The sequence below is a fragment of the Capnocytophaga sp. genome (genome assembly GCF_030532915.1).
GTDB lineage: Bacteria > Bacteroidota > Bacteroidia > Flavobacteriales > Flavobacteriaceae > Capnocytophaga.
In genome coordinates this window covers 57672-144809 of sequence record NZ_JAUNKD010000002.1, presented here as the reverse complement: position 1 = coordinate 144809, position 87138 = coordinate 57672, and the positions used below count along the sequence as shown (strand labels likewise).

At 39.3% G+C, this 87138-nt stretch carries 66 protein-coding genes and 1 tRNA gene (1 of these 67 cut by a window edge); 41 read left to right on the top strand and 26 right to left on the bottom strand.

All coding sequences use genetic code 11. From position 1 onward, the window contains the following. Both Q4D72_RS01210 and Q4D72_RS01205 read right to left on the bottom strand, forming a co-directional pair. A partial coding sequence (locus Q4D72_RS01210) for a peptidase U32 family protein (protein ID WP_303075591.1) occupies positions 1-1202 on the bottom strand: 1202 nt, incomplete at its 3' end. Between the two features lie 151 nt (positions 1203-1353). Next, positions 1354-2013: a hypothetical protein gene (locus Q4D72_RS01205; RefSeq protein WP_303075590.1), complete on the bottom strand. Its 660-nt coding sequence runs from the start codon at positions 2011-2013 to the stop codon at positions 1354-1356. Positions 2014-2606: 593 nt separating this feature from the next. Between Q4D72_RS01205 and Q4D72_RS01200 the strand changes: the two genes are divergently transcribed. Then, complete coding sequence (locus Q4D72_RS01200) at positions 2607-3854, top strand: DUF5103 domain-containing protein (protein WP_303075589.1); 1248 nt, start codon at positions 2607-2609, stop codon at positions 3852-3854. Between the two features lie 286 nt (positions 3855-4140). On the opposite strand, the gene Q4D72_RS01195 is transcribed toward Q4D72_RS01200, so the two are convergent. From Q4D72_RS01195 to purL, 4 genes are all read right to left on the bottom strand, one after another. Next, positions 4141-4857 (bottom strand): DUF6261 family protein, encoded by a 717-nt coding sequence (locus tag Q4D72_RS01195; RefSeq protein ID WP_303075588.1) that lies wholly within the window; start codon positions 4855-4857, stop codon positions 4141-4143. Between the two features lie 744 nt (positions 4858-5601). Then, the gene (locus Q4D72_RS01190; RefSeq protein WP_303075587.1) at positions 5602-6390 is read right to left on the bottom strand and encodes an SDR family oxidoreductase; all 789 of its coding nucleotides are present in this window, start codon (positions 6388-6390) and stop codon (positions 5602-5604) included. 64 nt (positions 6391-6454) lie between these two features. Continuing rightward, positions 6455-7036: a Crp/Fnr family transcriptional regulator gene (locus Q4D72_RS01185; protein WP_303075586.1), complete on the bottom strand. Its 582-nt coding sequence runs from the start codon at positions 7034-7036 to the stop codon at positions 6455-6457. Positions 7037-7150: 114 nt separating this feature from the next. Beyond that, a complete protein-coding gene (gene purL / locus Q4D72_RS01180; RefSeq protein ID WP_303075585.1) occupies positions 7151-10837 on the bottom strand; it encodes a phosphoribosylformylglycinamidine synthase in 3687 nt (1228 codons plus the stop codon). A gap of 222 nt (positions 10838-11059) precedes the next feature. On the opposite strand from purL, the gene Q4D72_RS01175 reads away from it, so the two are divergent. Next, positions 11060-12313, top strand: a complete 1254-nt coding sequence (locus tag Q4D72_RS01175) for an aspartate kinase (RefSeq protein ID WP_303075584.1) — start codon at positions 11060-11062, stop codon at positions 12311-12313. A gap of 238 nt (positions 12314-12551) precedes the next feature. Beyond that, positions 12552-12872: a hypothetical protein gene (locus Q4D72_RS01170; protein ID WP_303075583.1), complete on the top strand. Its 321-nt coding sequence runs from the start codon at positions 12552-12554 to the stop codon at positions 12870-12872. A gap of 314 nt (positions 12873-13186) precedes the next feature. Here the strand turns inward: Q4D72_RS01170 and Q4D72_RS01165 are convergent, their stop codons facing one another. From Q4D72_RS01165 to Q4D72_RS01150, 4 genes are read right to left on the bottom strand one after another with little or no spacing between them, the layout of a single operon-like run. Next, complete coding sequence (locus tag Q4D72_RS01165; RefSeq protein WP_303075582.1) at positions 13187-13888, bottom strand: 5'-methylthioadenosine/adenosylhomocysteine nucleosidase; 702 nt, start codon at positions 13886-13888, stop codon at positions 13187-13189. Positions 13889-13924: 36 nt separating this feature from the next. After that, the gene (locus Q4D72_RS01160) at positions 13925-14929 is read right to left on the bottom strand and encodes an FAD:protein FMN transferase (RefSeq protein ID WP_303075581.1); all 1005 of its coding nucleotides are present in this window, start codon (positions 14927-14929) and stop codon (positions 13925-13927) included. Between the two features lie 20 nt (positions 14930-14949). Next, positions 14950-15321 (bottom strand): Na(+)-translocating NADH-quinone reductase subunit F, encoded by a 372-nt coding sequence (locus tag Q4D72_RS01155; protein WP_303075580.1) that lies wholly within the window; start codon positions 15319-15321, stop codon positions 14950-14952. A gap of 3 nt (positions 15322-15324) precedes the next feature. Next, entirely contained in the window at positions 15325-16200 is an 876-nt protein-coding gene (locus Q4D72_RS01150) for a nucleoside phosphorylase (protein WP_303075579.1), read from the bottom strand. A gap of 283 nt (positions 16201-16483) precedes the next feature. On the opposite strand from Q4D72_RS01150, the gene Q4D72_RS01145 reads away from it, so the two are divergent. The 17 genes from Q4D72_RS01145 (at position 16484) to Q4D72_RS01065 (ending at position 28321) form a co-directional block, all read left to right on the top strand. After that, positions 16484-16783 carry a co-chaperone YbbN gene (locus Q4D72_RS01145; RefSeq protein WP_303075578.1) on the top strand — a complete coding sequence of 100 codons (300 nt, stop codon included), beginning with the start codon at positions 16484-16486 and terminating at the stop codon, positions 16781-16783. Between the two features lie 153 nt (positions 16784-16936). Continuing rightward, a complete protein-coding gene (locus Q4D72_RS01140; protein WP_303075577.1) occupies positions 16937-17887 on the top strand; it encodes a phosphoribosylaminoimidazolesuccinocarboxamide synthase in 951 nt (316 codons plus the stop codon). Positions 17888-18285: 398 nt separating this feature from the next. After that, positions 18286-18516, top strand: a complete 231-nt coding sequence (locus tag Q4D72_RS01135; RefSeq protein ID WP_303075576.1) for a helix-turn-helix domain-containing protein — start codon at positions 18286-18288, stop codon at positions 18514-18516. A 3-nt stretch (positions 18517-18519) separates the two neighbouring features. Further along, positions 18520-18726, top strand: coding sequence for a hypothetical protein (locus Q4D72_RS01130; RefSeq protein ID WP_303075575.1), 207 nt, complete (start codon positions 18520-18522; stop codon positions 18724-18726). A gap of 518 nt (positions 18727-19244) precedes the next feature. Beyond that, complete coding sequence (locus Q4D72_RS01125) at positions 19245-20363, top strand: hypothetical protein (protein ID WP_303075574.1); 1119 nt, start codon at positions 19245-19247, stop codon at positions 20361-20363. A gap of 210 nt (positions 20364-20573) precedes the next feature. Beyond that, on the top strand, positions 20574-20840 hold the full coding sequence (locus tag Q4D72_RS01120) for a hypothetical protein (protein WP_303075573.1): 267 nt from the start codon (positions 20574-20576) through the stop codon (positions 20838-20840). Then, the gene (locus Q4D72_RS01115) at positions 20837-21073 is read left to right on the top strand and encodes a hypothetical protein (protein WP_303075572.1); all 237 of its coding nucleotides are present in this window, start codon (positions 20837-20839) and stop codon (positions 21071-21073) included. Before Q4D72_RS01120 ends, Q4D72_RS01115 begins: the two co-directional genes overlap by 4 nt. Next, positions 21073-21327, top strand: coding sequence for a hypothetical protein (locus tag Q4D72_RS01110; RefSeq protein WP_303075571.1), 255 nt, complete (start codon positions 21073-21075; stop codon positions 21325-21327). Before Q4D72_RS01115 ends, Q4D72_RS01110 begins: the two co-directional genes overlap by 1 nt. A 24-nt stretch (positions 21328-21351) precedes the next feature. Continuing rightward, positions 21352-21576 carry a hypothetical protein gene (locus tag Q4D72_RS01105; RefSeq protein ID WP_303075570.1) on the top strand — a complete coding sequence of 75 codons (225 nt, stop codon included), beginning with the start codon at positions 21352-21354 and terminating at the stop codon, positions 21574-21576. Positions 21577-21643: 67 nt separating this feature from the next. Then, a complete protein-coding gene (locus tag Q4D72_RS01100) occupies positions 21644-24751 on the top strand; it encodes a phage tail tape measure protein (protein WP_303075569.1) in 3108 nt (1035 codons plus the stop codon). Beyond that, positions 24748-24936, top strand: coding sequence for a type II toxin-antitoxin system HicA family toxin (locus Q4D72_RS01095; protein ID WP_303075568.1), 189 nt, complete (start codon positions 24748-24750; stop codon positions 24934-24936). The genes Q4D72_RS01100 and Q4D72_RS01095 overlap by 4 nt, the downstream gene beginning before the upstream one ends. A gap of 27 nt (positions 24937-24963) precedes the next feature. After that, the gene (locus Q4D72_RS01090; RefSeq protein ID WP_303075567.1) at positions 24964-25341 is read left to right on the top strand and encodes a type II toxin-antitoxin system HicB family antitoxin; all 378 of its coding nucleotides are present in this window, start codon (positions 24964-24966) and stop codon (positions 25339-25341) included. A gap of 124 nt (positions 25342-25465) precedes the next feature. Next, positions 25466-26173: a hypothetical protein gene (locus Q4D72_RS01085; protein WP_303075566.1), complete on the top strand. Its 708-nt coding sequence runs from the start codon at positions 25466-25468 to the stop codon at positions 26171-26173. Between the two features lie 136 nt (positions 26174-26309). After that, a complete protein-coding gene (locus tag Q4D72_RS01080) occupies positions 26310-26525 on the top strand; it encodes a hypothetical protein (protein ID WP_303075565.1) in 216 nt (71 codons plus the stop codon). Then, positions 26522-27004, top strand: coding sequence for a Panacea domain-containing protein (locus Q4D72_RS01075; RefSeq protein ID WP_303075564.1), 483 nt, complete (start codon positions 26522-26524; stop codon positions 27002-27004). Before Q4D72_RS01080 ends, Q4D72_RS01075 begins: the two co-directional genes overlap by 4 nt. A gap of 2 nt (positions 27005-27006) precedes the next feature. Continuing rightward, a complete protein-coding gene (locus Q4D72_RS01070) occupies positions 27007-27357 on the top strand; it encodes a hypothetical protein (RefSeq protein WP_303075563.1) in 351 nt (116 codons plus the stop codon). Between the two features lie 76 nt (positions 27358-27433). After that, the gene (locus Q4D72_RS01065) at positions 27434-28321 is read left to right on the top strand and encodes a DUF6712 family protein (protein ID WP_303075562.1); all 888 of its coding nucleotides are present in this window, start codon (positions 27434-27436) and stop codon (positions 28319-28321) included. Here the strand turns inward: Q4D72_RS01065 and Q4D72_RS01060 are convergent. The 7 genes from Q4D72_RS01060 to Q4D72_RS01030 form a co-directional block, all read right to left on the bottom strand. Then, positions 28318-29487, bottom strand: coding sequence for a site-specific integrase (locus tag Q4D72_RS01060; RefSeq protein WP_303075561.1), 1170 nt, complete (start codon positions 29485-29487; stop codon positions 28318-28320). The genes Q4D72_RS01065 and Q4D72_RS01060 overlap by 4 nt on opposite strands. Before the next feature lie 159 nt (positions 29488-29646). After that, positions 29647-29720, bottom strand: a tRNA-Arg gene (locus Q4D72_RS01055). Between the two features lie 12 nt (positions 29721-29732). After that, positions 29733-30182, bottom strand: a complete 450-nt coding sequence (locus Q4D72_RS01050; protein WP_303075560.1) for a GatB/YqeY domain-containing protein — start codon at positions 30180-30182, stop codon at positions 29733-29735. Between the two features lie 180 nt (positions 30183-30362). Next, a complete protein-coding gene (locus Q4D72_RS01045; RefSeq protein ID WP_303075559.1) occupies positions 30363-31832 on the bottom strand; it encodes a hypothetical protein in 1470 nt (489 codons plus the stop codon). Continuing rightward, entirely contained in the window at positions 31814-33373 is a 1560-nt protein-coding gene (locus Q4D72_RS01040; protein ID WP_303075558.1) for a VPA1262 family N-terminal domain-containing protein, read from the bottom strand. The genes Q4D72_RS01045 and Q4D72_RS01040 overlap by 19 nt, the downstream gene beginning before the upstream one ends. Positions 33374-33525: 152 nt before the next feature. After that, the gene (locus tag Q4D72_RS01035) at positions 33526-34686 is read right to left on the bottom strand and encodes an immunity 26/phosphotriesterase HocA family protein (RefSeq protein WP_303075557.1); all 1161 of its coding nucleotides are present in this window, start codon (positions 34684-34686) and stop codon (positions 33526-33528) included. A gap of 85 nt (positions 34687-34771) precedes the next feature. Continuing rightward, entirely contained in the window at positions 34772-35809 is a 1038-nt protein-coding gene (locus Q4D72_RS01030; protein ID WP_303075556.1) for a hypothetical protein, read from the bottom strand. A 173-nt stretch (positions 35810-35982) separates the two neighbouring features. Here Q4D72_RS01030 and Q4D72_RS01025 point away from each other — a divergent pair, with 173 nt between their 5' ends. The 4 genes from Q4D72_RS01025 (at position 35983) to Q4D72_RS01010 (ending at position 39131) form a co-directional block, all read left to right on the top strand. Next, the gene (locus tag Q4D72_RS01025; protein ID WP_303075555.1) at positions 35983-36891 is read left to right on the top strand and encodes a hypothetical protein; all 909 of its coding nucleotides are present in this window, start codon (positions 35983-35985) and stop codon (positions 36889-36891) included. A gap of 143 nt (positions 36892-37034) precedes the next feature. Next, positions 37035-37586, top strand: coding sequence for a YeeE/YedE family protein (locus tag Q4D72_RS01020; protein ID WP_303075554.1), 552 nt, complete (start codon positions 37035-37037; stop codon positions 37584-37586). A 1-nt stretch (position 37587) separates the two neighbouring features. Then, on the top strand, positions 37588-38001 hold the full coding sequence (locus Q4D72_RS01015) for a DUF6691 family protein (protein WP_303075553.1): 414 nt from the start codon (positions 37588-37590) through the stop codon (positions 37999-38001). Positions 38002-38072: 71 nt separating this feature from the next. After that, positions 38073-39131, top strand: a complete 1059-nt coding sequence (locus Q4D72_RS01010; protein WP_303075552.1) for an acyl-CoA reductase — start codon at positions 38073-38075, stop codon at positions 39129-39131. Between the two features lie 4 nt (positions 39132-39135). Here the strand turns inward: Q4D72_RS01010 and Q4D72_RS01005 are convergent, their stop codons facing one another. Further along, the gene (locus Q4D72_RS01005; RefSeq protein ID WP_303075550.1) at positions 39136-40449 is read right to left on the bottom strand and encodes an anthranilate synthase component I family protein; all 1314 of its coding nucleotides are present in this window, start codon (positions 40447-40449) and stop codon (positions 39136-39138) included. Between the two features lie 155 nt (positions 40450-40604). Here Q4D72_RS01005 and Q4D72_RS01000 point away from each other — a divergent pair, with 155 nt between their 5' ends. Then, positions 40605-43064 carry a DUF5686 and carboxypeptidase regulatory-like domain-containing protein gene (locus Q4D72_RS01000; protein WP_303075549.1) on the top strand — a complete coding sequence of 820 codons (2460 nt, stop codon included), beginning with the start codon at positions 40605-40607 and terminating at the stop codon, positions 43062-43064. 46 nt (positions 43065-43110) lie between these two features. Next, positions 43111-44259, top strand: coding sequence for a serine hydrolase (locus Q4D72_RS00995; RefSeq protein ID WP_303075547.1), 1149 nt, complete (start codon positions 43111-43113; stop codon positions 44257-44259). 44 nt (positions 44260-44303) lie between these two features. Here Q4D72_RS00995 and dnaN read toward each other — a convergent pair whose 3' ends face one another. Then, a complete protein-coding gene (gene dnaN / locus Q4D72_RS00990; protein ID WP_303075546.1) occupies positions 44304-45452 on the bottom strand; it encodes a DNA polymerase III subunit beta in 1149 nt (382 codons plus the stop codon). 273 nt (positions 45453-45725) lie between these two features. Between dnaN and Q4D72_RS00985 the strand changes: the two genes are divergently transcribed. The 3 genes from Q4D72_RS00985 to Q4D72_RS00975 all read left to right on the top strand — a co-directional run bounded on the left by Q4D72_RS00985 (position 45726) and on the right by Q4D72_RS00975 (position 49431). Then, positions 45726-46757, top strand: a complete 1032-nt coding sequence (locus Q4D72_RS00985) for a Gfo/Idh/MocA family oxidoreductase (RefSeq protein WP_303075545.1) — start codon at positions 45726-45728, stop codon at positions 46755-46757. Between the two features lie 128 nt (positions 46758-46885). Next, on the top strand, positions 46886-48169 hold the full coding sequence (locus Q4D72_RS00980) for a citrate synthase (protein WP_303075544.1): 1284 nt from the start codon (positions 46886-46888) through the stop codon (positions 48167-48169). A gap of 344 nt (positions 48170-48513) precedes the next feature. Beyond that, a complete protein-coding gene (locus Q4D72_RS00975; RefSeq protein ID WP_303075543.1) occupies positions 48514-49431 on the top strand; it encodes a dimethylarginine dimethylaminohydrolase family protein in 918 nt (305 codons plus the stop codon). Between the two features lie 642 nt (positions 49432-50073). On the opposite strand, the gene Q4D72_RS00970 is transcribed toward Q4D72_RS00975, so the two are convergent. The 6 genes from Q4D72_RS00970 to Q4D72_RS00945 form a co-directional block, all read right to left on the bottom strand. Continuing rightward, positions 50074-50928 (bottom strand): SUMF1/EgtB/PvdO family nonheme iron enzyme, encoded by an 855-nt coding sequence (locus tag Q4D72_RS00970; protein ID WP_303075542.1) that lies wholly within the window; start codon positions 50926-50928, stop codon positions 50074-50076. A gap of 42 nt (positions 50929-50970) precedes the next feature. Then, the gene (locus Q4D72_RS00965; protein ID WP_303075541.1) at positions 50971-51204 is read right to left on the bottom strand and encodes a hypothetical protein; all 234 of its coding nucleotides are present in this window, start codon (positions 51202-51204) and stop codon (positions 50971-50973) included. Between the two features lie 101 nt (positions 51205-51305). Then, entirely contained in the window at positions 51306-53201 is a 1896-nt protein-coding gene (locus Q4D72_RS00960; protein WP_303075540.1) for an amidophosphoribosyltransferase, read from the bottom strand. 197 nt (positions 53202-53398) lie between these two features. Continuing rightward, a complete protein-coding gene (locus Q4D72_RS00955) occupies positions 53399-54073 on the bottom strand; it encodes a DUF6261 family protein (protein ID WP_303075539.1) in 675 nt (224 codons plus the stop codon). 1214 nt (positions 54074-55287) lie between these two features. Further along, positions 55288-56220 carry a malate dehydrogenase gene (gene mdh / locus Q4D72_RS00950; protein WP_303075538.1) on the bottom strand — a complete coding sequence of 311 codons (933 nt, stop codon included), beginning with the start codon at positions 56218-56220 and terminating at the stop codon, positions 55288-55290. A 226-nt stretch (positions 56221-56446) separates the two neighbouring features. Beyond that, complete coding sequence (locus Q4D72_RS00945) at positions 56447-57241, bottom strand: DUF2797 domain-containing protein (RefSeq protein WP_303075537.1); 795 nt, start codon at positions 57239-57241, stop codon at positions 56447-56449. Between the two features lie 93 nt (positions 57242-57334). Here Q4D72_RS00945 and Q4D72_RS00940 point away from each other — a divergent pair, with 93 nt between their 5' ends. The 4 genes from Q4D72_RS00940 (at position 57335) to Q4D72_RS00925 (ending at position 61573) form a co-directional block, all read left to right on the top strand. Further along, on the top strand, positions 57335-58846 hold the full coding sequence (locus tag Q4D72_RS00940) for a GH3 auxin-responsive promoter family protein (protein WP_303075536.1): 1512 nt from the start codon (positions 57335-57337) through the stop codon (positions 58844-58846). 27 nt (positions 58847-58873) lie between these two features. After that, positions 58874-59806: a ribosome small subunit-dependent GTPase A gene (gene rsgA / locus Q4D72_RS00935; RefSeq protein ID WP_303075535.1), complete on the top strand. Its 933-nt coding sequence runs from the start codon at positions 58874-58876 to the stop codon at positions 59804-59806. A gap of 123 nt (positions 59807-59929) precedes the next feature. Next, a complete protein-coding gene (locus Q4D72_RS00930; RefSeq protein ID WP_303075534.1) occupies positions 59930-61033 on the top strand; it encodes a hypothetical protein in 1104 nt (367 codons plus the stop codon). Positions 61034-61117: 84 nt separating this feature from the next. Further along, a complete protein-coding gene (locus tag Q4D72_RS00925; protein ID WP_303075533.1) occupies positions 61118-61573 on the top strand; it encodes a type I restriction enzyme HsdR N-terminal domain-containing protein in 456 nt (151 codons plus the stop codon). A 76-nt stretch (positions 61574-61649) separates the two neighbouring features. Here the strand turns inward: Q4D72_RS00925 and Q4D72_RS00920 are convergent, their stop codons facing one another. After that, positions 61650-61901 carry a type B 50S ribosomal protein L31 gene (locus Q4D72_RS00920; protein ID WP_303075532.1) on the bottom strand — a complete coding sequence of 84 codons (252 nt, stop codon included), beginning with the start codon at positions 61899-61901 and terminating at the stop codon, positions 61650-61652. Positions 61902-62071: 170 nt separating this feature from the next. Here Q4D72_RS00920 and Q4D72_RS00915 point away from each other — a divergent pair, with 170 nt between their 5' ends. The 8 genes from Q4D72_RS00915 to Q4D72_RS00880 form a co-directional block, all read left to right on the top strand. Beyond that, the gene (locus tag Q4D72_RS00915) at positions 62072-63058 is read left to right on the top strand and encodes a hypothetical protein (RefSeq protein WP_303075531.1); all 987 of its coding nucleotides are present in this window, start codon (positions 62072-62074) and stop codon (positions 63056-63058) included. Between the two features lie 2 nt (positions 63059-63060). Then, positions 63061-63627, top strand: coding sequence for a DUF3365 domain-containing protein (locus tag Q4D72_RS00910; protein WP_303075530.1), 567 nt, complete (start codon positions 63061-63063; stop codon positions 63625-63627). 40 nt (positions 63628-63667) lie between these two features. Next, positions 63668-64522 carry a dTDP-4-dehydrorhamnose reductase gene (gene rfbD / locus Q4D72_RS00905; RefSeq protein WP_303075593.1) on the top strand — a complete coding sequence of 285 codons (855 nt, stop codon included), beginning with the start codon at positions 63668-63670 and terminating at the stop codon, positions 64520-64522. Between the two features lie 27 nt (positions 64523-64549). Then, entirely contained in the window at positions 64550-65809 is a 1260-nt protein-coding gene (locus Q4D72_RS00900) for a sigma-54-dependent Fis family transcriptional regulator (protein WP_303075529.1), read from the top strand. A 118-nt stretch (positions 65810-65927) separates the two neighbouring features. After that, the gene (locus Q4D72_RS00895; protein ID WP_303075528.1) at positions 65928-68120 is read left to right on the top strand and encodes a PepSY domain-containing protein; all 2193 of its coding nucleotides are present in this window, start codon (positions 65928-65930) and stop codon (positions 68118-68120) included. Between the two features lie 370 nt (positions 68121-68490). Beyond that, the gene (locus Q4D72_RS00890) at positions 68491-71571 is read left to right on the top strand and encodes a gliding motility-associated C-terminal domain-containing protein (protein WP_303075527.1); all 3081 of its coding nucleotides are present in this window, start codon (positions 68491-68493) and stop codon (positions 71569-71571) included. Positions 71572-71585: 14 nt separating this feature from the next. Further along, on the top strand, positions 71586-72983 hold the full coding sequence (locus tag Q4D72_RS00885; RefSeq protein ID WP_303075526.1) for a PorP/SprF family type IX secretion system membrane protein: 1398 nt from the start codon (positions 71586-71588) through the stop codon (positions 72981-72983). A 101-nt stretch (positions 72984-73084) separates the two neighbouring features. After that, positions 73085-87138, top strand: the 5' portion of a protein-coding gene (locus Q4D72_RS00880) for a T9SS type B sorting domain-containing protein (protein WP_303075525.1). 1195 nt of this gene lie beyond the right edge of the window; the window shows 14054 of its 15249 coding nt (coding positions 1-14054); it begins with the start codon at positions 73085-73087; its stop codon lies beyond the right edge, outside the window.

The following is an 87138-nucleotide window of genomic DNA, read 5'->3' as shown; positions in this document are numbered from 1 at the left end:
ACTCTGAAATCGGTTTTGATGGTACAGGAATCGCCTTTGGTGGCTTTTTCCGCCGGGACGTCATTTACCATCATATTTTCGAGAACGAACTCCTGCACGCCCGTGGTGGGTCCTGTGATGAGCAGTTTGTCGCCCACTTTGATGTCAAAGGCTTCGATGGCGAATTCCGCGATGCCCGATTTGGGGAAATAATGCTTCCCTTGCCCCACATATACCTTTTTTTGCGTGGCGTTCGACCCCGGATTTTCACTCCATTCGCCTAATTTCTGTCCGAGATAATATCCGCTCCAAAATCCTCTGTTATAGACTGTTGATAGGGCTTCCATCCATTTTTGTACCTTCTCTTTGGAATACGTTCCGTCGTAATAGGCGTCGATGGCTTCGCGATAGGTTTTTATGACGGTCGCCACGTACTCGGGAGCTCTTCCGCGTCCTTCGATTTTAAGCACTTTGGCTCCTGCGTCAATCACTTGGTCGAGAAAGTCGAGCGTACAGAGGTCTTTGGGCGACATCATATATTCATTGTCGATTTCGATTTCAAAACCGCTCTCTTGGTCGATTACGGTGTATTTTTTTCGGCAATTTTGCTTGCACGCCCCTCTGTTTGCCGATGAATTGTGCGAATGCAGGCTCAAATAACACTTTCCGGAGACGGCCATACACAAGGCACCGTGTCCGAAGATTTCTATTTCGACCAAATTGCCCGACGGACCTTTAATTTGCTCTTTTTCAATCTGCTCGGCGATTTTTTTAACCTGACGAAGACTAAGCTCGCGGCTCATCACCATCGTATCGGCAAAAAGCGAGTAAAAGCGTACGGTTTCGATGTTTGTGATGTTGATTTGTGTGGAAATATGGACTTCCATCCCGATTTGGCGGGCATAGGCAATAACTGCCTGATCCATAGCGATAACTGCGGTTAAATTTGCCTTTTTGGCGGCATCGAGCAGGGTTTTTATGATGGAAAGGTCGTGGTCGTATATAATTGTGTTGAGTGTCAGATAGGTTCTGATGCCTTTGGGGTTGCATCGGCGTGCGATTTCGTCCAAGTCATCAATGGTGAAATTAATGCTGGCTCTGGCACGCATATTGAGCTGATCAACGCCAAAATACACGGAATCAGCCCCGTTATCGATAGCGGCTTGCAGAGATTCAAAGTTTCCGGCGGGCGCCATTAATTCTATTTTTCCTGAATGTGTCATAAATGCGATTGAATGTTAGTTGGTGCAAAGATATGAATTTTTTGACAGATTGCCTATTGTGCTAAATAACAATGTGATATGTTTTTGATATTAGCTAAAACAAAATGATAAAATCTTCTTTCTTAATTTGTAAGAAAGAAGATTTTTTAATTTATTGCCTTTGCGGAAAAAGTTCTTTTGCCCACATAATATCGTGGCGTACAGCACGTTTGAAACCATAGCCTGTTCTGTCAAAATAAAAATCATACGAACCGCCCACAATACCCTTGCCTTCAATGTACGCAAAGCGGTCAATGCCGCGATGGTAGTTGTAACTATTGTTCTGTATCACCTCGTCATAATATTTTCGTTCTTCTTTGAAATTATCAAAAGTCCAAAAACGATAGACTTTTTCGTTGTTTTTTTGTTCTATTCTTGAAAGATAAATCGCTCTAAATTCTTTCTTTATCGAAGAATATTCATCAGCGTAACCTTCCATCGGAAATTTGTCACTAATTTGAGATAAATAGGCTTTTTTAACATCTTGGTAAGTCATAATTTCATCTTTAAGATTGATGACATTACTGCCCGAAATTTTAAGTGATGTGTCAATATCAAGCACTCTAAATTTTTCGATAAGTACATTTTTTGCCACAAAAAACTTGTTTCCAACCTTTTTTATTAATCTGTATTTATTGAACATTTTAGGTTCATCGGTGTTCAATATGGTTTTCTGAAAATCTTCCGCAGTAAATAGTTGATTTTCTATGAGAATGTACGAAATTTCTTCCCAATTTTCGCCTGTTTCCAAATCAGGGAGAACGCTAAACAAAAAAGTCCTTGATAATGGTCCAAATTATATAACTCTATTTGAGCTTTAATTCCGTACATTTTTTCCGTATCCAAAGTGTATTTTTTAACATTTTGAGGTATTATGGCATCTAAAAGTATAAATCTTTTCTCAGGTTGCGAAAACCCGAGAAAAGAATATAAAATACAGATTATTAATAGTTTTGTTTTCATTGTTATTTACATTTAGTTCCGTGACTTTGTGAATTTCCTTCTCGCTTACTTACGACACCTGTTTTAACTGTTGCTTTGGTCGTTTCAATGGGTAAAAATTTGAATTGTTTTACTATAATTTTAATATTTAAAATACAGGTTTCAAACACATAAATTAATCCTTAAAAACCAAAATGTTACGCCAAGAAAAACAAAATTTTAACATTTTGAAATAAAAAACAATCGTGTTTCATTTTTCGGTTTAAAAAGAAAATTGTTAAAAAAATAGGGAAATCTTATTTTTTCAACAATTTTCATTAAGTATTGAAAATAAAAAGGTTGTAAATCCTTAAAACGCAAAATGATAAATTTTTTGTTTGCATTGATTTTTTTCGTACTTTTGATTTTTCAAAATAAGAAATTATGAAACGTTTAATGCTTTTTGCCTTTGTTTTTACCCTATTGCGTCCGGTGTGGGGACAAATACTTACGGAAAAGAATCCGCCGGAACACATCAAAACAATTATTTTCAAAACTTCGGCTGATGACAAAAATCAATTTCCGTTGGTGCGGCAACAACAACCCTTTACCCTACAATTTGACGATTTAACAGCCCAAGAGGCAACCTATTATTACAAAATAACCCATTGCGATTTCAATTGGCATCCCTCATCGCTCCTTAAAAGTGAATACATCAAGGGAATGGACGAACAGCCCATTCAGCCCGAGAGTAACTCCTACGCCACACTTCAACCCTACTCACATTACCGTTTAACATTGCCTAACGACCTCACTAAAATCACCTTAACCGGAAATTACCTTCTGTCTGTTATTGATAATTACGGAAACGAGGTATTTTCACGCCGTTTTGTGGTGTACAATCCGTTGGTGGGCGTACTTGCCGAGGTGAAACGCTCACGCGATTTGCAATACTTTGACACCAAGCAGGTTGTGCAGTTTTCAGTTAAGGAGCAAGACATTCGGCTTAATGACCCGAAAACATCAGTTAATGTAGCCATTTTACAAAATTATCGATGGGATAATGCCATCACGAGCCTCAAACCCCAATACGTTATGGGCAATGAGCTTATTTATCGATATGATTCCGAAGCGAGATTTGACGCAAGTAATGAATTCCTCTATTTTGACAGTAAAGATTTACGTGCCGCATCAACAGGTATCCTTCGTATCGAGCAAAATCAGCTTTTTGAACATTATTTATTCACAAACACAAGCCGATCCCACAAAGTTTATACCTATTTTCCCGATATTAACGGCGATTTTTTGGTAAATACAATTAACGGAAGCAATCCTACTAATGAAGCTGATTACGTTTGGGTTCATTTCAGCTTAGAACCACAATCGTTTTACGCCAATAAAGAAGTATATGTCTATGGGAGATTTTCAAATTACCAATTAGATGATGCTTATCGCTTGCACTACAATGAAAAAACCGGATTATTTCACGGAAAAGCACTCCTGAAACAAGGTTTTTACAACTATAATTTTGCAACCAAAAACGCAAATGGGGCGGACTTTAATGAAATCAGCGGAAACTTTCAACAAACCGAAAACAGCTATCTTATTTTAGTTTACTACCGCCAGCCGGGGGCTTTGTATGACGAGGTTATTGGGGTCGGTAGCGCAAACGGAGCTAATATTACAAAATAAGTGTTTGACCCGATTAGTTCATTTTTTGAAAAATCATCCGGCATTTTTGATTGAATGATAAGATTTTACACAACAGGCGAAAAATATTTCACCCCCACATCGTGGTTTTATATTACGGGCGTATGCAATACGCCCCTACGTGTGTGTTCCTGTTGTAAGGGCAAATTGCAATTTGCCCAAAACGTACATTCCCAATATAAATCAAAATATTTTTTACCTGCCACACAAATTTTTACACAACGGGCGAAAGATATTTCGCCCTACATTGTTAATTCTTCATTATAAATTATTCATTGCTTTTCTTGTCCTTTGAGGTTCTGCGTTTTATGGCACTGTTGGTGTCGTCAATAGCCTGTGAAATGGCATTGGCAAGTGAGGTGTACTGGTCTGCCTTAGCGATTTTCATTGCAATAAGATACGGAACGAGTTTTCCGTTGATGACTTCGAGCAGTAATTTTTTTACGGCGGAAGCACTCGGGCTGTTTTTCTGTTCGGACAATGCCTTTTCATAGTCGGCACGAAGCTGCGTAAAGGCAGTCTGTTCGTTGCGAAGCCCCGATACGATTTCCTCAATGCCCGTAAGCGTTGCAATAGCTTGCTGCATTTCGGGGGCAGACAAATCTTTCAACAGCGACTCAATAAGCGACGACTCCACCGCATACGCCTCTCTGGTGATTTTTACTCCATATTTGGAGAATACCGCGTAGAGTTTTTCGGCGTTTTCTTTCAGCGATGTCACAGGCAAAGCACGATACCCCAGCAGTGCCGTGTTAAGCGAACGGATTAAATTATCACGCCTCAAATCGGCATCTTCGAGTTTGGAGAGAGCCACATCGCGTTTGATGGCTTCGGTGATTTGTGCCGAAAGCGTTTCAATCTCGGCAAAGGTAGGTTTTAGAAATTCCTCCTCTTGCAGGTCGGTTTCTTTTTTGAAAAGCACTAAAAGTCGGTCAGAAACATCATCGATTTCGGTGGTGCGTGTACGTGCGTCTAATTTTTTCATACCAAAATGATTTATATTTAATAAGTTAATTTCTACAAAGATAAAAATAAAAATGAAACAAGATGATTTTTTAACATATTAATTTTTATTTTTTATCTTTTAGTTAAAAAAAAGATAAAAAAAGCTTCGATTTTTATCAACAATTTAGAAAGAATTTCAAGGAGATATCCCTCTGCCCCTTCAAAGGGGGAGTTGTGAAACGGAAAAAACTTTTATTGAAGCACCAACAGAAAGCGAACTTATTTTTTTAAGAAGAGTTTAGGGAATTTGTTTTCTGCTGAGTTCTACCTTTGAAGCGGGTAGGGGAGGATATTTTATGTTAAAATTTAGGCTTTGACTATGCTTAGCCTGACAGAAGAGATAAAAATATATCATTTGTCTTCCTGATCGAAATCGAAGGATGATATAAATTATTTTACTTTTTACTTAAAACAACTATTTTAATATTTCGGGGTTTTCCTGATAAGTACTTTCTGATGTTTTGACGTTTCGGTGTCATCCCGATTTCAGAAAACATTTGTTTTATATTATCAGGGTTTTACCGATATTTTTTTTCTGACGTTTTGACACTTCGGGGTCGTCCTGATTACTTATAACACTTGTTTTCTATTATCGGGATTTTACCGATATCTTTTTCTTGACATTTTGACATTTCAGGGTTGTTCCCTAATATTAAAAACGAAATAATAAAGTAATATGAAATATAAAACTTATTGAAAAATAATATTTTTTTAAGTAGAAAGATTATGGATTTACTTTCTTATTCATCATCCCTTTTACAATGTTAATAACAGTCTTTCTAGGTAATAATCTAGGAATAAATGATTGCATAAAGTTACCAAATCCTATGATTTTATTATTTTTTCTTTTTAATAATGCCTTTAAACTCTCTTTGGCTACTTTTTCGGGAGTATCATAAGACATTCCTTTTGTGTTGGCATTGGCTGTTTTTGCAAAATTAGTTTGCGTATTGCCCGGACAAATACTTGTTACCGTAATGCCTTTATCAAAATATTCTCCGTGAATTGCCTCCGAAAAGGAGATTACAAAAGCCTTTGTTGCACAATAAACAGCAATATATGGGCAGGGTTGTAGCGCTCCTGTTGAAGCAATATTGATAATTCCTCCATGTTTATTTGCCAGCATTTTTGGAAGTAAAAGATGAGTTAAGGCAACCAATGAATTGATGTTTAATGCAATCATTTCATTGTAAGAAACCATTGTTTGGTCTAAGAAGTTTGTCCATTTCCCGATACCTGCATTATTAATGAGTAAATCAATAAATATATCTTTTTGCTTTAACTCATTAAAAATTAGCTCAGGAGTATTTGATTTACTAAGGTCTGCTATGATATAATGAACTTTTATACCATATTTTTTGTGTAAATCGGTTGTAATTTCGACAAGGAGGTTTTCAGAGCGTGCTGTTAAAACCAAGTTTACACCTTTTTTGGCTAATTCATAGGCAAAAGCCTTTCCAATTCCTGAAGAAGCACCTGTAATAAGTGCTGTTTGATAGTGAATTTTTTTCATTTTTACATCTTGTTTAATAAGATGCAAAGGAAGACTTTTTGTAATAAAATTTACTTAACATTTGTTAGGAAATAAGCTGACGTCGGATTCTACTCAAACTTTCAGGTTTTATGCCAATATAAGAAGCTATAAATTGTAGCGGTACATTTTTAAGAATTTCGGGTTGTGTTTTCATTAATTTTTTATAACGCTCTTCTGCATTTAGTAAAATCATATCTTTATTTCGTTCTTCATTGAACATCAGTGATGTTTGGTATAACTTTTCTCGAAATATATTCCACTGATTGACTTTTTTGTTTAAGCTATCAAGATTCGATTTTGAGATACGTAATAATTCACAATCAGTTATAGTTTGAACATTGTCGTATGCAGGGATATGGGTTATAAAACTTTCAAAAGAAGTAATAAATCTTGAAGGACAATTAATTTGAGTAGTTCTATCCTCACCATTATCCATATGAAAAATACGAATAAAACCTTTATTTATAAAATAGAGAAATTGAGTTGGTTTACCTTCTATCTCAAGTAGTGTGTTTTTGGGTACTTTAATGGGTTCAAAAGCTTCTACAATATGCCCTTTCGCTATTTCATCAATTGAGATGATTTGCGATACAAAAGAAATTATTTCTATATGTGCTGTTTTCATACAAAAAGATGTGTTTTAACATAGCAGGTAAAATATCTTTCTATCTCAACTCCTTGTTATTTTGTAGAAAAGGGCGAAAAATCTTTCGCCCTTACATTATTCATTGAAAAATTGTTATTTGTTATTTGCTTCAATCCATTTTCTGGCATTGACAAAGGCTTCTACCCAAGGCGAAACCTCGTCGTGGCGATTTTCAGGGTAGTTTGCCCAATTCCACTGGAATACAGAACGTTCGATGTGCGGCATCGTTACCAAGTGTCTGCCCGTTTTGTCGCAAAGCATCGCCGTGTTGTAGTCCGAGCCGTTCGGATTGGCAGGATACCCCTCATAGGCGTATTTCGCTACGATATGATACTCATTTTCAGCCATTGGCAGGTGGAATTTCCCCTCGCCGTGCGAAATCCAAACGCCCAAAGTCACCCCTTCCAACGTAGAAAGCATCACCGAATTATTTTTCTGAATCGTTACCGAAGTGAAACCGCTCTCGTGCTTTCCGCTGTCGTTGTGGAGCATTTTGCCGTGCGTTTCGTGTTCCGGGTTGATGACTTCCAACTCCATAAACAGCTGACAACCATTGCAAATCCCCACCGAAAGCGTATCCTCGCGTTTGAAGAAATTCTCCAAAGCCGTCTTCGCCTTTTCGTTGTACAAGAACGCCCCAGCCCAACCTTTGGCACTGCCCAGCACGTCCGAATTTGAAAATCCGCCCACCGCTCCGATGAACTGCACGTCTTCCAGCGTTTCGCGTCCTGAAATGAGGTCGGTCATATGCACGTCTTTCACGTCAAAACCTGCCAAATACATCGCATTTGCCATTTCTCGCTCCGAATTGCTTCCTTTTTCGCGAATTACGGCTGCTTTTGGTCGATTTTCGGTTGAAAAAGTCGGTTTTTTACCTGTAAAATGCTTCGGAAACACAAATTCAAGCGGTTGTTCCGAGTAATTTTGGTATCTTTCCGTAGCTTTATCGTTTTTCGTTTGTTTTTTATCCAATAAATAAGACGTTAAATACCAAATATCACGCATTTCCGAGATGTTTAGCGACAATTCCGTATCGAAATTCTTGATATTCAAAACGTCCGAATCGGTAACTTCTCCGATTTTGAAAACCTCGATGCCTTCCGCTTTTAGGTAGTTTTCCGCTTCGGTATCTGCCTGAAATACAAGGCTTATGTTCTCGTTGAAAAGCAATTTTACGCTGTCTTTTTCTTTTAAAACAGAAAGGTCAAAATTCGCCCCTAAATCGTTTTCCGCAAAACACATTTCCAAAAGGGTGGTAATGAGTCCGCCACTTCCGATGTCGTGTCCAGCTTTTATTTTTCCTTGATTTACAAGATGTTGAATGGCGTTGAAGGCTTTTTTGAAATATGCCGAATCCTTGATAGTCGGAGCTTCTTTTCCGATTTTATTGAGGATTTGAGCCAATGACGAACCGCCCAATTTAAAGTCGTCTTTCGAGAGATTTACGTAATAAATCGCTCCGCCGTTTCGTTTCAAAACAGGCTCAACCACTTTGGTAATATCGGTGCAATTCGCAACAGATGAGATGATTACCGTTCCCGGAGCCATCACATCGCCATTTGGATATTTTTGTTTCATCGAAAGCGAATCTTTCCCGGTCGGAATGTTGATTCCCAACTCGATAGCAAAATCCGAACAACCTTTTACGGCTTCGTACAAACGAGCATCTTCGCCTTTATTTTTACAAGCCCACATCCAATTAGCTGATAATGAGATGCCTTTGATACCGTTTTTGAGCGGAGCCCACACGATGTTTGAAAGGGCTTCGGCAATGGCGTTTCGGCTTCCTGCCACAGGGTCAATCAGGGCGGTGAGTGGCGAATGCCCAATGGTGGTTGCGATACCTTCTTTTCCTTGGTAATCCAACGCCATAACACCCACATTATTAAGCGGTAACTGCAATTTTCCAACGCATTGCTGCTTGGCTACGCGTCCGCCTACGCATCTGTCCACCTTGTTGGTCAGCCAGTCTTTACAAGCCACAGCCTCCAATTGAAGCACCTGCTCCAAATAGGATTTTATATTGCTTTGATAATAAGTCAAATCTTCGTAAGTAGTTGAAACAGAAGAATCTGCCATAATGGTTTTTGGCGAACTTCCGAACATATCCGAAAGGTTTAAATCGAGCGGACGTGTATTTTTCTTGTCCGAAGCAATCGAAAAACGCTTGTCGGCGGTAACTTCGCCCACCTCATACATTGGGCTTCGTTCGCGTTCGGCTATGGTCTTAAGTTTTTCAATATGTTGATTTCCAATGACTAACCCCATTCTTTCTTGCGATTCATTTCCGATGATTTCCTTGTCGGAAAGCGTTGGGTCGCCCACAGGAAGTTTGTCCAAATCGATTTTTCCGCCCGTTTCTTCGATAAGCTCGGACAGACAGTTCAGATGCCCTCCGGCTCCGTGGTCGTGAATCGAAACGATAGGATTTTCGTCCGCCTCAACCATCGCCCTGATGGCGTTTGCGGCACGTTTTTGCATCTCTGGGTTGGAACGCTGAATCGCATTTAGCTCAATTCCAGAGCCAAACGCCCCAGTGTCGGCAGACGAAACCGCCGCTCCGCCCATTCCGATACGGTAATTTTCACCACCCAAAATCACGATTTTGTCGCCCTCTTTCGGCTGATGTTTAATAGCTTGGGCTTTTTTGCCGTAACCGATTCCGCCGGCAAGCATAATCACTTTGTCGAAGCCTAGCCTCACCCCCTGCCCCTCTCCTTGGGAGAGGGGAGTTTCCTCGTGTTCAAAGGTTAAGACCGAACCGGCGATGAGCGGCTGACCGAATTTATTTCCGAAATCGGAAGCTCCGTTTGAGGCTTTGATGAGAATATCCATCGGCGTTTGATAGAGCCACTGGCGTTCGTCCATTGCTTTTTCCCACGGACGATTTTCCTCCAAACGCGAGTACGAAGTCATATAAACGGCTGTTCCTGCGAGTGGTAGCGAACCTTGTCCGCCTGCCAGACGGTCGCGAATTTCACCGCCCGAACCCGTTGCCGCTCCGTTGAAAGGCTCAACCGTAGTGGGGAAATTGTGGGTTTCGGCTTTGAGCGAAATTACGGATTCAAAATTTTTGGTTTCAAAAAAGTCGGGTTTATCGGCAGTTTTGGGTGCAAATTGCTCTACCACAGGGCCTTGAATAAATGCTACATTGTCTTTATACGCCGAAACGATTTCATTCGGATTCGTCTCCGAAGTTTTTTTGATGAGTTTGAAAAGTGAACTTGGTTTTTCCTCACCGTCGATAACAAACGTGCCGTTAAAGATTTTGTGTCGGCAGTGTTCCGAGTTGATTTGCGAGAATCCAAACACCTCTGAATCAGTGGGTTTTCGTCCTAATTTTTGCGATAAATTTTCAAGATACGCCACTTCTTCGGGGCTAAGTGCCAAGCCTTCTTTTTGGTTATATCCCTCAATATCATCGATTTCCAAAACGGGTTCCGGAGTGATGTTGATGGTAAAAATCTGTTGATGCAATCCGTTATATTTTTGGAAGAGCATTGGGTCAAAATCGGAAAATTCCTCGCTCACTTGCGAAAATTCCTCAATGCGGATAACTCCTTGAATATCCATATTTTGCGTAATTTCCACGGCATTGGTACTCCACGGGGTAACCATCGCGGCTCTGGGCCCGACGAAATATCCGTCAAGGGTTTCTTGTTCCATTTTTTGGGCGTTGCCAAAAAGCCAATTCAATTTGGAAACGGCTAATTCAGAGAGGTTTTCGGTAGTTTGCACCGCATATAAATTCTGTTTCGGATTTTTAAAGAAATGTATCATCGATTTTTTGATTTTGAGCGACAAAGTTAGTCAAAAAATGGAAACTGAAAAATAGATTGAACGGAAATCGTTTGGTTATGCTGTTTATAGGAATTTGTTTTTTCAGAAAAGTTGTGTTTGTAACAAAAAATTATTTTTTTTGAGCGATTCCGGTGTATCTTATTTCTTAGAATAAAACTTTTCTGTACCTTTGCCTCATTGTCTTTTCAGTCAGAAAAATTTATGCAAATATTCAAATTTGGCGGAGCTTCGGTGAAAGATGCCGCGGGGGTAAAAAATGTAGCCGAGATTTTGAAAAAAGTAGGCTATTCCGATACGCTTATCGTGATTTCGGCAATGGGAAAAACAACCAATGCTTTGGAGTTAGTCATTTATAACTACTTCAATGCGAAGGAAAAACTGAAAGAAAGCATTGACGCCATCAAACATTTTCATTATGAAATTATCCGAGGGCTGTTTTCCAACGAAAACCATCCGGTTTATTGGAAAGTGGACGGGCTTTTCGCTGAACTTACTTCCTTTTTAGAGCGAAATAAATCACCCAAGCACAGCTTTGTGTATGATCAGGTTGTCGGTTTCGGCGAGTTGATTTCAACCACCATCATCAGCCATTATTTGAACGATAACGGCATCAAAAACACGTGGCTTGACGTGCGAAATTTGATAAAAACGGACAGTAATTTCCGTGATGCGGGCATTCATTGGCAAGAAACCCAAGAAAATATAAACAATGCGGTGAACAAATCGCTACTGAATATCACACAGGGCTTTTTGGGAAGTGACGCCAACTTTTTTACGACAACGCTCGGGCGTGAAGGTTCGGATTACAGTGCCGCTATTTTTGCTTACTGCCTCAATGCCAAGAGTGTAACGATATGGAAGGACGTTCCGGGTGTGCTTAATGCCGACCCCCGCTACTTTGAAAAAACACAATTACTGCATAAAATTCCGTATCGTGAAGCCATTGAGCTTGCCTTTTACGGTGCGTCGGTTATTCACCCGAAAACGCTACAACCCCTACAACAGAAGGCGATTCCGTTGTTTGTTAAATCGTTTTTAGACCCCATGGCGCCGGGAAGTTCGGTGTGTGGGGCAAGCGAACTTGAACCGAAGGTGCCTTGTTTTATCTTGAAGAAAAACCAAGTTGTGATTTCGCTTTCGTCACGAGACTTTTCTTTTATTATGGAAGAGCATATCAGCCTTGTTTTCAAACTGCTGCACGATGCTAAAATGAAAGTAAGTATGATACAAAACTCAGCGATAAGCTTTTCGGTGTGTGTGGATAATAAATTCGATACACTTTCAGGATTAACTCGGAAATTAGAGGACAAATTTAATGTGTCGGTATATGAAAACGTAAATTTATACACTATCCGACACGCTTCACAAGAGGCTATCAACGAGATTGAAAACCAAAAACAGGTATTATTGAAGCAAGTTTTGCAAAATACGATTCAAATCGTGTCGGCGCAATAGTTCCGAAAGTAAAAAATAATAAGCCGATAGTTTTCGGAGCGTTTAAAGTGGTTGTCGGGAAAATGCCGAAAGGTGTCGGGGGAATTCCGATAGCATTAAAAACGTTGTTTTCTGAATAAAATAAGCCTATTTATTCAATTTTCTATACAAAAATAGTTGTTTTTTATATAAACAAGCTTATGAAATCATAAATAGAACTATATTCATATTATAAATTAATATTTAAAACCCAAAAATTATGGCAAAATTAAAAAAAAGCTTTGCGGAAGTTACCCATAGAGTACGTTTAATGGCAAGTGCCTTGCAAAGAAACCTGCCCGAAGTTGAAAAACGAGGTATTGACATCGATTTTATTAACCAACTTAAAGCGAAAGAACTCGATGTCTTGAAAATAAACAATGAACAAGATTTTTTAAGAGCAAAACTCAAAGGGAAGACGGAAGAACTCAACGCCAAGTTAAGCGAAATTAAAAAACAACTGAGTGAAGCAAAGAAAGTGGCAAAGCTGGCAACTCCTAAAACAAAATGGGGTGAGTTTGGTATTTCCGATAAACGATAATTGTTTTTGTAGAAATTTTCCTACATTTTTTATACTTAAAAATTTCAATTTTATGGTAACTTTGACAAAGTTTCAAACTTTGTCAAAGTTTTTTTTGTTGTCGGAATATTCCCGATAGTTTTCGGGAAACTAAAAATAGTATGATTTTTATAAAAGCATACTTTCGGGATATTTCCGATAGCTTAAAAATATAAATAATAAACTGTTTATTGTGTAAAATAAATATGATTATATCTATTTTAAACAAAAAAAATGCGAAAAATAACTTTCGCATTCTTAAATCGTGATGTGCTTGCTGTAAAAATAGTTTGTTTTTAATTCTGTGTAGCTGCAATATATTTAATAATATCAATGTTAATTTCTGCAGAAAGTTTTCCGGCTTCAACAACAAATTGTTCGTAGGATATTGCATTTCCCTCGCCTGCTTTGTCGGAAATTGCACGAAGCATAATAAATGGCGTTTTGAGCAAATAACACGTCTGAGCAATGGCTGCTGCTTCCATTTCTACTGCTTTGGCTATCGGGAACATATTCTCAATTTGTTGCAAGCGTTTGGGGTCAGAAATGAAAGCATCTCCACTAACGACTAACCCGCAATGAAGTTGGTTACTGTGTTTTTTAGCTACGGAATGAGCTACTTCAAACCATTTTTTATCAGGCAGATATGCGGCAGGCATTTTTGCTTGTTGCCCGATTTCATATCCGAATGCGGTAACGTCCACATCGTGATGACGCACTTCGGTTGCAAGTATGATATCGTGTACGGAAGTTGTACCCAGACCGCCCGCAGTTCCGGTATTGATAATCATATCCGGTCGGAACTTATCTATAAGCAAAGATGTGGATACGGAGGCGCTTACTTTTCCGATTCCGGAAAGGGAAACCACTGTCGGGACTCCGTAGATGGTTCCTTCATAGAAAGTAAAATTGCCGATAGTTGTAATTTTAACATCGGCAAGTGCGTTTTTGAGTGTATTGATTTCGAGCTCCATAGCTCCGATAATTCCTATGGTCATATTTTGTAAGTTATTTAAAATAAACGTTAGCGAATGTTATTCCGATTGTAATTTTTTGAAGCCTTCGGTTGTGAATATTTCGGATTGATGTTGTGAATTGCTGAAAATGAGCATCGCATCAATCTCCGGATGTTCGGACAAGAAATTTTTGCTTTTTTCCAAGCCCATTACCATTAGCATTGTGGCGTATCCGTCTGCGAGCATTGCCGACTGAGCTATGACGGTAACGCTCAGCAGTTTGTTTTGAGTTGCCTTGCCTGTGATTGGGTTGATGGAATGTACGAATTTTTCGCCTGTGATTGGGTCAGTCCAAATTTTGCGATAGTTTCCGGATGTGGCTAATCCTTTATTTTCAAACTGAACTGCGGTGATTAGTTCTCGTTTGTCGGAAGGTTGGGTTGGGTCTTCAATGCCGATAGTCCATTTTTTATTTTGCAGAATGTTGCTGCCGCTGATGAAAATCTCGCCGCCTACCTCCACCACAAAATGTTGAATGTTCTTTCCTTTAAGAAAATCAGCAATTACATCGACGGTGTAGCCTTGTGCGATGGCATTGAAGTCAAAAAAGATGTTGGGAAACTCCTTTTCGATGTGTTTTTCCTCTGTCAGGCGTACTTTTTGGAAGCCTACAAATGTTTTGAGGCTATCAATCTGATTTTGTGAGAGCTTGTTTTGGGTTTTATCCTTCCCGAAGCCCCAAGCGTTTACCAGCACGCCTACGGTGGGGTCAAAAATGCCTTCGCTTTGCTTCCAAATTTTTTGTGAGGCACGGAAAACGTTTTCAAAATGGGTGTCTACTTTTGGTTTTTCACCTTTATTTATTTGAGAAATGATGGATTCGGGGCGGTAAGTAGACATCGACAAATCAATCACTTCCAAAATGGAATCAATGGCGGGTTTGAGGTCTGTTTCTTCGGCGGAAATATATTTGATGGCGTATGTACTTCCTTGTGCTTCCCCGCTGATAATGTGTATTTTGTCTTTTCGGGAATTGCAGGAGATAAACGAAATCAAAAAGGTAAGAAACGCTATTTTTTTCATTTGAAAGGAGATAGTAATGGTTAAAAAATTTCTATAAGTCCGTTGAAAGTTACTTTGTAGGGGAGATTTTTATAGATTGGGAACTCCTCATTTTCAACGTTGGTAAGCCCCACGCCTGCGAAATAGGTTTTGGCGTTGTGCGTATCGGCGTGTTTCTTAACGATTTGCATCAACACGGGGTCATATGCATCGGGGTCATCACCATACGGAATCGCCCGTACGATGATGAAGTGTTTTTGATTTTTTTTATCCACACAGACAAACTGCGGGTCTTTTTTTAACTTACTGTTTACCAGAAGGAATTCCCAACGAAGCTCGTCACGCAATGAAGTGCCGACAATGTTCATCGCTAAGTTGTGCAACTCTTGCCCTGTCAGAGGAATGGGTTTCATTGGCTAAACATTTTTTGCGATTTGGTTCAACCCGAACACGATGAGGTTTTCAACGGCTTGTTTGGTATCTTTGGTGAAGGTTCCGTTAGCGCGATTGGCGATAATCACGTTAAGTGAAACCGCCTGATGCCCAAGCAGTTTGCAAAGCCCGTAAATGGCAGAAGTTTCCATCTCCAAGTTGGTCATTCGGTATCCTTTATGGTTGAAATTGTGAAGTTTGTCGTTCAAATTTGGGTCTTGGACTGCCAGCCGAAGCACTCTTCCTTGTGGTCCATAAAAACCGGGAGCCGTTCCCGTGATTCCTTGGAAAATTTCGGGTGAAAATATTTTGGTTTTCAGCGTCTCTCCGCAGGAAACGATGTAAGGTCTTCCTTTGTTCGGATTCCATTGTGTGTGTTTGATGAATTCTTCTTCCAGTTCTGTTTCCCGAACGAAAGGGGCGTCTTTATAGGAGTGGAACATATTGTCCATTCCCAGACCGTGTGAAGAAAGTACGAAACTATCTACCGGAATGTCAGCTTGTAACGACCCCGAAGTTCCGAAGCGGATAAAATTTAAGGCGGTTAGTTTTTCCTTTGGTTGGCGTGTTTCCAAGTCGATGTTGAAGAGAGCATCTAACTCATTGATAACGATGTCGATATTGTCGGGACCAATTCCGGTGGAAATAACCGTTAAGCGTTTGTTTTTATAGAAACCCGTGTGCGTACAAAATTCGCGTTTTTGTATTTTGTGTTCAATCGTATCAAAATGAGCACTGATGCGCGCCACCCGATTTTGGTCGCCCACAAGTATGATGGTTTCGGCTACGTGTTCGGGTTTTAAATTCAAGTGATAGATGCTTCCGTTTGGGTTTAAAATCAATTCAGATTCTCGAATCATAATTTTGTATTTTAGTGTTGATAGCAAAAAATACCATTTTCACACCAACAAAGTTTTCACTCTGGCAAAGTTACAAAAAAAATAATTGTTTTAATGTTTTTTTATGATGAGATTGGAAGGGTTTTTGTAATGTGTTGAATAATAGTGTTTTGTGTTTAAAATTGTATAAAAGAAATGAGTGTGTAAATTGCATATACTTAAAAAAACGATAAAATTTTATTAAAAAAGAATGTATGTTGCTCAAAATTCATATCTTTGCATTGTTTTAGCTGATGAAAAAAATATGGAAAAATTTGGTAATGTAATTGATGTGGCTACTCCGGTGCTTATTTGTTTTTTTGCGGATTGGCACGAGGCATCAATGCATATGAACGCTGTGTTGAGAGAAATTCTCTCAATAATGGGTAACCGCGTGAAAGTGGTTAAAATTGACGTTGATAAGAATAAAGAACTTACCAAGGCGCTGAAAGTTAACGGGTTGCCTACGCTTGTGATTTACAACCATCGGGAACTTGTTTGGCGGGGTGAAGGGTTTCACGACAGTGACGTGATTTCATTAGAATTGAGCAAATACGTTAGTTAAAAAGTTGTAATTCATCTTCTTACAAAAGATGAATTGTAATAGTAACAGCCTTATCGGTTGTTTTTTTTTGCCTTTTCAACTTAATTACATACCTTTGTGCAACTATTTTATAAAAATATCACAAGTTACTCATAACCAATAAAGTTTTAAATTATGAACAATACCATTACAAATACGAATTTTAATTTCCCGAACCAAAAATCGGTTTACAAAGGAAAGGTACGCGAGGTGTATCATCTTGAAAATGACCTTTTAGTGATGATTGCCACCGACCGTCTTTCGGCTTTTGATGTGATTATGCCCAAGGGAATTCCGTATAAAGGGCAAATTCTCAATCAGATAGCTACCAAGTTTATGCAACAAACCGAAGACATCGTTCCGAACTGGCTCATCGCCACTCCCGACCCGAACGTTGCTGTGGGGCATTTGTGCGAGCCGTTCAAGGTAGAGATGGTCATTCGCGGTTATTTGGCAGGGCACGCCGCCCGCGAGTATAAAGCTGGAAAACGAAAACTCTGCGGAGTGCCACTCCCCGAAGGAATGCGTGAGAACGATATTTTTCCGCACCCTATCATTACCCCCGCAACCAAAGCCGATAACGGCGAGCACGATGAAGATATTTCAAAAGAAGACATCATCGCCAAAGGCATCGTAACGGAAGAAGATTACGAAATTTTGCAAAAATACACGTACGCTTTATTTGCCCGCGGAACCGAAATTGCTGCTCAACGCGGACTGATTTTGGTGGATACCAAATACGAATTCGGGAAAACCAAAGACGGAAAAATCGTGTTGATTGACGAGATTCACACCCCCGATTCGTCGCGTTATTTTTACAAAGAAGGCTACGAACAACGCCAAGAAAAAGGCGAACCGCAAAAGCAACTCTCCAAAGAATTTGTGCGTCAGTGGCTTATTTCCAACGGATTTCAAGGTAAGGAAGGACAACAAATTCCTGAAATGAGCGATGCCTATATCGACACTATTTCAGAGCGTTACATCGAGCTTTACGAAAACATTATGAGCGAACCCTTCGCCAAAGCCGACGTTTCAAACATTGAAAAACGCATTTATGACAATGTGATGGCGTATTTACAAAAATAGAAAACTTTCGGTTTTTGTTAGAATTATCGGAATTGTTCTATTAAAAAAGTGATACTTTTGCCTAAGTAACGATGAACCGTATAAGTTTTGTGTAAGTCATATTTTTTTCAATAATGGTGTAACAGAATAATTGATAGTTTCGGGCTTTTTTGGTTCGTGTGTTTTATCATATTTTATTTTAATTTCCCATAGAATTCTCCCCCTGACTCACGTAGAACTCAAATTTAAATAATTACTTTGGTGGGAGTTGATGGGCAATATCATTTCGGAGTTGATCAAAGTGGGAGTATCAGATGTGTGGGTACTTGAATGTCGGTATGGATACCAATGAATTATTCTGATTAAAACAAATTGGTTGAACTTTTTGAAAAATAAAGAATTTCCAAATATAAAAAAAGATGAAAAATAAAGAATTAGCATTGGAAAAGAGAGCCAAAATAGCTCAAATAATTAAGAAAGAAAGAGAAAGCCGAGAGATTTCCCTTGAAGATTTAGCCGAAAAAGCAGGGATAAAACCATACACTTTGCGTAATATAGAAGCCGGAAAATTTTCGCCCGATTCGGACTTGCTTTGTCTCATTGTAAACGCTTTGGGGTGCGACCTTAAAATTAACGATGAAATTATTTAGCCTATGGAACAAACACCGCACGAAAAAACGCTTTTTATCATTAACGAGTTGGAACTCTCGGCACGGCAGGTAGCCGTGGCGATTGGCAAAACGGGTTCTGCAATTGTTAAAAAACAGAAAAGAGTAAACTATAATTGTTTTTTGGAAGACGATTTCCAAAAACTTAAAAGTTTTTACGTAAAAAAATTGGAGAAAATAAAAAACCTATAACCCCGCACCTGCGGGGCTTTTTGTTAAAATTTTGTTAGAATTAAGGTTTTTTTATATTTTTGTGGTTCAATTTTAAAAATATGTATAAAATGAGTAGAGTCATATTTGCTTTTTTAATTTCTATAATTTCATCTTCTTGTGTTACGAACTATTATACCGTTTCGTTAGCAGAAGATACTGTTTTATATTCAGATAAAAAATCTGAAAAAGAAATTGTTACAATCCCTAAAAACACAAGGGTATACTTGTCAAGCAACGTTTCCAAACGAAAATACAAACGCCTGAAATGGAAAGATTATTATGGCTGGGTGTATGAACCTAAATACATTTCCTATAAGTCTTACGTACCAAGTTCTGAATATCAATCTCCTTCGTACAGTAACAAATCAAAAAAGAGTTCTGGAGGAAGTGTAAATGTTAGGGGATATTATAGAAAGAATGGTACTTATGTTAGACCTCACACGAGGAGTTCAAGAAAGAGATAATTTATTTTTTTGTTTAATTCAAATCATAACACTATGAAACATATTTTTTTATTTATTGCAGTGATGATGGCTGTGTTTGTAAATGCACAAATTAATGTTACCTACCAAGATAATGAAAATTCTTCAATAAAACCTTTCGAGAATTTTAGTGTAAACATTTCAGATTATAGAACTGCTCACGAATTATTAGGGCTTATTGGTAACAGGTTGTATGCATTTCCGTTAAACAAAGATTATGATTATAGATATTCAACTTTTTCTATAAAGTTCCTAACAAGAAAAGGCAAAAAAGAAGAATATAGGGTGATTGACAAAGAGGAATATGAAACTTTGTTAGCAGGTAAATATGTAGAAGTAGAAGACATTGCTTTTGGTGGGACAAAAAAAATATCTGCCGAAGAGTGGGACAAAAAAAACAGGCTTCGAAACGTTACCTTTTTGGATGATGTAGAAATATATGCAACAGAAAAAAGCACAGGAAATAAATTTATAATAAATGGAAGTAAGATAAAACATTTTGTTGCAGAGAAATATTTTGAAAATATGAAGAGTAAATATTTGGGCAAGCAGTTTTTAAATAATCGGTTACTCAAATACAAAATACCCAAAGAATCGTATGAAAGGATTTACGATATGACCTATTTACAACCTAAACCAATTGAAAAAGAGGACGTAGTTAAAGCTATTTCAATAGATTTTATATACAATTCTCTGCCTTATCCAAGTTTGATAGTGAAATTTGACAACTCAAAGGAGTTAATGTTGGACACTTTTCTGTTTAAAAGTGATTATATGGATTTAGAAGAATATAAAAATTTTTATGATGCTTATTCAGCCTACAAAGAGGCTAGGATTAAAGAGGGAAAACTTAATCAAAAAGCAAGAGAAGAAGAATGGGAAAAAGAACGGGAAAGGGAAAAAGCAGAAAAACACGCACGATTAAAGAAAAAATATGGAGATTCTGTCGCTAAAGATATGGCTAACGGATATGTTCGTATAGGCTGGTCAAAACAAATGTGCATAGATTCTTGGGGAAAACCTGAAAGTATTAATAAAACAACTACACAGTATTCAGTTTCAGAGCAATGGGTTTATGGCAATGGAAATTACTTATACTTTGAGAACGGAAAACTTACAGCTATACAAAATTAATTTTTCAATAAAACCTGCAAATAATTTGCAGGTTTTATTTTTTATTGTATCTTTGCACTGTTAAAACCTCGTGCAGATTTTTGTATCTGTATATCAAATAAAAATATAAATTTACAGGCGTAAGGGTGTCGCATAATAGTAATGTTATGCAATTTCGTAAATCACGAGGTTTTAACAGCACCTACTTACGCCTTTTTAATTTTTTTAGTTATGTTAAAACCTCAAGAAAACCAAAAAAAAGTTATCCGCAAACGTTATTTGGCACGTTTACGTGAGGCGTACGCGAACACCTTGTTTTCTAAATTTTTAAATGAGTACCCCGGTACGCTTACAATGAAATTCAGCAAGGGAGCGTGGCGTTTATCATTTTCGTGCGGTCACGAAAAAGTTCAGGCTCAGGGCAAAACATTGGCTCACGCACTTATTAACTTGACTGCCAAGTCGGATTGTCTAACTTCAAAATCCGTTGCCTTATGAAAACAATCGACATCAACAATGTAACACTCACCGAAAGTTCACTGAAAATGTTACAGCATTGGCAAGAAGACGAGGGCATTCATTTGGCGGAAACCCTTGAGATTTTGAGTGATTTAACCACTTTTTTGAGCGATGCCTCATTGAGCAACGGCACGGAAAATCAAGCAATGGAGTTTATTCGTTTCATCTGTGTGCTTCGTAGTGATTTAAAAACCTTTAAACCCGAATCGTGATGGAAGACTATAAAGCATTGATAAAAGAAATGTTGCTTCGGGATTTTAGCCCACGAGCTATCCGTCCGGATAAGAGCATACAAGATGTTGTTTTAAAATCCACGATTGATGTGCTTCAAATGGTGCGAGGCGTTATTCCGCAAAGCCCAATTGACGAACACGACATTTTTGACGCTTTGAAAGAAACTGGCTTTCAATACGGCATTGACGAAAAACAAGGCTTGTATCTTTGGTTTTTATTCAAAAAAATGTAATTTTGTAACGTAAAATTGTTAGTTATGGAAAATTCCAATAGTTTAGGTAGTTTTATTTGGGGCGTAATCGTTGTTTTTGTTTCTCTTCTTGCTGGTATTGTTTGGCATCTATTTCAATATTGGTACATTATAGTAGGTGCTATTGTGCTGTGGATTGTGTATGTTATTGTAGAGTTTGAAGTTCGCAACCACCGAAAATTCAAGAGAGAACGTCAAAAACTTCTTGATAAAAAAGCAAACATTCATTAGCATTTTTGTTGTCCTTTGAAAAAATCGAATTAACACAGAATTTTGCTGTGTCAATTCGATTTTTTTTATGGCACAAAATACAATTACCACTAAGGGCGTACTGATTATCAACGGTCAGCAGGTGCAGAATACATTTAGAGATTTACAGGCAACCACTCGCAAACTGGAAGCCGAACTGCGTAGACTCAAACCTGGCACACAAGAGTTTATTGACAAAGCCGAACAGGTAAAAAGAGCCCGTCAAGCCTTTGAAAACGTACGAAATGAAATCAACGCCACTACTCGTGAACTTGAAAGGAGCGGCAATTCTTTTTCTTCATTTTTTAACAGAACCAATGTTTTAACGGGATTGTTGTCTTTTGAAGGGTTGAGAGCAGGTTGGCACACAATCAGAGAAACCACTGACCGTCTTTTGGAAATCTCCGATGCTATCACCGATGTTCAAAAAACTTCGGGCTTGGCTCAAAAAGAAGTCGAAGCCCTTTGGAATGAATTTGGAAACTTTGATACCCGAACTAAACGCTTAGATTTAATGAACATCGCCCAAATCGGAGGGCGGTTAGGCATTACCGATAAAGAGCAATTACAAGAATTTACCCGCGAAATTGACAAGATTTACGTAGCTCTGGGTGATTCGTTCCAAGGCGGTTTGGAAGAGGTTACCACCAAAGTAGGTAAACTTAAAAACCTATTTGACCAGACCAAAGACAGCGATTACCCAACGGCGCTCAATGAAATTGGTTCCGCTTTGAATGAATTAGGGGCAAATGGTTCGTCATCAGAAGGAAATATTACCGAATTTACTACCCGTGTAGGACAATTACCGGGAGCCTTAAAACCCGCCATTGACAAAACGCTCGGATTGGGGGCTGCCTTTGAAGAAAGCGGGATTGATGCCGAAATTGCAGCTTCCGGTTTCAGTCGATTTGTGTCCGTAGCAGGTAACAATCTGGATGGTTTCGCTAAGCAGATGAAAATCACCAAAGAAGAGGCACAAGAACTGTTCAACACCAAGCCCGAAGAATTTTTCTTGAAATTTGCCGAAAGTATGAAAGGGCTTTCAGGGAATCAGTCTGCAAATGTGCTGAAAGGATTGAAACTCAATACGCTTGAAGTGCAAAAAGCCTTAGGTGCGGCAGGCGACAACGCTGCCCGTTTCCGTGAATTGATGGAACTTTCAAGTAAAGCTATGGAAGAAGCCACATCTATTCAAGAAGAATTCAACAAAAAGAATAACAATGCTGCCGCTATTTGGGAAAAAATCGGTAGAGGATTTCGAGAGTTTGTTACTGACGGGGTTGTTCCTGATTTTTTCAATTGGATAACGGGCATTGCAGGTAAAATTACGGGTGTATTTAACGAAGCCGGAAACGGGATAAAAACATTTAGGGAGCGCTTGGCTTTTTTGGTAAAACTTTTAACCGTAGCTACAACGGCATTCCTTTCATACCGTGCTGCTGTTTGGTTGGTAACTACCAGCACCAAGGAGGCTTGGAAACAAACGGTTCTTTATAACGTGGTGATAAAGGCACAAGGCGTGCTAATGGCTGCCAAGCGCGGTATTGTTTTATTGTATGCCGCCGCAAAGTATCATTTGGCAGGAAACACAGCTAAAGCCACACAAGCCATACGACTTTTTAATATGGCTACAAAAATGAATCCGTTGGGGTTATTCATCGGAGCCGTAACCACCGCAATAACAGCTATATCGTTGTTTTCAAAAAAACAAAACGAAGTAACCCAAGCCAACAAAGAGGTTATAAATTCTATCAATCAAGAAATCACACAACTGAACACATTGCGTAAAATGATAGCCGATAATAATATTCCGCTTGAAAAACGTAAAGACCTGATTGATAAACTAAAAGAAAAATACCCTGATTATTTAAAAAATGTTGAAAATGAAGGAAAATTAACCAAAGAATTGGCAGATAAACTTGACTCGGTAAATAAACAACTTGTTATAAAAGCACGTTTGAAAGCCAATGAAGGACTCATAGAAACGCAATCCTCCGTAACGGGTGAGGCACAAGCCAAAATGGAAGCAAAAGAAAAGCAAATTCAACAAGAAATCAATAAATTACGTAATTCGAATTCGTATGTGGCAAAATTAAATTTAGAGGGTAAATCGGCTGTTGAGCAATATAAAATTTTACGTGATAACCCCGAAATAAAGAAGAGAGAACATTTGCTGGTAGCCATACGAAGTGCCATCGGAGAATATATAGAAGCAAGAGATGTTTATAAAACTGAAAATCAAAAACTAACAGATTTATTAAATGTTAATGCAGATTTGAATTCCCGAGACAGCCAAGAAGTAAATTTTGAAGAAGGTGTAACAGTGTATGGTACTCCCAAACTTACAACTGACGATGACTCTAAAAAACCTAAAAAATACACGGGCGACCTCTATGGGCAAGCCCAAAAAGATTTGTTAAAGGCTCAACGTGATTTTATCAAAAAACAACAAGAATTGGAGGACGAGGAAACCGTCATTTTGAAAGAGAGCCTCGACAAACAGTTGTCAGCAGTAGAGACCAAATACGAACGTAAGAAACTTACCCTGAAACACGAAAAAGAAGATATTACCAACGAAATCAGAGATTTAAACAAGAAAATTCGGGAAGCAAACGAAAAGATCGCCGACCCAGAAACGTCTGCTGAAGAAAAAGCCGATGCCAAAAGGGCTATTGCCATTTATAAAAAAATCATCGAAGAAAAAAAGCCACTCATTTTACTTAACAACCAAATCGAAATTCAGCTTGAAAAACAAAAGGCGGCAGAATTAGAACAAGTCCGTGAGAAGCACCGCGTTAAGGAGGTGGAGCGTACGCTTAAAGAGTACAACGACTGTATCGACATCAAAAAGCGTGAAAAAGCCGAAGAAATCTTGCTTATCAACGATTTAGATTCGGCAAAAGAAGCCCTGCGAGGCAAGCTGAGCGAGCGCGAACTGGCGCAAATCAAAACATTAGAAGACGCCAAAAAAGCCCTACGCAAAGAAGCCGATAAAGAAATCTTACAAACCAGTTTGGAATCGTTCCAAGCTCAAAAACAATTGGCACCGACGGGCATTTTTTTGAAAAAAGTAAAATATTTTTTACTCAAAAACTTGTATATAAGTAAAATATTTTTTACCTTTGCCCTGTTGAAATTTAATAGATTCGTTCTATGAAAACTAATGAATTATTGAAAATCCTGAAAAAAGCCGGATGTTACCCACTTCGCAAAGGTAAGGGAAGTCACCAAATATGGTATAGCCCGATAACCGAAGAAACCTGCGTTGTGCCGATACATCCAAGCAAAGAAATAGGTACAGGATTGGTAATTAAAATCAGAAAAACACTATTAGGGGAATAATCCCCTAATAGTTTAAAAATTAAATATATGAAAACAACATTCATCGTAGAAAAAACAAATACGGGGTATTCAGCGTATGCCGAAAACGCAAACGTAACCACTGTTGGCGATACGTATGCCGAACTAAAAGAGAATATGCTTGAAGCGTTAAATTTATTATTAGAATACGAAGACAAGCCTTTGGCTACTGAAAAAGACATTGTGATTAAGTTCGATTTAGCACAGTTTTTTGAATACTATAACGGCATCAACATCTTTGCGTTGAGTAAAAGAATAGGGATTAGCAATTCATTGATTTCACAATACAAAAACCGAAAAAAATATCCGTCAGAAAAACAAGTACAAAAAATATTTCAAGGCATTAAATCGTATGGTAGTGAACTTGCCACCATTGATTTAACATAAACTTTCTATTAGTTTCAACACCCCGCCCGCTGATTTTCAGCGGGCTTTTTTATTCCAATCTGTAAAACATTTGTCCTTTAACTAATTTTATTAATGCGATACCTTTGCGAAAAAAATAAAAGGTATGAACAATTTTTGGGTAGAAATGATTTTTAAAATAGGTGCCGAGAAGAATTATCCGAGGATAAAATGGCACAGTTCGTTTCACAACGGTTGGATGGACGTGGTGCTTTCCGTTCCCGTTTTCAAAAAGTATATGTATGAAAATCAGCTAAATGTAAAGTTTGTGGTGTATATCGCCGATGATTTTTTCGTGCATAAATACGGCGTGGAAGAATGGCGGGAATTTTCGGCTTCGGAAAAGGAACAGTACCGCAAAAATACGGTTGATGCCATCGACAAGCATATGAGCGGGAACGAGAGTGCGGGGCGGTCGCTGATTTCGCCTTTCTTCCGAGACCAGAACGGCAATCTTATCAAAGGCATTGAGGTTGTGCCGATTGACGATAAAATTAAAGACGGTAGTTTTTTGCCCGATGCCACGGCGGGGAACTCGGAAATTTTGTTTCCGATGGGCGTAGACCCTTGTCTGCTCGGCGCGGGTATTCCGGGCGGTTCGGGCGGCGGGCTGAACGGAGCGGGGTCGGACAAGCGGGAGGCATACACCATTTTAAGCACGCGGATGCCCATTCGTCGGATTCGTACCCTTGAAATTTTTGAGCGTATCCGCGATTGGAACAATTGGGACCCTACACTATACGGCAATTTCCCGAACATCAATTTAACCACGTTGGATAAAAACCCAAACGGACAGCAAACAATTGTGAATTAGCGGATAGCGATTAGCGAATAGCCATTGGCTAAAAGCTATCAGTCAAAAGCCAAAAATATAATTTTGTCAATCAAAGTGTCGGACATTTGTATTTTTTTCATACCTTTGCAGTATCTGTGGCTATATCAATATTAATATGAATGTAAAAAACAACAAGCAAGTGATTGATTATCCATTAATTACTGATAAAAAGGTATTTTACAATCCTCAAAAATATTTGAAGTTTTTCAAAAAAAATAAAGAGGAAATCACGAATGTAAAAGTCATTCCTGCAAAATTAGGTAAAAAAGGATTTGGAGTTATTGAAGTAGAAACGATAGTATTGGCACACTTTTTGCCCTTCCTAATATGAGAGAGGAGGATAATAAAATGGGTACTTCAAAAATACATAGTAGCATATTGAGTGCCAAGTTGATGTTGGCGTTAGCTAACGAGAAGGGGTATGTGTTGAATGTAACAAAAGTACAGAAGTTGATGTATATCGTTTACGGGTATTTTTTAGCAAAAGCAGATGTTGTTATTTTTGATGAAAGCCCGAAAGCCTGGCCATTTGGTCCTGTTTTTCCAAAAACACGAAAAAAAGTGAACTTTGGTAAAGTTTATGACAAGAATAATCCTGAATTTCAAGAAATTGTCAAGGATGAAAATTTGGTGAACGTTATGACTTCAATTATAGAGAAATATGCTAAATATTCGGCTACAACACTTTCTGATTGGTCACATACAGAAGGGGGACCTTGGTATAAAACTACCAAAGAAGAGGGTTTTAATTGGAATATGCCTATAAAGAATGAATATATAAAACAATATTTTTCAGAAATTAATATTTAGGCATGGAGAAGAATTTATCTGATATTTTCGATAAAAAAGAAAAAAGAGGAGATTCTGACCCAGATTTAGATATCGACTCCGGTGAATTAAACTTACAAATCAAAAAACTTGAAGCTGTTCGTTATAATTCCGATACAAAAGATCGAAAGTGGTTGGCTAAATGGGCTGTATGTACGGTTTCGGTGTGGTTGGGGTTTGTTTTGACGATATTGATATTGAATCATTGCTTTTTGCATTTGTCCGATAGTGTCCTGATTACTTTGCTTGGTACAACAACATTAAACGTACTGGGACTTACCTTTATCGTTCTTCGAGGACATTTTTATACACATTACTACAGGAACAAAAAATAAATTCAAATAAAAAAACAAGTCCTTTCGGGGACTTTTTTTATTTCCGTATTTTGTCAAAAAAATAATCCATTACATTATGTTTGACAATATAGACGAAATAAAAGCCCATATTAATGTATCCAAACAATTGGATATTAAGACATTAAAGCCATATATTGAGCAGGCTTTAAGTGATAAGATTTTGCCTTTCGTAGGGAAGGAAATACTTTCCTTGCTCACAGACGACAAGCAAGCCCCTTCTGTTTGGGAGCGGATAAAAAGAGCCACAGCCAATTACGCGGTTGCCTTGTCGATTCCGTTTTTGAAAATGCACCTTTCCAATACGGGAACAAATACGTTTTCAGACGGCAAAACGGAGCGGTCGCCTTGGTGGGACATTCGGGATTACGGGCTGAATGCCATTGCCATTGGCGACCGAGCCTTGAACGATGCCGTTTTTGAGTTGCAACAGTCGGAACTCAAAGATAAGTTGCCGATTTACAACGAAATACAACGTACGCTATTTGCTTCGCCCTTTGAATTTTCAAAGATTTACCCCATTGGCGATTCGTACGAGGTGTTTTTGAAGCTCATTCCGTTGATGGACGATGTGTGGCATTTGTATTTAGCCAATCAGTTGCCCAATTGCACGCTTGAAAACTTGAAAACCAATGAGAAAGCGCTGTTTTTCTTAAAGAAAATAACGGCTTACTACACCCTTGCCGATGCCATTTTGACGGCAGGACTGACCTTTACCAAGTCGGCAATCGTCATTCAGTGGGAGCAATTGCCGTGGCAAAAATCACAATTGTTGGAGCAAAACGACTTGTTGCATTTGCGAGCGGAATTTCTTTCAAAAGCCAAGCAATACACCGAAAGTTTGCTTACGCTACTGAAAAACAGCCCCGATGAATTTCCGTGTTTTGCCAAAACAGAAATCGAACCAAGGGCGGTGATTGCTAAAAAAAGTGGGTTGTATTTTTAATCGTCCAGCAACGACACGTTTATTTGCTCTTTTTCAATGATATGGACGTAAATCATTGTCGTGGAAATGTCTGAATGGTCAAGGAATTTCTGCAAATCCTCGACCTTTCCGCCTTTACGTAAATAGTTGGTAGCAAAGGTGTGGCGTGCCGTATGAAAGCTCACACGCTTGCGGATACCGACAATATTGACCGCCTCACGGATGTAATCGTTCATCTTCTGTTCAGAAATCCATTTGACGAACAAATCGGGATAATGCTCCACGAAGCTCCGAGCCGAATTATTGAGCGGAATGGTATTAGTTTTGCTTGTTTTATCGGACGTAAAGGTAATGGTTTTGCCGATAGTTTCCCGCTTCAATTTTTTAACTTCGTTGATTCGAAGCCCTGTATAACAGGAAAATAGGAAATATCCCAACGGCAATTTTAACCGCGGATTGATATAGCTTGAAAAATAGAACTCTTTGAGTTTGTCCAATTCGGCGAAACTCAAATTCACGCGGTTGCTTCGGTGGGTGCGGGTTTTTATATCGTCCGTATCCAAATTGAGCCGAATGCCGTATTTTTCAGCGATATGTAAGTATTTTTTAAGCGTTTTTAGGTTGGAATCAATCGTATTGGCGTTGTTTTTACATTCCTTTGCCATATAGTTTTTGTAGCGTTCTACCCACTCAATGGTGATTTGCGAAAAGGGAATTTCCTTTTGAAAACGCTTGATTTTGGCGATGCGTGATTTTTCTTTCCGAAGGGAACCGGGTTTGATGTTCTGCTGCTCTACGTATTTTTCCATAAAGGCAACAAAACAAGTGTTGGACGAAGCGTTGTTGTATTCTTCGACCAATTTTTCCAACGTTAAGGCTTTGTCATTCAGGTGATATTCGGTTCGGATATGGGTGATTTTCTTCAAAACGTTGTCGATAATCAGATTGTATTCGACCGCATTTTGGGCGGACTTTTTGAGTCTGCCGTTTTTTTCGTCCCAGTCTTCGGGACGAACTTCCACACCCAACCGCTCACGAATGCGTTTGCCTTGTGAGGTAATCAATAGATAAATGGGGAACAAGCCGTGTTTGTTCACATAATCACGGCGGTAAATTTTGACATTCATAGTTACTAACTTTTTAACCAGCTGTAACCCTTTCGTGTCAACAAAGAATTGGTGTTTCATTTTTTCAAATGTTTTTGAAAAATTGAAACCATTTTTAACGTTTGCCACAAGAAAAATTTTTGTGGCAAGTTTTGTGGCAAGAGCCACTTTTTTGTTTTTAAAAATGGCTCAATAAATCAGTTAATTACTAAGTTTATTGAGCCAAAAATATGTTCCTTGTGACCGCGGAGGGATTCGAACCCCCAACCCTCAGAGCCGAAATCTGATATTCTATCCAGTTGAACTACGCAGCCTAAAAAGAATTCTTATGATAATAATTTTTTTACAACAGTTGCGATGAGTTTACCATCGGCCTTGCCCGTTAATTGTTGTGTAGCAATGTCCATTACTTTTCCCATATCTTTCATTGTTGAAGCGCCTACCTTGGTGATAATTGCCGAAACTTCGGTTGTAACTTCATCTTCCGAAAGTTGTTTGGGTAAAAAGCGCTCAATAACAGCTATTTGTGCCAATTCAGGTTCTGCCAAATCATTGCGCTCTTGCGATGCGTAAAGGGTGGCACTATCATTGCGTTGCTTTACCAAACGTTGCAAAATTTTCAATTCATCAGCTTCTGAAAGTTCGTCAGAGGCCCCTGCTTCGGTTTTAGCCAGCAAAATAGCTGATTTTATGGCTCGTAATGATTCCAAAGCCACTGTGTCTTTGGCTTTCATCGCTTCTTTCAAAGCCTCCATTACCTTATTTTGTAAACTCATACAGACTTAAAATCTCTAAAAAGAGGTGCAAAAATAAGACGTTTTGAGCAAAATAACAAATTGTTATTCAAAAAACTTTGTTTTTTGTCGTAATGAAAACATTTTCTTTTGGGTATGTTGTTGAAAATCAATAGTATAATAAAATAATTTTGCTGTTTGTTTTAAATGTTAAAAAATGGACTATTTCTCCATATTTTCTTTTCCTTTTTGGAAATGAATTCTTGTATCAGTTGAGGTGTAGCGTAAAAGCTGTATGTTGTTGGAAATTAGTTTGTTGTATTTATTTGCGGTTTCAATATCGTTTAAATTTTTATTCTTATATACAAATGTGAGTAAGTGCAATTGTGAATGATAAATGTGAAATTTTGTTAATTGATTGCAACTTGAAGAAAACCACTCTAAATCAAGGTTTTCAATTTTGTCCATCAAGCTTTTCATCAGTGAAAGCAACTCTTCATTGTTTGTTTTAAGTGTATGATGTTTAATGATATAACTTGAAAAATCGGTAAATAAAATCTCATTTTGAAATTTATTTTCTGCCAAAATATCTTTCACACAATGTTTCCATTTTTCAAATATGCGTTCAAGTAAAAATGTAAATTGTTCGGCGGTGGCAAATCTTTCAAAATAACGCAAAAATTCGTTTCTGGCCTTGGCGTTTGAGTGGTGCTGATTTACTGAAAAATCAGTTGTAATTGCTTCAATTTTAGTGTTTTCGCAGGAACTTAGTAATGCCCCTAAGGCAGCATTAACCAATCGATTTCCACGAAAATACACTGCCGTTTGTCTTAAAAAATTAAAATCATTTCTGCCAATCCGTTCAAGAATATTTTTTACGCTTATCACTTCTGAATCAATTATTTGTAGGTTTTCTTTTTCGGTGATTTGGCGAATAAATTCAAAATTCAACCATTTGTTGGTTAAATTTGGTTCGTTGGCTATTTTTAACAATATTTCTTTGTTAAAAAGTTGTAAATAACAAGTGCACTCAATCGGATTTTGTAAGAGTGATAGTGTATTCACAAAACTTTTAAAGTGAATTTTATGCAGAAATAAAATGAGATTTTCAGTGAAAAAATTAAGATAAAATCCTGTGCCACTGTGCTCAACGCAAGTTATAAACCGATATGTTTTTGAAATGTTATCTTCTGAAAATCCGTTTTGAAAATCGTCAAAAATTTCCTTTTCCCACAAAGGGGCCTCGGCTAATATCTCTACTGAAAAGTTAAATTCTTTTAAAGTTTGTGTTATTTTTTTGGCGAGTGATTCGATATTATTTTTATGTAAATTATTGGTTATTAAATAATTGTCTATATTTATTCGTAAATACGCATTCAGGTTTAAAAAAATCAATATAGCCTTTATATCAGTCTCCAAAATGCCTTTCCGAAAATATTGTGCGGTTGTCACAATAATCTGTGAAATAGAGTTAATAATCTCATTATCATTTAGTTGTATAGAGTTGATGTTTTTGGAGATGAGGCTTCGGATTTCATTATTAACAGTCCATATCGTGTCGTTTTCTTGCTTATTGATGAAATATTTAATAGCCACATTATCAAGTTTTTGCAAGATGTACACCAATTCTGTGTGAACCGAAGTAGAATCATATCTTAATGCCTGATTAACAATTATTTCGGGAATTTCCATACCAAACAATTTTTATGATTTAAGCTATCCCACAGTTCATTAAAAGCATCTATAATAGGTTGAGAGTGAGAAACTTCCTGTAAAATGTGATGTGTTTTTCCATACGAATTAATTGAAGTGCCAAGTGAATACACCTGCGGTTTTTTTAGCTTACTGCTCGGAAAAATGAGAAAACGGTCATGAAAATCCCAGCCGTAATTTGAATGCTGCACCCTAAATTCCAGATTTAGCTGAAAATTATTGTGTTTTGGGTTGTCCAGCACGGATTTGTAGCCTGAAATAATCTCGGCAGCAGTTTTGCTTTTTTGGTTATAAACTTTTTTAATATTCTCATTTACAGCGCCTATTGCCCGTAAAGGAACACCTGCTGTTTGTGAATGAAACAGCGTTTTGAAAATGTCTGTCGGACTCAAATACGGATCCCACAAATAAACGCCATTTTCGTCTTTATCCCGAATGAGTTTTTGCAAATCTTCCAAAGCGTTATCGCTTCCTTTTTTATATTGTTTGAACGATAAATTTCGTTCCAATTGTTGCTTTTCTTGGTCATAAAGATTGCTGTTTATGTGTGTTACATAATCTATTTTAGCTTCTTTTCTTTCGTTTTTGTGGCGATTTGATACTTTCACTTTTTGCATTTCGCCATCAATTTCAAAAATCCTTGTTTCGGGAAGAATGATTGCTGTGCTGAGATTAAAATTACGAATGTAATTTCCTTTGTGTGAGCATAATAATAATGAAGGGTCATTACGCCAAATTTTGATATGACTTGTTTGGTCAAGGTTCCCGACATAAATTTTTTGGCTTTCGGTTTTGTTGTAATTTTCGATGGTTGCTCCCGTATAGTTTTGGTCAAAAACCGATTCAACCTGCACCAAACAGTCAGGTATTGAGGTAATAGCATTGTGCCAAGCAAAACGAATTTCAACGCCGTTCCAAGTGCTAAGTGCCTTTGAATCAATGTCAATTATAGTGATGGGAAACTGAAAAATAAAGTTGCCGATTCGGTCTCGAACCACGGAAAGGTCAATCGGAATTTCCTCTTTTATCTTTTCGCAAATATTGTTGAACTTATTTATGACTTCTGTTTTTAGTAGAAAATCAACGCTTTCTTTCGTTTCGTTAAAAAATTCAATGATATACGAACCGCTGTGGTAGTTATTTTTTAGAATTTTATTTATTCTGTTTCCTTCAGCAGAAGGAATGTATTGCTTGGGCAAGTATTTAAGTTGTTCATAATGAGTTGAATGTATATTGTCGCCATTCCATTTGTTTTGGGTTTTGAGCGAGTGGCACTTCGCAGTAGCCTCTTCAAGGGTGAGCCAATATCGCTTGATGCCCATTCCAAAATCGTTATTTACAGAAATTCGATTGCCTAAAAAGCATTCATTCAGTCCGTTATAGGGTTTTTCTTCAAAAACGGCTATGGTAAAGAAATTGAATATTTCGTTGTTGCTTTTTCGGTATAGAAATATTTCGGTAACCTCGCAACTTTCGTAAAATGCGATGTTTCCTGCGGTTGTCAATATTGTAAAATCCATTTCAGGCATATTTTTACGAAATTTATGAAAAATGATAACAGAAGCATTTTGTAACAAAAATGATTTTTTGGGGTTATGATAAAATGTTCTCTGATTTATATATTATTGATTATCAAATAAAATATATAATATGTTGATTCTTAATAAACTCTCTACACAGCGATTTCACTGGGTAGCAAAACGCCTAATTTTTTGCAATTTTCGGCATAATTTTCCGCAGGATTTAACTTAAAAATAGTTAAAATTTCATTGCGGATTTGTTGCCATTTCGGGTTTCGCAAATCCTCTTTCCATAGCCAATGTTCAGGGTCAATTTCAATACCTTGCAAGGCATTCAAAATGTGAAAATTATCATACGCAGGGGCAAATCCGATGGAGTTATTCACAAACTGATTTTCTTCTATGGCTTGTTTTAATTCACTGGAAGCCAATTTTTTAAATAGGTGCATATCCATTTCCAACTCAATCAAGCCCCATTGCAAACCGGTGAACGCCTCGCCAAAATAAAACGACATCGGAAAGTCATACGCCTCATCGGGAATCGGTTCGTGGTCAAAAATCTCGTATTCGCCATAGAAAAAAGCATTGTCCATCATCACCGAAACAGGCATAACATCTTTGGTTTTCAGGAGGTTAATCGATACATTTTTGTCAGGCGAAGCAAACACGAACAATTCTACCAGCACAGGTTTTCCCATCAGCGAAAACAGACGGTGGTCGAGTGGTAATATGTTGGTTTTCCGAAGTTTATCGATGTTCATCAAAATCCTTCCGAAGCCAAATTCGGTGCGATTGAGCTTAAAACAAAAATAATCGCCTTTTTTGAATTTCAAATTTTGGCGTTTTTGTTGCTTAAATTTTTCGATTTCTTCAAAATGATTTTCAGGCGAATTTCGGATAAATTCCTCGATTAAATCAGTTGGGTTTTGCCCTTTTTGCACGGGTTTTTCCCACAATCTGCGGTAAAAGGAAATTTGCGAAGTGACGCTCCCTATCACCAGGTCGCCGTATTCGTCCACCGAGAGATAAACGCCTATGGGTGAGCGTTTTTCAAAGGTGGAGGCGTTGAGTTTTTGCTCTTTTCCGCGTGTGGTTTTGGGCAAAAGCACCTCGCGATGCCGCGTTTGTTCGTCGTAGTGAGCCTCCTTGTACTCCGTTTTGGTGGAAATGATGTGGCGTTTGATGGTGTCACCCTCAAAATACAAAATGCTCTCAGGGCGGTACTGGTCGCCCTTAAAAATGACTCTATCCCAGTGAGCTTCAATGGGTTCAAGTCCGAAATAACGGCGTTGCTCGTTGTTTAGTTCGTACATTGTTTTCTGGTTTGTGTTTCGCAAAAATACGATTTTTTTGCTTATTTTTTTGTGAATGTCTGATTTGTCGTATGGATTAAAAAGATTAAGACGCACCAAAGCAACTCATTCCCACCACAAAATCATCGGTTTTTTTGATAGAAAAATCTTGTAAATCAACTTTTAAAGATTTTACACATTCCGAAATGATTTGTATGGCTGATAAGAATTTTACGCTTTGATTTGTTTCCTGATGGAAAAGTCGGAGTAAGTCCGTAACTTCCTCATTGAGTTGTATTTCCGAAAAATGGGTGTAGTGCGCAACATCCCAAGTTATATCGTGATGAAACTTGTTTTTTAACCATTTTTCACGGTCAGCTTGCGTGCCAAATCCCACCAATGGCGGTAATAAATCGTTAGAGCGATAGCTTAAATTAATGCAATAAAGCAGTTCTTTAGGTGCTTGGTTTTCAATGGTTTGTTTTATAAGAGGTGTTATTTTTTCGTGCAATTGAGCGGTGAGTTTGGAGCGTAACGATTTTTCGCAAGGTCTTTCATACCACACAAAATTACCCTCTTTGATGCTTTGCAATTGCCCGTTTTCGTCATACGAATAGGTTTCGTGTTGGTTAAATTTTTCGCCGTGTAACATTTCTGATTCGGTTTTTTTGGCAACTAATTTTTGATTTTCGTACAAAAGAATGTCTTGACAAAAAACACCGCTTTCAAAAACGGCATAGCTGTTTTTTAGAAGTGAATTTTCGTATAAAAATAGCTTAACGCTGTAAATTTTTTTACTATTTTCACAATCAAATCGATAGCAAAGTATTTGATTGTCAGAGTGAATATAAAAAGTTTCATAATAGTCGTTTTCCGTTTCGGTCATTTCCCGTTCCACAATAATTTCGTTCTTGGAATTAACGCCATATTGCCAGAGAGAGTCCTGAAAATCATCGGGTTTTTGAGGTAAAATTTCGCCTCGTGTAACATAGCTGTGTTTTTCAAAATAAAAAGGCTCTAACTCAAACCATTGTCCGTTTGTCCAAAACCAACGAACTATTTGATTTTCAATATTCTTTTTAATTGTTGGATAGTCTGATTGCGCTTTGTCAAAAAGTTTTTTGAGTGTTTCGATATTTTTCATATTTTTGTTATTAATAATGTAGCTCGCAAAAAATATATTCCAAATTGATTTACAAAGATACTAATTTTTTGGCTTTGTTGTAAAAATTGGACTTTTGCCTGAAAATTTTGTTCGTAAAATGTCAGGATTTTTAAAATTTCCCGACTAATTCATCATAAATTAAGATTGAAATTATGCACAAAATTGGTTTTTATAGTTTTTTGATGGCGATTGTTTTTTGTCAAACTGCTGTTTCACAAGGATGTAGCGATGCCGGATTTTGTACTATTAACAAAGCGAAACCCGTAAATTTTTGGGAACGATTGGAGCCTGTGAAGAATCAAATCAAGGCAGGTTTTTTCTTCGGGGAAGGAGATAAGGACGTGAATGTCTGGGGAAATTATCTGGAATACAATCGGCAATTTTCAGAAAAAGTGAGTTTTGATGTAAGATTAACGTCGATTGCCCAAAACGGAAACGGAATCCATTCTTTCGGGCTTTCAGATGTTTTACTTTCAGGAAATTATCAGCTTACTGAACGGCTGGGCTTCACGTTGGGGACAAAAATTCCGCTTTCTGACGGAAATAAAAAATACCAAAATCTTTCACTTCCAATGGATTACCAGTCCAGTTTAGGGTCGCTTGATGTGATAGTGGCACTTAGTTATCAAATCCGTAAATTACACCTTGTTTTTGCTTGGCAACAGCCTGTTTTGCAGAATAAAAACGAATTTTTAGCTGAAATACAGACCAATGAGCTTTTGAAAAAATTCCATTCCACCCGAAATTACAAGCGAAGTAGCGATATTTTGTTTCGAGTTTCTTACCCGATTTCGTTGACCAATAAACTGACCTTTACGCCAAGTGTTTTACCCGTTTATCACCTTACAAACGATTATTTTACCAATATTTCGGACGAAAAACAAGCTATTTTAGGTTCAAAAGGGCTTACGCTAAACGGAAATATCTATCTTGACTACCAATTTAATGCAAAAAATAGCCTTCAACTCAATGCCGGAATGCCTTTTATTGCCCGAAAAGTGCGTCCTGATGGATTAACACGCCATTTTATTGCCAATTTGGAGTATAAATTTCGGTTTTAGTCCGAAAAATATAGCAGAAATAACATAATTTGCCTTGGGTTTAAGAGTGGACGAATGACTTTATTCGGTCAATATTATCCAATTTTTTTTGAATTACGCAATATAAACGTATTTTTGCCTGTTGGAAACACAAATTTTTCGTTATGGATTGGATTATGCAGCCTTGGCCTTGGTATGTGGGCGGTCCTTTGATTGGGGGCATTATGATTTTACTGATTTTGTTGGGAAAAAGTTTCGGATTTTCGTCAAATTTCCGTACGATATGCTCTGCTCTGGGGGCGGGAAAATCTTGTGATTTTTTTGCTTTCGATTGGAAATCACAACGTTGGAATTTACTCTTTCTGCTCGGTGCGATTATCGGCGGAGCTATTGCGGCTCATTTATTATCGGACAATCAAATTCCTGCTATTTCCGAACAAACTGTTCGTCAGCTCAACGATTTGGGCTTTGAAAGTGCCGGAGTTGCCTATTCGCCTGCCGAATTATTTTCGGAATTTTCCTTAAAAAATAGTATCATTTTACTGGTTGGCGGGTTGCTCATCGGTTTTGGAACGCGTTATGCCGGAGGATGCACTTCGGGGCACGCTATTTCCGGATTGAGTGATTTTCAGTTGCCTTCGCTTATCGCCGTGGTCGGCTTTTTTATCGGCGGACTTGTTATGGTTTTTGCAATATTCCCTTTAATTTTTGGATAAGATGAAAAACGGATTGTATATTTTATTAGGAATTGCCTTCGGCATCGTGATGTATAAAAGCGAAACGGCTTCGTGGTTTCGTATTTACGAAATGTTTCATTTTCAGTCATTTCATATGTACGGCTTCATTGGTGGTGCCTTAGCTGTTGGCGTTTTGGGTGTGCAATGGATAAAACGAACCCAACGAAAAGATATTGATGGTAAGGTAATTAACATTCCGCCTAAGGAAAAATCCGTAATGCGTTACCTTATCGGAGGAATATGCTTCGGGTTGGGTTGGGCGTTGGTCGGAGCTTGTCCCGGACCTTTATTTGTACTCCTCGGAGCGGGCGTTTGGAACATACTCATCGCCATCATTGGGGCTCTTTTAGGAACATATCTCTACGGAATTTTCAAAAATAAACTGCCTCACTGATTTTTTTGATTAATTTCGTTTTTTTGAAAAAAAATTATACTTTTGTCCGTCAATCGGAAGAAAAATAAGATATGAAAAACCGAAAATACAGCAGTTTGGTGAATTTAGGCAAGTTTTTATCGCAATTTGCGTCTTTTCCATACATAAAAAATACAGAATTATTACCAAATAACGACCAACATTTCGAAAAGTTCAAAGAAATACTTCAAATAGCCGAACAACAAAATGGTTGGTTTACGGCTGATAATCTGCAATTTGCCTGTAAATCGTGGGCAGAAGCTCTCACGGAAGAAAATATTAACAAGTGGCTTGAAAGGTATAATTTTGAGAATGTTACGCCTAAAACCGTAGCTATTATTATGGCGGGTAACATTCCACTAGTGGGCTTTCACGATTTTTTGTCGGTATTAATGTCAGGGCATAAGGCGGTGGTGAAATTATCGTCAGATGACAAGGTACTTTTGCCTTTTATCGCTGATTTTTTACAACAAACCGAACCTTCTTGGCAGGGAAAATTTGTCTTTACCGATGAGCGAATAACCGATTTTGACGCTGTCATCGCTACGGGAAGTGATAATACGGCACGTTATTTTGAATATTATTTCGGAAAAAAACCGCATATTATCCGCAAAAATCGCAATTCTGTTGCAATATTAACCGGAAAAGAGGCCGAAAATGAACTTTTTCAGCTTGGAAAAGACATTTTTACCTATTTCGGATTGGGTTGCCGAAGCGTTTCAAAGGTTTTTGTGCCTAAAAACTACGATTTCGACCTTCTTTTTAAAGCAATTTATCCGTTTAAGGACATCATTCACGGACAAAAATACGCCAATAATTACGATTACAACAAAGCGGTTTATTTGATGAGTTTGTTTAAACTTCGTGAAAATGGATTTTTAATTCTGAAAGAAGATGCAAGTTATGCCTCACCCATTGCTACACTATTTTATGAATTTTATGATGATTTGCAGCAACTCAAAGAAAAGCTCCAAACCGATTCCGATAAAATACAATGTGTTGTAGCCAAAGGATTTATGGAAAACGAAATTCCGTTTGGGAAAACCCAAGAACCGCAACTTTGGGATTATGCCGATGGGGTTGATACAATGGCGTTTTTAATAGGTTTGTAATTTTTTAGGGTTGATTTTCAATAACTTGCATCATTGCTTGGGCTTTGATAAGGCATTCGTCGTATTCTTTTTCGGGGACGGACTCGGCGGTAATGGCACTTCCTACTGAAAATGAAAGATATTGATTTTCAGAATTATATAAAATACTGCGAATGACCACATTAAAATCAAAATCGGCTTCGGGCGTGAAGTAACCCACCGCTCCGCTGTACACGCTTCGTTTGCTTTCTTCCAGATTTTCAATGATTTGCATTGCCGATATTTTCGGAGCTCCCGTCATACTTCCCATCGGAAAAGTGGAACGAATCACATCAACCGAGTGCGTCCCGTCCTTAACCTGCGTGCCGATGGTCGAAATAAGTTGATGTACTTGCTTGAAAGTGTAGGGTTTACAAAGTTCTTCGACCCTTATGCTTCCTTTTTCGGCATAAAGCGATAAATCATTACGGACTAAATCCACAATCATCACATTTTCAGAACGTTCCTTTGGGTTGTTTTCCAAATCAATACGGAGCTTCAGGTCTTCCTCCTGATTTTCAGAACGTTTTGCCGTTCCTTTAATCGGTTGAGAAATTACCTCATTTTCAGAACGTTGCAAATATCTTTCAGGAGAAGCCGACAGCACGTAATACGGCTTCAAATTCAAAAAACAAGCAAAAGGCGGTTCGGAAATCTCGTTAAGTTTCTGGTAAATAGCAAGAGGCTCTATATCAGTATTTTGAACGTAAAATTCCTGACAGAAATTAGCTTCGTAAATATCGCCCAGTGCAATGTGTTTTTGCATTTTTTCAACCCGATTTACGTATTCTTCTTTTGAAATTTGTGCCAAAACCGAGTTTTTTTGCGTTGATTTTACCTTTTTTTGAGGAAATTCGACCGAAAAAGTACAAATTTTCTCAAAATCGCTATCAATTTCGTTAAAAATGCTTTCCAAATAACTAAAAACAAGATGATTTTCCTTAAAGAACACAATTTTTTTGGGTTGAAAGAAATATATTTCCGGAAAAAACAATCCGTCCGAATTGTTGGAGGACAAATTTTCAACATCATTTTTCAAATCATACGACAAATAACCGAAAATATAATCGCTTGTAACATCAATAAACGATTTTAACGCATCAAAAGCTCCTTTTGTTTCGTGTTTTTTTAACGTTTTATGCGGATAAAAAGCCAAAATAGCTTCATTTTTACGAAATTTATCCGGATATTGATTAGAATCCAGCCAAATTACCTCCGTTTGTAAGGAATTTACCCAAAATAAGGCTCTTTTTTTTATGTTTTGCAACGAATCGATGTTAAATTTCTTTTCAATACGCATTTTTTAAGATTTTAGCGGTTTTGTAAAATTGTTTTTCAGAAATTTGTTTCAACGGTGAAAAAAATTAAAAACAACACGCAAAGGTACGTATTTTTTTGATTTTTTGTATTTATTTTTACATTTGCAAAAAATCAACCAAAAAAACAGCTTATTTGATGAAAAAAATAGTCTTTTTTATCGTTTTTTTGACAACTTCGGTGTGTTTTTCACAAATTAAAGGAAAAATTACCGATGAAAATAACGCTCCGATGCCTTACGTGAGCATTTACACCGAAGACGGTACGGTCGGGACAACTTCCAATGAAAACGGTGATTATCAGTTAAATATAAAGGAAAAAAAGCCGACACTTATTTTTCAGTTTTTGGGTTACAAATTAGAACGTAAAACGCTTGATATTCAGCAGTTTCCTTACGAATTGAACATTACTTTGCAGGAAGAAAGTTTTCAGCTTAATGAGGTGATTGTCAGTAATAAAGACAATCCGGCGAATGCCATTATCCGTAATGCGATTAAAAATCGTGTAAAAAACAGCGAAAAAGCCAATCGATTTGAAGCCGATTTTTACTCCAAAGGATTTTTTCGGGTGCGAAACGTTCCGAAGAAAATCCTCGGTCAAGAAGTGGGCGATGCCGACGGAAGCCTCGACTCCACAGGCACGGGCATTGTGTATCAGTCCGAAACCATTTCAAAAGTTAAGTTTCAGAAACCCAATAAATTAAAAGAACACATCATCGCCTCGAAAATCGCCGGAAACAGTAACGGATTCAGTTTCAATACGGCAGCCGATGCTGATTTCGATTTTTACGACGAATTTCTGAATTTTGATGCTCACGTCGTTTCGCCCCTTGCCGATGCCGCTTTTTCGTATTACAAATTTCAGTTGGAAAGTACGTTTTATGATGATAAAAATCGGATAATCAATAAGATAAAGATGATTCCGAAGCGTGATAAAGAGCCTGTTTTTGAAGGATATATTTATATTGTGGAAGATTCGTGGGCGATTTACGCACTTGATGTGCTTTTGAAAGGCTATCGAATGCAAAATCCGGCGATTAAAGAACTTCACATCGTGCAGAATTTCAGCTACAATCAGCAAGAAAATTTTTGGAGTAAAAACCTGCAAACTATTGATTTAAAGGCAAAAATTTTGGTGATTGAACTTGAAGGAACTTTCTCGTATGTGTATAGCAATTACAAATTTAGAGATGCTTTCGATAAAAAGGAATTTAAGGGTGAAATTCGTAGTTTTGCAGAAAATTCTAATAAAAAAGATAGTCTTTTTTGGGAAAAACACCGACAAATTCCGCTTACGGCAGAAGAAACGCTTAATTATATCAAAAAAGACAGCGTGGAGCGGGTGCGTTCTTCCGAAAAATACATTGATTCGGTGGAAACCAAGCAAAATAAATTCGGCGTTTGGGACGTGCTTACAGGTTATACGTATCGTAAAAAATCAAAAGGTATTCAATTCTCTTACAAGGGATTAGTCGACCCAATGGCAGGAGGTTTCAACACTGTTCAAGGTTGGTTTTTAGGTTCAGGATTTTCATTTGTGAAATGGAGCGACAAAACGTTCGCCTCAACCAATATTTATGCTGATTTTCAGTATAGTTTTGCAGAAAACCGACTGCGTTTCAGCGGCGGATTTGCTCGACGATTCAATCGAATCAACAACGCCAAAATGAAAATTTCGGGCGGGGTGGAAGCGAGGCAATTCAACCGAGATGCCCCGATTTCAGGGCTTGTCAATGCGGTTAGTTCGCTCTTTTTCAAGGATAATTATATGAAATTGTATAATGATGAATTTCTGCAAGTGGCTTATTCACAAGATGTTTCGAGTAATATTGTGCTTTCGGGCGGAATTTCGTTTAGTCAGCGTAAACCCTTGATTAACAACACGGATTATGCCTTTGTTAAAAAGGAGAAATCTTACACGTCCAATAATCCGTTGCAACCTGATATCGATACGGAAGGCTTTGAAAAACATTATGTTACAAAATTTGCGCTTCAAGCCGATTTTTATTTCAATCGCACCTACACGACTTTGCCCAATCGCAGGGTGTATGATTTTGAAAATCGGTATCCGTCCTTGCACTTAACAGTTGCTAATGCGTTTAGTACCAGCAAGAAATCCTATCAGCATCAGTTGGTTTCGGGGCAAGTGCGTTATGCTCCTTCTTTCAGTAACAAAGGTAAGATGGATATTGATGTTCGGGGCGGTTGGTTTTTCAATGCGAAAGACATTAGTTTTATTGATTATAAGCATTTTAACGGAAACCAAACACACGTGCAGTTGAACGAAAATCTGGCTTCATCGTTCTATTTGTTGCCTTATTATTCGCATTCGACCAATGAAGGCTATTTGGAAACGCACGTTCGGCATCGTTTTGGAGGCTTTTTGTCAAATAAAATAGCGTTATTCAATAAGTTACAATGGAATTTCGTAGCCGGATTTCATCAAATCAATCGTCCGAAATTTAAACCTTATCAAGAATTGACCTTTGGTTTGGAGAATATCGGCTGGGGAATTGTTCGTTTTCTTCGGGTGGAATACGTTCGTACTTACGAAGGCGGCTTTAAAGGCGACGGGATAATGTTTGGGCTTACGTTTTAATTGAAATTAATTTGTTATTTTTGCCCCGTTTTTTACAAATAAGTTGATGAATTTAAAATATATACTTTTGTTTTCAGCCATTTTTTCATTTTTTCAGTCAATTTTCGGGCAAAATAAGCCTTTGAAAGATGTTGATGTGTTTCGTAAAAATCCTTCGGAAGTAACTTCATTTGTCGAAGCCAAGAAGGAAGCCGAGAAAATCATTCAGTTTTTGTTGCAGGAAAAGCGCATTCCGGGTGTTTCGATAACAATCACCAAACAGAATCATATCATTTGGCAACAGGGCTATGGTTATGCCGATATTGAAAAGAAAACCCCGATTGACCCGAAAAAAACGTTGTTTCGGGTGGCAAGTGTTTCCAAACCACTTTCAGGGGTGGTTTTGGCGCGTTTGCAAGATAAAAAGGAATTTGATTGGAACTTGTCACTTTATGAGTATGTTCCTGATTTTCCGAGAAAACCCTTTGATTTCACCATCAAACAATTAGGCGGACATATAGCCGGAATACGTACCTATAAAGGGAGTGAAATGCTCAATAACAAGCCTTTAACAATTGAGGAAGGAATTGATTTTTTCAAAAACGATATTCTGGAATTTGCTCCCGGAACGAAGTATTTGTACAGTAGTTTCAACTGGAATTTGGTTTCGTTGGCGGTGCAACGTTGTCTTAACCGAAAATTTGAAGATATTGCTTCTGATGAGGTGTTAAAACCGTTGGGAATGCAAAATACTTTCCCCGATAAGGGAAAAATGCTTGCCAATGCGGCAATTCCGTATGCGCGTACCAAAAAAGGATTTAGGCCTTCGGCTCCCGTTCACAATTATTATAAATTGGCGGGCGGCGGTTTTCTTTCCACTTCGGAAGACGTTGCCCGATTGGGAAGTGTGGTGATTTGTCACGATTTTCTCTCGCAAGAAGTTGAAAGTGAGATGTTAACATCCTTATGCACTGATGATGACCGTGAAACGGGATATAGCATCGGTTGGCAGTCAAGCAAGGATTGGAATCAGCGTCCTTACTACGGGCATATCGGCAATGGAGTGGGAGGCTATGCTTGGTTTTACGTCTATCCGCAAGAACAAGTTGTTGTTTCAATGCTTTTTAACGTTACCAATCCGCAGATTGATATTTATTTGCAGCGCATTGTTGATTTTATTTTGGAAGGAGCTGAATATAAAGATTTTGGATATTAGTAATAAAAAAGCGGAGAATTTCTCTCCGCTTTTTTTATTGTTATTTAACTTTGATTATTTTGATTGCTTTGATTACTGTTACTCAACATAATAGGCATTGCCAGCATCAAGACTTTTTCGCCTGGGTCAAGTCCGTCAATAGGGGTTAAAATTCCGGCACGGTTAGGCATTGACATTTCAAGCATTACCTCATCTGAATCCAAATTATTGAGCATTTCAATCAGAAAACGTGAATTAAAACCGATTTCCATATCGTCGCCCTGATAGTTACACGCAAAACGCTCTTCGGCTTTGTTGCTGTAATCAACATCTTCGGCTGATAATTGCAGATCTGACCCCGCAACTTTTAACCGAATTTGATGCGTTGTTTTATTTGAAAAGATGGAAACACGCCGAGCCGAACCTAAAAATTGAGCTCTGTTCAAAATCAATTTATTAGGATTTTCTTTCGGGATTACGGCATCATAGTTCGGGAACTTTCCGTCAATCAAACGGCATATAAATTCCAACCCGTCAAATGAAAATTTGGCGTTGCTTTCGTTGTATTCAACTTCTACTTCGGTTTCGCTTCCGGCTAAAATGCCTTTCAGTAAGTTTAACGGTTTTTTAGGCATAATAAACTCCGAAGGTTCAGTGGCTTTGATGTCCTCTCGTTGGTATGTTACCAATTTGTGAGCATCGGTGGCGGCAAATGTGAGTCCGTTTTCGGTAAACTCAAAGAAAATACCGCTCATTGTTGGGCGTAAATCGTCATTGCCGGTTGCGAAAATGGTTTTTTGAATGGCGGTTGCCAACACATCACCCAAAATGGTAACTTTGTTGGGGTCGGTTAGGCTCACCGGTTTCGGGAATTCTTCGCCATTTAGGTATGCCAATGAATATTTTCCGTGAGTAGAACTAATTTCAATGGTGTTGTTATCTTTAATGATAAACGTAAGAGGCTGTTCTGCAAAGGTTTTTAGTATGTCAATTAATAACTTTGCAGGAACGGCAATGCTTCCTTCCGAGTCTGATTCCACTTCCAACGTTCCTTTTACGGTTGTTTCTAAATCCGAAGCCGAAATGGTTAAAACGTTGGTTGATAGTTCAAACAAAAAGTTATCAAGAATAGGCATTGTGTTACTGTTGTTGATAACGCCACCTATAACTTGCAGTTTTTTAAGTAAGTACGAACTTGATACAATAAACTTCATATTTCTCTCCTGTGTAATTTTTATTTTTGAAATTTTCTTTAAGCCTGAAAATATTTTCCTTATTATGAAAGGCGTAAAGAACGTAAAATAGTTAGCAAATGTATTAAAAAGAGAAGAAATTACAAAATTATTTTTACCTTAATCTATATTATTGATAATGATTTTAATGTTTGTAATTGATAATCAGATATTTGTGTGCTTAAAAAAATATTTCTTTTTTTCTGCGGATTTTTTGCTTTTCAGGAAAATAATTATCTTTGGCAAAAAACTAAAATGAGCAAAATAATCCGTGTTGGTTTGGCTTCTTTCGGAATGAGCGGACGTGTTTTTCACGCTCCGTTTATTGCCAATAATCCGAAATTTGAATTAACGGCGATTGTAGAACGCCACCGAAATGATTCGCGTGAAAAATATCCGCAGACAAAATTATATCGTTCTTATAATGAATTGTTTGCTGATAAAACGATTGATTTGATTGTGGTTAATACGCCTGTGCAAACTCATTTTGAATACGCCCAAAAAGCGCTGTTACTTGGCAAAAATGTATTGGTGGAAAAACCCTTCACCGTCAATGCCTCACAAGCCGAAGAACTTTGTCGAATGTCGGAGTTAAATAATTGTTTTTTAAGTGTTTATCAAAATAGGCGTTATGATGGTGATTTTCTGAAAGTAAAAGAAATTATGCAAAGTGGCGTTTTAGGAAATTTGAAAGAAGTTGAGATTCGGTTTGACCGTTTCCGAACCGAAATCAGTGCCAAAACACATAAAGAAATTTCCGAAGGATCAGGGGCTTTGCACGATTTGGGTGCGCATTTGATTGACCAAGCGCTGCAACTTTTTAAAATGCCGAAATTTGTTTTTGCCGATTTGGGATTCTTCCGCCAAAAAACGCAAACCAATGATTATTTTGAGGTGATTCTGTTTTACGAAAACGAACTTCGGGTGCGACTCAAATCTTCCACAATAGCGAAAGAAAAACAGTGGGAATACATTTTGCACGGCGATAAAGGTAGTTTTTTACAGCAACGTTTTGATGTTCAGGAAGAAGTGTTGGCGAGAGGACTCACGCCCACAACCGAATATTGGCTTGAAAAAATCACCTTGCCCAACGGCATACTGCACACTGATTCTAAAAAAGAAACCATCGCCCAACACGGAAATTATATGAATTTTTATGAAGACTTGTATCAGGCAATTGTTCACGGAAAAAGCAATCCCGTACCAAGCCGGCAAGCCTTAAATGTGATGGAATTGATAGAAAAGGCACAGGAAAGTTTTAAAAAAGGAATGAAAATTAGTGTTTGATTTTCAGTTTTTTATAATTATTTTGTTTTTATTTCGAAAAAAAACTTTGTAAAAATAATTGTTTTTCGGAAAAAGAATCATATATTAGCAACGTTTAAGAATCATTATTGTCTAATAAACTAACAACTATGTCAGAAAAAGTAACACTAACGTTTGAAGGGAAAGAATATGAATTCCCGATTGTTACAGGAAGCGAAAACGAAAAAGCCATTGATATTGAAAAATTACGTGCTTTAACCGGGTTAATTACCTTAGATTCAGGATATAAAAACACGGGTTCGTGCAAAAGTGCCATCACATTTTTAGATGGCGAGAAAGGTATTTTGCGTTATCGCGGGTATAATATTGAAGAGTTAGCCGAAAAAGCTAATTTCTTGGAAGTGGCTTACTTGCTCGTTTTCGGAGAGTTACCCACTCAAGCCCAGTATGATAAATTCATTACTACCATTCACAAATACACGCTTGTTCACGAAGAAATGAAGGGAATTTTAGACGGATTCCCCAAAACGGCTCACCCGATGGGGATTTTGGCTTCACTTACCAGTGCTTTAACGGCGTTCAACCCCCGAGGAGTGGACGTTTCTTGCGAAAAAGACGTGTATGAGGCTGTTTGTAAAGTGATGGCTAAAATTCCGGTGCTGTCATCTTGGGTATATCGTAAACGCGAGGGGCTTCCGCTGAATTACTATAATAATGAGCTGGGGTACATTGAAAACATCTTGCAGATGACATTTTCAATCCCTACCGAAAAATACAAAATGAACCCAAAAGTGGTGAGTGCACTTAACAAATTATTGATTTTGCACGGCGACCACGAGCAAAACTGCTCAACATCAACGGTGCGTTTGGTGGGTTCATCACACGCGGGACTTTTTGCAACCATTTCATCAGGGGTTTCAGCTCTTTGGGGACCGCTACACGGAGGTGCAAATCAGGCAGTTATAGAAATGTTGGAAGACATCAAAGCCGATGGTGGCGATGTTGAAAAATATATCAATAAAGCCAAAGATAAAGACGATCCGTTCCGACTTATGGGCTTCGGGCATCGCGTGTACAAAAATTTTGACCCGCGCGCCAAAATCATCAAACAAGCTGCCGACGAAGTGTTGCAATCACTCGGAATTGACGACCCCGTTTTCGACATTGCCAAACATTTGGAAAAAGTGGCTTTGGAAGACGAATATTTCAAGTCAAGAAACTTGTACCCGAATGTGGATTTCTACTCCGGAATTATTTACCGTGCCTTAGGAATGCACGTGGAAATGTTCACTGTACTCTTTGCTATCGGGCGTTTACCCGGTTGGATTGCCCAATGGAAAGAAATGCGCCAAGGAAACGAACCCATCGGAAGACCAAGACAGGTGTATGTGGGGCAAACCGAGCGTAAATTTGTTGAAATCAGTAAAAGATAATCATAAACTTTTTATAAAAAGCCTCGTACTATTCGGGGCTTTTTTATTTTTCTTAAAAAAAGATAGGAAATTAGTGAAAAGTAATTGTGAATATAGTGTATAAATGTATTTTTGCATAAAATAATAATCAAATTGAATAAAAAATCATAGTAAGAACACAAAATAACATCAGAATTGCTCAAAATCTTTGTCAAAGTTCTGAAACTTTGACAAAGATAAAGCAAAATAAGTATCGAACTACTTAAAACCTTTGTCAAAGTTCTGAAACTTTGACAAAGGTAAGTGGAGGTGAGTATCAAACTAAACAAAATAATATAAGTAGAAACTAAAAAAGAAATCAGAATATGGAATTAAAACTGAATATTACAAATGAAACCAACCGATTAAGGGCAGTAATCCTCGGAACGGCTCAAAGCAACGGGCCTACTCCCAAAATCGAAGAGGCCTACGACCCAAAATCGCTTGAACATATTAAAGCCGGTACGTATCCCATCGAAAAAGATATGGTAACTGAAATGGAAGCCTTCAAAACTGCGCTGGAAAAACACGGAGTTACCATTTACCGACCCCAAATTATCGAAAATTGTAACCAAATCTTTACGCGCGACATCGGTTTTGTGATAGAAGATAAGTTTATCAAAGCCAATATCTTGCCCGATAGAGAGAACGAATACCAAGCCATTGAGTATATCGTTGAGAATATTGATAAAAGCAAGGTTGTCATTCCGCCAAACGAGGTGCATATTGAAGGAGGCGACGTGATGCCTTGGAACGACCATATTTTCATCGGAACATACAAAGGTAGTGACTATAAAAATTACATTACCGCCCGAACTAATATGGAAGGGGTGCAATTCATCAAGAGTTTGTTTCCGAATAAGATAGTAAGGGAATTTGATTTGGTCAAATCCAACCTTGAAGCCAGAGATAATGCCCTGCACCTCGACTGTTGTTTCCAACCTGTTGGTAAAGATAAAGGAATAATCTACAAATCAGGCTTCCGTGAAGAGGCAGACTACGTTTATCTGCTAGAACTCTTCGGAAAAGAAAATCTATTTCACATCACAAGAGACGAAATGTACCATATGTTCAGCAATGTGTTCTCCATATCACCCGAAGTGGTCGTTTCCGAACAGCGATTTACGCGTCTAAATAACTGGTTGCGCGATAATGGCTTCACAGTGGAAGAAATTCCATACTATGAAATCTCAAAACAGGAAGGACTGCTGCGATGTTCAACGTTACCGCTCATTCGGGACTAAAAAATGAAGTTTCATAGTATTGTTTTGAAGAAAAAAATAATAAATTTTAAAATAAAAATATAAAAACACATTCCTTTACTTGTAAAGGAATGTGTTTTTATTTGTAAGTATTTAAAAAATATATAGTATTAATGTGAAAATAGATATATGTATAAACAAAAAATATTGTTTTTTGATTAAAATAAGTAGTTATATATAAAAATAGTGTTGAAATAGTGATTCTAATTGGTTAAATGATTACTATAATTAATAAAATAGATATCCTAATTACTGTAATAGCTGATATAATTAGTAAAATATAAATTCTAATTGTTGAAATGATTGGTATAAATACTTTAATGTAATTACTTATTAGTAAAATAATGAGTATAATTATTAAAATAAAACTAATAATGTAATAAGTTAAGATGTATTTTTGATAATTAAACGATAAATTTATGTGTGAGTATATATTTATTGCTATAAATTACTTCTGATTTTATGAAGTGGTATAAATGATTGTTGTTTATTTGTATTAACAGGTAGAATAAATTCTAATATGTAAAAAATGGATTTTTGTTATGATAGAATTCGTTTTTATAATTCTAATGTACGTTTGTAAAGGATTATTTTTTTTATGAATTATCTTTTGATTGTAAAAAATTAATCAAAAACAACCCGAAATCCAATAAAAATTTGTCCTAATTCAGTGCAATTATAGCGTCTGGCAATACGAAGACTTGATAAATGTTGATTATAATGTCCACCACGCGTTACTCTATTTGTTTCATACTCTTTATTGCCCGGCGTTTTGCTTATAACAGCCCAAAAAAGACGACTTACGAAGGAACTTTCCATTTGAGGAGAAGAAGTGTTTCCTAATTTGTAATCATATGAAATAAAAAAATCATTACACCATTCCGCTACATTACCACTCATATCATAAATGCCTAATTCATTGGGCTTTTTTTTGCCAACGGGCTGTAATTCATCTGTATTTTGCCGATACCAAGCCACTTCATTGACTGAATTGCTTCCTGCATAGGTGTGATTTTGGGTTTTCTTGCCTCCGCGGGCGGCATATTCCCATTGTTCTTCCGATGGTAATTTACCTCTAACCCATTCGGCATAGGCTTTGGCTCCGTGCCAAGAAACCAACACTACCGGATGCTGTTCGTAGCCTTTTTTTACGAAGAACTTTCCATTTTTTTCTTCAATTTGGCACCAACCTTCTTTTAGTTCAAGATAAGGTACTCCATTTTTGAACTGATTTCCATTGGTGTTCAAAAATTCGGCGTATTGAATGTTCGTAATTTCGTACTTGCTGATTTTAAAATCAGCAATTGTTACTTGATGTTGCGGACGTTCATTAGCCTCACCTTCGTTTTTTTTGCTTCCCATCAAAAAAGTACCACCTTTTACCGATATTTTATCTTTTTCGGGGTAGTTTCCTAAAGATTGTGCCTCTATTTTGATTGTAAATATTGTCAAAAATACAAAAAAGACAAAGTGTTTCATTGCTGATTTGGATGTTTTTTATTATTGATGTTGGATTTATGGTTATCTTTGTGATTTTTTATCTGATTTGAAAGATGCTTTAATCGCTTTAAAACCTTTTGAAATCTCATTAACGAGCCAAAGCATTGTTATAAGCATTAAAATGGTGTCTAAATTCAGTGGAGAATGTCTTCGAAGATGTTTTTCAACGATAAAAATATAAATAACATACACCGAAGCTACAATTTTTGCTATCGGAACCGCATTTTTAGAGATTTTTCCTAATATTTGTTTCATTATATACACTTTCATATAAGATAAGGGCGAAAAATAGCCCGCCCTTACCTAAAAATTTTGTGTTTTATTGCTTTTTTGCAGCGTTCATCTCCTTGAATTTGTTAATACGCTCGGTCTTTTTTGCCTTCGTAGAAATTAATAAAGGCTCGGTTTACGACGCGATTGCCTCCGTTGGTAGGATAATCGCCGGTAAAGTACCAATCGCCTAAGTTTTTGGGGCAAGCCTCGTGCAAATTTTCAACACTTTGGAAAATAATCTTCACATCGATGGCAAAATCTTTCGGAAGTAATAATTCGGTGATTTTGTCGGTGATTTCTTCATCGGTGAAAGGTGCGTAAATCTCCTTAACGTAGTTCACCACTTTGTCATCACTTAAATCTACTTGCTTGATACACTTCTGATAAACTGAATCAACGATGCCGTACGTTCCGCGTTCGCGATGCAATTGCAGGGTAGCTTCAAAGGCTATCAAATCTTCCAAACGAGCCATATCAATGCCGTAACAGTCGGGGTAGCGGATTTGCGGCGCTGATGAAACCACTACAATCTTCTTGGGTTTTAACCTGCCCAAAATGTTGAGAATGCTTTTCTTTAAGGTGGTTCCGCGAACAATGCTATCGTCGATAATAACCAGATTGTCACCCTTTTGTACCGAACCATAGGTAATGTCATACACGTGGGCGACGAGGTCATCGCGTGAGCTGTCTTCGGTGATAAAGGTGCGGAGTTTGGCATCTTTAATGGCAACTTTCTCTTTCCGGATTTTTTGCGAAAGGATTTCAGCCAGTTTTTCCGCAGAAATGTCGTTTTGCGCTAAAATCTGTTGGTGTTTGAGCTTGTTTAGGTAGTTGTCGGCTTCCTCCACCAAACCGAGATACGAAGTTTCTGCCGTATTGGGTATGTAGGCAAATACGGTGTTTTTCAAATCGTTATTAACAGACTCCAATACTTCGGGAAGCAACAATGCGCCCAGCTTTTTGCGTTCCAGATAGATTTCTTTATCGCTTCCGCGTGAGAAGTAAATCCGTTCGAAGGAACAAGCCTTGCGTGGGAGCTGCGGCGTGATGTCAGTTACTGATACGCTACCGTCTTTTTTGATAATAATGCCCGAACCGGGTTCCAATTCGTGTATTTGGTCAAATTCAAGATTGAAAGCTGTTTGAATGACAGGTCGTTCCGAAGCAATAACCACCACTTCATCGTCTTGGTAATAATATGCCGGACGAATACCCGCCGGGTCACGCACCACAAAGGCATCGCCGTGCCCCAGAATGCCTGCCATAGCGTAACCACCGTCCCATCGGCGGGCAGATTTACGCAGAATTTTCGCTACATCAAGCTCTTCGGCAATGCGTTTGGAGGCTTCCACTTTTGAAAGTCCTTCGTCTTTGAACTTTTGGTATAAAACTTCCACTTCGGTGTCTAAAAAATGCCCGATACGCTCCATAACCGTCACGGTGTCAGTGTCTTCTTTGGGGTGTTGCCCCAGAGCCACCAAACGCCGGAAGAGTTCTTTGGCATTGGTCATATTAAAATTTCCGGCTACGATTAAATTGCGTGATTGCCAGTTGTTTTGTCGTAAAAAAGGATGTACGTTTTCGATGCTGTTTTTGCCAAACGTGCCGTAGCGGACGTGCCCCAGATAAATTTCACCCACATACGGAAGCATTTTCTTTTGGGCTTCGGCATTATCTTTCAATTCAGGATATTCTTTCAGTAATTCGCTGATACGGCGGTTTATCTGCGTAAAAATATCCTGTATGGGTTGGGGGTCATTGCTTCGAACGCGACTGATATAACGTTCGCCGGGTTGCATATTGAGTTTGATGCTTGCCAGTCCGGCACCGTCTTGCCCGCGATTGTGTTGTTTTTCGAGCATCAGATACATTTTGTTGATGCCGTAGAAGGTAGTTCCGTACTTTTGTTTGTAAAAATCCAGTGGTTTTAGCAGTCGCACCATCGCGATGCCGCATTCGTGTTTGATGTTGTCGCTCATTGTTTGTTAGTTGTTAGTGAAATGGGGTTTAGGGATTAGATTGTACGATTATTTTTTGTATTAGTTTGATTTTCTGACAGAAACTTGTGGCTTCTGTTTAAAATATCAGAACAAAATAACCCGAAACGTTCAAAATTCAGGCAAAAATACAAAAAAGAAAAGAAAGTGCCTATACACTTTCTCTTCTTTCTTTTGCTTTACGCCTTTTTAAGTTCTTGATTGATGTTGTCAATGAGGCGTTTGTACTTGTCCTCACCGTTTAAGAAAGCCAACGCGTTGATGGTTTTGACCAATTTTTTAAATACCTCGTAGGTTTTGCTTCGGGCGGTTTTGGTAGCGCCGGCTTCGGTGTTGGCAACCTCGTAGGTTTTTTCTTTTGAGAGGCTGACAAACTCATTGTTGGCGCGGGTGAGCACCTCAACCCAAGGGGTTGCCCCGATACGGTCGAGTTGCGCTTTGCTTTCGGGTGTTTCCAGCTCGGCAAGCAGGGCGATGATGATGCCCGTTTCTTCGGCAAAGGGTTTTGTTTGAGGTGATTTGCCGTACTTTTTGAAAATCCGTGCGAGGGCTTCACCGGCTTCGGCTTTGTCCTTTTCGGGGAACTTGGCAAAGAGGTTGGCGTGTTTGATAAGCCCCACCAACGCCCCGTCACGCTCGCGGTCAAGGCGGGCAACGTCTTTGGTGTGCTTGCTACCACGCTCGGCGGCTTTAAATACCTCAGTAAAGGTGGCTACCGATTGGGCGAATTCAGAGCTGATGGCTTCAAGCCCCAAATCCGTCACGTTTTCCTGCGCTACATAATCGCGCACATTGGTTACAACCGACAAAAATATGCCGTTACGAACCTGACTGATGTCGAATTTCTCAATCATATGCTAGTTTATTTAAGAATTATTGTAATTAACTACTATTTTTGGGTTATAAACTATTTGTTTTTTGTGATAAGCCTAACATACAGTGGCTTTTTATCCTAATTTCTTCTTTAAAAAGAACAAGAAAAATGTATCTTTTTATAATTTCTCCTTTGAATGGGAGTAGGGGAGATGTAAAATCTCATTGTCCAAGCCAATCGGGATAACGATACCTGTGTTTCGGGTGATTTTATCCGCGTTCGTCTTTATTATTTTAGTAGCAAAAAATGTACCAATGTGGGTCGTTTTGAAATTTAATTTTTTTGATGTGGTTTGTGTGTGTTGTTTTAGACGGACATCCCCCTTGCCCCCTTCAAAGGGGGAATTTTGGAGACGGACATCCTCCTTGCCCCCTTCAAAGGGGGAATAGTCAGGATTGTTTTTGGTTATAAAAGAAAAATATACTAAATCGTCTTGATGAATTAGCTGAACTTGCAGGTGTTTTGTGCGTTCGCCAACACGAATTAGCGGTTTATTTTTATTTTACAAAATTCGTCTCGACGAATTTGTTATTTTAGTTTGTAGCACCCAATTCGTCGAGACGAATTAGCTCTTTTAATTTATAGGACTAAATTCGTCTTGACGAATTTATTGCTTTAAGTTGATTTTAGTAAATTCGTCAAGACGAATTACTATTTTTTTATTCGTTTTGATAAATTCGTCGAAACGAATTACTATTTTTCTACTTATTTTAGTAAATTCGTGAAGACGAATCACCTATTTTATAAGAAATTTAATGAATTCGTTTTGGCGAATGTGGTATAAAAACCTTTGTCAAAGTTCAAAACTTTGCTAAAGGTGGTGTGCATAGTAATTTTCCGTAAATTCGTTTTGGCGAATGCAGTGTAAAAACCTTTGTCAAAGTTCAAAACTTTGCCAAAGGTAGTGTGAGTGGTAATTTTCCGTAAATTCGTGTTGATGAATGCAGTGTAAAAACCTTTGTCAAAGTTCAAAACTTTGCCAAAGGTGGTGTGCGTGGTAATTTTCCGTAAATTTGTCAAGGCGAATGTGTTGTTTGATGATTATTGGGAGAAAAATTGCCCTCTTAATTCTTTGTTTAAAGCGGGTAGGGGATTAGTCTTAAAAAAGAAACAGCGCAAACACGATGATTTGCACTGTTTCTTATAACAACATAATTAAAATCTCAAATACTTTTTATAGAAAGTACTGATTTTTTATAGCACGCTGCTTAAATCTTTATTAACCTCTTTAACGGCAGCGGCACTTTCGTTGAATTTGGCTTTTTCGGCGTCGTTTAATTTGATTTCCACGATTTTTTCTACACCGTTTTTGCCAATGATTACGGGAACTCCCAAGCAGATGTCGGTTTGTCCGTACTCGCCTTCTAAAACTACCGAGCAAGGGAACATTTTCTTTTGGTCGCACGCAATGGCTTGAACCAATGCCGATACGGCAGCTCCGGGTGCATACCAAGCCGATGTTCCGAGTAGTTTGGTCAGGGTAGCGCCGCCTACTTTGGTTTCTTGCGATACGTGAGCGAGCTTGTCTTCGCATAAAAACTCAGAAACTGGCACGCCGTTGCGGGTGGCTAAACGCGTAAGCGGTAACATTCCGGTGTCGCTATGCGCGGCGATTACCATTCCGTCAACGTCAGAAAGCGGGCAATCCAAGGCTTCTGCCAAGCGGTACTTGAAGCGGGCGCTGTCAAGGGCTCCTCCCATTCCGATGATGCGGTTTTTGGGCAGATTCGTGGCTTTGTGCACCAAATAGGTCATCGTGTCCATCGGGTTGCTCACCACGATTACAATCACGTTAGGTGAATGTTTAACGAGTTGCTCCACTACCGATTTCACGATGTTGGCGTTGGTTCCGATAAGCTCCTCGCGGGTCATTCCGGGTTTGCGTGGAATGCCGGAAGTAATCACGGCAACGTCGCTTCCTGCTGTTTTTGCATAATCATTGGTAGCGCCCACGATTTTGGTATCGAATCCGTTAAGCGGAGCTGTTTGCATCAAGTCCATTGCTTTACCTTCGGCAAAACCTTCTTTGATGTCTACTAAAACTACTTCTGATGCAAAATTTTTAATTGCAATGTACTCGGCGCAACTTGCCCCAACGGCTCCGGCACCTACTACTGTTACTTTCATATCTTTCTGTTATTTGTTATTATTTTATTTGTTTGTAACGACAATTGTTAATTTGAGCCCCAAAGGTATTATTTTTAATTGGAATGACCAATAAAAAAAGGCTTTTTTTGCGGATTAATTTTATCGGGCTGAAAAACAATTCGTTTTTCGTCGGGAAGAAGCACCTGCCAAGTCTGCCGATGGGCTTCTTCGTCAAGGCGAAAAGGTTGTTTTGCTTTTTGGCGGATTAATTCGTGATGGCTAATCGCACCACTTGCCCTTCATTGGAACGAACATTGAAAACGGTATTGTCCTCAAAGATAAGGTATTGCCCTTTAATGCCGCTGAGTGTGCCCTCGTAGGTTGGGGTGTTGAGCAAATTTAAGGATTTTACGGCGGTGGGGTATTTTTCTACCGGAAATTGGATGTGGAAGGGTTGTGTTTGTTCCGCAAAGAATTCCTTCGTTTCGGAGGGCATCAAGGGGAAGAGTTGGTTTTTTATCTGAATCAAGTCGGTTTGGTCGATGGTGTTGGTGAGCATTTTGCGCCAGTTGGTTTTGTCGGAAATATGTTGTTTGAGCGCCACTTCGGTAATGCCGGCCAAGTAGCGGTTGGGCATTTGCGCGATGATAAGGGCTTCGTGCGCCCCTTGGTCAATCCATCGGGTGGGAATCTGCGAGGCGCGGGTTACGCCCACTTTCACGGAGCTTGAATTTGCCAGATACACGCAGTGCGGTTGCAGTTGCATTTGCTTTTCGTATGCCAAATCGCGGTGTTCAATGTTTAAATGGGCTTTGCTCAGCTCCGGATTCATTACCCAATCGGCGGCTTGCGGCACTTCAAAGAAACATTTTTTGCAAAATCCTTGTCGGAAAATCGGCTGACTGCCCCCGCAATTCAAACATTGAAAGTGTGAGAATTCTATTCGTAATTTTTTACCAATCAATTGATTAACTGAAAGAAAATCGTCTTGCAATTGCATATAATACTGCACGGGCGTTGCCATTTCGGTAATCATTTTTTGTAGTACTCCTTGAAACATATTTATTTTTTTTATTATCTTTACCCGATTTTAATTAGGGTCGCTCATCAGTTAACACGACCGCACCAAAAATTTTTCAAAAGTAGTAAAAAAATGCCATTAGCACTATTCAATTCAATAACTTCTTGGTTTTTAAAACGGCGAATAGCTCAAATTGAGCAGTTTACAAGTAATCCGCATCAAACGCAAGAGCGTGTGTTGTCCGAGTTGTTAAACGCAGCCAAAAGTACCCGAATCGGTGAAAGTTACGGGTTTTCAACGGTAAAAAACTATGAGCAATTTGTTAAAAATACGCCCGTTGTTACCTACGAAGCCTTTGAGCCTTTTATTGAGCAAGCACGCAAAGGGCAACGCAACATCTTTTGGAACACGCCCATCAAGTGGTTTGCCAAAAGTAGTGGTACAACCAATGCCAAGAGCAAGTTTATTCCGGTAAGTGAAGAGGCTTTGCAGCATTGTCATTACAAATCGGGCAAAGATATGCTTTGTTTGTATTTGAATAACAATGAAAATTCAAACCTTTTTAAAGGAAAGAGTTTGCGGCTTGGTGGTAGTAAAGAATTATATGAAGAAAACGGCACTTACTTTGGTGATTTATCGGCTATTTTGATTGAAAATCTTCCGTTTTGGGCAGAATTTAGTTGCACACCCAGCAACAAAGTGTCATTGATGAGCGAATGGGAAACGAAACTTCAGGCCATCATTAAAGAAGCTAAAAACGAAAACGTTACCAGTATGGCAGGCGTTCCGTCGTGGATGTTAGTGCTGCTGAATCGGGTGCTGGAAGATGTGGGCAAAGAAAACTTGTTGGAACTTTGGAAAAACTTGGAGGTTTACTTTCACGGCGGGGTGAGTTTTGTGCCGTACCGCGAGCAGTACAAGCAGTTAATCCCGTCAGGCGCCTTCCGCTATTACGAAATTTACAATGCCTCCGAAGGTTTTTTTGCCATTCAAGACCGAAATAATTCCGATGAGCTGTTGTTGATGCTGGATTACGGCATTTTTTATGAATTCATCCCGATGGATACTTTCGGCACGAATCGAGAGAAGGTTATTCCGCTTTGGGAAGTGGAGCCCGGGAAGAATTACGCAATGGTTATTTCCACTAACTCAGGGCTTTGGCGTTATTTGATAGGCGATACGGTTCGGTTTACGTCCACTTCGCCTTATCGTATTAAAATTACGGGTCGCACCAAGCATTTTATCAATGTGTTCGGGGAAGAACTCATTATTGAGAATACCGAAAAAGCACTTGAAAAAGCCTGTCAATTGACACATAGTGAACTGATTGACTATACGGTTGCTCCTATTTTTATGCAAGACAAGCTCAAAGGCGGACACGAATGGATTATCGAATTTAGCAAACCGCCTCAAAGCATTGAAAAATTCACTGAAATTTTAGATGCGGAACTTCAAAAATTAAATTCGGATTACGAAGCGAAACGCTACAATAATATGACGCTCAATATGCCTAAAATTCACGTGGCACGACATAATCTGTTTCACGATTGGCTGAAAGAAAAGGGAAAACTGGGCGGGCAAAACAAAGTTCCGCGACTTTCAAACAGCCGAGAATATATTGAAGAACTTCTTAAAATTCAGTAAAATAACATACTTTTGAAAAACGCAACAATGACAGGAATCGTGTATAAATCCACGGGCAGTTGGTACACGGTGAAATCCCGTGAAGGGGAGTTTTACCAATGCCGAATCAAGGGGAAATTCCGCATTAAGGGCATTAAAAACACCAATCCGGTGGCTGTGGGTGATGTGGTAACTTTTGAGCTTGACACCGAGGGCAACGGCATTGTGCAAGAGATTCATCCGCGTAAAAATTACATTATCCGCAGGTCGGTCAATCTGTCAAAACAAACGCACATCATTGCTTCGAACATTGATTTGGCTCTTTTGGTTATAACCCTCAATAATCCGCCTACGTTTACTGCGTTTATTGACCGATTTTTGGTTACCGCCGAGGCGTATCGTATTCCTGTTGTGCTGTTATTCAATAAAATAGACGCGTATTCAGACGAGGAGCTTCTTGAAGTGAAATATTTGGCAGCTTTGTATCGAAAAATAGGCTACGAATGTATTGGTATATCGGCTGTTACGCAGAAAAATATTGAAAAAGTAAAAGAGTTGATGCGGGGTAAGACTTGCGTGATTTCGGGACATTCAGGTGTTGGTAAAAGTACGCTAATCAACGTTTTATCGCCTAACTTGAATTTAAAAACAGCCGAGATTTCACAGCAGCATCAGCAGGGACAACACACCACCACGTTTGCCGAAATGTTTGACCTTGAATTTGATGCAAGAATCATTGATACACCCGGTATCAAAGGCTTTGGCGTTGTTGAAATGGACAAGGAAGAATTGGGTGACTATTTTCCAGAAATTTTTGCCTTAAAGGCTGATTGTAAGTTTAATAACTGTTTGCATTTGGAAGAGCCCCAATGCGCTGTTAAAGAAGCGCTGGAGAATGACCAAATTGCTTGGTCGCGCTATAAAAGTTATTTACAAATTCTGGAAGGTGAAGATGAAAACTATCGGATAGGTGACTCATAAACAGCTTTGTGCGTATCAAAAAATACTGTTATGTTCGGTGGGCATTCTTTTTTATCATTCAATTGTTTTGTATAATTGAAAAAAGTTATATTTTTGCAAAAAATATACACCTTATTATATATTATGAAGAGAGTTAGTATGACTAAAAGCACGATGATTGCCCTTGTGAGTGCGATCTTTTTTGTTGGTTGCTCAAAGAATGACAATGCAAGTGAACAAGAGCAAACCACCTCATTAACAACAATTACGTCAGCACGAAGCGCTGAACAACAATCAATTGAAGGAACTATCGCCAATTTTTATGAGTGCTTGAAAAAACTAAAACCTACCGGTTTTTCTGATTTTTTCTATGATAATTTCTTTTTGTCTTCGGCAACTACCCAAGGTAAAACTTGGTACACCTATTTGAGCCAAAAGTTTCAAAGACAATATGCCCGACGTGGATTTGTTTATGAAAACGTAAAAGGCACTTACACTTGGAACAGCGCTACCCAATCTTGGGACAAAACCGCTGAAAATACGAATGTTACCTTGCATTTTCCAAAAAATAACACAGCCACAACTAACAATTCAACCATTGTGATTGAAGACTATGCAGGTGTTATTATCGGGAAAATAAACTTGCCTACCAAAGGTAAATTTACCGCTACTGTTGAAGGTAAAAAAGTAATGGAGGTTGATATTCAAGGGATTAATTACGGATTTATCCCTACGTTTGTTACAGATGCAAATATTGTAGTTTACGGAGCGCCTTTCACTACAAAAATTTCACTGAAAAAGAACGGAAATGCGTATGATTTTTCATCGGTTACCAGCGCACCCGATGGTTGTACAACCACAGTTGATGGGGTTATCAACTTGACAAACAACAGCGCTATATCACCCGATAAAGTAAACTTTAAAGATATCGCCTTTGCTAACTTTAAAGACGCTACTTTCAATGTGAAATTTGAGGATTTAACCATCAAAGCAACTGCTGACGTCGAAGGACTTAAAAATCTCAACAAGGAAAAATATACTGCCCAAGAACTAAATACGTTTGTAAAAGTTGAGGTGTTGAGCAATAACAAAAAAGTTGCTGACTTGATTTACAACGAAGACGGCAACGGAAAATACGACCCTGATTTGGTACTCACTGACGGAACTTCGTCAAAAGCGGCTAACTATTTCTCGTATTTTTCAAACAAAGTAAAACACGTTTTCAGAACTATTTTCGGTTTGAATTAATAATAGTTATACAAATATGGTTAAAAAATTAACCAAAGAACACGGCAAAAATTGTCGTGTTTTTTTTGTTTTACAAATGTTTTTATGGAAAAATTAAACTTTAAGTCGTATCCTTTTCGGATAAAAAAAACAGCTGATAAACTGCTTATATTTGATGAAATCCGAAAAAAATTCATCGTTTTGCAACCCGAAGAATGGGTTCGTCAGCACGTTGTTCGTTTTTTAATGGAAGAGAAAGGATATCCGAAATCGCTGATAAATGTAGAAAAGGAATTGACCGTCAATGGGCTTTCCAAACGGTATGATATTGTTGTATTTTCGTCATCAGGTGAAGTTTCACTTGTTGTTGAATGCAAAGCCCCGAGTGTAAGTATCACCCAAAGCGTTTTCGACCAAATTGCCCGCTATAATTTGGCTTTAAAATCAGAATTATTGATGGTTACCAACGGTTTGCAACATTTTTTCTGCCAAATTGATTACGCCAACGGGAAATATATTTTTTTGAAAGAATTACCCTGTTTTTCAGCTGTTGGGAAATAAAAAGCAAAACAATAATAAGGTAGCAAAAACGAAAAACTCCCACAATAAGGGAGTTCTTCTTGGCTTCAAAAAATTATTACTTGTTGAATTTAGCGTATTTGCTTTTGAACTTGTCGATACGTCCGGCAGTATCAATAAGTTTTGATTTTCCGGTGTAGTAAGGGTGTGAAGTTCTTGAAATCTCCAACTTTACTAACGGATACTCAACACCTTCTACAACAACTGTTTCTTTTGTATCAACAGTAGATTTTGTGATGAAAATGTCTTCATTTGACATATCTTTAAAAGCTACTAATCTGTAAGACTCTGGATGTATTCCTTTTTTCATTGCAATGTATGTTTTTATCTTCTTAAATTTTTCAAGGGGCAAAGATAGGCATATTTATTTAATAAGCAATATTTTTTTGAAAAAAGAAGCGATTTAATGCAGATTTTTGTTTCAATTGTTGTGAGAACCCTCATTTTGATTATATTTGTGGTTCTAATTTATGTTGTGAAATGACCAAAAATATCAAGAAATTCCTCAAATTATATCACGAAAAACGAGAAGAAAGTTTTCAAAAATGGGGCTATTACTATCCGCCAAAAACTTGGGACGAATTTCAGCAATGGAACGAAGAAACTTTTGCAGAGCATTTGCAAGAATATGAAAGTGAGGTGATTAAAACAAAATTGTACATCAGTCTGCTCAATTACACGAAGGATTTTGGTTTTTACCTTGCCTTTGAAAATCAGGATTTTGAATTGCTCAACAAGGTGCTGTTTCAAACTTCACGACAAGAACTTTTAGATGTTTCCATTACGGCAAGTGGCACCGACCATTGCAACGCTTTTTTTGATGCACTTTCGGCTTTTGCGTGTAATGATTTTGAGGTGATTCAGTGGCTTTTTCCGAAAGATTTGCCACATTCAAAAGGGAGTTATTACACTGAAAATGCGGTGAATATGCTTAAAGTACTTTATTTCAAAGAACCGCATTTGAAAGACGAAGCCTTGCGAAAAACCGAAAAATTTTTGCAAAAGAAAATAACCATTTGGGAGCGTTTTGTGTTGTTGTTTTTCGTGGCACTTATGGAAAAAAATGCCCAAAAAATCTCAGATTGTTTGCAAGAACTTTGTGCGGCTTACCAAAAATTGGGCTATCCGCGGGAGAAAATAGACAAGTGTTTTGCCCAAGAAATCCACGGATTATATCGTTTTGTAAAAGTTGTTGATAATGAGTTGTTTGAGGCTGTGAAAATGCCCGTTCACGATTGCTTTTTTCAGGAATTTGAACACTGGCAACGCAAAAATAACTTCCCCAAAGGAAAATTATTTTATGAGTATCCGCCAAAAATGGACTATATGAATCAAATTTTTAAGGCAGAAATTCCGAAAATGGAACTTATTGAAGAAAAATATCCCAATAACCGAAGTGAAATTTTCAAAAATGTGGAAAAATTCGCATCGGATTTAACGAAAAATATAATAACAAAAAATAATTGATTATGAGAGTATTAATTCTTTTTGTGGCAAGCCTTCTTTTTTGGAGCTGCCGGCAACATCCTAAAAAATTATCAGCAGCCGATTACGAAAAATATTTAAAGCTGGGTGATAGTCTCACCTCTGAAACTCAAAAAATATTATTAAAAAACGTGTCAGAGCAAATTGCGCAAAACGGAGTGGTTCAAGCGGTTCATTTTTGCAATGAAAATGCCATATCATTAACAAAAAAACTTGAAAAAGAAGGAATTGCAATAAGTCGTTTGTCCGATAAAAATCGCAATCCTAAAAATGAAATTCAATCACAGACCGATAAACAGGCGTGGGAAAAGATGACTAATTTACTTACTGAAAATCAGCCCAAACATTTTATTTTGGAGGCTGACGGCGCCGTTTTTTACTACAAAGCCATTCCGCTTGCGATGCCCACCTGCCTTGCGTGCCACGGTAACAAACAAACTGACATACAACCCGAAGTGCAACAAATCATTACGCAAAAGTACCCGAATGACAAAGCCACAAATTACAAAATGGGAGAACTTCGTGGGCTTTGGAAAATGAAAATAGACTAACTTTTTTGTATTTTTGCAACCGAAAAACAGACAAAAAATGTTGAACATATTAGTAACGGGAGCCAACGGTCAGCTTGGTTCCGAAATCCGAAAGTTGGTTACCAATTCAGTTAAAAACACTTATTTTTTTACAGATACTACGGATTTAGACATAACAAACCTGAAAAAAGTAGCGAGTTTTGTTGTTGATAATCAAGTGGATATAATTGTTAATTGCGCAGCCTATACACAAGTGGATAAAGCCGAAGACAATGTAACGGCAGCCGATTTGGTAAATCATATGGCGGTAGCAAATCTTGCCAAAGTTTGTAAACAACAAGGAGTAAAACTCATTCACATTTCAACGGATTATGTGTTTTCAGGAAGCAAAAATAGGCCTTATACGGAGCAAGATGCCGAACAACCACTGGGTGTTTATGGGCGAACGAAATTTGATGGCGAGCAGGCAATACGCACCGAAGGCATTCCGCATTTGATAATCCGAACCTCGTGGCTTTATTCGTCTTTTGGGCATAACTTTGTGAAAACCATTCAGAAATTGAGTGCTGAACGCACTGAATTGAAGGTGGTTTTTGATCAGGTTGGCACGCCGACTTATGCCGCTGATTTAGCCGAATTTATTTTGTATGTAATTGAAAATGATTTGTTTAAAAATAAACAAGAAACCTATCATTTTTCGAACGAAGGTGTTTGTTCGTGGTTTGATTTTGCTACGGAAATTGTACGACTTTCAGGCAATGAATGTAAGGTAACTCCTTGTTTGTCAGATGAATTTCCGGCAAAGGTGAAACGCCCACACTATTCGGTTCTGGATAAATCAAAATTGAAGAACGATTTTCAGTATGCTGTTCCGCATTGGAAAAAATCATTGGAAAAAATGCTGACTTCGGGTTAGTATTATGTTTAAAATGAAATAGATATAATGGAAAATATACAAGCAATAAAACAACGCTTTGGCATTATCGGTAATGATGCCAAGCTCAACAGAGCCATTGAAACGGCAATTCAGGTGGCGCCTACCGATATTTCGGTGTTGGTAACGGGTGAAAGTGGTGTGGGCAAGGAGGCGATTCCGAAAATCATACACGCACTTTCATTGCGCAAACACGGAAAATATATAGCCGTAAACTGCGGGGCGATTCCTGAGGGAACAATTGATTCTGAGTTGTTTGGACACGAGAAAGGAGCTTTCACGGGTGCAACTTCTACTCGTAGCGGTTATTTTGAAGAAGCCGATGGCGGAACCATTTTTTTGGACGAAGTAGGGGAGTTGCCCCTAACCACACAGGTGCGACTCTTGCGCGTGCTTGAAAATGGGGAATTCATCAAGGTGGGGTCATCGGTGGTACAAAAAACCAACGTGCGCATTGTGGCGGCAACCAACCTGAATATGTTTGAAGCAATCAAAAAAGGGCGTTTTCGTGAAGATTTGTTTTATCGGCTCAGTACGGTTCAAATTCACTTACCAGCATTGCGTGACCGAAAAGATGATATTTATTTGTTATTCAGAAAGTTTGCTTCTGATACTGCCGAAAAATACAAAATGCCTACGCCTATTAGACTCACCGAAGATGCCGTACATTTGTTGGTAAATTATCGTTGGAGCGGAAACATACGGCAATTGCGCAATGTGGCGGAACAAATTTCCGTTTTAGAACAAAAAAGAGAAGTTTCATCAGCTGTTTTGCAGCATTATTTGCCCAATGAAACCCATAGTTTGCCCACCATAGTGAATGCAAGTCGCCCCGAAAATGATTTCAGTAACGAACGGGAAATACTATATAAGGTGTTGTTCGATATGAAAAATGATTTGAACGATTTGAAAAAACTTACGCTGGAACTTTTGCAAAATGGTAATTATCAGCAGGTTGAAGAAAATCATAAAGGACTAATTCACCGAATATATGGCGAAGGAACTCATACGGTTGATGCCGCTCCGGTGGTTTCCATAATTCCGGTGGAACGCGTGCAGCCCGTCCGTGATGTTTCTGACAAGGAGGAACTTTATGATTATGAGGAAGATATAGAAGAAGAACCGGTGTCATTGCAAGATAAGGAGCGGGAACTCATCATCAAATCATTGGAACGCAATGGCGGAAAACGAAAAGAAGCCGCCAAAGAATTAGGAATTTCAGAGCGAACCTTATACCGAAAAATTAAACAATTTGATTTGGATTTGTAATTAATTGCGGGTTTCATTACGGAAAATGACTTTGTCGAAGTGTTTTATGCTTTGCCAAAGTTGTTTTTTTGTGTATTTTTGCTTTTTTGTATTTAATTTAAATAAAAATAATTTTTGAATGACCATATCTGTTTGGCGTTATGCGCATTTAGCCCTGTCGTTATTGGCTTCGGTTTTTATTTTAATGGCATCGGTAACCGGAATTATTTTGGCAATTGAACCTGTTTCACAGCAGTTTAGGCCGTTAAAAAGTGATTCTTTTAATGAAATTACTTTGGGTGAAACCATTGCCGTTTTGCAAGCAAAATATACCGAAGTACTTACCCTTGAAGTTGATGAAAATGATTTTGTTAAAGCGGAAGTTGTTGATAATAAGGGGTATAATACTGTATTTTATGTGAACCCGAAAAGTGGGGAAAAACTGGGGGCTGTTTCTAAACGTTCGGAAATATTCACGTTTTCGCAGACGTTACACCGCTCTCTTTTTATGGGGAAGGTGGGGCGTGTGCTTATGGCGATAACATCATTTCTATTGTTGTTGATTGCTTTTTCGGGTATGTTGCTCATTGTCAGGAAGCAAAAACATTGGAAAAACTTTTTTAGGCCTCTCGTGAAAGAAAATTCTTTTCCGTATTATCATTCCGTATTAGGTAGATTGATTTTGTTTCCGATACTTATTATTTCATTTACAGGTATTTATCTTTCACTGGAAGGTTTTTCGTTTTTTTCTGAAAAAGAACTTTTATATACGATTGATAATGAGCTTCTTTTGGAAGAACCTCGAAAAAAAATAGTTGATTTTGAGGTTTTTGATATTCCTTTGTCAGGAGTTCGTAAGGTTGAGTTTCCTCTTTTTGAAGATGTTGAGGAATTTTTTACCGTAGAAACGACTGATAAAAAGCTGGTTGTGAATCAGTTAACGGGTGAGGTGCTTCATCGTGTTGATTTTTCGGTTTTTAAACTCATTACGCATTATAGCTCTGTTTTGCATACGGGGCGGGGTGCTTGGCTCTGGTCGATTATTTTGGGGCTTTCGGCTATTGGGATTTTATTTTTTATGTATTCGGGTTTTTCAATTGCGTTAAGTCGCAGAAAATCAGTTATAAAGAATAGATTTAAAAAGGAAGAGTGTGATTATGTTATTCTTGTTGGCTCGGAAGGCGGAACAACGATAAGTTTTGCCAATATGCTTTATAATGAGTTGGTTAGGCAAAAGATTAAAGTTTTTTTGGCAGAAATGAATGCCTTTGAAACCTATCCGAATATGAAACATTTGGTTGTGATGACTTCTACTTATGGTCAGGGTGAAGCACCTGTCAATGCATTAAAATTCAATGACTTGTGTGCTAAAATCTTTGTGCCTCATTCGTTTTCGTATGCTGTGTTGGGGTTTGGTTCGCTAGCGTATCCTGATTTTTGCAAGTATGCCTATGATGTAGATGCTTTGCTGAGATTATCGCCTAATGCAACTCAATTAATGGAAGTGCATACAGTTAATAACCAGTCGTTTGAGTCTTTTTCTGCTTGGGTAAATACGTGGGCTTCTCATCACGGATTTAACTTACAATTAGCTGCGGATTTACTTCCTTTAAAAAAACGAAAGCAATATACATTTACGGTAGTGAAAAAGACTGAAATTCAGTGTGATGAAACGTTTTTAATTTGGTTACAACCTGATGAAAACGTACGTTTTTCTTCCGGTGATTTGCTCGGGATTACCTCAAACGAAGATAAACGGGAGCGGCTGTATTCTATCGGGAAAGTGAAAGATAATCAAATTCTGTTAAGCGTAAAACGACATTGTAAAGGGCTGATTTCTAATTTTTTAAATGAATTGAAAGAAGGTGATGCGTTGCAGGCCGGTATCGAAAAAAATCCGAAGTTTCACTTTCCGAAAAAAGCTAATCAAGTGGTTTGTATTGCCACAGGCACCGGAATTACACCTTTTTTAGGAATGATACAAGCCAATGAACAGAAACGAAACGTACGCCTGATTTGGGGTGGAAAAACCGAAAAATCATTTGAGCTTTACAGCCCGTTTGTGTATCGTTTTTTAGAAGATAAACAACTGACAGACTTGCAGTTGGCTTTTTCACGGGAAGGTGCTAAACGGTATGTTCAAGATGTTGTGAAGCAACAAGCCGTTTTTTTTACCAAATTGCTTGCCGGTGGAGGCGTGGTGATGCTATGTGGTTCGGTAGCGATGCAAAAAAGCGTTGTTGAGACTCTTGATTTTTTTAGCAGAAAACACCTACAAAAACCGCTGAGTTTTTTTCAGAATAAAGGGCAAATTTTAATGGATTGTTATTAATATTTAAAGATTTTATTAACAAAAAAATGTTGAAAACTATATGTTAAAAAAAAATCATACATCTTAAAAAAATCATAATTAACAATATCTTTTGATTTTACTTTTATATTGTGAAATTATTTATAAATGTATTTAATAAATGAATTATTGTTATTAAAAATATAATTTAGATAAACTTTTTTATATTGTTTTTTAAATTTTAATATTTTTATAGCTTTGGCTAAATCACTGAAATTTGCCCTTTGACTTTGTTTTTAAAACGGATTACCTTTATAGGTGTTTGTTGTTTCATTAATTTTTGTACTTTTGTCTTGATAAATGTGCTTTACGATGGGATTTTTGCACAGTTTTATTTTAAAGATTTTGCGTAATGAATACTCATTTTTCTCATAGTGTTTTAACTTGGTTTCTGCTTTTGGTCGCGGGCGTTTCGTTCTCGCAAAATGGAGGAAAAGTGGAATCGGTTAATTTTTTGAATAACACGAATTACATCTGTGCCAGAGACGGGCATAACAACTTCGCGATTTCATTCAAATGGACGCCCCCGTTACCCAATGCCAACAATCAGTACGTTATTGAGTTATCTGATGCCAACGGTAATTTCTCAAACCCTACGCTTTTAAAAACAATCACGGGGCAAAACACGAGTTTTGAAATCAATACGACTATTTCATTCCCCAACTCAATACGGGGCGATGGCTACAAGGTGCGGGTAAGCAGTAGCAATCCGTCTTCTTCGGCGGAATCGCGTCCTTTTCAAGCCTACTTCATAAAAAGTACCACTTCGTTGAAACTTAATAATGGAGTGTCCACTTTGGCGCTTTGTCCGGGACACTCACAAGAAATTTCAGTGGACAGAACCGATGAGGCGGGTTATAAATGGTATAAAGATAACCAGCTTATTGCTGGGGCTACGGGACCTTCATTGCGGGTTTCTGAACCCGGAGCTTATTATGCAACGCCTGATTACGGTCAGTTTTGTTCCCAAAGTGCCAGCGATTATTTGCGTTCAAATATTGTTAATGTAACCGTTGGTGGAAATACCGGATTGGCGATTTCCTCTTCATCTACCGACAATACCATCTGTAAGGGACAAACTGTAACTTTTACTGCAAATCAGAAAAACGCGTCTTATACATATAAATGGTATCGCAATGATGTGGTGGTACGTGAAGGGGTAGGGCTTGATACGTATACCACCCCAGCTGATGATACCGCCGCCGGAAAGTACTATTTAGGTATCAGTGCTACGGGGCAAGATTGTGAGGAGCGTACCAATGTTATCGAAATTAAGTTTAAAGAAGAATTCAACGCCTCAGTAACCTTAACGGGAAGCGATTTTATGTTGCCCGGAGCTTCGCGACAACTTACGGCACAAACAACCGCCGAAAACCCTACGTACCAATGGCTTTTGAACGGCAATCCCATTTCGGGGGCTACATCGGCTCAATATACGGCTACGCAACCCGGTGAATATCAGGTAAAAGTAACCCAACAGGGAACCTGTTCCGGCTCGGTTACTTCTGAAAAGGTTGTTTTAAAAAGCCCGACAAATTTTAAAGTTGAAATTAAATACAAATCGGCTACTTATCAAGCTTGTTTGTATGACAAAACATCACTTGCCATTGAAAAGATTTTAGCCGTAACTACCACCGAAGAAGTAGAAATGGATGCGTCTACCTATAATATGTTTAATTTCCAGTGGTACAAAGGAACAGAAGCCGTATCAGGAGCTACCACTACGGAATTGTTCCTTCAAAATATTTCCCAAAACGGGACTTATTCATTACAGGTGTCCGCTTCGGGCTATACGATTCCCCGTTCCAACGAATTACCGATTCAATTGGTTGACGCTAATGCTATTAAACTTAATCAAGGCAGACGAAGCATTGAGTTTTGTACCGGTACGGTAACCCTCACGGCTGAACCTGCTGATGCTTCGGCAACTTATACGTGGTACAAAGACGGGGTTCAGGTGTTGCAAGAACTTGGCAAGCACGAATATCAGGTGTCGCAAACGGGAACGTATCACGTGTCAATTACCAAACAGAACGATGTGGGCTGTCCGGCAACTTCCAATTCAATTGTTGCGATTAAAGATGACGTTACCGCAGGTTGGTCGCGTGAATTACGGCAACGTGAGGTTTATATTGAAGGAAAAACCTATGAGCTAACCATCTCGCATACAATGACAAACCCCTCGATTAAATGGTTCAGAAACGGAACTGAGATTTCGGGACAAACGGGGCTTTCACTAACAATAACCCAATCGGGAAGTTATTATGCTGAACTAATTAACGGAGGAACCACTTGTGCCAACGAAAAACGGGTGACCCCGACACAATATTTTATAGAGGTAAAAAGTTTGAAACCTACTGTTGGTTTTAAATCTCAAAATCAGTCAGATAACTGTAACGGTACGGCTACTGAAATTACGTTGGAATTGCAAAAATTAGAGGGCGTTCTGGTAGGTGAAGACCCTATTCCGTTGAGTGCTAATGATTTTGGTAGCTTTACCTATCAATGGCTTAAAGATGGAACACCTATTTCGGGGCAAACCAATCCCGGCAGTTTGGTGGTGCAAAATGATGGTACGGTAGGCGACTATTCATTGCAGGCGTTTTACAAATCATCAATTACCGAATCGAATAAATTACGAGTTTCGTTCGCTTCTGTACCCGATGTTACCATACTTTCGGGCAGTGCCAACAACACACCGCATATTTGTCCGGGCGGAACGGCAACTTTAACGTCTTCCGTGTCGTCGGCAGCCTATTCATATCAATGGTATAAGGAAGGAGGCAAAATTGACGGTGCAGTTGAGGCTGTTTACGAAGCCTCCGAGCCGGGAAGTTACTACATAGAAGTTTCCAACGGTGCGTGTACTAAAAAATCGCCTGTTGTTTCGGTGAATTATTTCACGGCTGATAATGTTAAAATTATCCGATTGGATAACAACGCACAGATAGCAAACGGAGCTTCATTCTCGGCAAGTAAAGGCTTGGAGGTGGGCGTGCTTGACGGTAGCAGCGATTATGAGTATTATTGGTCAACACCCACACAGCAAACTTCCGGTGAAAGGGTAACTGTTACCGAGGCAGGCACTTACACCCTTACGGCAACCATAGGAAGCACCTGTGCACCGGTAACTATAGTCTTTACTATCAGTGAATTATATGAAATTAATGAAATCCCTAACGTGGTTACCCCCAATGGTGACGGCTTTAATGATTTCTGGGAAATCCCGAATGAATATAGCAATAAAGCCAATGTAAGGGTCAGAATATACTCACAAGAGGGCAAAGTTGTTTTTGACGGAATAAACTATGACAACAGATGGCCTAATGCAAATACAACTAAAGATTTAGGGCAACGGGCGCTCCTTTATATTTATACCATTGAAGTAGACGGAAAAGTAGAAAAACAAGGTGTAATCACCATAATTAAATAATAGGACAACGAAAAATGATGACAAGAAGAAATGGCATAGTATTGATTTTTACTTTTTTTCTCCAATTTGTGGCAGCACAAAAAGGGGGAGGAGCCTATTATTTGCCTTATGAGATGCCCGGTCACACCTCCGTTAAGTTCAATTCCTTTTTGATGAACCCTGCTCTCCCAATTTTGGGACAGAAGGAATCGCACATAGCGCTTTATCACAGAAACCAATGGCTGAGTTTTAAAAATAATTTTAAAACCTTCGCAGCTACTTACGGAAAAAAATGGACTGACCAAGATATGTTCCACGGAATGGTTTACCAAAAGAAAGCAGGAGTGTTTTCAAATTACGGAATATTAGGTAATTACATTCATCAAATTGAAATTTCAGACGAAAATTATTTGCGCTTAGGGGTGAATGCTTCTTTCGGGATGACTGGAATTTCACGTGGTGATATTGTTGTGAACAATCCAGCTGACCCTACTTTTGATAACATTTCCAATACCGGAATTTTTAACATTCAGCCCGGTTTTGATATCAATTTCGGAAGAATGCATTTTGGGGTGGTTGCTGAAAATCTGGTTGATTACGCCCTTTCGGCAGGAGAAATGGCCGTGCCGTTCAATGCGAAATCATTTGTGGGGCATTTGATGTATCGCAACACAATGGCAAGTGCTTCGGGTATATTGGAAGAGGCAACACTTTCATTGATGGCTCGCGTGAGGCGAAGTTCTGAAAATTACCAATTCGGGGGGCACGCAATGCTTGATATGCCTCTTATTGGTTGGTTATATGCAGGTTACGACCGAAAGTATGGTGCTTTTGGCGGTTTGGGCTTTAATGTAAATTCGCATTTTAGTGCAAGTTTCGGTTATGAGCAAGGCATAGGAACGTATGCAAGCAATTTGGGCGGAACTTATGAAATTACGCTAGCTTACCAATTTGGGGGCGATCGACATTTGAAAGCCAAGCAACTAAAAGAACGAAAAGCTGCCAAAGAAGCTGAAATTGAGCGGGCAAAACAGGCACAAAATGCTAAAAAAGAGCCGAAACCTGAGTCTGAAAAAGTGGCTGAAACCAATGTTAAGCCCGAAACGGAGCAAAAACAAAACACCGGAAAACCATTACAGGAACGACTCAGTGTTCAGGAACATAAAATTGCAGGGGGTAAAATTTCTGACGGATATTATGTGGTGCTGGGTGTGTTTAGAAATCCGAAAGGAGCTTACCAACGCCTACAAGAGGTGCGCTCTTTGGGGCTTGTGGCAAATGCCTTTTTGCATCCGCAAAATGGTATGACTTATGTGTATTTCAATCAGCCGTATGACTCGAAAGAAGATGCCGGACTCATAATGACCCAAATGCTTAAACGACGCGAATTTGCCGAAGTGAGCATTTGGATATTACGGGTTGTTAAACAATAAATCAAGAATTCGTTTTTCGAAACAACATATAAAATAATTACTAATCCTTATACTTTTACGCAATGAAAGTAAGCACAAAAAATAAAAGTAAATCAACGTTTATGAAAAGAGCGGTTTTTATCTTGTACGCCACGCTTTTGGTATTGGCTACGGGAGAGTTATTTGCACAAAGGTCACCTAACTACGTTCCTTTTGGTGTTCGTCATCAAGAGACCGTGAAAGGGGATATGTTGCTGGTGGGGAACTCCATTTTAAACGTGAATGACCGGAACCACGGGCATACCAATCCAAACCTGCCTTACACGGGCAGACACGGGCATAATGCAGCTGTTAATTTGGATTATATAGACATTGACAAAGATGGAACTACCTTTAATTCAAGTTCAGCAAGGATTCAAAGTCCGAATCCTCGCTCTTCTTGTTTGAGAGTTAAGAAAGCCTATCTGTACTGGTCAGCGGCTTACACACAAGAACGTATTAAAAATCAACAAAATCCAAGATTTGAACGTAGTAAATTTGGGCAAGTCAAATTCAAAACGCCTAATGCAACGACCTATCAAAATTTGACAGGAATACAGGTCTATGATGGATACGATATTCTGACACTTAGCGCAGGTTGGCCTCAAGAGAGTGGTCAACGAGCTTATGTTTATTTGGCAGATGTAACTTCCTTATTAGAAGCCGAAGCAGCAAGGCGTAACGGTGCTTTTGACGGAGAGTATACAGTGGCCAATATAATGGCACCCAAAGGAAGGGAAGATTCGGGAGTAGGCTATGCTGCCGGTTGGAACTTGATTGTTGTATATGAAGACCAGACCAGAGAAAGCCGCCATATTACCATATTTGATGGTTTTTCGGTAATCAATAGAAATAATACAAATGTGAATATTGATGTTACCGGTTTCCAAACCGTACCTACCGGTCCTGTAAACGCAACCTTTGCCTTTGCGGCGTTGGAAGGAGAATTAGGAATATCCGGTGACGGATTGCGAATGACCAATCCAAGGACAAGATTTTCAACACAGATGAGTGATAGAGAGCGCCCTCAAAATAATTTCTTCAATAGTAAAATAACCGGTTTAACAGGAGCAAATACCAATCGAAATCCTAGTAGTACCAACTTATTGGGTTTTGATGCCGGTATTTTAAATGTTCCTAATAATGCCAAACGATTGATACCCAACGGGGCTTCTTCAATACGAATCTCGCCTTCAACAGTTACCGATTCATATTATCCCTTTATGTTTGCCTTTAACGTTGAGGTAATTGCACCTGTAATCAATTTGGAGAAAAAAGTTTTTCGGGTTGATTCGGGTACGGATGTTACGGGAGGTAGCGTAAATTTGGGTAATAGACTTCGTTACGAAATTAAATTCAGAAACTCGGGTAATGATGATGCCCGTGATTTGGTGCTTACTGACAAACTACCTAAAAATCTGTTGTTTGAAAATATTAATTCCATCAAATTATCATGGAAGTCAAATCCGGTCAGAAATACGGATTATGAATATAATGAAACGACCAACGAGCTGAAATTCAAAATCCCGAATAATATCGTTAAAAAAGGACAAACCGATTGGCAAACCGTTTCTTTTGAAATGAAAGTGCCTGATCATTGTGATGATTTGCGAGATGCTTGTTCAAACGTGATTGCCAACATTGTTCACGCTAAATATTTTGGTGTACAAAACACATCACGTGACGGATTTACAGCCGAAAGTGTAACCTCACACAAAGATTGTGAAGGGAATTTAACAGGACCTTCAACTTTCATCGCCGATTTAGGAACTTGTGTGAGTAAAGCCAAAGAAACGCTTTGCGAAAAAACACTAACCTTAACCGCCGGAGCCAATTTTGATACGTATGCGTGGACGCGTAACGGGCAACCCGTTCCGGGAGGTAACGCACAAACCCTTACCGTTACTGAATCGGGTGTGTATCGTGTGCTTAAGAAAAAAGCAGGATGTGCCGATATGGTTGAAGAAATTGATGTGAAACTTCACGATGAGGCACTGAAAAGTAATCCGATAGAACCCTACGCCTCAGAGGTGGTTATTTGTCCGAATGACGGGACTAAATACCCGCAGATTTACCTTTGTGGTACTGCCGATTCCCGACAAATCCACTTAAACGTTACGCAAGCATTGAGTTACAAGTGGGAACGCCGTAACGAATCGTGTAACGTGCCGCCTGCGCACTCTATAAACTGTCCGGTTAGGGACAATTACGGTTGTACGTGGTCACAGGTTCATAACGGAAACAGTTATACGGCTTCACAACCGGGTGATTATCGTGTTGAAATTACCTACCAAGGCGGTTGTGTGGCGCTTTTCTATTTTAAAGTTTCAAAAACACAACTTACGCCGGCTCTTAATGTGCGTGATATTATCTGTAACACACAGGGTAGCATTACGGTAACGCATCCTGCTGCGGGCTATCAGTATGCTTTGCAAAGCAGTGCCGGAACCATAGTGCGTCCGTATCAGGATAGTAATGTGTTTGCCAACATTACCAATACCGATTCATATACGGTTTTGATGCGCCAAAAATTGGCAGCAGGGGCAACCTATACGGCTTGTGTGTTCCAAGCACCGGCGTCTATCATCAAGAAAAATCCGAGAATTACGGTAACGACAACACCTCTTGCCTGTGCCAATACCAAAGGAACCATTCGCGTACAGGTAATTGATGCCTATCCGCAGTATACCTATACCATCCGAAGAGATAACGCTACGGGAGCTGTGGTGGCGAGCCAGCCGGCTTCTAACGATTCAGATGTTACCTTTACCGGAATTGATAACGGAACCTACTACATTGAGGTTCAAACCCCTGACGGATGTCGAATGACTGACACCAAGGTGGTTGATAAAATCCCTGATTTGCAGGCTCGTGTAACGGTCAAAAGTCATTTAATGTGTAATGGCGAAGGAATCGTTCGGGTAGATGCCTTTGGAGGAACGCCCGGAACCAGTTACAGTTACAGCATTGACGGAGGGGCTACTTATCAGCAAAACTATACGGGGCATTTTTATGAATTTACTGTTTCAAATCCAGGTCGTTACACCATAAAAGTGGTAGATGCCAACAACTGTGAGGTAACGGTAGTTTCTGACCCTGTCAGAGCAGCAACACCGCCTACCTTTGATGTGGTGGAAAAATTAACTGACTGTGGTACAAAAGGAACGATTGAGTTTATAAATGTAACAAACCCTGATGGTTACCAAATCAAATATAGTATTGACGGAGGAACAACCTCGCAATTGGGACCAAAATTCATAGGCTTGACTCCTGAAACTACTTATACCCCTACCTTGATTTACAGCAACGGTTCGGTGGATTGTACCATTTCAAAAACTATAACTTTACCGCCTTCGGCTGCCGGAAGGGTTATTGCCTCTGCCGGGGTTTCGGAGTTAATAGGTTGTGGTACAGGTACTAATGCCGATAAGGCACGGGTGCGTATCACCAATGTGCGTGGTGGTACAGAACCGTATCAGTACAGTTTTGACGGCGGAACAACTTGGGGAAGCGTTCGTGAAATGTGGTTATTGCCCGGTACGTACACTGTCATAGTTCGTGATGCGGTTGATTGTGAATTTCGAACTCAGGTGGTGGTTGATCCGCGTCCTGTAAATCCGGTATTTACAAGTACGGTAACCTACAATTGTGACGGAACCGGAAACATAAGTATCGGTAGCAATCAAAGCACTTATACTTATACATACGAAATAGGAGGTGTAGAAACAACCACTTCTACGTTTTCAAATTTGCCTCCGGGACAACACACCATTAAAATCAAGTATGCTGACCCGACAACGCCAATTCGTCACGAATTGTTTATTGAAGATTTTGGTGCAGGAACAACCAATGTAAGAACGCCCTACATCAATTCAAAATATTATTTTGAGCCTTTGACTCGAAATGCAACTTTATATCCTGATGATCTTAAATTGCATACAGATGGAAGAACGTATCGTATTATAAATGGTTTGGGGCAACTTCAGCCTAATAGTGTTACACTTCCTCCACCGGTGGGTAATGTGTCATTTGATCCTGCTAGTACTCGTCTGAATGATGGTGAATATGTTGTTTCTCGAGGGTTGGGTTCTCAAAATAATCCGGCTTGGACACAGCCTACTGATCATACAGGGCTTACCAACGGACGAATGTTATTTGTGAATGTTGGTAATATTTTGGGAACGGAAGGAGCTATTTTGTATCAACGGAAAATGATAGATGTGGAACCCAATCAACCCATTCAATTTTCGATAGCTGCAATGAATTTGATTAACACTAGGGGTTCAAATCCTAGGGCGGCAGACCCTGATTTAACTATTGAGTTATATACCAGTGAGGCTGCCATTGCAGCGAACACACCACTTATTTCACAGCCTATAGGGACACTTGTTGCGGGTAGTACACCGCCTAGATACGTGATTCCGAAAAGTACCAATGTAAGTGATTGGTATACATATCAATATCCGTTAAATCCGGGTAACAACACCGAATTATATGCTGTGATTCGTTCCGGAAGCTTGGTAACTAATGGTAATGATGTGGCTATTGACGATATTTATTTATATCAATTGCCAAAAATCTGTTCGTTTGACGAGACTTTAACCGTAACCATCGAAAACGATAAAGCGTTTGACGTGCTTCCAAACACCCAACGGGTTACCGATATTCTTTGTAACGATGCCAACAACGGAACATACCAAATAGCTTTGAAAAACACAGATCCTGCCGGTTATTGGGTGTCCAAAGACGGAGGACCTTTTGTGCGGGAAACTGCTAATCCGTTTGTATGGAACAACATAGCGGGCGGTACACACAATGTTGTGTTCCGATTTGGTCAAACCACAACACATTGTGAGAAAACTCGTACCTTTACGGTAAATAATCCTTCGCAGATAACAATTCAACCGATAAACGACGTGGTATTGGGCTGTAATCCGGCATCTGTGGGGCTTACCTTTATGGCTTCGGGAGGCGTAGGAGCTTTACGATTTGAACTAAAACAACCTGACGGAACGGTACTTGCACAAAACACGCCTAACTTTACCATTACGCAGGCAGGTACGCACGAACTAACTGCTACTGATGCAAACAACTGTTCTTCAAAAGTACAGTTTAACGTTACACAAGCACCAATACCGACAATAAGCGTAGCAAATACGTCAAGTTATTGTGTAACGCCGGGAACGCCTGCCAAACTTGATGTAACGGTTGCCAACGGTACGGCTCCGTTTACGTTCTCAATCAACGGAAATGTTCAGGCACCGACTAACAACGCTTCATTCTCGTTCGGAAATTTACAACCCGGAACATACACCATTAAAGTGGTTGATAAATACGGTTGTGAAGGAACTTTAACAGAAACCATTCAGCCTGAGCTCAGAGTGCAAAGTGCTACGGTAGAGAAAGATATCACTTGTGATACGCCTCCTACCAATGAGGGAAGCATTAAAGTCTTAGTTGCCGGAGGTTATACACCTTATAAGTATACCCTCAAAATGGGTACAACTGTGGTGATGCCTGAAACGGCTTTGGTAGGTAATGAAATAACTTACAAATCAGCTAATGCAGGTGTTTATACCATTGAAATCACTGATGCAAAAGGCTGTAAAACAAGTGTAGACAGAGAGCTGACTGCTCCGCAAAATCCGGATTTTACAACTACCAAAGTTGATGTGAAATGTTTTGGTGAAAGCACAGGTTCCATTACCGTGAATGTTACGGGCGGAACGCCTCCGTACAGATATTTTGTAAACGGTACGGACAGAGGTTCACAAAACCAGTACAACAATTTGCCGGCTGGCAATTACACCATCATCGTTCGTGATGCCAAAAATTGTGAGGTAACAAAACAAGTGCTTATTGAACAACCTGCCGCTGCTTTGGCTATTACGACAACCTTCAAAAAATTGATAAGTTGTGACCCGGCAAGTGATATGGCAGAGGTGGAATATACCGTTACAGGCGGAACACCTGCCTACAACGACAACCAAGGCGGAACAAATTACCAAAGTAATGTTCCGCGCACCATAAAATTAGGTGTGGGTACACATAATATCACGGTAACTGATGCCAACGGCTGTCAGGTACAGGAAACCATCGTGGTTCCGGCTCGTCCTACACCGCCAACGGTAAATGCCAATCCGGCAATTACATATAATTGTGACGGAACCGGAAACTTTACCATAACGGCAACACCAAATACATACGATTATACCTATACGCTTGGTACGGAAACGAACAATACGGGTGCGTTTGCTAACGTTGCCGTCGGAACGCATCAAGTGGTAATTCAGTACAAAGAGAAAAATCCGGTGCAGGGTGCCGAAGATTGTGGTTACACGATGACCGTTACAATCACGGTGGCTCCGGGTCAGGAATTTAAAGCCAATTTGGCAAGCGTTACGGGCGTAAGCTGTAACGGGCAAAGTGATGCACAGGCAATCATCAATGTTGAAAACTTCGGTGCGGGCTATTCCTATAAGGTTGATACGGGTGCTTCACAAAACGCAAATACCCCGACAATCACTATTCCGAATTTATCGGCAGGATTGCACACCGTTACCTTAACCTATGCAACCTGTACGCTTGAAGTGCCTATCACGGTAACACAACCCGATGCCCTTACGGCAACCGGAACGATTACCGTGCCGGCAAAATGTAGTAACAACAGATTGGCAACGGTTACGCTGCAAGCACAGGGCGGAACGCCTCCTTATAGTTACAAATTCGGAACATTCCCGCCACAACAAACCAATGTGTTTACGCAAGTTCCAGTGGGTGCACAAACCTTTACCATAACCGATAAAAACAACTGTTCGGTTTCGGTAACTGTTGATGTTGCAGCTCCAAAACAAGTTGTCTTTACGGCAGTTCCAACAGCTTGTTATTCCGGAAATAACGATGCCGAAATTGTGGTAACCGTAACCGACGGAAACGGCGATTATCGTTTCAGTATCAACAACGGAGCTTGGCAAACGCCTTCGGCAACCAGCTCAATGACATATACCTTTACGGGCTTGTCTGCATCAACCGGAGCGGGTTATACCATTCGTGTGGAAGATGCTTTCGGATGTGCAGATGTGAAACAAGTAGTCATCCATCCGAAATTAGTGGTAACCACTAAGGAAACGTCTGTTAGCTGTAATGCCGGTAAAATTGAAGTTACGGCTACGGGAGGCGATGGTGCGTATGAATTTGACATTGTACCTGCGGGAACAGCACCTACATATACAGCCGGAGCAAGTCCGTACAGTGAAAATGTAACGGCAGCCGGAGCTTATGACGTATATGTGAAATCGGCAGCCTGTGTGTACTCCACAACGGTAACTGTAGCGCAAGCACCTGCTATTGCGTTTACCGTTACACCGAAAGACCCAAGTTGCCACGGTTACACCGGAAACATCGCCATCACGAATATTGTGGGTGATGGTCCGTACACCTTGAATTTATACGAGCAGGGTGTAACGGCACCGATTACTTCCGTGCCAAACTATATCAACAAAACGTATGATTTTTCAAATCTTGCACCCGGTAAAACCTATGACGTAGCCATCGCCGACCGATATGGTTGTGTGCATACTGAAACGGTAATGATTACCGACAAACCACAACTGACCGCTACCATTACATTGGGTACAACAGGTTGTGTGGTATTTGGGCAAACCGTTACTTTAACATTAACAGTATCACAAAACTTGATAGATGCCTATACCGCTTTGGGTTACAAAGTGCAGTACAGCGTTGATGGAGGAGCAAGTTGGGCGGATGTTACAACAGCACAAACTATTATCAACGGCAAAAAAGTGGGTGATACGTTCACGCCTTCGCTTCGAGTGGTTGATACGGCTTCGGGAGTGATTTGTTTAACAACACTTCCGCGCTACACCGTGCCATTCCCGCTTAGTGAATTGGCAGTGGCAACCGACTTAATAACAGGTTTCACAGGAACGTGTACACCGGGCGGATTTACCGTTGAGGTAACGGCCACGGGCGGTATTCCACCTTATACCTTTACGATGGAAGACCCACATAATCCGGCAACGGTTTGGCATTCATCAAACGTACCGGGAAGTACCAATAAATATCGATTTACGGGTCTTACTCCGGGAAGAACTTATATCTTCTATGTGAAAGATAGCAAGGGTTGTATCCAACAAAATGAAAAAGATATTTATGAGGGGTATGTTCCGCCAATGAAAGTGGACGCAGAGGTTACACCTATCTGTTTCGGTGCTACTCACGGTACTATTACTTTTGTAGTGAAAAGATCGGCAAACTCTACATCGGTAGCAACTCATTTTGATTGGAAAGTAATTGATAAAGCAACGGGTAATGTGGTTCCGGGAACAGGCTTTACCGGAAATAGCCCGATGCCTCCAAAACCGGGTGATATTCGTATTGCCGTTCCGAATTTGCCGGTGGGTACTTACTATATGGAAATTGAAGAGCAAGGAACAGCTTGTAAATGGGCAAGCCTTGACACGCAAATGTATGTACAAACCGAATTGCAAGGTACGCCAATCGTAAAGCGAGGTATTACCTGTACAATTCCGGGCGTGATTGAAATTCAAAATCCGCACGGAGGTGGCGGCACCTATACTTTTGAATTAACAAGTGCTGCTTTTGTAGCTCCGATTACAACAAACAATACAACTATTGAAATCAATTCAAATAATCTTAATACAACCGCATCACCAATTTCTGTTCAGATAAAGATGACAGACCAACACGGTTGTGATAAAGTTTTAGGAAGCGTAAATATAGATTCAGAAAGAACGGCTCCTGCGGTTAAGGCAGTGCCGAACAGCTGTGAAGAACCGCTTTCTATCAAGGCTGAACATACGCCTGTGGCAGGCAGAACGTACGAATTTGCCATCCGGCAAGTAGGTGGAACGTGGGGAGCTTGGCAAACAAGCGATACGTTTACCAACCTTGCAGGTGGGGTTCAGTATGAGGTAAAATTAAAAGATGTACAAACAGGCTGTGAGTCAGTAAGTACACCAACTATGTTGCTTACCAAAATAAAAGGTGAAGTAAAACAGACCAAATTGTTAGGTTGTGTTACGGGGCAAGAAGCCGTAATTGAAATCAAAGCCGAGGGAGGTTCTGGTGTATACCAATATGAAGTTTCAGGAGCGAGCACGATTGCACGTCAAGATTTACCTGCAACGCCTTACAACTATACCGCTAATACACAAGGAACTTATGTCATCAAGTTATGGGATAAAGACCTAAGCGCTGCTGCTTGTCCGCCGCTTACCTTTACGGTAACGGTAGCACCTCCGGTGTATCCTGCCTTTACGGCAAGCACCGTTTCAGCAACTTGTAACGGAGCATCTGACGGAAAAATCCTGATAAACGAAATCGCTACGGGAGCTCCAGCGGTTACCTACACGATATCGTCAGGAGCGCCGTATAATCCAACTATCAAAGGATTTGAAGGGTTAGTGGCAGGTCCGTATATGATTACAGCGCTATCAACCAACGGTTGTCAAACTACTACAAATGTTGTGGTAGGTGAACCTGATGCAGTGAATGTTGCCGCTGATTTCGTAACCGTAAAACAGTTTGGTTGCGCTTCGGGCAACACCCCTGAAAGTGCTGTGGTAACGCTCGACCCAACCAAAGTAACAGGCGGAACACCTCCGTATAGCTTTACCATTACATATAACGGACAAACCGTAAACGGAACGCAGTTAATAACCAATGACTACACCGGTGGTACGGTAACTATCAATGTAACAGACGCCAACGGCTGTACAACGATTGCGCCGATAACCCGAACCATTGATAAATTCGACGCAATTACAAAAGTAGATATTACGGTAACGCAGGATATGTCTTGTAAAGTTAATGAGAATATTGATATTTCTGTAACTACTGTTAATACAGCGGTTGCAAGTATTAATAATCCGAAAATACGATATATCCAAAGTGCTACCGTACCAACGACAGCACCAAGTACTTGGACGATTACAACAGGAACCTTCACAGGGCTTACACCGGGTACATACACCTTCTGGGTAGGGCATATTGATACCGGCTGTATGACTTCGGTAACCCACGTGGTGAAAGAACCGAATACCTTCGTGATTGACCCACCGGTGGTAACGCCTGCAAAATGTAAAGGCGACGCTGGAAGTGCCGTGTTCAACATTCACGATGCTACTTATGCAGGTCAGTATGATTGGGTTGTGGTAGGCACGCCTGCCGTATCCGGAAACAGAATCGGTTCAGGACCGATAACCGTAAACATCGGAGCGGGAACGCATATCTTGCGTGTGACGCAGGTTTCATTCCCTGAGTGTTCAAAAGAATATCCGTTTACCATTACCGAACCCGATGCGGCTCTTACAGCAAATCATACGGTGAAACCAATTACTTGTGCTGGTAATGACGGAACAATTGAAGTGATAAACGTAGCCGGTGGCTGGGGTGATTACAAATACAGTATTACACCTGACCCGAACGCTGTGGGGCAAACAACCAATCCGTTGTTTATAAACTTACCGCCAAATACGTACAAAATAACCGTAACGGATAAAGAAGGTTGCGTATTTGAGATACAAAATATCGTATTGGCGAATCCTGCGCCGATAGTGCCTGTATTGACTATCGATACACAAAACTGTACCGAAGGAACAGGCGTTATCAAAGCTACGGCTTCGGGTGGTGAAGGTAAAAATTATACCTTCCAATTGATAAAAGACGGTGCCCCTTATGGTGCTCCTGTGCCGGGTGATGCTGCTAATTCGGCAACATTTACGAATTTATCAGCCGGAGTTTACACCGTACAGGTTACCGATACGTGGAGTTGTCAAGGAACTTCTGCGGTTTCGGCAACGCTTTATCAGCCGATAACCAATCCAAGTGTTACGATTGATAAGGAAATCACTTGTACTGCCACGCCACATACGGGTGCTGACATTACGATAACACACCAAGGAGGTAATTCAGGAAATATCAATTATGTGGTAACGCCTCCTGCGGGTGGTGCGCCAATCACGCAGAACAACAATCCTGTGTTTACCAACTTGACCGTTCCGGGCGTGTACAACGTAACAATTACTGACGTGGCAACAGGTTGTGCGCCGGTAACTGCAATCTTTGAGCTTACACCAACCGTTGCGGTAGCCTTCACGCATACGCAAACCAACGTAAGTTGTAACGGAGGTGATAACGGAGGTTTTGCCATCACGTTGGATAATACACAAACACAACTTGATTACCGAATTGAGGTAACAAGTACCGTGGTAGGCTTTACAACGCAAATACAAACGGTAACCACCGTACCTGCAACGCATCATTTCAATAATTTGAAAGCAGGTGCTTATCAGGTAAAAGTGATTTCGGCACGTGGTTGTGAGGCTATTCAAACCATAACAATTACAGAGCCTGCGGTGCTGACGGCAACGGCAGCTGTGGTAACTGAGTTTGCTTGTGATGCCTCTAACACATCGCAACAGGCTGTGGTACAGGCAACGCCGCAAGGTGGAACTTCGCCGTATCATTACAGTATTGACGGGGTTGACTTCAGTGACACCACAGGCATATTTAACATAGTTGATACCGGAGCGGTGCAAAATATCACTATTACGGTGAGAGATACCAATGGCTGTCAAACAACAGCTCAGGTTCAACTTAATCCGCTACCGAAAATTACCGATGTGAAAGCTGACCCAATCAAGACACTTACGTGTGCTAATGATGAAGAGGTACGTATTACTGTTACCGGTGGCGCTAACAACGGCTATCAAATTGATGTAACCACGGCTATGACAGGTGCTACGATTACGCCGCCAAGCCAAGTATTGGCAGCCGGAGTTAATACGTTTGATTTCAAACTGTCAAAAGCCGGTCAGTATGAGTTTAAAGTTACCGATTTAGTAACCAAATGTTCATCAACAATTGTTTACGAGGTGCGTCCGTATGAAGAAATGAAAGTAACGGCTTCGCCAAACAAAAACGTTTCGTGCTTCACGTCAGCCGATGGTGAGATAAAACTTGAAACGGTAAATTACATCGGAAGTTATACGTGGGAAGTGCTTGATGCTGCCACCTTAACACCTTTAACGCCTGCTAAAACAGGTACGGCAAATGCAACCGTATTCGGTTCACCGGTAGTAACTACCATAACAGGCTTGTCGGCAGGTGATTATGTGGTGCAAGTTAAACAGACGGCAACGCCTTTCTGTACAATAAATTCAACTTTGGTACATATTGCCAAACCTACGGCAGCCTTAACGGTATCGGCAACACTTGCCAATCCGCTAACGTGTCAGGGTAATGATGCCATTATCAATGTAGAAGCCGAAGGCGGTTGGGGTGATTATCAGTATCGATTACTGAAAAACGGAGCGCCTCACCCTGTTTACGGAGCTTATGCAACAGTGGTAACATTCGCCAATTTGGATGCCGGAAATTACAGAGTTGAAGTAAAAGATAAAGAAGGTTGTGAAGCCTTTGCAGATGTATTGTTAAGCAACCCGACACCAATTGTGGTGGGTATCACGCCAAGTACGCTTAACTTGACTTGCTTCGGTGATAAAACGGCAAGCATTACGGCGAGCGTTATGCCGGCAGGTGCGGGAAGCGGTAATTACAAATACATATTGCTTACCAAAACGGCTTCCGGAATTATTGAATCCGGAGCGCAAGACAGCCCGACATTCACCGGTTTAGGAGCTGGAGAGTATGCCGTACGAGTAGTTGACGGATGGGGTTGTGATGCCGAGTCTGCTTATATTCAGATTGTTGAACCACTACAAGTTCGTGTTGAGGCTGCTATTACACGCCGATTGAGTTGCTTGCAACAGGCTCAGATAACCTTAACGGGAACAGGCGGTTCAGGTACGGGGTATGTCTTTGCGGTTGATCCGTCATCAACGGGAACAATTGTTCAAACTGCACCGGGAGTGTACGAAGCGGGTCCAGGTACGTATGTCTTCACGGCGGTGGATAGTAATAACTGTCCGTCAGGACTTTCAAATACCATTGTTATCCTTCCGATTGAAGCATTGGGCTTGAATATTGATACAACCTTGGCGTATGTGAAATGTAATGGAGATAGCTCGGCTACCATCAAAGCAGAAGCCTACGGAGGTTTAGGAGATTATACCTATGAATTGTTAGATGCCACACGAAATCCGTTTGCGCCACCGGTAACAAATACAAACGGCGTGTTCGGAGGTTTGCCAAAAGGCACGTACAATGTGAAAGTTACAAGTGATGATTGCGAGCATATCACGCGAGTACCTATCGTAATTGATGAAGCACCGGCACTTGTATTTACAACGGCTACAAGCACTAATGAAACTTGTTTTGAGAAAAAAGACGGAACCATTGATGTGCAAGCCGCAGGCGGAACAGGTGCTATTACATACGCAATTTCACCGCGATTAGACCGAGTGGTAACGGCTGAATATATCCGAAATCAGAAGTTTGAACCGGGTACTTATGTAGTGATTGCGCAAGACGAAAACGGCTGTACCATTGAGCATCAGTTCGTGATTACGGCTGCCACCAAAATTGACGTTACCTTAGTTTCAACAACCGATGAAACCTGCTTGGGTAGCGCAGACGGAACGGCAACTATTACAATCACCGGTGGTGTTGCACCGTATCGTACTTCGTTCAATGATAATAGCAATACCGCCAATTGGGTACAAGGTAAGTTGTTCTATGATAATTTGCCGGCTGGTGAAAATCACGTGATTTTTGTCAGAGATGCCAATGATTGTGAAACGTATGTAATCATACCGCAAATTAAACCGGGTGTTGATTTGCAATTAAGTGCAGAGGCACAACCACAATGTTCTAACAATAATGTGATTGAAAATCGTGTTGTAGTTTCGGTTAATCCGTTGTATGCTTCACAAGTAACTTATGTTCTTGATGGAGGAACACCACAACGCTCTAACATCTTTACCGGAGTTACACCTGGGTTACATACAATAACCGTTACACATTCAGGTGGTTGCGTAAAGGAAACTACTGTGAATATGCCTAATTACAGTCCGCTTGCAGTGGTAACAGCCACAACCGAGATTACCTGTCACGGAGCCAATGACGGTATCATCAGTTTCCAAGTAACGGGCGGAACGTCAAGTTACACTTATACTATTACGCCTATGGCAGG

Coding starts and splice junctions, on each gene's coding strand:
- Q4D72_RS01200 (WP_303075589.1), top strand. CDS start 2,607: ATGAAACGTTTAATGCTTTTTGCCTTTGTTTTTACCCTATTGCGTCCG.
- Q4D72_RS01195 (WP_303075588.1), bottom strand. CDS start 4,857: ATGAAAAAATTAGACGCACGTACACGCACCACCGAAATCGATGATGTT.
- Q4D72_RS01190 (WP_303075587.1), bottom strand. CDS start 6,390: ATGAAAAAAATTCACTATCAAACAGCACTTATTACAGGTGCTTCTTCA.
- Q4D72_RS01185 (WP_303075586.1), bottom strand. CDS start 7,036: ATGAAAACAGCACATATAGAAATAATTTCTTTTGTATCGCAAATCATC.
- purL (WP_303075585.1), bottom strand. CDS start 10,837: ATGATACATTTCTTTAAAAATCCGAAACAGAATTTATATGCGGTGCAA.
- Q4D72_RS01175 (WP_303075584.1), top strand. CDS start 11,060: ATGCAAATATTCAAATTTGGCGGAGCTTCGGTGAAAGATGCCGCGGGG.
- Q4D72_RS01170 (WP_303075583.1), top strand. CDS start 12,552: ATGGCAAAATTAAAAAAAAGCTTTGCGGAAGTTACCCATAGAGTACGT.
- Q4D72_RS01165 (WP_303075582.1), bottom strand. CDS start 13,888: ATGACCATAGGAATTATCGGAGCTATGGAGCTCGAAATCAATACACTC.
- Q4D72_RS01160 (WP_303075581.1), bottom strand. CDS start 14,929: ATGAAAAAAATAGCGTTTCTTACCTTTTTGATTTCGTTTATCTCCTGC.
- Q4D72_RS01155 (WP_303075580.1), bottom strand. CDS start 15,321: ATGAAACCCATTCCTCTGACAGGGCAAGAGTTGCACAACTTAGCGATG.
- Q4D72_RS01150 (WP_303075579.1), bottom strand. CDS start 16,200: ATGATTCGAGAATCTGAATTGATTTTAAACCCAAACGGAAGCATCTAT.
- Q4D72_RS01145 (WP_303075578.1), top strand. CDS start 16,484: ATGGAAAAATTTGGTAATGTAATTGATGTGGCTACTCCGGTGCTTATT.
- Q4D72_RS01140 (WP_303075577.1), top strand. CDS start 16,937: ATGAACAATACCATTACAAATACGAATTTTAATTTCCCGAACCAAAAA.
- Q4D72_RS01135 (WP_303075576.1), top strand. CDS start 18,286: ATGAAAAATAAAGAATTAGCATTGGAAAAGAGAGCCAAAATAGCTCAA.
- Q4D72_RS01130 (WP_303075575.1), top strand. CDS start 18,520: ATGGAACAAACACCGCACGAAAAAACGCTTTTTATCATTAACGAGTTG.
- Q4D72_RS01125 (WP_303075574.1), top strand. CDS start 19,245: ATGAAACATATTTTTTTATTTATTGCAGTGATGATGGCTGTGTTTGTA.
- Q4D72_RS01120 (WP_303075573.1), top strand. CDS start 20,574: ATGTTAAAACCTCAAGAAAACCAAAAAAAAGTTATCCGCAAACGTTAT.
- Q4D72_RS01115 (WP_303075572.1), top strand. CDS start 20,837: ATGAAAACAATCGACATCAACAATGTAACACTCACCGAAAGTTCACTG.
- Q4D72_RS01110 (WP_303075571.1), top strand. CDS start 21,073: ATGGAAGACTATAAAGCATTGATAAAAGAAATGTTGCTTCGGGATTTT.
- Q4D72_RS01105 (WP_303075570.1), top strand. CDS start 21,352: ATGGAAAATTCCAATAGTTTAGGTAGTTTTATTTGGGGCGTAATCGTT.
- Q4D72_RS01100 (WP_303075569.1), top strand. CDS start 21,644: ATGGCACAAAATACAATTACCACTAAGGGCGTACTGATTATCAACGGT.
- Q4D72_RS01095 (WP_303075568.1), top strand. CDS start 24,748: ATGAAAACTAATGAATTATTGAAAATCCTGAAAAAAGCCGGATGTTAC.
- Q4D72_RS01090 (WP_303075567.1), top strand. CDS start 24,964: ATGAAAACAACATTCATCGTAGAAAAAACAAATACGGGGTATTCAGCG.
- Q4D72_RS01085 (WP_303075566.1), top strand. CDS start 25,466: ATGAACAATTTTTGGGTAGAAATGATTTTTAAAATAGGTGCCGAGAAG.
- Q4D72_RS01080 (WP_303075565.1), top strand. CDS start 26,310: ATGAATGTAAAAAACAACAAGCAAGTGATTGATTATCCATTAATTACT.
- Q4D72_RS01075 (WP_303075564.1), top strand. CDS start 26,522: ATGAGAGAGGAGGATAATAAAATGGGTACTTCAAAAATACATAGTAGC.
- Q4D72_RS01070 (WP_303075563.1), top strand. CDS start 27,007: ATGGAGAAGAATTTATCTGATATTTTCGATAAAAAAGAAAAAAGAGGA.
- Q4D72_RS01065 (WP_303075562.1), top strand. CDS start 27,434: ATGTTTGACAATATAGACGAAATAAAAGCCCATATTAATGTATCCAAA.
- Q4D72_RS01060 (WP_303075561.1), bottom strand. CDS start 29,487: ATGAAACACCAATTCTTTGTTGACACGAAAGGGTTACAGCTGGTTAAA.
- Q4D72_RS01050 (WP_303075560.1), bottom strand. CDS start 30,182: ATGAGTTTACAAAATAAGGTAATGGAGGCTTTGAAAGAAGCGATGAAA.
- Q4D72_RS01045 (WP_303075559.1), bottom strand. CDS start 31,832: ATGGAAATTCCCGAAATAATTGTTAATCAGGCATTAAGATATGATTCT.
- Q4D72_RS01040 (WP_303075558.1), bottom strand. CDS start 33,373: ATGGATTTTACAATATTGACAACCGCAGGAAACATCGCATTTTACGAA.
- Q4D72_RS01035 (WP_303075557.1), bottom strand. CDS start 34,686: ATGTACGAACTAAACAACGAGCAACGCCGTTATTTCGGACTTGAACCC.
- Q4D72_RS01030 (WP_303075556.1), bottom strand. CDS start 35,809: ATGAAAAATATCGAAACACTCAAAAAACTTTTTGACAAAGCGCAATCA.
- Q4D72_RS01025 (WP_303075555.1), top strand. CDS start 35,983: ATGCACAAAATTGGTTTTTATAGTTTTTTGATGGCGATTGTTTTTTGT.
- Q4D72_RS01020 (WP_303075554.1), top strand. CDS start 37,035: ATGGATTGGATTATGCAGCCTTGGCCTTGGTATGTGGGCGGTCCTTTG.
- Q4D72_RS01015 (WP_303075553.1), top strand. CDS start 37,588: ATGAAAAACGGATTGTATATTTTATTAGGAATTGCCTTCGGCATCGTG.
- Q4D72_RS01010 (WP_303075552.1), top strand. CDS start 38,073: ATGAAAAACCGAAAATACAGCAGTTTGGTGAATTTAGGCAAGTTTTTA.
- Q4D72_RS01005 (WP_303075550.1), bottom strand. CDS start 40,449: ATGCGTATTGAAAAGAAATTTAACATCGATTCGTTGCAAAACATAAAA.
- Q4D72_RS01000 (WP_303075549.1), top strand. CDS start 40,605: ATGAAAAAAATAGTCTTTTTTATCGTTTTTTTGACAACTTCGGTGTGT.
- Q4D72_RS00995 (WP_303075547.1), top strand. CDS start 43,111: ATGAATTTAAAATATATACTTTTGTTTTCAGCCATTTTTTCATTTTTT.
- dnaN (WP_303075546.1), bottom strand. CDS start 45,452: ATGAAGTTTATTGTATCAAGTTCGTACTTACTTAAAAAACTGCAAGTT.
- Q4D72_RS00985 (WP_303075545.1), top strand. CDS start 45,726: ATGAGCAAAATAATCCGTGTTGGTTTGGCTTCTTTCGGAATGAGCGGA.
- Q4D72_RS00980 (WP_303075544.1), top strand. CDS start 46,886: ATGTCAGAAAAAGTAACACTAACGTTTGAAGGGAAAGAATATGAATTC.
- Q4D72_RS00975 (WP_303075543.1), top strand. CDS start 48,514: ATGGAATTAAAACTGAATATTACAAATGAAACCAACCGATTAAGGGCA.
- Q4D72_RS00970 (WP_303075542.1), bottom strand. CDS start 50,928: ATGAAACACTTTGTCTTTTTTGTATTTTTGACAATATTTACAATCAAA.
- Q4D72_RS00965 (WP_303075541.1), bottom strand. CDS start 51,204: ATGAAACAAATATTAGGAAAAATCTCTAAAAATGCGGTTCCGATAGCA.
- Q4D72_RS00960 (WP_303075540.1), bottom strand. CDS start 53,201: ATGAGCGACAACATCAAACACGAATGCGGCATCGCGATGGTGCGACTG.
- Q4D72_RS00955 (WP_303075539.1), bottom strand. CDS start 54,073: ATGATTGAGAAATTCGACATCAGTCAGGTTCGTAACGGCATATTTTTG.
- mdh (WP_303075538.1), bottom strand. CDS start 56,220: ATGAAAGTAACAGTAGTAGGTGCCGGAGCCGTTGGGGCAAGTTGCGCC.
- Q4D72_RS00945 (WP_303075537.1), bottom strand. CDS start 57,241: ATGTTTCAAGGAGTACTACAAAAAATGATTACCGAAATGGCAACGCCC.
- Q4D72_RS00940 (WP_303075536.1), top strand. CDS start 57,335: ATGCCATTAGCACTATTCAATTCAATAACTTCTTGGTTTTTAAAACGG.
- rsgA (WP_303075535.1), top strand. CDS start 58,874: ATGACAGGAATCGTGTATAAATCCACGGGCAGTTGGTACACGGTGAAA.
- Q4D72_RS00930 (WP_303075534.1), top strand. CDS start 59,930: ATGAAGAGAGTTAGTATGACTAAAAGCACGATGATTGCCCTTGTGAGT.
- Q4D72_RS00925 (WP_303075533.1), top strand. CDS start 61,118: ATGGAAAAATTAAACTTTAAGTCGTATCCTTTTCGGATAAAAAAAACA.
- Q4D72_RS00920 (WP_303075532.1), bottom strand. CDS start 61,901: ATGAAAAAAGGAATACATCCAGAGTCTTACAGATTAGTAGCTTTTAAA.
- Q4D72_RS00915 (WP_303075531.1), top strand. CDS start 62,072: ATGACCAAAAATATCAAGAAATTCCTCAAATTATATCACGAAAAACGA.
- Q4D72_RS00910 (WP_303075530.1), top strand. CDS start 63,061: ATGAGAGTATTAATTCTTTTTGTGGCAAGCCTTCTTTTTTGGAGCTGC.
- Q4D72_RS00900 (WP_303075529.1), top strand. CDS start 64,550: ATGGAAAATATACAAGCAATAAAACAACGCTTTGGCATTATCGGTAAT.
- Q4D72_RS00895 (WP_303075528.1), top strand. CDS start 65,928: ATGACCATATCTGTTTGGCGTTATGCGCATTTAGCCCTGTCGTTATTG.
- Q4D72_RS00890 (WP_303075527.1), top strand. CDS start 68,491: ATGAATACTCATTTTTCTCATAGTGTTTTAACTTGGTTTCTGCTTTTG.
- Q4D72_RS00885 (WP_303075526.1), top strand. CDS start 71,586: ATGATGACAAGAAGAAATGGCATAGTATTGATTTTTACTTTTTTTCTC.